This is a genomic window from Bacillus pacificus, from assembly GCF_020861345.1.
GTDB lineage: Bacteria > Bacillota > Bacilli > Bacillales > Bacillaceae_G > Bacillus_A > Bacillus_A pacificus.
On the sequence record NZ_CP086328.1, the window covers coordinates 1,150,572 to 1,265,279 of the forward strand.

Consider the following 114,708-nt stretch of genomic DNA (forward strand, 5'->3'; position numbering starts at 1 on the left):
ACAACTCTTGGTAAAGTAGAAATTGCACCAGAAGTAATTGAAGTAATCGCAGGTATTGCAGCTGCTGAGGTAGAAGGCGTAGCGGCAATGCGTGGTAATTTTGCTACAGATGTTGTTGAGAAGTTAGGTAAGAAAAATCATGGTAAAGGTGTAAAGGTTGAATTAGCAAACGAAGATATTATCGTTGACCTTTATGTTGTGATGTATTTTGGTGTAGCAATTCCAGTTGTTGCACAAAAGATTCAAGACAACATCCGCCAAGCACTCTTTACAATGACAGGGCTTGAGCCAAAAGAAGTGAATGTTCACATCGTTGGCGTAACATTCGAAACACAAAAAACAGAAATCGAACCAGTGTAAGAATGAAAAAGGTGCCTAGTAACATAGGCATCTTTTTTATCGTTTCGTTTCTTCACAAATTACAACCCTCTAATTATTATACTATTTCAAAAAATGAGAAATAAAAAAGAAAATGTTTCGTTTTACCAAAAAACGTACATTGTGATAAGATATGGAACTTGAAGTTAATCTTTTTATTATTTTTCAGCCTTGTAACCCGTGTGTGAAACGATAAATTGTGTTATTATCATTGTATTATAAGGTTGGAAAATCAATGAAAACTGTAAGAGTAAGTGAATTGACGGCTTATAAATTATAATAATATAACAAAGCATAAGGAAAGACTTGAAGCATAAAGGAGAGTTACAATGAAACGTAGGACGGCTAGAGAAAGAGCTATGCAAGCATTATATCAAATGGATATTACAGGTGAATTAGAACCGAAAGTAGCGGTGGAAAACACGCTAGATGAAGGTGAAGAAACAAATGAGTTTCTAGAATCACTTGTAGTAGGTTTTGTAGAAAATAAAGAAGTAATTGATGAAGCGATTCGTCAAAACTTAAAAAAATGGAAGCTTGAGCGTATTAGTATTGTTGATCGCAGTATTTTACGTGTAGCTGTGTATGAAATGAAATATATGGAAGAAATTCCGCACAACGTAACAATTAACGAGGCAATTGAAATTGCTAAAACATTTGGGGATGAGGAATCTCGTCGTTTTATTAACGGCGTTTTATCTAATATAAAAGATACACTGTAATTTCTTTAAGGGGGAATCTTAAAATGGTAGCAGTAATCATCAAAGGAAATGAAGTTGCGGAGAAAAAACGAGCACAATTAACAGAAGAAGTTGTGAAGTTGAAAGAGCAAGGGATTGTACCAGGATTAGCAGTTATTTTAGTTGGAGAAGATCCAGCATCTCGTTCTTATGTAAAAGGAAAAGAAAAGGGCTGTGAACAAGTAGGAATCTATTCAGAGCTAATTGAATTTCCTGAAACAATTACGGAGGAGCGTTTGCTTGCTGAAATCGATCGCTTAAATGGAGATGACCGCATTAATGGCATATTAGTGCAATTACCTTTACCAAAACATATTGAAGAAAAAGCTATCATTGAAAGAATTTCACCAGAAAAAGATGTAGATGGATTTCACCCAATCAGCGTGGGACGTATGATGACGGGACAAGATACATTCCTTCCATGTACACCGCATGGTATTGTAGAGTTAGTAAAAGAAACAAATCTTGATATCTCGGGAAAACATGTTGTAGTAATTGGAAGAAGTAATATTGTCGGCAAGCCAGTGGGACAATTGTTCTTAAATGAAAATGCAACTGTCACATACTGTCATTCAAAGACGCAAAATATGAAAGAGTTAACGAAGCTAGCTGATATTTTAATCGTAGCAGTAGGACGACCTAAAATGGTAACAGCTGATTATCTGAAAGAAGGAGCGGTTGTAATTGACGTTGGTGTAAACCGTTTAGAAACAGGAAAACTTTGTGGTGATGTTGACTTTGACAACGTGTTAGATGTTGCAGGTTACATTACACCTGTGCCAAAGGGTGTTGGTCCAATGACAATCACAATGCTTCTTCATAATACTGTTGAATCGGCTAAGCGTGCAGGTGTCGTTTGTAAATAATTTGAGTCGGCTATGAGGAGAGAGAAATGGAGAAACAATATTTAACCGTTACAGCGTTAACACGCTATATAAAAACAAAAATAGAATATGATCCGCATTTACAGTCTGTTTGGTTAAAAGGTGAAATTTCCAACTTTAAAAATCATAGCCGTGGCCACATGTATTTTACATTGAAAGATGAAAATGCAAGAATCGCAGCGGTTATGTTTGCGGGTCATAATCGTAATATTAAATTCAGACCTGAAAATGGGATGAAGGTACTCGTGAAAGGGAAAATTTCTGTTTACGAGGCGAGTGGTTCTTATCAAATTTATATTCAAGACATGCAGCCTGACGGAGTCGGAAACCTGCATTTAGCTTACGAACAATTAAAGGTTCGTTTAGAGGAAGAAGGATTGTTTTCTCAAGTTTATAAAAAAACAATCCCTCCTTATGCGAAAACAATAGGTGTGATTACGTCACCAACAGGAGCAGCGATTCGTGATATTATAACAACGATTAAACGTCGTTATCCAATTGGAAATGTTATTGTGTTTCCAGTACTTGTACAGGGGGAGTCAGCAGCTCCCTCAATTGTACAAGCGATCCGTACAGCGAATGAAATGGAAGGGATAGATGTCCTAATCGTTGGGCGCGGTGGAGGTTCTATTGAGGAATTGTGGGCGTTTAACGAAGAAATGGTTGCAAGAGCTATTTTCAAGAGTGAGATCCCTATTATTTCAGCAGTAGGCCATGAAACAGACTTTACAATTGCGGATTTTGTTGCCGATTTAAGAGCACCAACACCAACTGCAGCGGCTGAGCTGGCAGCGCCTAATATTATCGAGTTACAAGAAAAGGTATTACAAAGAACTCTAAGGTTGCAAAGAGCAATGAGAGAGTTAGTACATAAAAAAGAAGAAAAACTACAAGTATTGCAAAAATCTTATGCGTTCCGTTATCCAAGACAAGTATATGAGCAAAAAGAAGAGCAATTGGATAGAGCGTTAGAACAGCTTGTGTTAGCGAAAGAGCGCTATATTGATAAAAAGGTAAATCAGTTAAAACAGCTTTCATTTTATTTAGAGAAGCACCACCCATCTCAAAAAATTATGCAAACGAAGGTAGCAGTTGAAACATTGCAAAAGCAATTGCAACGTGAAATGCAAACGTTACTCCAAACGAAAGAATTTGCCTTTGTAAGAGCTGCTCAAAAGCTTGAAGCGCTAAGTCCGCTTAAAGTAATGATGAGAGGGTACGGGCTTGTATATGATGAAGAGAAGCAAGTGTTAAAAAGTGTGAAAGATGTTAGCCTTGGAGATGCTGTTTCAGTTCAATTACAAGATGGAATACTAGATTGTAGCGTATCAGGAATAGAGGAGCGTGAATTGAATAATGGAAAATAAATTAAGCTTTGAAGAGGCAATTTCGCAACTTGAGCACCTCGTTTCTAAGTTAGAGCAAGGTGACGTACCTTTAGAAGAAGCAATTTCTTATTTTAAAGAGGGTATGGAATTATCTAAGCTTTGTGATGAGAAGTTGAAGAACGTACAAGAACAAATGGCAGTTATTCTTGGGGAAGATGGAGAGCTTGAACCGTTTACTGCTTTAGGAGATGAAGCATAGTGACAATTGCTTTTGATACTTTTTTGAAAGAAAGTAAAACTTTCGTAGAAGAGAAGCTTGTAAGCTATGCAAATGAATTACAATGTCCAAATGTACTTCGTGAAGCGATGGCATATTCTTTGGAAGCGGGTGGAAAGCGTCTCCGCCCGTTACTTTTATTTGCAACATTACAAGCGTTTGGTAAAGAAAAAAATCTTGGTGTAGGTGCAGCTTGTGCTCTTGAAATGATACATACATACTCGTTAGTTCATGATGATTTACCTTGTATGGATGATGATGATTTAAGAAGAGGGAAGCCCACAAATCATAAAGTATTTGGTGAAGCGATGGCAGTTTTAGCAGGAGATGGTTTGTTGACATATGCTTTTCAAGTTATTATGGCATATGAACAAAAGGAAATCTCTGCTGAGAAAAAAGTAAGACTTGTTCTTGAGCTTGCAAAGGCGGCAGGGCCAGAGGGAATGGTTGGCGGACAAGTAGCAGATATGGAAGCGGAAGGGAAACAGCTTACGATCGATGAGCTAGAGTATATTCATAAGCATAAGACTGGGAAACTACTTGAATTCGCTGTACTTGCAGGGTCGATACTTTCTAATGCTACAGAAGAACAGGAAGAAAAATTACTTGAATTTGCAAAATATATCGGCCTAGCTTTCCAAATTCGAGATGATATTTTAGATGTGGAAGGAACCGAAGAAGAGATTGGAAAACCGATTGGTAGTGATGTTTCCAACGAAAAGAGCACATATACGACGTTATTTACTGTAGATAGAGCAAAGGATATTTTAGAAGAAACGATTGCAAAAGCAAAAGATGCTATTAGTTCCTTGCAATTACAAGATGAATATTTACTATCTATTTGCGATTTGATTGCAAAACGTAATAACTAATATAACAGCGTTTTCATTTGTTGAGTCATTCATCATTTTATGATATAAATGTAGGAAAAGGTTTTTCTTTTCTTGTTATTGGCAAAAATATATGTAGATTACATTGCCGTTATCACTTCGTGTTAGCGGCTATTTTTTTCATCGCCTAAAGAAATATGGTTTATAATAAGATTAGGGCGCAATAGACTGGTTAATAGCAGGACAAGGTGAAAAATAAAAAAAGAGAATTTCTTGTTTTGTGTAAATGTTTTTTTATAATATTTGACATGTTGACAGATTATGAAATGAAAGTGAGTGATCCATGTGGATCTAACGCAAATTCAAAACCCTAGTTTTTTGAAAGATATGTCTATCAGTGAACTAGAGGGATTGAGTGAGGATATTCGTAAGTTTTTAATTGAAGAGCTCTCTCAAACAGGTGGACATATTGCGCCTAATTTAGGTGTAGTAGAACTCACAATTGCTCTGCATAAATTATTTGATAGTCCGAAAGATAAATTTTTATGGGATGTAGGACATCAATCCTATGTACATAAAATTTTAACTGGACGTGCAAAAGAATTCGGCACATTAAGGCAATATCAAGGTCTATGTGGTTTCCCAAAACGTTGTGAGAGTGAGCACGATGTATGGGAAACTGGCCATAGCTCGACATCATTATCTGCTGCAATGGGAATGGCTCTAGCACGTGATTTAAAGAAAACGAAAGAATATGTTATACCAATCATTGGTGATGGTGCTTTAACGGGCGGAATGGCTTTAGAGGCATTGAACCATATTGGACATGAAAAAACAGACATGATTGTTATTTTGAATGATAATGAAATGTCAATTGCGCCAAACGTTGGTGCGCTTCATAATGTGCTTGGACGTCTACGTACCGCAGGAAAATACCATTGGGTAAAAGACGAGCTAGAGTATATTTTGAAGAAAATCCCAGCTGTCGGTGGGAAAGTTGCTGCGACAGCAGAGAAAATAAAAGATAGTCTTAAATATTTACTAGTATCCGGTGTCTTTTTCGAAGAGTTAGGCTTTACATATTTAGGTCCAGTCGATGGACATGATTATGAAAAGTTATTCGAAACGTTGCAATATGCAAAGAAAACAAAAGGCCCAGTGCTTGTTCATGTTATTACGAAAAAAGGAAAAGGTTACAAACCAGCAGAGAGTGATGTTATTGGCACTTGGCATGGAACAGGACCTTATAAAATTGAATCAGGTGACTTCGTTAAACCGAAAGAAGTTGCACCAGCATGGAGTGCTGTTGTTAGTGAAACAGTACTTAAGTTAGCGAGAACGGATGAGCGTATCGTTGCAATTACACCTGCAATGCCTGTTGGATCGAAACTTGAGAAATTCCAAAAAGAATTCCCAGATCGTATGATTGATGTAGGTATTGCAGAACAGCATGCTACAACAATGGCAGCGGGTATGGCAACGCAAGGTATGAAACCATTCTTAGCGATTTATTCAACATTTTTACAAAGAGCATATGACCAAGTTGTTCATGATATATGCCGCCAAAATTTAAATGTTTTCATCGGAATCGATCGCTCTGGTTTAGTAGGAGCAGATGGTGAAACGCATCAAGGTGTATTTGATATTTCATTCTTACGCCACTTGCCGAATATGGTACTTATGATGCCAAAAGATGAAAATGAAGGGCAACATTTAGTATACACGGCAATGCAATATGAAGATGGACCAATCGCATTACGTTATGCGCGAGGGAATGGACTTGGCGTTCATATGGATGAAGAATTAAAGGCGATTCCAATCGGTTCATGGGAAACGTTAAAAGAAGGTACACAAGCAGCTATTTTAACATTTGGTACGACAATACCAATGGCAATGGAAGCGGCTGAGCGTCTTGAAAAGGCTGGAGTTTCAGTGAAAGTAGTGAACGCTCGCTTCATTAAACCAATGGATGAAGCACATTTACATGATCTCTTAGGAAAAAATATACCAATTTTAACGATTGAAGAAGCTTGCTTAATTGGTGGTTTTGGAACAGGAGTAGTTGAATTTGCGTCTGAGAACGGGTACCATAGTGCGTTAGTTGAACGAATGGGTATTCCAGATCGTTTCATAGAGCACGGTAGTGTAACAAAATTATTAGAAGAAATCGGTTTAACGACAGATGCTGTTGTAGACCGTATTCATACAATGATTCCATCAAAACAAAAAAGGGCGTAACAAATGAGTGCGAAAAAAGAAAGAGTAGATGTACTATTAGTAGAGCGAGGGCTTATAGAAACACGTGAGAAAGCAAAACGCGCCATTATGGCCGGCCTTGTATATGCGAATGAGATGAGATTGGATAAGCCAGGAGAGAAAATCCCACAAGATACAGAGATTACGGTGAAGGGGCAAGTTATGCCGTATGTAAGCCGTGGTGGTTATAAACTTGAAAAGGCATTAGAGACATTTCATCTTGATTTACAAGATAAAGTTATGATAGATATTGGTTCATCAACTGGTGGCTTTACCGATTGCGCGCTTCAAAATGGAGCGAAATTATCTTATGCATTAGATGTAGGGTACAATCAACTTGCGTGGAAATTGCGTCAAGATGAGCGTGTTGTCGTAATGGAACGAACGAACTTCCGTTACGTAACACCAGCAGACTTAGAACGTGGTTTACCGCAATTTGCTAGTATCGATGTTTCGTTTATATCATTAAAACTTATATTACCAGTTTTAAAAACAATGCTTATGCCGAATGGGGATGTAGCAGCGTTAATTAAACCTCAGTTTGAAGCTGGAAGAGAGCAAGTTGGTAAAAAGGGTATCGTTCGCGATCGAAAAGTACATGAGGCTGTCGTAGAAATGATTGTAGACTTTGCTATAAAAGAAGGATACGACGTAGAAGGTTTAACATTCTCACCGATTACGGGCGGGGATGGTAACATTGAATTTTTAATTCATCTGAAATGGCATGGTGAACGTGAGAATGGCGAAAATCATTCTCCAGTTTCTGTTGAGCAAGTAGTTACAGAGGCACATGATGTCCTAAAACAAAAAGGGAAAGGGGAATAACATATGTTGTTCCTCTTTTTGTTGTAATTGTATAATGATTGTAAAAACAATTGTGTACAAGTAACGAATTATAAGTTAACATAAATAAGTGAAGTATACCAATGTTTAAACTATGGTAAGAGATAGTGTGAGGTGCAAATGTATGAATAAAGGTCAGCGCCATATTAAAATCAGGGAAATTATTGCGAACAAAGAAATTGAAACACAAGATGAATTAGTTGATATTCTACGTAATGAGGGATTTAATGTAACGCAAGCGACAGTATCGCGCGATATTAAAGAATTGCACTTAGTGAAAGTGCCATTACATGATGGTCGCTATAAATATAGCTTGCCAGCAGATCAACGATTTAACCCGTTACAAAAATTAAAACGCAATCTAGTGGATTCATTTGTAAAATTAGACACGGCAGGACATATGCTTGTGCTAAAAACATTGCCTGGTAACGCTCATTCACTTGGAGCACTTATTGATCATTTAGAGTGGGATGAGATCATCGGAACCATTTGTGGTGATGATACTTGCTTAATTATTTGCCGTACACCTGAAGATACAGGTGTTGTCTCTGATCGTTTCTTAAATATGCTGTAACAAAAAAATCTTGTTTGCTTTCCTCTGTAAAGTGGAAAGTGAACAGGATATTTTTATTGGTTAAAAACGTGAATTCTTAATTGTAATATAATATTTTCTTTGAATAAAATTAGGAAATAGGTGGATTGACCCGTAAAACAAATGTTTGGTACAATGGAGCGGTTAGAAAAGTAATTTATACATACAAACATATAGTATGACTATTTGAATAAAGAACTGAGAAAAGCCCTTCATAGGGGATTAGTTTATAACGAGGTGAATGGGGCATTGTTATCGGAATTATCGATTAGAAACTTTGCTATTATTGAGGCATTAAATATTTCTTTTCAAAAAGGATTAACGGTTTTAAGTGGTGAAACAGGGGCCGGAAAATCGATTATTATTGATGCGATTAGTTTACTTGTAGGTGGCCGTGGTTCAGCAGAATTTGTTCGATACGGAACAGAAAAAGCTGAGATAGAGGGGCTATTTTATGTGGAAGATGATAAGCATCCATGTATTGAAAAAGCAGAAGAGTTGGATATAGAAATAGAAGACGGCATGATTATTTTGAAGCGTGATATCGCTGCAAATGGAAAAAGTGTATGTCGTGTAAATGGAAAACTAGTTACCCTTAGTGTATTAAAAGAAATTGGAAAAACACTTGTTGATATTCATGGGCAACACGAAACGCAAGACTTAATGAATGAAGAACGTCATTTATTTATGCTCGATCATTTTGATGGAGAGCGTATCGTTAAACAATTAGATATATACCAAAACGTATATGCTGACTATGAGAAATTAAAAAAACAGTTGAAATCGTTAAGTGAAAATGAACAACAAATGGCGCATCGCTTAGATTTAATTCAATTCCAGCATGAAGAAATCCGTAAAGCTGATTTAAAGATGGATGAAGAAAATGACTTAACTGAAGAACGATTGCAAATTTCTAATTTCGAAAAGATTTATAAAGCATTAGGTGACGCGTATCGCTCGTTAAGTGCTGACGGACAAGGGTTAGATAATGTACGAAGCGCAATGGGACAGATGGAGAGTATTACACATTTAGATGAAGTGTATCAAGAAAATCATGATTCCATTGCCAATAGTTATTATTTATTAGAAGAAGTTGCGTATCAACTAAGAGAAAAGCTCGATATGATGGAATATGATCCGAATCGCTTAGACGAAATTGAAACGCGTTTAAATGAAATTCGTATGCTAAAGAGAAAATATGGAAATACTGTAGAAGAGATTTTAGCGTATGCTGATAAAATTGAACAAGAAATTTTTACGATTGAAAATAAAGACGTTCATATTGAAACGACGAAGAAACAGTTGAAGGAATTAGAAAGTGTTATTCTAAAAGAAGCAACGTTGTTAAGTAATATGCGTCATGAACTTGCAGAGCATCTTACAAATGCCATTCATCAGGAATTAAAAGAATTATATATGGAAAAAACAAAATTTGAAGTGAGAATCATGAAGCGAGAAGGAAATGCAGAAGAGCCTCTCGTGGAGGGAGCACCGGTAAGACTTACAGCGGATGGTTACGATCATGTGGAATTTTATATTTCAACAAATCCGGGTGAGCCGCTAAAACCACTTTCAAAGGTTGCTTCTGGCGGAGAGTTATCCCGTATTATTTTAGCTTTAAAAAGCATTTTTTCTAAGCATCAAGGTGTTGCATCTGTTATTTTTGATGAAGTGGATACTGGTGTAAGTGGCCGGGTCGCACAGGCTATTGCGGAAAAGATTTATCGAGTATCAGTAAACTCACAAGTACTTTGTATTACGCACTTACCTCAAGTAGCTTCAATGGCGGATTCGCATTTATTTATTCGAAAACAAGTAGCAAATGATCGAACAATTACATCAGTTACCGTTTTAACTATGGAGGATAAAGTAACAGAAATAGCTCGAATGATTTCTGGTGTGGAAATTACAGATTTAACGACAGAACATGCGAAAGAATTACTTACGCAAGCGCATCGTTTTAAACAGACAGCAGAGGCTATCCAGTAATGGATAGCTTTTTTTCTCAAATGATGATTTCTTAATTCTTCCGGTTATAAATAAAGCATTGCAAGGAGAGATTAAAAAGTGAAGCCAAAAGGCTGAATGTGGGGTAGGAGCGAGGAGAGTGAATAAATTGAAATTAGAAAGATTTCGCAAAATAATAGGTATTTTTCTCCTTGTTTCTTTAGTTTTTATTGGGTGTTTTAAACCGCTTCGGACGTTTATTTCATCTCCGAAGCAACTTGTTGTTTTTGAAGGACAACAATCAGAAATGGCTTCATTACCAGTGTTTAAAGCTTCATCTACAGATCGTCATGTGTTTACAGTAAGTTCAAATGAACAAAAACAAGGACTTATGGTAAATTCTCATCAAAATGGTGAAGCAGATATGGTGTTTCAGCTTGCTGGTTTTCCAGTGAAAAAAGTAAATGTGAGAGTATTAAAAGATTTCAAAGTTATTCCAGGTGGACAATCAATTGGTGTAAAGTTAAACACAAAAGGGGTACTTGTTGTAGGCCATCATTTAATTCAAACTGAAAAAGGGAAAGTATCTCCTGGTGAAACAGCTGGTGTGCAAATTGGAGATATGATTACTGAAATTAATGGTAAAACAATTGAAAGAATGAGTGATGTAGCACCATTTATTCATAATAGTGGGGAAACAGGCGAACCGCTTAATCTCGTTTTGTTAAGGGATGGAAAGCATATCCGCACTAAATTAACACCACAAAAAGACAGTGGAGAATCGTCTTATCGCATTGGTTTATATATTCGTGATTCGGCAGCTGGAATCGGAACAATGACATTTGTTCATCCTGATTCTATGAAATATGGGGCACTTGGTCATGTCATTTCTGATAATGATACGAAAAAGCCGATTCAAGTCGAAGATGGACAAATTATGCGTTCGACAGTTACATCAATTGAAAGAGGTAGTCATGGGAATCCAGGGGAGAAATTAGCGAGGTTCTCACCTGATCGTGAAGTGATTGGCAATATTACAATCAATAGTCCATTTGGTATTTTTGGCAAATTGAATACAAATATGACAAATGGCGTAATGGATAAAGCAATGCCTATTGCACTATCTCATCAAGTAAAAGAAGGACCAGCAAAAATATTAACGGTTATTGATCAAGATAAAGTGGAAGCGTTTGATATTGAAGTTGTGAGTACAGTACCGCAAAAGTTTCCGGCAACAAAAGGCATGGTAATAAAAGTAACAGATAAACGTTTATTAGCGAAAACAGGTGGTATCGTACAGGGGATGAGCGGAAGTCCAATTGTACAAAATGGAAAGGTAATTGGCGCTGTTACACATGTATTTGTAAATGATCCAACATCAGGATATGGTGTTCATATTGAATGGATGTTACATGAGGCTGGAATTAACATTTATGATCAAGAAAGAAAAGCGAGCTAATTAATAATTAGCTCGTTTTTCTATTGAAAAATTCGTTGAAATTTTGTAAAAGCTCCGCAAGAGGTGTTTTTTGTTGTAAAATAAAAGGAAAGGGTTGAACGTTTCGTTGTTTTTCTATGATGGAATGTGTTGCGAAAAGGAATAAATAAACGATAAACATATTTTTTTGTGATTTTATCGGAAAGTAACAAACTTTAAAAGGGAATTTTCACACAATTGTCGAACAATTCATGTAGCCTAGAAGGATACACATGTCGGAGAATCGATTCGGTAAGGGAGGAAAAGCTGTGGAGAAAATTAAAGTATGTCTTGTGGATGATAATAAAGAATTAGTATCAATGCTAGAGAGTTATGTAGCTGCTCAAGAGGATATGGAAGTAATCGGTACTGCTTATAATGGTCAAGAGTGTTTAAATTTATTAAAAGATAAGCAGCCGGATGTACTTGTATTAGATATTATTATGCCACATTTAGATGGGTTAGCTGTACTAGAGAAAATGCGCCATATTGAAAGGTTAAGACAGCCTAGCGTAATTATGTTGACAGCGTTTGGACAAGAAGATGTGACGAAAAAAGCAGTTGACTTAGGTGCGTCATATTTCATATTAAAACCATTTGATATGGAGAATTTAACGAGTCATATTCGTCAAGTGAGCGGTAAAGCGAACGCTACTATTAAACGTCCACTGCCATCTTTCCGATCAGCAACAACAGTAGATGGAAAACCGAAAAACTTAGATGCAAGCATTACGAGTATCATTCATGAAATTGGTGTGCCTGCTCATATTAAAGGGTACATGTACTTAAGGGAAGCAATTTCTATGGTGTACAATGACATCGAATTACTTGGATCTATTACGAAAGTATTGTATCCAGATATCGCGAAGAAATATAATACAACAGCAAGCCGTGTCGAGCGTGCAATCCGTCACGCAATTGAGGTAGCATGGAGTCGCGGGAATATCGATTCTATTTCGTCCTTATTCGGTTATACAGTATCTATGTCAAAAGCAAAACCTACGAACTCCGAGTTCATCGCACTGGTTGCGGATAAGCTTAGACTTGAACATAAGGCTTCGTAAATGTTGTAGTATCAAGGTGTTAAGCGTATTTCATAACAAAATTTAATAACCAACGAATTACGTATGTAGGCAATAAAGTACATAGGTAATTGGCGGTTAATTTAAAAACCTTCTATTTATTGGATTGAAATTTTGATTCCAATAGTTAGGAGGTTTTTTTGTTGTATGAATAACTTTCAGATGAATGTTGAGAACTTTTTACTTCATTGCGATTCAAAGCATCTAAGTAGGAAAACAATTCGGTCATATGACCAGACGTTGAAGTTATTTGCTTCATATTTAGAAAGAGAATTAAAGATTACAGATGTTGATAAGGTAAAACCCCTTCATATTCGGACTTATATTAAATATTTAAGGGAACGTGGTAAATATACATTTACATCTAATACAGCTAGTGAACAAATTAATTATCCAACACGTAGAACAGATTATGGAAAGACCATAAGTGAAACAACAATTGCTAATTACCTTCGCAATATTAAAGTGTTTTTTAATTTTTTAGAAGCTGAAGATGATATTGCTAAGAATCCAATATCTAATATTGAATCAATTAAGCCGCAACGGAAACAAAAGATATTATTATCAGTAGATGACATAAAGAAAGTGTTGTATTCGATTGATATAAGTACATTTCATGGGTTTAGAAGTTACGTCATGATTAAACTGATTTTAGATACAGGTATACGTGCAGGAGAATGTTGCAGTATGCAAGTTGAAGACCTGGATATAAAAAATAAAAGTATCCTAATTACGAATCCCAAAAATAAGAAGCAACGATATGTGTATTTTTCTAATATCATGGCTAACGATTTAAAGCGTTGGTTGAAATATAGGGATAGATTTAGTGATGCAGAGTATTTGTTTCCTACGATAAGAGGGACAATGTTGAACGTCAATAATTTTGAGGCGAGTATTAGAAGTATTGGTAAAAAGGTAAGTGTACATTTTACACCTCACCAATTAAGAAATAACTTTGCAAAGTATTACATTCTTAATGGTGGTGATTGGTTTAGCTTGTCTAGGGTACTAGGGCATTCATCGGTAGAAGTAACGCAAAGGGCATACCTAGACTTTACTGATGATGAGATTAAAAATAAATATCAACGTCATTCACCGCTAGCAAGTATGAAATTTTAAGTAAAAGAAAAAAAGGCCCCAGCGGGAACTGGAGGCCAAAAGTTAAGTTTAAATTCAAAACTAAATAACGGATATTCCGTACATTCAGCACTTGTATTATACCATTTTTGAAAAATGGATAGCAAGGGGTTTAGTTTCCTATTGTCTTTTTTAGGTGATTAAAAGCGTTGGTGTGCGGTAATTCCGAACATGGATACCGTGACCATGAAGGAACGCTGTGAAGTGTCCCCTACAATAAACGGGGTTCAGGGTAGCCAACGCAGAGAATACCCTCGGATAACGGTTGTCGTTGCATTCAACCGTCTGACGTAAGTGAAGTAAGGGACACAAGCTTTACATAAAACAAGCCTAAGGGACGTATGTCCTAATAACGATGATAGATAAGGCGTTAGCGGCAAAAGGTGTCGGGGGTTCAAAATAAGACATGGTTGTACGACTGGAGTTAATTAAGTTACTCGTAAGCGGCGACCATGACACTGATTCACGGCTATCCTTGTACAAGCTTTATCGCAAGGATATGCGGGTTATGTAGCGAATCACCCGAAAGGGAACGGTGTTGGGCGTGAGAAACGCACCGTACGGCGTAATATGAAGCCGATAAGCTATATACGGGCGGTATAGTAGTTTTATTAACTATGACCGTTTGTCGTCGATGCAACCATCTCAATTGGCTACAATGGGAAATATGCCAGTATTGTTTGGACGTTTTAACCTCGTTAATTTTCAAAGGGGTTACTATGTCCAAACGTCATTGCACGTGTCCAGGAGAAATGTCCAGTATGAAAACCTTAAAACCAAAAATCAAGAGATTTTTAAAAGATTTTTGTAACTACCACTAACGATGGCTAGAGGGTAATATAGACATCTGCCACTAACTAAGCATAGAGAAGAAAGAGTCATATGCGAAACCTAGAGTAAGAATTATAATAAGGGGGAATGAAGAAATGAAAAATAGAGAAGAAACATAAGGGGAATAAAGAAATGAAAGAGAATGAAAAACAAGCGTTATTAAAAAGAATGGAAGAACGTAAGAATGAATTGAAAACAGTAGGGAACGGTAAGCAAAAGAAGAAAAAGAAACAACCAATACAAAATAAGAATAAGCAACAAAAGAAAAAACAGCAAAAAAAGAAAACACCTGTTATGCGTAAGTTGGAGGCATTAGAAAGAAAGGTTGAATTAGAATTAAAAGAAGTTAACTTATATTTTAGAGTAAGTCAATTATGGGGAAAAGAAGAGGGCCGGCGTGTTAACGGTAAGGGTTACATTGTTTGGGAATATGGAGGACGAACAAAAGAAGAGTATATAAAAGACACTGGTGAACAAACACCGAATCGTTCAACGTTGAGTATGGTTGCACATGCTATTAACCAGTTAAAAGAACCATGTAAGATTAACATTTTTACACTTAATGCCGTAGGGGGAACGGTAATGATTTATAAAAAGAATTGGATACATAGGGATTTAGGTGACAAGATTCTTAAAGCGGTGGAGGAAGGAAAGCACGAAATATCTTTTTATTCTGTTGATATGGGGTGTGACTGTGAAGAAAATCTTAATTATGTGGGAAAGAAGTTTAAAAAGGCAATGTTGGAAGAATAGAAAAAGGACGTCTAGTCTCAAATGACCAAACGCCAAAATGAATAGATAAGTAAAATAAGTACATGGAAGGGAAGTGATTCCCTGATTTATTATCATAACATAAGATTAAAATATAAAGAAAATTAGATTGAAAATGAGGGGAATAAATTTGATAAAGATTGAGATTCCTAAGCGTTCTTTGAGTACCCCTGTATCAGAAATTCATAAAGTAAATTTGGATACAGGATTTTATTTTATGAGAGATTCAAGTGGGGAAATTGTTTATATTGGAGAGTCTTTGAATTTAAGGAAGAGGCTTGCTAAACATATAGCTGGTAAAAGTAGTACTACAAAGAGGTTTTATCATGTATTTCATTCCGTTGATGTTTTTTATTGTGATAGGAAAGACCGAAAAATTTATGAACTATATGCTATTAATTTGTATAATCCAATCGGAAATGTTGATGGTAATGAATCAGCTACTAAAGAGGAATTGAAAAAGAAAAAGGAGGATTGGATAAGAAGATTATGAAATGAAAATTAGGATTATAGTAAAAATTTACATAGAAACACTTGTTTGTATTGAGGGAATGAGAGATAATAATATAGCGTCATTATGAGGCCGTTTAGAATTTGTTTTATTACGTATACAACAGGAATTACAAATGGAGTTCATTCAATCAGCAACTATCAGGAGTTGGTTTCGGTAACCATTAAACTATCTGAATAGGCGGTGCTGTGTATGTTTAAGTTCTTTTACAAGAAAGATTCTGAGACAACAGAAATATCTTTTCATGTTAATTTTGAAATTATTATTTCTGCTGTATTTGGGTCTACTGGATTGTTTGAATTTATCAAACAATTGTTAATGAACATATAACAATGAGAAAGGGAATGTGGAGATAATCCATGTTCCCTTTTTCTTTTTAAAGCGATATAAATACGATTAGCACAGTACAAATTCTTCCCTAAATTTTTCAGTGTGTGACTAATAGCACGAGGCAGGGGGAACTGCTATACGAAGTACACTTATAGGTTAAAAAATAACCTGGCAGCTTAGGAGGTAATGAATGGTAGAATGAGGTGGAAATGTTTAAAGGGGGAGAAAGTTAGTGACAGTTAAAGATGTTAAGTTTACTGGTGAGTTAAGTGAGGGGATTTTTTTAGATGAAAGAATGAGTAGTAATGCAAAGAAAACGTTGTTACTATTCTTTGCAGAATATCTTTCACATGGTACTAACAGTATGATTGATGAATTGGGCGATAAGATAGAATTTAATTTTACTAAAGGTAAAACATTCCTGGTGCCAGTTATACCGTTTATTGATTTTGAAAGAGGACGTATAGATATAGATGAACTATTAGTGTATATGTATCTTTGCTATGTTGTGCATACTTCTAAAAATTCTCATGTCAAAATAAGAGTCGATATGATAAGTAAGCGTACAGGGTTTTCAAAAAAGAAAGTGAAAGATGTCCTAAATAGCCTGTATGAAAAAGACACTTATATCACAGATTTAGGAAAAGGTATGATTGAAGTTTACTTACTTTCAAAGGAGTTACTATCTCAATTAGAACGAGGGAAAGAGTTACATGAAAAAAGTGAGTTAGAAGGCGAAGAATCTACACCAGTACCTAGAGAGTTAATAGAAAATTATCATAAATATGATTTGTCTAATACTGAATTAGCCATAGTGTTAATGTTTATGTCTTATGCGTATAAAGGCACATACACGTATGAGGAAATCATTAAAGAGATTATTGAAAAACATCCTGAAGCACCTGAATTTCAGGTACAGTCCGCAGTTAGAAAAGCTGAAAGTCATGGGTTCTTTAAATTAGTGAAGTTAAGTAACGGAAACACGCAACTTATTTATGAAGATTAATAATGTAAGGGCGTTATCGTTACAGTGCTATGGAATACATTCAGTTTGTTGCGAAGGGGCGGTATTACGTGGATATGGTGATAATGTTTAAAGGGGGAAAGTATGATGATTGTTGTTAAGGTATACCGTTCATTAAAAGAGGACACACTAGGTTATTTTCAATATAAAGGAGAATGCGTTCAAGCTATGGTTAATGAGGGATTTCCTGTAGTATCAAGTGTAATTGTAGTTGATGCATGGGAACTTCAATTTAAGCAATTGGAGGATATTGAAGTTTATCAATCAATTGCTAGAAGATACAAAGAAAAGGGATTAACTAGCCCTGTAGCAGTTGCAGCAGCGTTAGATGAAGAAATGAAAATGATTCATAAAACTAGAGTACAAAATATATTAAAACGTAATTAATTAACACATTTATACTTCTATTAGTTTAATGCTGTTATGTGGGTTATGGCGTTATAGTCGTTAGTACTGTATGTATATATAGTAGTGTATATTATTCCCGTTAGTTAATTACAATATAGAATGCGTAAAATATGCTACATTTTTGGCACTTTCTAAGAAATTTTTTTATTCTTTTCCGTCTGTTCCCGGTTTTCCCTACGTTGCTAATGTGTAAGGACAAAAAGTAACGTAGTCGGGAGAGTTAAAGAGAATGAAATTGACAAGTAAAGTTGATAGAGAGAAACTACTAGAGGAAATCCAGGAAGATACTAGACAAAGGGAAGAAGCAGCAAAGAAAAAGCGTCTTGAAAGGTCTGTGAACAGGCTGTACATAGAGAAGCTAGAAAGACAGTGGATAGAATTTAACGGCCGCACAGATAAGGATAGATACAATGCATTTTATGAAATCAATGAACATGGCCGGATAGAGTCGATTTTAGGTAGTATTGTTAAAATAGTAGCAGCCCACTTTATGAAAAGCCGCAGAGGTAGCACACGGCTTTCTAAAGATGATTTTGAATCATATCTACATAAAACGGTTTGGAAGGTTGTAGAAGAGTATAGAGGTAGCCAAAAGTACTTTCTATTTGAGTTATTAGGAAGGGCATGTAGAAACAAGTGCATTGACTTGCTACGTGCTGAAGGATTGACAAAGAAAAGTCCAAAAGAGAAAAAGCTATTTCATGTAGCTACTTCTTATGAAAGTTATGTCGAGAATGGCGGCGACTCTTCTACAGAATTTGAAACAGAAATGCAAATTCGACTATTTATAGAATCCACATTGACAGGATTAGAGTTGCAGGTGGCGAAATTTTACATTCTAGACGGTATAACGAATATTTCACAAATAGGAAGATTGCTAGGTATTACGGATGCAAAGAAAGCACATCGAATTCTAGACCGTGCTATCAAGAAGTTAAGAGAAAATTATACACATGCGTAATACATATAGAGGTGTTATTAGTGGTTTCGTGGCCGCTGGTAGCATCTCTTTTTTATTTAGCATAGGCGAATATTTTTGTATTACTTCGATTATTAAAGTCAGAATATTATGCGTTTTAATACACGATGTCTGAAATGATGTAATTAAACGTTGCTAAACTGTAAGACGTTTTAACTGAATAAACAACAAAGAAAAAGAAAAAGGAATGATTAACTATGATGTTATACACAGAAGGATTAGAAAAGAAGATTAATAAACAAGGGAAGACGGTGTACTTTGTAGATGATACATGGGCCATTGTTGGGAAACGCTGCACCGAGTGCGAAATGGATTTACCGTTAGAAGCGTACCAGGTGCATAAGCCGTATTTGGGTGGGAGAAAGTCAAAGTGTAAAAGATGTACTAAGGTATACGAACAGAATAGAAAGAAAAAATTAAAAGAAAAGGCGGAGAATTGATTATGACAAAGGTAAATACTGAAGAGATTATTGTAACTAAGGAAGAAAGAGAAGCGTTAATTGGACGCGTGGAAGTTTTACAGAAGGTTAAAGATTTATTATTGCTACCTGGTTTAGAAGCGGCAACTACAAAGCAAGTCGCACGATTTTATGAAGTATCACATGAAGCAATTCGTAAAGTTGTTAGTAGACACGGTGACGAACTGCAAGCTGATGGAATGCACCTAGAGAAGTACAGCGAGATTAAAGAAAAAGTAACGGTAAAACATGTCCCTTTACTAGAAGCGGGTGTATCTTACCGAGGTACAAATCTATTCCCGAAGCGTGCGATTCTAAGAATAGGTATGTTACTACGTGATAGCAAAATCGCTAAAGCGGTGCGTGAACAACTACTAAATATTGAGGAAATGGCCCAGGGAGTTGCCCCGGAGATTGTGACGGCCCACGTTAACCACGAAACGGTATTAGCAGCTAATGTATTCCGTGCAATTGAATCAAAAGATAGTATGGCAACTTTTGAAGCGACACGGGAATTATACGCTTACAGAAATAGAAAAACTGAACAACAAGCAAAACACTATGAGAGTTTAGAAGACGTGGTTGATACTATGTCAATAACAGATTTGTGTAGACACAATTTAAAGGGGCGTATCACGCCACAGAAGGCGAATAAAATTTTACTTGATTTGGGTATCTATGAAAGTGTTAAAGTGCGTGGTTCGTGGATTCCAGCACCAAAATATAAAGGTACATGGTTTAGATTAGTCCAGCAGCCTTTAAGATTCAGTGCGGGAGAAGTTACGGCTTACCGTATCACTTTAGAAGGTGCAGAGGAAATTACAAAACTTTTAAAACAACACTTAATGAGAGAAGTTACACAGGCGGCATAAAAGGGAGGGATACAAATGAAAAAAGAAGACAGGCTTTTAAAAGACGTACCAGGCCTTATTGATAGACTAGAGAAGAGAACTAATAAACGTGGTTACCGGGTATACGAAACACCAATAGAAAAGAAGTGTAAAGGTAAGGAATGTACAGAATGCCGGGAGGATAAAACTATTGGGTCATTCCCAGACGCACCAAAAGGCCGCGAGGGAAGTTTTACAGGAGGAAAGCTGGCACAATGCTACGTATGTAGAAACAGGGCCATAGCGGAGAGGAGAAGGGCTAAACAGCCCACACAGGGCTATCCAGTACGCGAAGCGACGTCGATAACAGTAGACCAGCTACAAACGCTTATAACGGCTGCTGTTAAAGAGTGTGAAGATACAGGCGTAAAGCCAGTTATTAATCTGGAATTTAAAAATATAGCAATATCAATCAACTAACAGGAGGAAAATAAAACATGACACAAATTGAATTAGTACCAAAATACCCAGATGTGGAGTTGGCAGACACAATAGGACTGATAGAAGTAAAGAAGGGCGACATAATAGAGTATCAATTAAGACGTGGCGAGGCATACGCCAGGAAGTGTGGGAACTGCAAAGAGGTTAAAACAGTAGAATCGTTCCGAGGTAGCGGTGTTACTTGCCATTACTGCAATGATTCCAGCTTTACGCATAGAATACACACGCCACAAGCGAAGAAAGAAACGTATAGATTATTGTTAAAAGGTATGGTGAATTCATTTTTCCCACACTATCGAAGAAAGCTTTCAGTAAGTGAAGTGGAAAGTGAAGCTGCATGATAAAGCCAGATTAGGGAACTAGTATTTTTTATATTTACAAATTTAATATTCTAGTAAACGGAGGGGCTGCTGTTATGGTGGCCCTTTTTGCATTGTGGAGGTAGTAGGTAAAGATATTTAAATGTGGTAAAGTAAAAATATTTTACTCATACTTTAATCACAACACCTATGAAATACTAAAAATATGAGGATTTCGTCCTACAAAAACAGGCCTGATTCCCTTCTGTAACACAAATGTAATAATCGGTATGAAGCCAGTGGTATCAAGGGTTGCGGGGGTTGACTGACTATTGCTAACATAAAGACTTGCTTTTCGTGTAGGATTTTTGCTGCTTTCAACGCCATATACACTATAAGAGTAAGTAACGCTAATAACTGTATGTATTAAAGATTTAGGTTTTGAGGTTAAGGCGTTAATCTTTATGTTATTTATGCTTAATGGTGAAGTCTGCCCTAAAGGGTATAGTAGCTAATTAAACATAGAAACATAAAGACAAATATTTTAACTATCATAACTATAGCTATCATTTATTAAATGCTGAGAAAGATAAGTAAGAACGGTGAGATGATAGCGTTAATATATTTTTTATACAATGACTATCTTAGTTAGTAGTACTTTGAGTAGGTTTCGCGTCTTATATAGTAGGACGGGGTAACAGTATTGCTTTTTCAAGTGCTTATTATAGTTGTAATCAAAAGTGATTCCCTGGTATTCGTCGCCAGGGTTTCTCTCATTCTCTAGGGGTTTAGTGTAATGGCAGCACCGCAGTCTCCAAAACTGTTAGTAAGGGTTCGAATCCTTTAACTCCTGCCATAGTATAAACCTGGGTCATTATGGCCCGCCTTTCCTTAGTATTATTAGTAAGTTGTTTTCTTTAGTCATGTTTGGTACTTCTCCAGGTTTGTTTTAAACGATAAAGAGAGAGAAGAAAAGGGTTGCTTTTCCGTTCGGTAGATTAGCGGCCCTTCCTTCTTTTGTCTTCATGACTGTTAGAACCACTAGCATATACCAGTTACTATTAACAAAACCTTTTACTATATAAAAATCACACAATAAGCGAGGTGCCATTTATGAGTCAAACAGATTTCATTGCAAGGAAATTAACAGGCGAAGCAATTACAAAGATTAATCAATTATTAGGATTAACTTACTATGATGTAGCTTACCGATTAGCATGTTCACCTAGTAACGTAAATTATCATTTAGGAGTACGCGGTAACGGCTTTTCAGCTTCGCAACGATATAGCATAGTCGAAATGTGGAAAGAAAACGGCGTTGAAAATACCGAAATTATTTTATTATTAAATCTTATTAACCGTGTGCATGTCTAGTTACTAGCGGTGGCCGCATGCCGTACACGTAAAAAACGAAGGTCTTACAGCCGATAGAAATTGATATGTAAACAGACTAGAACAAAAGGAGGACAAAGTATGACACGATTAGATGCAATCAAAGCGTATTTTGCTAAACAAGAGAAAAGGGTGGCCTTAGTTATCCCGGCTTTCCATTTAGGTGGAGGACGAATTAGGGTGCAAGATTTCGAATATGGAGACATCGTATTCAAACGAAATGTGGTTCGTGACCTCACAATACAGCAGGCCCAGGACTTACAATCACGATTTAATTACATGATTTTAATTGACGAAGAAGATGAAAACAAACGGGAGGAATTAATATGCCAAGCATTAAGGAAGAACGTACCACAACCGAAACAAGTACAGGAAGAAAAAGCCGCACAGCAATCGGGAACGTCGCCAAAAGAGTAGTTGCTTTTCATGAGGGTTTTATTGATGGATTAGAAAAAATCACACAGAACATTGATGAAAAGACGCAGCTACTTAATGACAAACAACTTGAATTACGATTCATTCAAGAAAAAGAGTTACCAGAAGCACTAGTAAAGAAATATGTTGATGGTGACGACAAAGATGCAAAACGACTTCAAACATTAGAAACGAAGTTACAAAAGGAAATCACGGAATTACAGGAAGAAATTTTAGTAATTACGCATCTAAAGGAAAAATATGAATGGACAAAAGCTAATGAAGCGAAAGCCTTGGAAGCCGCATTTAACGAAGAAAGAAATGCAGCTACACAGAGAACGTATAGACGCATGGAAGCTGCAAAGCGTGCCTACTTAGAGGCTATTAAAGCTGAATCAAAATCATTACGTGAGTATTATGGCGTTGATTGGAAGCTTGCTGAAATCCTTGAAGTAGGTGGGCTTATAAAATCCATGCCACAGTTCTCTGTAGCGGTAGCACATACTCGCGGGAATCATGGATTCTACGGAAGTTATTTAGAAGTGCCAACGCAGGTTGTAAAAGATATTATTACAGGCCACGTTGATGAAAAACATCATATTGAGTATTTACCGACACGCGGTTAACTCGAAAGCCCTGGCGATTGTAGTGTACTAACTTTCACTATAATTCCAGGGCCTATTTTTTTTGCCTTTTTAACCAGTTTTAGTGTCTGAAATTATGTAACTATACGTTACTAATATGTAAGGACAAAGCAGGAAAGGAGAAGGCCGGAACAATGACAAAAGTAAAAGGTGACTTGTTAGAAAAGATTCAAACGTTTATAACAAAATCGCCGTATGAAGTACAGGAAGTTACTAAAGCAGAAAATCAACTAAACCAATTAATAGAAATCGCTACAAAGTAGTGAGTATAAAAGGAGATAAAGGACAATGACACAAACAACCATGACAGTAGAAGAAAAGAAAGAGAGAATGGAAAGGTTACATGAGGTAATTTTTGTAGAGTCACCAAAAAGTGTTAAACTGTGGGAAGAGAGACAAGTGAAGGAATTGGCAGCCGAAAACAAGGCGACACGTGAGAAACTTCGCAGAATAGAAAATACAGATAGAGAGGATTTAGATAGTACGGATTTAATAATGAAAGACATGTTAGACTCGCGAAAAAAGATAAGTGAGTAAACAGAAGCCGTTATCCTTAATTGTGGGGTAGCGTCTCTTTTTTGTTTCACAGATTAACTTATCTCGGCTTTCTTTTAGTTTTTGTTTAGTCACTACAATAAAATTATGATGTAACGCTATACCATGAAGCCTCGTTGACACGCCATGTTTTGAAAACTCTACACAGCCCACAGGCCGTACGGTTTCAATGTTCCCGTTTCTTAAAGTGGGCATGTTGTGACCTCTACGCCTTTTTATACCTGGCTATTTATGTTAGTGGTGTTTACTCAAACCGGGTCTTTTTTTATAGTATCAAACTTGTACTTTTGATACCTAGATTTCAGTGAAATAAAGAAGTATCAAAATACGGGTTTACATAAGTCTCAAAGTCGTCTAAAATTAAAGTATCGAAGTTATTGAGTTTGATACTTTGTAACTTTATTTGTTCGGACGAGATTTATTATATTAACGAAAAGGACTGATTAAGTATGGCAGGAATTAAAATTGGCTATGCCCGTGTTTCAAGTGAATCACAATCATTAGAATTACAGATTGCAGAATTAGAGGGAATGGGCTGCACCGAAATCTTTGCAGAAAAGAAAAGTGGTAAAGCTGCTGATAGCCGTGAAGAGTTACAAAATTTATTAAAGTATGCACGAAAAGGTGACACGGTTTATGTTTGTAAAATTGATAGATTGGCCCGAAGTCTTGTTGATTTAATGAAGACGCTAGAAATATTAAATGATAAAGGTGTTGAAGTTGTATTCATTAAGGAGAACATAGACCAGACAACAGCACATGGCAAAATGATGCTGCAAATGTTAGGTGTTATAGGTGAGTTTGAACGTTCACTAATCAATGAGAGAACAGCAGCAGGGCGAACAGCAGCAAAAGCCCGCGGTGTACATATGGGCCGTAAAACTAAAGGTGATAAGAAAGCCGCAATGGATTTATACAATGATAGAGAAAATAATGGCATGAGTGTAAATGAAATAGCCGAAGAAACAGGAGTATCAAGGGCCACTATATTCAGAATGGCTAAGCTACAAGCAGAAGAAGAAACAAATTAAAACAATATAAAAGAGGATGGGGTGGGGACATGTTTTGCCTTCACTTTTTATTTTACATATATATATATATATATGTAGAAGAAACTCGTCAAAATAAGGAGGAAAAGCCAGTTAACCACGTTACAAGAAAACTTTGTAGAATTGATGCTAGACGGCGTTGTAAGGACGAATCAAGCCTACGCAGATATATTAGGCTGCGACGTACGCACTATTTACAAGATGAAACAAAACGAAAAAATATCCCAGGAGATTGAGAAGCGTGCAGACATCGGTTTAAAAACTTCCCTTAGTAATGCCTACGGCGTTTTAGAAGACATTTTATTTAGTGGTCATTCTAGCAACGGCGAGAAGCTGAAGGCCCTGGACTTGTACTTGAAAACACAGGGTAAGCTAAAGGAGAAGCAGGAGACTACAGCAGAGGTTACAGTAAAGGATAGTAACACAGCAGCAGCAGAGTTAGATAGACTGTTAGGACTATAGGTATATAGATAGGTAGTGTATATGTATGGTATGTATGTACTACCTATTCCATATGGAAACACGCCGTTCGGTATAGCATGGTGCATAGTGCATAGTGTGTGATGGTGCATGGTTGGTGCATTGTGTATGTGTGTATGATGTGTGTATACGACGTTACGACACGATTCGAACAGCGTGTTCCGTTCGTTGCGTTATGGAGTGATAGGTGGAGAGTGAGGGATAGGGCTATATATGGTACTGTCTATAGCATATCATTTAGGCCTGTTTTCATTGATTGAATGAGTAAGGGCCGTATGGACGGGGGCCGGGCTATGTATATATACCCGAACAGGTTCTAAACAATTTTTTTATTATTTTTTATATGTTAGCGTTATCTGACAATTCAATACGTCTGATTCACTTTTCCCTTCCGTTACTAATACGTAAACAAACGTAAACGGGAGGGAATTTTTTTATGCTTAAAATTAAAAATGTTAATAGGGGGTGTACAATTTACTGCACAGACGAATCCTTGATTCAGCAAATAGGAAGACGAGTGAGAATTTTCGGAAATAAGGTGTGGGAAATCTAATTAATTTTATTGAAAAACGAGGAAGTATATGTACAAGATTAAAACCGTAATTAAGATATAGAAGTAGAAGCTAATTAGTAAATATAGATTTAAAAAGCTTGGTACGGACATTAAGTAATAAAAAAATACTACCTAAATAGTTATTACTACTTAGGTAGTGAAATTAATCGCTAGTATGAGAAATTAAGACACATTAAAAGTTAATAATTAAGTTAAATCATATGCTTTATCTATTCCGGCGGAAGCTATTTCATAAATGTTTTTATTAATTCCTTTTTCGACGGTAGTGCGTTTTTCATCCGTTTTATAGCGATGTACAATTTGTTTTAGCACTCTTTCTAATTCATCATCTAGTTCTAAAGTGTTATCATCGTTTAATGTCAAACCGTATAGATTAAGAATATGAAAGGTATTAAAAAGTGCAAGGTATGTAGATGAATGGTGCATTAATTCATGCGAATCATTTTTTTCACTTGCTATCTTGCTTATCGCATCTGAGAGTTCGCCTACTTCTATTTTTGTAAAAGGTAAATTTTGTTCATGTACTAGTAATATACATACTATAGATATTTTGTTCCAAAATACATCGCTGATATATGCTGATAAAAGCTTGGTTAATTCAGTAGTTTGTTCATTCTGAAAAGCTATTTTGGCCTTGTCATCGCTTCTCGTGTTCAAAGTTACTCCTATTTCTTCTAGTTTCATTGTGAAGTCAGAGAATTTTTGTGTATTCATTCCTCGTATAGTAGTTAATTCTGTGCTAATATCTTTCATTTTGTTATCCATATTCTTCATGATAATTTCAAGTTGAACACTTATTTCTTCAATTTTATTACTTGAATTAACTAGGTGGCTAGAGTCTAACTTTTCAGTAATGTCTCTAATCTTTCCAGCAGAGTTTTCTAATTGTTGGGCTGAAGATTTGCTAGTGAAATTATCATAGAATGTATAAACAATTGCAATGATAGCTAAAATGATTGATACGATAGTTCCTCCGAAACTCCAATGGCTTATTAATTCTCCGGAATCTTTATATTTATATGTATAGTGAGAAATAGCACAAACCATAACTATAACAAGCCAGTAGATTAAATCTTTTTTCTGTACCCAATCGTGCAAACCTGTTTCGGTTTTTAGTTGTTCGGTAGGTTTTTCTTTAAGTATGTTACGTGTTATTAGCAATAAAAAAAGAAAGATTATGCCATAAACAAAACTAGGTATATCTAGATATTCAAGCCAAGTCCTCAAAATTTATCCCTCCTGTATGATTCTTCTACTTTATATATCCTAGCAAAAATATGAATAAATGAATATATAATTTTTTTGTTTGAAAACTAATTGTTATTATAGGAAGAAAGTGATAAACTTTTATTAAGTTGACCTATCAATTTGAGGATGGGCACCAATAAATAGAAGCATTTAATGATAGTTATGAAATATACAATGCCTTGATATAGCTATGGTTATACAGTATCTATGTCAAAAGCAAAACCTACGAACTCCGAGTTCATCGCAATGGTTGCGGATAAGCTGAGACTTGAACATAAGGCTAGCTGAGAATAGAAGAAGTAAGGGATTTAAGTTTTTAATAATTCTTGAAATGTATACTTGATAGTAAATTTAAAACCAATGAACTTTTTAATTAAAGACCAATGAATGTTAGAATTCGTTGGTCTTTTTATTGTACATGTTCGAAGTGAAGGTTAAATTGAATCACGGTATATCCGATGAGGGATTTTAGCAAGCAAGTCATCCGTGATATAATAGAAAATAATAAAAAGTCCTGTGAAACAGGACTGTATTATTCTTCGTCTTTATTTTGTTTTTCTAATTCAACTAACTTTTGAATTAAAATGTGCTGCGGCATATGCATAAGTTGTTCAAGTGGAACACCTAATGCTTTTGATAGGCGGACTGCAGTGTCTGGAGAAATTTGTAATGGTCTCATAGAAGTACCTCCTTTTTCGTATAGTATAGCATAAGATTGGGGGAGTGAGGATGACTCTTATATTTGCACATCGTGGTGCAGCGGGAACGTACCCAGAAAATACGATGATTTCATTTGAAGCAGCTGAATCTTTTAAGGCAGATGGAATTGAGCTTGATGTTCAATTAACGAAAGACGGAAAGGTTGTCGTCATTCATGATGAAACAGTGGACCGGACAACAAATGGAAAAGGTGCGGTTCGAAATTATGTATATGAGGATTTATGTAAATTAGATGCGAGCTATAAATTTGGTGATAAAGTAGGTTTTTGTAAAATACCTCTTTTAGAAGAAGTGTTACAATGGATTGAACAAACAGGGTTGTTACTCAATATTGAACTTAAAAATAATAAAATTCCATACAGAGGCTTAGAGGAAGAAGTTATAACGCTTGTACGCAAATTTAATTTAGAAAATCGTGTTATATTTTCTTCATTTAATCACTACAGTATGAAAAGGTGTCATATGATGGCTCCTGATATTCAAACAGCGATTTTATATCGCGAAGGCCTGCATAGCCCATGGGCATATGCAAAAAAGATGGGAGCTACTGCGGTGCATCCGAATTATCGTTACCTTCAAGATGCCATTGCTGAATTAACGATGGAAAGTGATGTAGAAGTTCGGCCCTATACAATTAATGAAGAAACACTTATGCGTAAATATTTTGATATGAACATATCGGCGATTATTACTGATTATCCTGAAACGGCAAGAACGTTATTGCCAATAAAAAAATGAGACCGCTTGTAACGGTCTCATTTTTTATTGATAAGTAGTAGGACTTTCCTATCTTTTAAAGCGCGCTTGTACTTTATTTCGTTTACGGTCTCGGTGTAAGACGAAGCCACCAAAAATATAAAACCCTAGTCCGAAGCAAAGAGCGCCAATTAAAAATTGTAACCAAAGTATAGAGAGTGGAGGAAATAGAATCCCGAATACTGTATCTCTCATTAACTTAATGCCAAGCACAGCTAATGAAATAGGGATGAGTGCTAATAATAGAGCAAGGTAACGCTGCATATAAACGCTCCTTTTCAGATTATTTCGTTTATCCGACTTTAATGGGCAGTAAGATCCCCACCTCAAAATGCAGCGAAAGCAAAGAAGTTAGGTGGGGGATCAACTGCCCATAAAAGTCCGATTGGTTCAACTAATAATCAGTGGGGGATGAAGAAAACCCCCACTGATTAAAGTTTCACTTTATTTCAATAATGTTATATGAAAAGGGGGTTTGTCAAGAGGGGGCTGAACGAGTAAGATAAGGGTGTGAAAAATTTTGCAGAGATACTTCGAGAGGAAGTGTAATATATGAAACAAAAAGTTTTAATTGTTGGTGCAGGTGAAGGTGGTAGTACACTGCTACGTCTGTTACAGAGTTCGAATATATTTCAAATTATAGGGATTATTGATATAAATCCGATAGCAAAAGGGTTACAGATGGCAAAGGAATACGGGATTGCGATTGGAGAGAGTGTGACTCCGTTTCTTTCTATGCACATTGATGTAATGTTTGATATGACAGGTGACGATGATTTACATAAAGATTTATTAAAGAAAAAGCATAAAGATACTCTTCTTATACCAGGTGATATTGCAAAGATTGTTACGAGATTAGCACATGAGAAGGAAGATTTAATTGGAAAGTTAGAAGAGCAAACGCAGCAAGGTGATTTAATTTTAAACTCCACGCATGACGGTATGATAGTGATTGATAAAGAAGGACAAGTTCGCCTATTTAATAAAAGTGCAGAACGTATTATCGGATATAAAAAAGAAGATGCGGTAGGCAAATATATTTTAGAAGTTATTCCGACTAGTAAGCTGCTTCGTATTATACGTACGAAACAAATAGAAGTAAATTATGAACTGACGCTTGAGAATGGAAAGAAAATTATTACAACCCGTATTCCAATATTAAAAGAGGGAGGAGAAGTGCAAGGGGCATTTGCGATTTTTAAAGATATAACAGAGGTTGTAGATCTTGCGGAAGAAGTTACAGATTTAAAGGAGATTCAAACGTTACTTGAGGCGATTATTAACTCGTCTGAGGAAGCCATTTCGGTCGTGGATGAAAAAGGACGAGGGTTAGTAATTAACCCTGCATATACGAAATTAACAGGTTTAACAGAAGAGGACATTATTGGAAAGCCAGCTACAACTGATATTGTAGAAGGTGAAAGTATGCATATGAAAGTACTTCGAACGCGTAGGGCAGTACGAGGAATACATATGAAGATTGGACAAAAAAAGCGAGACGTAATTGTAAACGTAGCACCAGTCATTGTAGATGGAATATTGAAAGGGAGCGTTGGTGTAATTCGTGACGTATCAGAAATTCAAAAGTTAACAAATGAATTGAATCGAGCAAGGCAAATTATTCGAACGTTAGAAGCGAAATATTCATTTGATGACATTGTCGGAAATTCAGATGAAACAACGGCTGCTATTGAGCAGGCAAAACTGGGGGCGAATACACCAGCAACAGTATTGCTACGCGGGGAGTCAGGGACAGGTAAAGAATTGTTTGCACATGCTATCCATAATGGAAGTAATCGAAAATATAATAAGTTCGTTCGTGTAAACTGTGCAGCTATTTCGGAGACCTTGTTAGAAAGTGAATTATTTGGTTATGAGGAAGGGGCGTTTTCTGGCGCGAAAAGAGGCGGAAAACGTGGATTCTTTGAGGAAGCGAATAACGGCAGTATCTTTTTAGATGAAATAGGCGAACTATCTGCCAATACGCAAGCGAAACTCCTTCGCGTTTTGCAAGAGAAAGAAATTGTAAAAGTTGGTGGAACGAAAGCAATCCCTATTAATGTCAGAGTAATTGCAGCGACGCACGTGAATTTAGAAAAAGCCATTTTAGAAGGAGAATTCAGGGAGGATTTATATTATCGATTAAATAAAATTCCAATTCACATTCCATCCCTTCGTCAGCGTAAAGGGGATATACCGGCAATCGCAGACAGATTAATTCAAAAAATTAACCAAGATTATGGCCGAAATATAGAGGGGCTCACTAATTCTGCTATTTCCTATTTACAATCATATGAATGGCCAGGGAATGTGAGGGAACTTGAAAACATTTTGGGGAGAGCTATTATCTTTATGAATTATAACGAGACTTATATTGATGTACAACATTTACCGCCATTACATAACGAAGAGCAGGTGGAGTCAAAGCAAGCTCATTTATTACCTGAGTTAGAAGAAAAGCCACTTGAGCATTTAGTGACGGAGTTTGAAGGGAATATCATTCATGAATATTTAGAGAGGTTTGGTGGAAATAAAACACAAACAGCAAGAGCGTTAGGAATTTCGGTTCGAAATTTATATTACAAGCTAGAAAAGTATGAGTGTGCAAAAAATAGCATGCAATAAATTGCGTACCGTGCAATTTATTGCATGGTATACAAAAAGTGACAAAATAAGACAGAATCTTTTGTTATTTTCCAAAGTATTGATTTTACTGTGTTTTGAATGCGTTTTCATTATTGGTAAGACCACTTTAAAAAGTTGGCACGGTATTTGCTTAATAAAAAGACGAGGGACGACGGAAAGGGTTGATTACAAAATATGAAGTTAGAACACTTAATTGATCAAGCAGCAGGCCAGCCTAAAAAAACTGTGGCTGTAGCAGTAGCTGAAGATCATGAAGTAATTGAAGCTGTAGCGAAAGCAATTACATTACAGCTAGCTCAATTTCGTCTATATGGAAACCAAGAAAAAATAATGGGGATGTTACAAGAACATAATTTACAAACTTCAGAACATATTGAAGTGATTGCAGCACAGTCAAGTGCTGAGGCTGCAGAACTTTCTGTGAAAGCTGTAAGAAACGGCGAAGCAGATGTGCTCATGAAGGGAAACATCCCAACAGCAAATATTTTGAAAGCTGTATTAAATAAAGAGTGGGGACTTCGTAAAGGTAGCGTACTTTCACACGTTGCAGCATTTGAAGTTCCAAATTACGATCGTCTCATTTTTGTTACAGATGCAGCGATGAACATTGCACCTGATGTAACACAGAAAGCTGCTATTATACAGAATACTGTAGAAGTTGCCCGGGCAATAGGAATTGATTTGCCAAAGGTAGCACCAATTGCAGCGGTAGAGGTTGTGAATCCTGCGATGCAAGCGACAATTGATGCAGCGATGTTAACTCAAATGAATCGCCGCGGACAAATTAAAAATTGTGTCGTTGATGGACCACTTGCTTTAGATAATGCAGTATCACAAATTGCAGCAGAACATAAAGGCATAGTAAGTGATGTAGCAGGTAAGGCAGACATTTTACTCGTCCCAACGATTGAAGCTGGAAATGTGCTATATAAATCACTCGTATACTTTGCGGATGCAAAAGTAGGAGCAATGATTGCTGGCGCAAAAGCACCGATTGTTTTAACATCTCGTGCTGATTCAGCAGAAACAAAAGTATATTCATTAGCATTGGCAGTTGCGACTGCTTCAAAATAAACCAAATAGGGTAAAACAATTAGGGGGAAACGACAATGACATTAGAAATCTTCGAATACTTAGAAAAATATGATTATGAGCAAGTAGTATTTTGTCAAGATAAAGAATCTGGTTTAAAAGCAATCATTGCAATTCATGATACAACACTTGGACCAGCTCTTGGTGGAACAAGAATGTGGACATATGATTCTGAAGAAGCGGCGATTGAAGATGCATTGCGTCTTGCAAAAGGGATGACATACAAAAACGCAGCAGCTGGTTTAAACTTAGGTGGTGCGAAAACAGTAATTATCGGTGATCCACGTAAAGATAAGAGCGAAGCAATGTTCCGTGCATTAGGACGTTACATTCAAGGACTAAACGGACGTTACATTACAGCTGAAGATGTTGGTACAACAGTAGATGATATGGATATTATCCACGAAGAAACTGACTTTGTAACAGGTATTTCACCATCATTCGGTTCTTCTGGTAACCCATCTCCAGTAACTGCATACGGTGTGTATCGTGGTATGAAAGCTGCTGCGAAAGAAGCTTTCGGTACTGATAATTTAGAAGGAAAAGTAATTGCTGTTCAAGGTGTTGGTAACGTAGCATATCACCTATGCAAACATTTACACGCTGAAGGAGCAAAACTAATCGTTACAGATATTAATAAAGAAGCTGTACAACGTGCAGTAGAAGAATTCGGTGCAACAGCAGTTGAGCCAAATGAAATTTACGGTGTTGAATGTGATATTTACGCACCATGTGCATTAGGCGCAACAGTTAATGACGAAACTATCCCACAACTTAAAGCAAAAGTAATCGCTGGTTCTGCGAATAACCAATTAAAAGAAGATCGTCACGGCGACATCATTCATGAAATGGGTATCGTATACGCACCAGACTATGTAATTAATGCAGGTGGCGTAATTAACGTAGCAGACGAGTTATATGGATACAATAGAGAACGTGCATTAAAACGCGTTGAGTCAATTTATGACACAATTGCAAAAGTAATCGAAATTTCAAAACGCGATGGCATTGCAACTTATGTAGCAGCTGATCGTCTAGCTGAAGAGCGCATTGCAAGCTTGAAAAACTCTCGTAGCACATACTTACGCAACGGTCACGACATTATTAGCCGTCGCTAATCATTCATATATTACTTTTACAAAAGGTGTGGTTACCTCTTATGAGGTTTCCACCTCCTTTTGAATTTATTAGTGGAGGTAGCAACAGTGTCTTTAAATCGAATTCTTGTTATTAATCCGGGTAGTACATCCACAAAAATCGGTGTTTTTGATAATGAAAGACCCGTTTTAGAAGAAACTATTCGTCATGACGAAGAACAGATTGGAAAATATAAGCGAATTATTGACCAATATGAGTTTCGTAAAGAAACGATCTTAGAAGTTCTACATTCTCACGGTATTAACATTTCAAAGTTAAACGCAGTTTGTGGACGCGGGGGATTACTTCGTCCAATCGAGGGCGGAACATACACAGTAAACGATGCGATGTTAGAAGATTTGAAAAATGGATTTAGCGGTCATCACGCTTCAAACCTTGGGGGCATTTTAGCATATGAAATTGCTTCTGGATTAAATATTCCGGCATTCATTGTAGACCCTGTCGTTGTAGATGAAATGGAGCCGGTTGCTCGTATAAGTGGTATCGCTGGTATGGAACGTAAAAGTATTTTCCATGCATTAAATCAAAAAGCAGTCGCTCGCAAAGTGGCTGAAGAATTAAACCACAAATATGAGGATTTAAATTTATTAGTTACACATATGGGCGGCGGTATTACAGTTGGTGCTCATAAAAAAGGAAAAGTTATCGATGTGAATAATGGTTTAAATGGAGAAGGACCATTTAGCCCAGAGCGTGCGGGTACAGTACCAGTAGGACAACTAGTTGAAATGTGTTTCTCTGGTGAGTATTACCGAGACGAAATGGTTAAAAAACTTGTCGGACAAGGTGGACTTGTAAGTCTTATTGGTACAAATGATGCGATTAAAGTAGAACAAATGGTTGAAAAAGGTGATCCTGAAGCAACTCTTATTTATAAAGCAATGGCGTATCAAGTTGCAAAAGAAATTGGTGGAGCTAGCGCTGTACTTCACGGGAAAATCGATGCAATTGTATTAACTGGTGGACTTGCTTACAGTAAAATTCTTGTTGATGAAATAAAAGAACGAGTAGACTGGATTGCAGATGTTATCGTACATCCAGGAGAAGATGAATTACAAGCATTAGCAGAAGGGGCACTTCGTGTACTACGTGAAGAAGAAGCTCCAAAAGAATATATTGTACGTGAAAAAGAAACGGTAGCTAGGGGTTGAGATAATGGCAAAAGAATATGATTTAGTCATCGTTGGCGGCGGTACTGGTGGATATGTTGCTGCTATTCGTGCATCACAACTAGGTTTAAAAACGGCACTTGTTGAAAAAGAAAATCTTGGTGGTACTTGTTTACACAAAGGATGTATTCCTAGTAAAGCCCTTTTACGTAGTGCGGAAGTATACGCAACTGCTAAGAAAAGTGAAGAGTTCGGGGTTATTGCAAGTAATGTAGAACTAAACTTTGCAAAAGTACAAGAGCGTAAAGAGAAGATTGTAACGCAACTTCATAAAGGTGTTCAGCACTTAATGAAACAAGGTAAAATTGATGTGTTTGAAGGTATTGGCCGTATTCTTGGTCCATCTATTTTCTCTCCGATGCCAGGGACAATTTCAGTTGAACTTGCAAGTGGAGAAGAGAATGAAATGTTAATTCCAAAAAATGTACTTATTGCAACAGGTTCTCGTCCAAATTCATTACCAGGTTTAGAATTAGACGGAGAGTACGTAATGTCTTCCGATCATGCCCTAAAAATGGAAACGCTTCCTAGTTCAATTATTATCGTTGGTGGCGGTGTAATTGGTATTGAGTGGGCATCTATGCTTGCTGACTTCGGTGTAGAAGTTACAGTATTAGAGTATGCGAAAACGATACTACCACTAGAAGATCAAGACGTTTCAAAAGAAATGCAACGTCTATTCAAGAAAAAAGGTATTAAAGTGGTAACTGGTGCAAAAGTATTACCAGAAACATTGGTAAAAGATAATGGAGTAACAATTCAAGCTGAACATAACGGTGAGAATAAAGAATTTAAAGCAGAAAAAATGCTTGTATCTGTAGGAAGACAAGCCAATACGCAAAATATTGGTTTAGAGAATACGGATATCGTTGTGGAAAAAGGATACATTCAAACAAATGAGTTTTATCAAACGAAAGAATCTCATATTTACGCAATCGGTGATGTAATCGGTGGCTTACAGCTTGCTCACGTTGCTTCTCATGAAGGAATAGCTGCAGTAGAACATATTGCTGGTAAAGAAGTTACACCAATTGATTATTCTATGGTATCAAAATGCGTATATAGCAGTCCGGAAGTTGCTTCTGTCGGTTTAACAGAACAAGAAGCGAAAGAAAAAGGCTATAAGTTAAAAGTAGGTAAGTTCTCATTCCGTGCAATCGGGAAAGCGCTTGTATACGGCGAATCAGATGGTTTCGTAAAACTTGTAGTTGATGAAGAAACAAATGACATTCTTGGTGTTCATATGATTGGACCACATGTAACAGATATGATTTCTGAAGCAGGTCTTGCAAGAGTACTTGATGCAACACCTTGGGAAGTAGCACATACAATTCATCCGCATCCATCATTATCTGAGGCGATTGGTGAAGCAGCGTTAGCTGTAGATGGAAAAGCGTTACACGCATAAAAATGTGGATTTAGGAGGTTATGAAAAATGGCAGAAGTAAAAGAAAAGCGCCATGAAGAGCTTGGCTTAAGTGATGAGCAAGTATTAGAAATGTTCCGTACGATGTTACTTGCACGTAAAATCGACGAACGTATGTGGTTATTAAACCGTGCTGGTAAAATTCCATTCGTAATTTCTTGTCAAGGACAAGAGGCAGCACAAGTTGGAGCAGCATTCGCTCTTGATAGAGAGAAAGATTATGCATTACCATACTACCGTGATATGGGTGTTGTATTAGCGTTTGGTATGACAGCGAAAGAACTGATGCTATCTGGTTTCGCGAAAGCTGGAGATCCAAACTCTGGTGGTCGTCAAATGCCTGGTCACTTCGGCCAAAAGAAAAATCGTATTGTGACAGGTTCATCTCCAGTAACAACGCAAGTACCACATGCAGTTGGTATTGCATTAGCTGGAAAAATGGAAAAGAAAGATTTAGTAACGTTTGTTACATTCGGTGAAGGTTCTTCTAACCAAGGTGATTTCCATGAAGGTGCAAACTTTGCTGGCGTACACAAGTTACCTGTTATTTTCATGTGTGAAAATAATAAATACGCAATCTCTATTCCAGTTGAAAAACAATTAGCTTGTAAAAATGTATCAGATCGTGCAATTGGATACGGTATGCCTGGATATACAGTAGACGGAAACGATCCGCTTGCAGTATATAAAGCTGTAAAAGAAGCAGCAGACCGTGGCCGACGCGGTGAAGGCCCAACTTTAATTGAAACAGTATCATATCGTTTAACAGCACATTCAAGTGACGATGATGATCGTGTTTATCGTGATAAAGAAGAAGTAGAAGAAGCAAAGAAAAACGATTCAATTATAACATTTGCTGCTTATTTAAAAGAGGTTGGCGTGTTAACTGAGGAATCTGAAAAACAAATGCTAGACGAAATTATGCATATCGTAAACGAAGCAACAGAATATGCAGAAAATGCTCCGTATGCAGCACCTGAAGATGCATTGAAGCACGTATACGCAGAATAGGGGGGAACGTTTCATGGCTGTAATGTCTTATATTGATGCTATTACATTAGCAATGCGCGAGGAAATGGAACGCGATGAGAAAGTATTCGTTTTAGGTGAAGATGTTGGTAAAAAAGGTGGCGTGTTTAAAGCGACACACGGATTATATGATCAATTTGGTGAAGATCGTGCGCTAGATACACCACTTGCAGAATCTGCAATCGCTGGGGTCGCAATTGGTGCAGCAATGTATGGAATGCGTCCAATCGCTGAAATGCAGTTTGCGGATTTCATCATGCCAGCAGTAAACCAAATTGTTTCTGAGGCAGCAAAAATTCGTTACCGTTCTAATAATGATTGGACTTGTCCAATTACAGTTCGTGCGCCATTTGGTGGCGGTGTTCACGGTGCATTGTATCATTCACAATCTGTAGAAGCGATGTTTGCAAACCAACCTGGTTTAAAAATCGTTATCCCTTCTACACCATATGATGCAAAAGGCTTACTAAAAGCTGCAATTCGTGATGAAGATCCAGTATTATTCTTTGAGCATAAGCGTGCATATCGCTTAATTAAAGGTGAAGTGCCAGAAGATGATTACGTATTACCAATCGGAAAAGCAGATGTAAAACGTGAAGGTGATGATATTACTGTTATCACATACGGATTATGTGTTCATTTTGCTCTTCAAGCGGCTGAAAAGTTAGCACAAGATGGCATCTCTGCACACATTCTTGATTTACGTACTGTATATCCATTAGATAAAGAAGCAATCATTGAAGCAGCTTCTAAAACAGGTAAAGTTCTTCTTGTAACAGAAGACAATAAAGAAGGAAGTATTATGAGTGAAGTGGCAGCAATTATTGCTGAAAACTGTCTGTTTGATTTAGATGCACCAATCGCACGTCTTGCAGGGCCAGACGTTCCAGCGATGCCATATGCACCAACAATGGAAAAATTCTTTATGGTAAATCCAGATAAAGTTGAAAAAGCAATGCGTGAACTTGCGGAATTTTAATCGGGGGGACTATACATGGCTGTAGAAAATATTACAATGCCTCAGCTCGGGGAGAGCGTTACAGAGGGTACAATTAGTAAATGGCTCGTGAATGTTGGCGATCACGTAAACAAATATGATCCGCTTGCAGAAGTAATGACTGATAAAGTAAACGCTGAAGTACCATCTTCTTTCACTGGTATTGTGAAAGAGTTAATCGCTAGTGAAGGTGATACGTTAGCTGTAGGTGAAGTAGTTTGTGTAATTCAAGTAGAAGGCGCAGATGAAGTAGCGGCAACAGCTGTTGAGGAAAAAACAAAAGAAGAACCAAAGGCAGAAGTAGCTACGCCTGAAAAAGCACCGAGAGCAAAACAACCAACTGATGGAAAACCTCGTTTTTCACCAGCTGTGTTAAAACTTGCGGGTGAGCATAACGTTGATTTAGATCAAGTAGAAGGTACGGGGGCAAACGGCCGTATCACTCGTAAAGATATTTTAAAGCTAGTGGAATCTGGAAATATTCCGCAAGCAGGTGCGGCGAAGAAAGAGGAAGCGGTAGCAGCAGTAGTAGAAGCGCGTCCAGAAGCACCAAAAGCAGCGCCAGTAGCGCAAAAAGTAGAATCTGCGAAACCAGTTTCTGTACCAACAATGCCTGGCGATATCGAAATTCCAGTAACAGGTGTGCGTAAAGCAATCGCAGCGAACATGTTACGTAGTAAACACGAAGCGCCACACGCTTGGATGATGATTGAAGTAGATGTGACAAACCTTGTGTCATACCGTAATTCAATTAAAGGTGATTTCAAAAAGCGTGAAGGCTTTAACTTAACGTTCTTTGCTTTCTTCGTAAAAGCAGTAGCACAAGCGTTAAAAGAATACCCTCAAATTAATTCAATGTGGGCTGGCGATAAAATCGTTCAGAAGAAAGATATTAACCTTTCTATCGCTGTTGCAACAGAGGACGAACTATTTGTACCAGTAATTAAACATGCGGACGAGAAGACAATTAAAGGCATTGCTCGTGAAATTACAGAACTTGCAGGAAAAGTACGTACGAAATCGTTAAAAGCGGACGAAATGCAAGGCGGAACATTTACAATTAATAACACAGGATCATTCGGTTCTGTTCAATCTATGGGTATTATTAATTACCCACAAGCGGCTATTTTACAAGTTGAATCAATTGTAAAACGCCCAGTAATTATGGATAATGGCATGTTTGGTGCTCGTGACATGGTTAACTTATGTTTATCACTTGATCACCGTGTACTAGATGGCTTAATTTGTGGTAAGTTCTTAGGACGTGTAAAAGAAATTTTAGAAAATACGTCAGAAAATAATACATCTGTATATTAAATAAAAAGCTCGCTTATGCGAGCTTTTTATCATCCTATTTCTTCATCTACATCCTACTATATGTATAATACCTTTCCCAGTAATCTTACAATGAACGATTATGTATTAGGAATTTATGAAAATACATTGCTGATATATGGTATATGGATATAAAATAAGAAAAGAATAATTTTTTTGGCAAATCTTACTGATGAAACTGTAGTATAATATATTGTATTGTATGAAAAAGAGAGTTATTCTATATAAGTGTTTTATAGATAATGTGTAATCAGTCGTCAAAACATGAAGAATGTTGACTCCTGGTTTTTTATTTTGCTGTAACAATGTTTCAGGAGGATGTCATGAAAAGAAGTACCGAGTTTCTAAAAAGTTTAGATGTAAAATTAATATTAATTTTGTTAGCATTATGTGTTACGAGTATAGCTGCTATATATAGCAGTCAGCAAACTGGCCAATATGGAGAGTCAAACTTTGCAATGAAACAGGGTTTGAACTACATAATTGGGGTTGTATTGTTATTGCTTGTTGCAAGCATTGACTTAGATCAATTACAAAAATTGTCTTGGCCACTTTATATCGTTGGATTTGCTTCACTTATTCTTTTGAAAATACTACCGGTTTCCACTTTCACACCTGAAAAATTAGGTGCAAAAAGATGGTTTGTATTTCCGTTAGTTGGACAAATTCAACCATCTGAGTTTTTCAAAATTTCATTGCTTCTCGTGGTAGCAAGTATAGCAGTGAAACATAATGCGCAGTATATGGCAAGGACATTCCAAACGGACTTAAAATTAGTAGGTAAAATTGTACTAGTATCCCTCCCGCCTATTGCTGTTGTATATAGCCAACCGGATACAGGGATGGTGTTCTTATATGCTGCTGCCATTGCATGTATTTTATTCATGTCAGGTATTCAGAAGAAATTGATAGCGTTATGTACAGTTATTCCAGTCACTATACTATCTACGTTAATATTTATTTACGTAAGGTATGAGGATTTCTTCTTTAATAAGTTAGTTACGCTACTAAAACCGCACCAACAATCACGTATTTTAGGTTGGTTAGATCCATTTGAACATACAGATCAAGGTTATCAAACACAGCAATCAATTTTAGCTGTAGGTAGTGGCGGTATGGAAGGGAAAGGGTTTGGCGAAGGGAACGTTTATATCCCTGAGAAGCATACAGACTTTATTTTCGCTACAATTGCCGAAGAAGGTGGATTTATCGTAGCAGCGTTAGTTGTATTCTTGTTCCTATTACTACTATATAGAACAATTATTATCGGTTATTCTGCTGATAATTTATTCGGTACATTATTATGTGCTGGATCGATTGGGATATTAACGGTTCAAATATTCCAAAACATCGGTATGATCGTTGGATTAATGCCTGTAAAAGGGATTGCATTACCTTTCTTATCTTATGGGGGAAGTTCCTTATTCTCAAATATGATTATGATGGGGCTCATATTATCGGTACGGAAAACGTATAAAAAATATATGTTTTCAGTTAAGTAAAAAAAGCTGGTTCGTTTTTAAACGAACCAGCTTTTTTTACATATATACGCATAAACGTTGCAAACTAAAACGGACTAGCAGTTTGGGATGTAAGGAGTGCAAAGTGATGCATATGCATATTTTTGAGGGAGCACGGCATCTTTCTAATAGTGAATGGGTTATTCGGGCTATCATAGCATACATATTTTTAATATTAGTTGCGAAAGCAATGGGACAAAGATCCATCGCGCAACTTCGTTTTTTAGATGTTGTATTAGTGTTATTGCTTGGTGGGAATATTTCTAACGCATTGTCTGATGAAAAAGTAGGATTAATGGGCTCGATGATTACAACGTTTATACTCGTTGTACTTCATATTATAAGTTCAGTTTTAATGTTGAAATGGGATAGATGGAGACGCTTTTTAGAGCCAGCACCTATCATTCTTATACACAACGGCTCCATTGATTTTAGCAATTTGAAAAAAGCGAGAATTACGGTGGAATATTTATTTTCAGAACTTCGTATGCGAAATGTGAGCGATATTCAAACGATCAAATTAGCATTATGGGAAGCGAACGGTGTCGTTTCTATATTTCGGTATCCAGAATATGAGGCAGCTTCCCGGCTTGATCTAAAAGTGGCGGGAAAAAAATCTCCAGTTTCTTTTGTATTAGTAAAGGATGGGAGCATTCAACAAGATGTTCTTGCTTTATTAGGGAAAACAGAAGAATGGGCGAGAGAATTTCTAGAGAAAAACGCAGAAGTTGAATCCATTTTGTTAGCTACAGTAGATGAAACACATAAAATAAATATTTTGTTAAAAAAATGAAAAATATACGCATTTTGTCGTTTCATACATATGATACAATAGTGTGGACAACGAAAAAGGAGGGATACGATGGGATATGTAGAAGAATTACGGAAAATAGTTGGTCATCGCCCTTTAATTTTAGTTGGTGCTGTTGTACTCGTTATAAATGAAAATAGATATGTATTATTACAACAAAGAACAGAGCCTTACGGAAAATGGGGGCTGCCTGGCGGATTAATGGAGCTTAGTGAATCCCCAGAAGAAACTGCTTTTCGTGAAGTATACGAAGAAACAGGAATAAGGGTGAAGAACCTACGATTAATCAATGTGTTTTCTGGAGCGAACTATTTTACAAAATTAGCAAACGGTGATGAATTTCAATCTGTAACGACTGCTTATTATACGGACGAATACGATGGAGATTTTGTTATGAACAAAGAAGAAGCGGTTCAGCTTAAATTCTTCCCACTAACAGAACTACCTGACTATATTGTTGGGTCGCATAAAAAAATGATTAGTGAATATATGAAGATTATGGAAAAAAAGATATAATAATAGTGAAAGAAATACAAAAACACAGTTCTGGTTGGTAGTCCAGACGCATGATTTCATGTCAGTAACCTTCCCCTCCGGGATGTCCCGTATTTCTAATTTTTTTAGGGGGGGCTGTCAATGGATTTGACAGTATATCACGATGGCCAATTTTTTGTTGGAATCATTACATGTAAAGAAAAAGGGAAGTTGTATGGAGCGAGGTATATTTTTGGAACGGAACCTTCAGACGAAGAAGTGCTTATATTTGTGAACGGTTCAATGTTAGCGTATTTTCAGCACTTTGCAAAATGTGGCGTGGAAGTGAAAGAAAAACAGCGTCCCAAAAATATAAAACGGATCATACGACAAGCAGCAAAAGAAGTAAATGTAAACCGCTTTACTAAGGCACAAGAGGCAATTAGCTTATCTTATGAACTGCATAAACAAGAAAAGAAAGTGCAATCTAAGGAGAAGCGAGAGGCTGAAAAACAAAGAAGACGTTTAATCAAAGTACAAAAAGCAAAGCAAAAACATCGTGGTCATTAAGAAAAGGTGTTAGAGCAAGAGCTCTAACACCTTTTCTATGCTGAAATACAAGTAAACTTACTTGTATTTCATAAACATTAACTGGTAAGATACAAATAGGTAGTTTTAGAGGAGGGAAAAGATTGATTAATTTTAACTTTTTTATGAATGATGTTGTCCGCCAAGCGCGTGAAGAGATTGTCTCTGCTGGATATACAGAATTGACGACGCCAGAAGCAGTAGACGAAGCGTTTAAAAGAAATGGAACAACACTTGTAATGGTAAACTCTGTATGTGGTTGTGCAGGCGGTATTGCTCGTCCTGCTGCTGCGCATTCTGTACATTATGATAAACGTCCTAACCACCTTGTAACGGTGTTTGCAGGTCAAGATAAAGAAGCGACAGCAAGAGCTCGTGAATATTTCGAAGGGTACCCACCATCTTCTCCATCATTTGCTTTATTAAAAGATGGAAAAATTGTAACGATGGTAGAGCGTCATGAAATTGAAGGTCATGAACCGATGCAAGTTATTGCAAAACTACAATCGTATTTCGAAGAGAATTGCGAAGAACTATAATCAGTGGAGGTGGTTCATCCCAACGGATTATAAGTCCTTATAAAAATAAATGAAAAGGCGGTACGTCCACATTCAAGTGGATGTACCGCCTTTTTTTATTTCGTATTAAAATTTGTGGGATATGCATAGTTTTGTTATTTTATGCATCTTTTTATACATAAATAACGGTGTTTTAACTTGTTTTATATTTATTTTTATTTTATATATTGCATAAAAATAAAAGTACTGATACAATACAAACATCGAATAAATATTCTATTAAACTTTTAAATATACATTATTAGGGGGAAGAAAGATGAAGAAGTTATTATCAATATCGTTTGCACTTATTTTAATTGTAAGTATGTTCAGTGCTTGTAGTAATGGGGAAGAAAAGGCTACTGGAAAAAATAAAAAAGTACTGGTTATGGGGACTTCAGCAGATTATAAACCATATGAATACGTAGAAGCTTCAAAGAGTGATGAAATTATCGGCTTTGATGTTGATGTTGCTAAATATATCGGAAAAGAACTTGGTTATGAAGTGAAAGTGAAAGATATGGATTTTGGTGGTTTACTAGCATCTCTTAGCTCAGGAAAAGTTGATTTCGTAATGGCAGGTATGACGCCAACTGCAGAGCGTAAAAATAATGTTGATTTCACAGATATTTACTTTGTTGCGAAAAACATGGTCGTTTCTAAAAAGGACTCTAACATTCAATCTGTAGAGGATTTAAAAGGGAAAAAAGTAGGGGTACAAACAGGGTCTATTCAAGAAGAGAAAGCAGCAGAATTTAAAAAACAAGTAGATTTCAAAGTTGAGGGACGTGACCGTATACCAGAAATCGTACAAGAAATTAAAGCTGGTCGTTTTGACGCTGCAATTATAGAAGACACAGTTGCTAAAAATTATTTAGAGAAAATGAAAGATTTACAAGGAATTGAAATTAAAGAAGCGCCAGAAGAAGTTGGAGCAGCAATTGCCCTTCCGAAAAACAGTGACAAAACAGCTGAATTTAATAAAGTAATTAAAAAAATGCAAGAAAATGGAGAAATGGATAAATTAGTGAAGAAATGGTTTGGCAGCGAAAAATAAGCTGCCTTTCACTTTTCTGTGAGGGGAATGAAAAGAATGAACTTAGATTTTTCGGCGATTACGCCTTCGATACCGTATATATTAAAAGGTCTAGAAGTTACTTTGAAAATTGTAGCAGTATCAGCTTTAGCAGGGTTTCTTTTAGGGACGTTATTAGCGCTTTGCAAAATTGCTAGAATACGAGCATTAAATATAGCGGCAGATCTTTATACATCAATTTTCCGTGGTACACCACTTGTATTGCAATTAATGATTATTTATTTCGGTGTCCCGCAAATAATTGGTTATGAAATACCGGCATTCTTAGCAGCTGTACTTGCATTTAGCTTAAATTCAGGTGCATATATGTCAGAAGTAATCCGTGCGGGCATTCAAGCGGTTGATAAAGGACAAACAGAAGCGGCGATGGCTTTAGGAATTCCATACGGAAAAATGATGCGAAATATCATTTTTCCTCAAGCTTTAAAAAATATATTACCGGCACTTGTAAACGAGTTTGCGACACTTACGAAAGAATCGGCTGTAGTAACAGTAATAGGCGCAACGGATTTAATGCGCCGTGCTTACATCGTAGGCGGGGAGACATTTAAATATCTTGAACCATTACTTTTTGTTGGACTCATTTATTATATGTTAGTCATTATTCTTACATTAGTCGGGAAGGCAATTGAAGGGAGAATGAAGAAAAGTGATTAAAATTGAAAACCTTCATAAATCATTTGGAAAAAACGAAGTATTAAAAGGAATTACAACAACGATTGAAAAAGGGGAAGTAGTAGCAATTATTGGACCGTCTGGATCAGGGAAATCAACATTTTTACGTTGTATGAATGTGTTAGAAGCACCGACAAATGGTCACATTTGGATTGGAACGGAAGAAGTAACGAATCCGAAAACGAATATTATGCACGTCCGTGAAAATGTCGGAATGGTATTTCAGCATTTCCACCTATTTCCTCATATGACTGTATTAGAAAATATTACGTATGCTCCTATCAATGTAAAAGGAGTAACGAAACAAGAAGCTGAAAAGAAAGCCGAAAAACTTTTAGAAAAGGTCGGCTTATTAGATAAAAAAGATACGTATCCGAATCGTCTTTCTGGCGGACAAAAGCAACGTGTAGCAATTGCAAGAGCGTTAGCAATGGAACCAGAAGTAATCTTATTTGATGAACCGACATCAGCACTAGATCCAGAGATGGTAAAAGAAGTGCTAGAAGTTATGAAATCATTAGTTACGACAGGAATGACAATGGCAATTGTTACACATGAAATGGGATTTGCAAAAGAAGTAGCAGATCGCGTTCTCTTTTTAGATGGTGGAAAACTTGTAGAAGATAGTGCGCCAGCAGAATTTTTTGCAGCACCGAAAAGTGAGCGTGCGCAACAATTTTTACAAAAGATATTGTAATATGTAACGGTTACGTGAATAATAAGTAGAAAAGGATGACATTGTGTCATCCTTTTTTTATACTGATTGTAAATACGTTTATACATATAGGAGCAATGCTATGTTCAAAATTGGATACCGTACAGTAAAAACAGCAATAGGGACAGGCGCAGCCGTTTTTATTGCTCAGTTATTAGGATTAGAATTTTATAGTTCAGCGGGTATTTTAGTTATATTATGTGTACAAAATACGAAACGTAAATCACTTCAAGTATCGTTACATCGTTTTTTAGCTTGTGTATTATCAATGGTGTTCGCATTTTGTATTTTTGAGACAATTGGATATACACCACTAGCAATTAGCGTATTATTACTTACATTTATTCCGACTGCAGTTATGCTTAAAATTCAAGAAGGTATTGTCACGAGTTCAGTTATTGTGATGCATCTATATTCATTGAAACAAATTACATGGCTTATTGTTGGAAATGAAATTGCGATATTAACGATAGGGATTAGCGTGGCTCTCTTAGTGAATATGTATATGCCAAGTAGTGAAAATAAACTAAAAGAGTATCAAGATAAAATAGAAAGTAATTTTAAAACGATTTTGTTTGAAATGGTTGTGTATTTACGAAATCGAGAAAGTAGTTGGAGCGGGGCAGAACTTATTGAAACTGAACAGATGCTAAATGAAGCTAGAGATTTATCGTTTAAGAAACTTGAGAATGCATTTATGCGAGAAGATGACTATTACTATCGTTATTTTAATATGCGCATGCAACAATTCGAAATTTTAGAGCGAATGATTCCGTTAGCAGCTTCTTTATCGTGGACATATGAACAAGCTGACATGATTGCCGATGTGGTTGAAAACATTAGTAATGCTATTAGCCCTCAGAGTACCGGGGTTATTTCTTTAAGACAGCTTCAAGAAATGAGAGAATTATTTAGAGAGATGCCATTGCCGGCTACACGTGAAGAATTTGAGATACGTGCGAAACTTGTTCAACTTGTATACGAAATGGAACAATATTTACTCATTAAAAGTCGTTTTAAGGGAAAGGATAATATAAAAGAACTTATATAGAAGGTAGGAATTATTTATGCCGTATCTTCTCTCTTTCCTATTATGTCTTTCTTTATCGCCTATTTGGCCCCTTGGTGATAATCCACGTGCCGGTGATCCTTTTATTATTGTAAATAAAGCGACGAATAAACTAGCTTATATTGACGATGGGAAGATTCAAAAGGTTTTTCCAGTCGCGACAGGAAAAACAAATGAATTAACCCCAGAGGGAACTTTTGATATTGTAATGAAAGCAAAGGATCCGTATTATATTGCAAAGGATATTCCAGGGGGATCACCGAAAAATCCACTTGGATCTAGGTGGATGGGATTTAATGCACGAGGAACTGATGGGAGTAAATATGGAATACATGGAACAAACCAACCGAGTTCAATTGGAAAGTATATTTCACAAGGGTGTATAAGAATGAAGAAAAATGATGTGGAGTATTTATTTGATCGTATTCCAATTGGAACGAAGGTGTGGATTGTAAAATCGAAAAAATCATTTCAGCAATTGGCAAAAGAAAAAGGAGCCATTGCATATGAAAAAGCCAACGAAAAAGTTGGTTTTTTCTATTGTAATAAGTTGTCTTGACATGTGTACATAACCATGCGTTAATGAGAGTATAGAAAGATTAAATTAGATAAAGGAGTTGCTCATATGTACTTGAATCCAAAACTTTCGTATATGCAGTTTTTTATGGGATTTCTATTTATTATTACATTCATATTGGCAACTTTTAATATATGTTCTTATCTTGTAGCGATTGTATGTATGGCATTACTTAATCTTACTTTTGTTATTGGGGCATTTCAGCAGAAACAATATACAAGTTTTGTGATAGCACTTGTAATGTCATTTTCCTTTAGCATTGTAGCGATTGTGCTTTACATAAAATAAACCATCTCGATTTCGAGATGGTTTATTTTATTATGTGTAAAAAGTAAAAAAAGGACGAACAGATCGTCCTTTTTACCAAAACATACTTGCGCCAGCAAGTAATGTTGTTACAAGCATAGAAATTAGCATTACATAAATCATAACTTTTTGAGCTTTTTTATGCATCGTTAAACCTCCTTGCAAATCAGTACAATATCATTGTAACGAGAAATGATATTGTGGACAAGGGGGAGAGAAATGACAAAATTCGAGAAGTGTGTGTAAAGTATAACAGGAAATTTGTATGTACGTAGAGAATATATAAGAATGATAGGGTATAAGTTTTTTGTTATGCAAGCTGAAGAATGGAGATACGATGATGAAAATATATGAAACAAATCGTTTACATTTAAGGGAAATTGATGAGTCGTATGCTGAAAAAGTTCTTCAATATTACGACAGAAATCGTGAATTTTTAAAAGCCTGGGAAGAGTATAGACCGGATGATTTTTTTACGTTAGATTATCAAAAGAAAAAGTTACAAAAGGATAGAAAAGAGATCGCAGAAGGTAAAATCATCAGGCTTTGGATTTTTAAAAAAGGTGATGATACGAAAATAATTGGATGTATTTCATTTAATTTAATTGTTCGTGGAATTTACCAATCTTGTGTACTCGGCTATAAATTAGATAAGGAAGAGTTAAACAAAGGTTATACGACAGAAGCGCTTAGAAAAGCGATTCAAGTTGCTTTTGAGGAATTTCAATTACATCGTATAGAAGCACCGATTATGCCACGAAATTTAGCATCTATACAAGTCGTGACGAAGATAGGTTTTCAGTATGAGGGCGTGTCTAGGAAGATGTTAATGGTTAATGGAGTGTGGGAAGATCATATGCGCTGGGTATTGTTAAATGAGTAATAGAAAGCAGATGGTTATCTAGACATATAAACCGTCTGTTTTTTGTCTTGTATTTCGAAACTTTTGCGAAATTCTGTTATAATTAATAGTGTTACATACATAATGGTAGTGCAGGAGGCGCAGTCTTATGATTAATCAAGAACGTTTAGTAAATGAATTTATGGAGTTAGTACAAGTAGATTCTGAAACGAAATTTGAAGCAGAAATTTGCAAAGTATTAACAAAGAAATTTACAGATTTAGGTGTAGAAGTATTTGAAGATGACACAATGGCTGTTACTGGGCATGGTGCAGGTAACTTAATTTGTACATTACCAGCAACAAAAGATGGTGTTGATACAATTTACTTTACTTCTCATATGGATACAGTAGTTCCTGGTAATGGAATTAAGCCTTCTATTAAAGATGGATATATCGTATCAGATGGTACTACGATTTTAGGTGCAGATGATAAAGCAGGATTAGCATCCATGTTCGAAGCAATCCGTGTTTTAAAAGAGAAAAATATCCCTCATGGTACAATTGAATTTATTATTACAGTTGGAGAAGAATCTGGTCTTGTTGGTGCAAAAGCATTAGATCGTGAGCGCATTACTGCGAAATACGGTTATGCATTAGATAGCGATGGAAAAGTTGGTGAAATCGTTGTTGCAGCTCCAACACAAGCGAAAGTGAATGCGATTATTCGCGGGAAAACAGCTCATGCTGGTGTAGCACCAGAAAAAGGTGTATCTGCAATTACTATCGCAGCGAAAGCAATTGCGAAAATGCCACTTGGCCGTATTGATTCTGAAACAACTGCAAATATTGGACGTTTTGAAGGTGGTACACAAACGAATATCGTTTGCGATCACGTACAAATCTTTGCAGAAGCGCGTTCTTTAATCAATGAAAAAATGGAAGCGCAAGTTGCGAAAATGAAAGAAGCATTTGAAACAACTGCAAAAGAAATGGGCGGTCATGCAGACGTTGAAGTAAACGTTATGTATCCAGGATTTAAATTTGCTGATGGCGATCACGTTGTAGAAGTTGCAAAACGTGCAGCTGAAAAAATTGGTCGTACACCTTCTCTTCACCAAAGTGGTGGCGGAAGTGATGCAAACGTAATTGCAGGACACGGCATTCCAACAGTTAACTTAGCAGTTGGTTATGAAGAAATTCATACAACAAATGAAAAGATTCCTGTTGAAGAATTAGCGAAAACAGCAGAATTAGTTGTTGCAATTATTGAAGAAGTAGCGAAGTAATGTAATAGAAAAAGCGTGTAAATCACAACTGATTTACACGCTTTTTATTTTGATTCGATTGCTTTTACAAGGCGGATAAGCCAATACAAGAAAATCCATGGCAGTATGTAAGTTGTTACTACATGGACTAGGCGAGGGAGAAAACCAGCTATGTTAATATCAAAAATAGGAAGAAGTAAATAATTGATTGCGACGATTAGTATAATTACGAGAAACGTATAATTGAGTTTATCAGTCGATTTCATAATAATCACCCCTGATTACAAATATATCCACTTTGTTTAAATTATAGCAATAAATATGATAGAAAAGAACAAGTAATTATTATAATTATTGTGCAAAATTTGATATAATAAAAGAACGAATGTTCTAGTTGGGGGGAGTACTATGCGAGAAATGTATCCGAAAAAGGGCCGTGTTATTTTACATGTAGATATGAATTGTTTTTTTGCATCTGTTGAAATTGCTCATGACCCATCATTACAGGGGAAGCCGTTAGCGGTTGCTGGAAATGAAAAAGAAAGAAAAGGAATTATCATCACATGTAGTTATGAGGCGAGAGAATATGGAATACGTACAACGATGCCACTTTGGGAAGCAAAAAGGTTATGTCCACAATTAGTTGTAAGGCGCCCTAATTTTACATTATATCGTGAAGCTTCATTTCAAATGTTTCAAATCCTTTCCCGTTTTACGGAAAAAATACAACCAGTATCAATAGATGAGGGATATTTAGATATTACAGATTGTTACGCACTCGGTTCGCCTCTTGAAATAGCAAAGATGATTCAGCAAGTGTTATTAACAGAGTTACAGTTGCCGTGTAGCATCGGAATTGCTCCAAACCTTTTCCTAGCAAAAACAGCTTCTGATATGAAAAAGCCTCTCGGTATTACCGTGCTCCGAAAACGAGATATTCCAGAAATGATTTGGCCGCTTCCGGTTGGAGCGATGCATGGAATTGGAGAAAAAACAGCTGAGAAATTAAAAGATATTCATATACAAACAATTGAACAGTTAGCAAAAGGAAATGAACATATCATTCGCGCTAAAATTGGAAAGCATGGTGTTGATTTACAAAGAAGGGCAAAAGGTGTGGATGATAGAGAAGTTGATCCGAGTCAAATGGGACAACATAAAAGCGTTGGTAATTCGATGACTTTTTCAAAGGATATGGATGAAGAAAAAGAATTACTTGATATGTTAGAAAGGCTATCAAAATCAGTGAGTAAAAGATTACAAAAGCGAACTCTTGTCAGCTATAATATTCAGATTATGATTAAGTATCATGATAGGCGGACAGTAACGAGGAGTAAGCAATTGAAAAATGCCATTTGGGAAGAACGAGATATTTTTCAAGCGGCCTCTCGTTTATGGAAGCAACATTGGGACGGCGATTCCGTTCGTTTATTAGGTGTTACAGCTACTGAAATAGAGTGGAAGACTGAATCGGTGAAGCAATTAGATTTGTTTTCATTTGAAGAAGATGCGAAAGAAGAGCCGCTACTTGCTGTCATTGATCAAATTAATGATAAGTATGGAATGCCGCTTTTACAACGAGGTAGTCAATTATTACGTAAGCAAGAAAAGTCTTTTCAGCAAAAATTAGAAAATAAGTTTATGTAGAAGGTGTCATGAAGCTGTAAATATCATGACACCTTTTATGTTCAACTTGCTTCTAAATCTAATGAAGTTTTCCAACCAGCTGCAGTAACGCCAGATTCTAATAGCATTCTGCTCACTATTTTTTCAATTAAGACTGCTGTATTTGTGTTGCAGTGTAATGTCGCTTGTATACATACTTTTTGATTAGAATCTACGTCTTCACTATACAATTCTTTTAAACCAATGCCTTCAGAACTTACCATATGCATAAGTAAAAAACGAATATGGGCTTCATGTTCTTCTGAACAAGTGAGAGAAAGTAAGTAGTTCGTTTGTTCAGGTGATTCTTCTTTTGATTTTTGATTCATAAAGAGAGCGATTGGGCGAAGTAGTATGTTTGCTAGTAAAACACCAGCTGCACCTAATATAGCTGCAATGAGGAAACCAGCGCCTGTAAGAGTACCAACAGCAGCTGCGCACCATAGGGTAGCCGCAGTATTAAGCCCCCTAATACTAAAACCATCGCGGATAATAACGCCGCCTCCTAAAAAACCAATCCCACTGACGACTTGAGCGGCAATACGTGAAGGGCTAGCATCGTGATCAATCATGACGGATAATAAAACAAATATACAGGCACCAAGTGATACGAGAGCATTTGTCCGTAGCCCAGCCATCCTATGTCTCCATTGTCGTTCCATTCCGATGCAAGCACCTACAAGAATTGCAATAAATAATCTTAGTACAATGTCATACCATACCATCATGGTCACCTCCATACATATAAGTCCAAGTTATGTTTTTGAGAATGAGCGGGAAGCACCCGCTCATTCTCATTTTTATAACCAGCTATGAAACTTTTTAATATAAATTTTTTTTAGGAACTGTGTTAAGAAAGCATAGCCTAATAGTATTCCTATTAACCAAGGGAAATAGCTAAGTGGTAATGCTTGTAATCCAACGGCTGCTCCAAGTGGCGAGAATGGAATATAAATTCCGATTACCATAATACAAGCGGTTAATAAAAGAACCGGTACTGATGCAGTACTTTGAATAAACGGAATCTTCTGTGTTCTTATCATGTGAACAATTAAAGTTTGTGTTAGCAATCCAACGACAAACCAACCAGATTGGAATAATGATTGTTCGCTAGCTGTATTTGCACCGAAGACGTTCCACATGACCACATAGGTGATGATATCAAATACGGAACTAATGGGACCGATGCAAATAATGAAGTTCCGTAAATTTGCAGTATCCCATTTTCTTGGTTTTTCTAAAAACTCTTTATCCATTTTGTCCCAGGGGATAGACAGTTGTGAAATATCATAAAGTAAGTTTTGAATTAAAAGGTGAATGGCAAGCATCGGCAAGAAAGGAATGAAGGCACTTGCTACTAACACACTAAATACATTTCCGAAGTTAGAGCTCGCTGTCATTTTAATGTATTTCAAAATATTACCGAATGTAGTGCGTCCTTCTAAAATACCTGCTTCTAATATCATTAAACTTTTTTCAAGTAGAATAATATCGGAAGACTCTTTTGCAATATCAGTTGCAGTATCAACAGATATGCCAACGTCAGCTTCCCGTAACGCTACGGCGTCGTTAATGCCATCTCCCATATAACCTACAGTGTGTCCGTTTCCTTGTAATACTCGTATAATGCGAGATTTTTGCATTGGATTTAGTTTAGCAAAAACAGTTGTTTCTTCGGCTAGCTTTGCTAATGCTTTATCAGGTAAAGCATCGATTTCGTAACCAAGGATAGGCTCGCCAATATTTAATCCAACTTCTTTACATACCTTTTTTGTCACGATTTCGTTATCACCAGTTAAAATTTTTACTTGTACACCATGTTTTTGTAATGCTTGAATGGCAGTAGCGGCAGATGGTTTCGGTGGATCTAAAAAGCCAATATATCCAGCGAGAATCATATCATTTTCATCTTGTACGGCGTACTCTTTATTATTTGTTGGTCTATTTTTTTTATAAGCTACAGCAATAACGCGCATACCTTCACTATTCAAAGTCTCACTTAGTTGTTTTACATGTAAGCGCATGTCATCGGTAAGAGAAGCAATTTTGCCATCTATTTCAGTGTAGTTGCAAATAGATAAAATTTCTTCTACAGCCCCTTTACAGACCATTGTATGTTCACCTGAATTGTTTTTTACAATGACGGACATACGCCGACGAGCAAAGTCAAATGGAATTTCATCTAGTTTTTGAAAAACGGATGGATCAAATTTTTGAATTTCTTCTGTATGTTTTATAACAGCTTTATCTATTAAATTTTTCAATCCTGTTTGATAGAAGCTATTTAAATAGGCAAAGTGTAATACACGATTACATGTATTACCATTAGGATCTAAGTGCCGAACAAGTACAACTTTATCTTCTGTTAAAGTTCCTGTTTTATCGGTACAAAGAATGTTCATAGCACCTAAATTTTGAATAGAATTCAGCTGTTTTACAATTACTTTCTGTTTAGACATGTTAACGGCACCTTTAGCTAAATTAGCAGTCACAATCATTGGTAACATTTCAGGTGTTAGACCAACTGCGATTGCAATAGCGAAGAAGAAAGCTTCTTGCCAATCCCCTTTTGTGAATCCGTTAATGAGAAGAACGATAGGTGCCATAATAAGCATGAATGTAATTAAAAGCCAGCTTACTTTGTTTACACCTTTATCAAAGCTTGTTTCTACGCGCTTACCGATTACTTTATTTGCTAAAGAGCCAAAATACGTATCGGTACTTGTGGAGATGACAACCGCTCTTGCGCTACCACTTACAATATTTGTCCCCATGAAGCAAAGATTTTCCATATCGAGTGGATTGTAATTTTTTTTCGTGCTTTTCGGTAATAGATGTTTATTTTCTGTATGATAGCAGTTTTCGTATTTTTCTACAGGAAGTGCTTCTCCTGTTAAAGAAGATTGGTTCACAAATAAATCTTTAGCCGATAAAATACGCACATCAGCTGGAACAATGTCTCCGGCTGAAAGTGAAATAATATCGCCAGGTACAAGTTCCTCAATTGGAATTTCCGTTGGATCAGTTCGCTTCAAAATTTTTACATTTTTTGTTTCGTGTACAAATCCATCTATTCTAAAGACACTCGCCGTTGTTCGGACCATAGCCTTTAACTGATCCGCAGCTTTTTGAGAACGAAATTCTTGTAAAAAGCGAATCGTTGCACTTAGCATTACCATTACAGATACGACAATAGTTCCTTGTATGTCATCTGTGAAAAAAGAAAGTGCGCCGAGAGCTAATAAAACAAAAATAAATGGATTTTTAAATGCCAGCAGAAATTGAATGTACCACGGTGATGTTTTATTATGAGCTATTTCATTAAGGCCATATAAAGAAAGTCTACGAGACGCTTCTTCTTTAGAGAGTCCATTTTCTGTTGTTTCTAAAAGTCGTAACGCTTTGTTTGCATCCTGCGTTGCGACTTCCACTAATAATTTGTGATTTGTTTTCATACAATCTTGATCGTATGAATGTTTCGTTTCTTGTCTTAGTAAATTTAACATCGGTAGTTCCTCCTTTTTCATGAAGGAGGAAACAAGCTGTTACTCGACTATTTAAAATTAGGAGGAACAGTTTCTTTCCTACCTACATGATGAAATATTAACGTAAAACATATGGGTATCTGGGCCGAATCATCAATTGCCAACTGTTCCTCACCTCCGTACAATTTAGTAGTTTCTGAATATGCTATGTTTGTTTCATAGTAAGGTGCATATATACGTAAAAAGACCTTTACTCAAAACGAGTAAAGGTCTGAATTCGCAGTTAAAAGAGTCCACAACAAAGACTGTTAGTAAGCATAAATCAAAACAGTTTTTGTGTATGACAAAATACATGCACCTCTCCCTCGTTGAGTTTTAGCACTGTATAGCATAGGTACTGAAACCAGCTACGTTAAAAAAGGCCTTCATTCCGACCTTTCTTGTTGACCCATTGGCGTCTCTCGACATTTTTGGGCAGCAGCGTTTCTCTATACAGGAGCCTCACCTAACAGAGACCATATTCAATTACATGTTGAATGTTAGCACTGAAATTTTGTAGTGTCAACATATTTTTTGAAAACTCAAATAGATTTATCTTGGCTATATAGTAGGAAATAAGCGGAGTTTTTTTGAAATAAGGTTGGAAAATAAATATTGTAATGAACATAATAAAAAGCACTGATCACAGTGCTTTTTGTTATAGATTATGAGATTGTAACATTTTCAAAAATAACAATCTCTGAACTGTTTGCAGTTGAAACGCGTTGTGCATAATATGTTAAAGCTGAAGAAATATATGTTGGTAACGAATCATTTGTATGTGTTGTTGTATATTCATGGATTAACTCTTTCAAAGTCGTCCATTCTAATTGTGCTGGGTGATCAGACACGAAAGAACTTACCCAGCGATCAAATGAAGATGAAAAATCAGTTTGTAAACGAAATGCTTCTTTCATAATAAAACGCTCCCTTAAAATGTAGTATAATCATTTTAACATAAAACACGAACGATATCCAAATTTTTTGAGTATAATGTTCGTGATATATAGTTGTCTAGATGATTGGTTATGTAAATTCGATTTGCCATTTGAAATAACATTCCGTAAGATGAAAGGTAGATTATATAAAGAGCTGGAGGAAAGAAAGTGGAATTTGTATTTTTAGGAACTGGTGCAGGTGTTCCTTCGAAAGGAAGGAACGTTTCAGCAATTGCTTTGCAATTGTTAGAAGAACGAGGACAAACTTGGTTATTTGATTGTGGCGAGGCGACGCAACATCAAATATTACATACATCAGTACGTCCACGCCGCATTGAAAAAATATTTATTACGCATTTACATGGTGATCATATTTTTGGATTGCCTGGTTTATTAGGAAGCCGTTCGTTTCAAGGAGGGACTACACCTTTAACAGTGTATGGACCAAAAGGAATTAAACAATTTATTGAAGTAGCATTATCAGTAAGTACGACACATGTAAAATACCCACTTGAAATTGTTGAGATAACAGAAGAAGGTACCGTGTTTGAAGATAATGAATTTCATGTGGAAACGAAAAGATTGTCACACGGTATTGAATGTTTTGGGTATCGTATTATAGAGAAAGATATACAAGGCGCCCTTTTAGTCGATAAATTGCTGGAGATGGGTGTGAAACCAGGTCCACTCTTTAAGCGTTTAAAAGATGGAGAAGTGGTTGAATTGGAAAATGGTACGATACTAAACGGACAAGATTTTATCGGCCCACCTCAAAAAGGAAGAATTATTACCATTTTAGGTGATACAAGATTTTGTGAAGCGAGTAGAGAGCTGGCACAAGACGCTGACGTACTAGTTCATGAAGCAACTTTTGCGGCAGAAGATGAACAACAAGCGTATGATTATTTTCATTCCACATCTAAGCAAGCTGCGAGTATTGCACTTCAGGCAAATGCAAAACGATTAATATTGACTCATATTAGTTCTCGTTATCAAGGGGATACATATAAGGAATTATTGAAAGAGGCAAGAGAGCTATTTTCTAATACAGAAATAGCTACGGATTTAAAATCATTTCCAGTAGAAAGATAATAATGATATGAAAAAATGGCGACGAGAGGTTGCCATTTTTTTTTCTAAAAAAAATAAAATAAAACTGTTATCATTTTATGCTTATATTAGATGAAACAGAAAGTTTTAATGATGTGAAAATATAGGATAAAAATACATAGTATCGATTATTTAGAAAAACTGTTATATAAGTCAGACGACATACGAATGATACAAATAGCAAAAATGGATTTTTATTCAGAACTTTTAAAATTCATTAAAAGTAAGCGTTTTATTAAAAACAAGTTATAATGAGGGCAGATTATAATTTATCCCACTTTAATGGGCAGTAAGACTCTACCTCAAAATTCGCGAATGCGAGGAATTTGAGCGAGAGATAACTGCTCGTAAAAGCACGATTGTTGTGGGCTAATAATTATTGGGAATGGACAAAACTCCCACTGATTATAGTTTCACTTGTTTATGCTATCCTTGTAAGTGGTTCTGTGTTAAACTTTGGATTGCTACCAGACTTTATTGTGGATTAGCTTATATTATTTTTAAATGAAGGTAATGCTAAGTTTCTTATTTATTATGACAACTAGTATTATTTCAGGATAGATTGTTTCATTGTTATTCAAAAACGATCCAATTCGTATAGCGGAACAAATTCGTAGTACAACTGGAAAAGCAACCGATTTGGTAGCTTAATAGAATAGTAAAAAATTTTTTCATAGAGGTTTAGGGGGAGTTATGATGAAGTATCGCTCAGTATTTGATATTATCGGTCCAGTTATGATTGGTCCATCAAGTTCACATACAGCAGGCGCAGCACGAATGGGGCAAGTTGCTCGCCAGCTGTTTCGTCATGAACCAGAAAGAGTAAGCATTTCATTATATGGATCATTTGCAAAGACGTATCGTGGGCATGGTACAGATGTAGCGCTAATAGGTGGGATATTAGGGTTTGAAACAGATGACTTACGTATTCCAGAGGCGCTAGAGATAGCAAAAGAGCGCGAAATTGAAGTGGAATTCATTGAAGAGGATGCCAATGCACCTCACCCAAATACAGCAAGAATTCGTTTGTATAAAGGTGAAGAAGAAATTGAAGTTGTTGCTTGCTCAATTGGTGGCGGTAAAATTGAAGTTGTAGAATTAAACGGATTCGATCTTCAATTATCAGGCACGAGTCCAGCACTACTTATTGTAAATAACGATCGCTTCGGTGCTATTGCAGCAGTAGCTTCAATCCTTGCGAAACACGAGATTAACATTAGTACAATGAGTGTTTCTCGTAAAGAAAAAGGAAGAAGAGCGCTTATGGTCATCGAAACAGATGAAATATTAGCAGATGAAGTGATTGAAGAAATAAAAGCGCAACAAAATATTTGTCAAGTAACTATTATGGAATAATTGCAGGGGGGACACACCATGTTTCGGAACGCAGCGGAACTAGTGGCGCAAGCTAAAGAACAAAATGTAAAAATCGCAGAAATTATGATTCAATGTGAAATGGAAACAAGAAGTATTTCACGTGAAGAAGTAATTGCTGGTATGGAAAAGAACTTAGTCGTGATGGAGCAAGCAGTAGAACGTGGTATTCGCGGAGTGAAATCACCAACTGGTTTAACTGGTGGAGATGCTGTAAAAGTTCAGGCGTATATGAAGAGTGGAAAAGGCTTATCTGGAGATACGATTTTGGACGCAGTGAGTAAAGCTGTTGCAACAAATGAAGTAAACGCAGCGATGGGAATTATTTGTGCAACACCAACAGCAGGGTCTGCTGGAACAGTGCCAGGTGTACTATTTGCACTAAGAGAAAAATTGCAGCCTACACGTGAAGAAATGATTGAATTCTTATTTACAGCAGGAGCTTTCGGTATGGTTGTTGCGAATAACGCTTGTATTTCTGGTGCAGCGGGAGGATGCCAAGCTGAAGTTGGTTCAGCAAGTGGAATGGCAGCTGCAGCTGCAGTTGAAATGGCTGGTGGAACACAAGAGCAAGCAGCTACAGCGATGGCAATTTCATTAAAGAACATGCTTGGTTTAGTATGCGATCCTGTTGCAGGACTTGTAGAAGTACCTTGCGTAAAACGTAATGCAGCAGGAGCTGCAAATGCGATGATTTCAGCTGATTTAGCATTAGCTGGTGTAACGAGTACTATTCCATGTGATGAAGTAATTGAGGCGATGTTTAGAATCGGACAAACGATGCCAGTAGCACTTCGTGAAACAGCTGAAGGTGGACTTGCAGCAACACCGACTGGTCGCCGTCTGCAAGAAGAGATTTTTGGGAAGACGAATAACTAAAAATATATGTTTATAAAAAATGGAGCTCAAGTAAGATTGAGCTCCATTTTTTATTTTTCTTTTGTTAACTGTTCTAACGTTTTCCCAAGATTATGTGATCGTTGCGTTGCCTGTGTAATACAAGAAATAAGCGCTTGTTGAAATTGGTGTTCTTGTAATACTTCAATGCCCGCTTCGGTCGTTCCACCAGGAGAGGTAATTTCCTTTCGCAAAATAGACGGGTGTTTTTCACTTGCTTTTAGCATTTCAGCAGCACCAATCATCGTTTGGAGAATAAGTGACTTTGCAACATCTTCTTTTAAACCGATTTTTTTTGCAGCTTCTTCCATCGCTTCTACTACGTAATAAATATAAGCAGGCCCGCTTCCGGATAATGCAGTGACAGCATGCATATCTTCTTCCTCTACAACAGAGACGAGACCGATTGTTTCAAATAAAGCTATGGCAGTTTGAATATGTTCCTTTGTTGCATGTTTTGAAGGTGAGATAGCAGTAGCTGATTTTAAAATAGCTGCAGATGTATTTGGCATGGCACGAATAATCGGAACGTCTTTTTGAAGTAGATTTCTAATTGAATGAGTAGAAACACCTGCTAATAACGAAATAATAAGCAGGTTATTATGTATGTCTTCTTGAAAAGGGGTAAGCGCTTCTGCAACATCTTTTGGCTTCATTGCTAGAAAAAGAATATTTGTATTAGTAAGTAGTTCTTTTTTATTATGTGTACCTTTGACACCGTATTTGTTATGTAGCTCCTGTAACCTTGTCTCATTAGAACGATTACTTACAGTAATTTGTTCGCCTTTCACAACATTTGCATGTAACAAGCCACCAATAATCGCTTCAGCAATAGAGCCCGCACCGAGAAAGGAAATGTTTTGAATAGACATGATGTTCCTCCTTTAATTTTGGTTAGAAATTCTTATAAATGTACATACATTCGTTTTTTTCTAGGAAACACCTCTTTTTATCTGAAAATAATGACAAATATATAAGGAAGTTGTAAACTGAAGAAGTATTCATTTTTGAACCGGAAAGAGACAGGGGGGCTAAGCATGACGGCGATTCACCGAATGGAGATTCCTGTGCCATTTGCAGTTGAAACTGTGAATGTGTTTTTAGTTGAGGGGGAGACATTAACATTAATTGATACAGGGACGAATACAGAAGAGGCAAGAAATGCGTTAGAAAGTCAGTTATGTACATTAGGATATACGATAGAAGATATTAAAACAGTAGTTATTACGCATCATCATGCGGATCATTGTGGGCTTTTAAATATATTTTCTGAGAAGACGAACATTATTGGACACCCTTGGAATGAGCCGTGGATCACGCAAAATCCAGAATTTTTAAAGCGATATCATGAGTTTTTTAGAGAGACGGCTTTACAATTTGGTGTTCCAGCAGCATTTTTGAAAGACGAGGCGTTATTGACGACAAGGACACTGAAATATTCTTGTAATAGATCGCTAACGCATACTGTGAGAGAGGGAGATCGTATTGATTCAATGCCTGGTTTTACAGTAATTGAAACACCGGGTCATGCTTCCACTCATATTTCATTATATAGAGAATCTGATGGAATACTAATTGGAGGGGATGCTCTCATTAGTCATATTTCTTCGAATCCAATATTAGAACCACCATATGAAGGACAAACAGAAAGGGCGCGCCCGTTATTACAATATAATCAAACGTTAAAGCGTTTAAGTGAAATGAATATTTCACGCATTTTATCAGGACATGGAGAAGATGTTCTAAATGTGAAACAACTTATTGAAACGAGATTACAAAAGCAAGAAACACGTGCATTTAAAGTGCTTGAGTTATTAAAGGAAAAACCAATGACAGCATTTGAAGTATGTGTAAAACTATTTCCGGTATTGTATAAGGAACAATTGCCACTTACTATTTCAGAAACGGTTGGACAATTAGACTTTTTAGCATATAATCAACAAGTGATGATTGATGAATCTTCGCAACAATTGATTTATTATGCAAAGTAGGTGACAGCAATGACGGGACGTTTACAAAATAAAGTAATCGTCATTACAGGTGCTTCTAGTGGAATTGGAGAGCAAGTTGCAATGCAAGTTGCAGAGCAGGGGGCGACTCCAGTATTAATAGCTAGAACAGAAGAGAAATTAAAAGCGCTAGCAGACAAAATTAAAGAAACTTATAATACGCCTTGCTATTATTATGTATTAGATGTAAGTGAAGAGACGGAAGTACAATCTGTTTTTTCAAAAGTATTACAAGAGGTAGGACGTATTGATATATTAGTAAACAATGCAGGATTTGGTATTTTTAAAACGTTTGAAGATGCATCAATGGATGAAGTGAAAGATATGTTCCAAGTAAATGTATTTGGATTAGTAGCTTGTACGAAAGCGGTACTACCTTATATGGTGAAAAGAAACGAAGGGCATATTATTAATATTGCTTCACTTGCTGGGAAAATTGCAACTCCGAAATCGAGTGCGTATGCAGCGACGAAACATGCAGTACTAGGCTTTACGAATAGTTTACGCATGGAGTTATCTAGTACAAATATTTTCGTAACAGCGATTAATCCAGGTCCGATAGATACAAACTTTTTTGAAATAGCTGATCAATCCGGTACATATGTGAAAAATATGGGACGATACATGTTAAAACCAACATATGTAGCAGAGAAAATTGTAAAAGCGATGCAAACGAAAAAGCGTGAAGTAAACTTACCGAAATGGATGGGCATTGGTCCAAAACTTTATGCTTTATTCCCAGGTTTATTTGAGCGCGTAGCAGGCAAATCATTAAGTAAAAAATAGGAGATTTCCATATGGGAATCTCCTATTTTTTTTATCCCGCTTTAATGGGCAGTAAGACCCCCACCTCAAAATGCAGCGAAAGCAAAGAAGTTAGGTGGGGGGCGGGCTGCCCATAAAAGTCCGATTGGTGAGGGCTGATTAAAGTTTCACTTTATTTTCCAGTCACATAATCGTAAACGATATCCTCAACCGCCTCGTATACATCAATTTCAGTATTTGAATGAATGATCGTTTGAATATGTTTAATAAGCATTTCCTGATCCTCATTTGACATAGGATTACATTGATATTGCTGAAAACTTTTTATAATCATTTTCTCAATTAATTTTTCATTCATGTTTTCCCCGCCTGTATGTACGTATGTATTGTTTTATTGTACTTGAAGTGAAATAAAAAAACTACTATGCAATATTTTTGTATAAAAATTATGTTGTGTATATTGTTTTTCTAGTAAAATTAAGTTTTTTAAGTTTATGAAATTTATAAATATTTAATTGACTCTATAAATATACAATATTATAATCATACTTAATTTAAAGAATCGATATGAGGAGGAGCATATGAAAGTCGCGATTATTGGAGCAACTGGGTATGGAGGTATTGAGTTAATTCGGTTATTAGAACAACATCCATATTTTTCGATAGCATCTCTCCATTCTTTTTCACAAGTTGGCGAGTGTATAACAAATGTATATCCGCATTTTCAAAATGTTCTTGTTCATACGTTACAAGAAATTGATGCGGAGGAAATAGTGAAAGAAGCAGAAATTGTATTTTTGGCAACCCCGGCAGGAGTATCAGCAGAGTTAACTCCAAAATTATTAGCAGTAGGTTTAAAAGTAATTGACCTATCTGGAGACTTTCGTATGAAAGATCCTTTCATATATGAACAGTGGTATAAAAGGACAGCTGCAAAAGAAGAAATTCTTAGTAAAGCTGTATATGGCCTAAGTGAATGGAAAAGGTCCGAGGTTCAAAATGCAAATTTAATTGCAAATCCGGGATGTTTTGCTACAGCTGCATTATTAGCGACATTGCCATTAGTTCGTAGCGGCATAATTGAAGAAGATTCCATTATTATTGATGCGAAATCAGGAGTATCTGGAGCAGGAAAAACGCCAACAACGATGACTCACTTTCCTGAGTTATACGATAACTTGCGTATTTATAAAGTAAATGAGCATCAACACGTTCCTGAGATTGAGCAAATGCTTGCGGAGTGGAATAGGGAAACGAAGCCAATCACGTTTAGTACACATTTAATACCGATATCACGTGGAATTATGGTTACACTTTATGCGAAAGTAAAGCGAGAAATGGAAATAGAACAACTTCAAAAATTATATGAAGAAACGTATGAACAATCGGCTTTTGTTCGAATTCGTACGCAAGGAGAGTTTCCAAGTCCGAAAGAAGTGAGGGGCTCAAATTATTGTGATATGGGGATAGCTTACGATGAAAGAACAGGAAGAGTGACAGTCGTTTCTGTTATAGACAATATGATGAAAGGTGCGGCTGGGCAAGCAATTCAAAATGCAAACATAATAGCGGGACTAGAAGAAACAACAGGTTTACAACATATGCCGCTTTATCTATAAGGGGGGACATGATGATTAAAGTAGCGTCTATTACAAAAGTAGAAAATGGTTCGATTGTAACTCCAAAAGGTTTCTCGGCCATTGGCACTGCAATTGGTTTGAAAAAAGAGAAAAAGGATTTAGGGGCAATCGTTTGTGATACACCAGCATCATGTGCTGCTGTTTATACAACAAATCAAATACAAGCAGCTCCCTTGCAAGTAACGAAGGATAGTATAGCGACTGAGGGGAAATTACAAGCTATTATCGTTAATAGTGGAAATGCAAATGCTTGTACAGGAATGAAAGGATTACAAGATGCTTACGAGATGCGTACATTAGGAGCAGAACATTTTGGATTGAAAGAAAATTATGTTGCAGTAGCTTCAACAGGTGTAATTGGTGTTCCGCTGCCGATGGATATAATCCGAAATGGGATTGCTACTCTTATCCCAGCGAAGGAAGAAAGGGAAGCTCATTCTTTTTCTGAAGCGATCTTAACGACGGATCTTATAACGAAAGAAACTTGCTATGAAATGGTGATTGATGGGAAGAAGGTGGTGATTGCTGGTGTTGCGAAAGGTTCAGGGATGATTCATCCAAATATGGCAACGATGCTAAGTTTTATTACGACAGACGCTCATATAGAGCATGACGTATTACAAACAGCATTATCACAAATCACGAATCATACATTCAATCAAATTACGGTAGATGGAGATACTTCTACGAATGATATGGTCATCGTTATGGCAAGTGGATTATCAGAAACGAAACCAATCAATATGGAACATGCAGATTGGGAAACTTTCATATTTGCTTTACAGAAGGTATGTGAAGATTTAGCGAAAAAAATCGCACAAGATGGTGAAGGCGCTACGAAGTTAATAGAAGTAAATGTGTTAGGAGCTCGAACGAATGAAGAGGCAAAGAAAATTGCAAAGCAAATAGTCGGTTCGAGTCTTGTGAAAACAGCAATACATGGTGAAGATCCAAACTGGGGGCGAATTATTAGTACCATTGGACAAAGTGAAGTCGCGATTAACCCAAATACAATTGATATTACTCTTCAATCTATTGCGGTGCTGAAAAATAGTGAACCTCAAATGTTTTCTGAAGAGGAAATGAAAATGAGGTTACAAGAACATGAAATTATGATTGATGTGTATTTACATTTAGGAGAAGGGACCGGATCAGCTTGGGGCTGTGACTTAAGCTATGAATATGTGAAAATAAACGCTTGTTATCGTACATAAGGAGAGGGAAGATGAGCGATTATATTGTAGTGAAATGCGGCGGTAGTATGTTGGATCAATTACATGATGTGTTTTTTGATTGTATAAAGAAATTACAACAGAAGTATAAAGTAGTGATTGTCCATGGCGGTGGCCCAGAAATTGATGCCAAATTAAAAGATTGTAACATCAACGTAGAAAAAAAAGATGGATTACGGGTAACACCAAAAGAAGTTATGGATATTGTTCAAATGGTGCTATGCGGAAGTACGAATAAAAAACTTGTAATGAATTTACAAAAGCATAATTTACGTGCGGTAGGTTGCTCAGGGTGTGATGGCAAGTTACTTCAAGTTCAACCTTTCAGTGAGGAGATAGGATATGTGGGAGAAGTAAGGTATGTCGAAACGGCCTTACTAAAAGGATTAATAAATATGAATTATATTCCTGTTATTGCTCCGGTCGGCATAAATGATAATGAGATTTATAACATAAATGCAGATACCGCCGCAGCTGGAATTGCGGCTGCATTATCTGCAAAAGAGCTCATTTTTATTACAGATGTAGATGGGGTATTACATGAAGGAAAGTTACTAAAGAAAACGGATGAATTTGAAATTGTGAATTTAATAGAAAATGGTGTTATTACCGGTGGGATGATTCCGAAAGTACAGGCAGCACTAGCATCATTAAAAATGGGAGTGCAAAAGGTTAGTATCGTAAATGGGACGAAGGATTTTACCGAGGTTACAGGTGAGTGTATCGGAACGACGGTAACGAGGGGTGTGAGTATTGTATGACAAGTCATCTTTTTCAAACGTATGGAAGAAGAAGGATTGAGTTTGTAAAGGGAAAGGGAACGAAAGTTATTGATCATAACGGTAAGCAATATTTAGATTTCACATCAGGAATCGGTGTATGTAATTTAGGACATTGTCATCCTACTGTTATGAAAGCTGTACAAGAGCAACTGCATGAAATATGGCATATATCTAACCTGTTTACAAACAGCTTACAAGAAGAAGTCGCGTCATTATTAACAGAAAACATAGCATTAGATTATGTGTTCTTCTGTAATAGCGGGGCAGAGGCGAATGAAGCAGCTTTGAAGTTAGCCCGTAAGCATACTGGAAAATCTCTCGTCGTAACGTGTGAGCAGTCTTTTCACGGTAGAACATTTGGAACGATGAGTGCGACGGGGCAAAATAAAGTGAAAGAAGGATTTGGTCCGCTCCTTCCCTCTTTTTTACATACGCCTTTTAACGATATAAAGGCATTAGAGGAAGTAATGAATGAAGAAGTTGCGGCAGTAATGATAGAAGTTGTTCAAGGAGAGGGAGGAGTCATACTTGCTGATCTATCTTTTTTGAAAGCGATTGAAGCATTATGTAAGAAGTTCGGGTCCTTATTTATTATAGACGAAGTCCAAACAGGGATCGGAAGAACAGGGACATTATTTGCTTACGAACAAATGGGAATAAAACCTGATATCGTTACCGTCGCAAAGGCACTTGGAAACGGGATTCCTGTCGGAGCAATGATTGGTAGGAAAGAACTTGGAACATCGTTTCCTGCAGGATCACATGGTTCAACATTTGGCGGGAATTATGTTGCAATGGCTGCAGCGAAAGAAGTATTGCAAGTAAGTAAAAGACCATCGTTTTTAAAAGAAGTAAAGGAAAAGGGCGAGTACGTATTACAGAAGTTGCAAGAGGAATTACGACATGTCGAATGTATTCAAAATATACGTGGTAAGGGGCTTATGGTTGGAATTGAATGTACGCATGAAGTTGCAAGTTTTATAGAACAACTAGAAAAAGAAGGGCTTCTCGTATTACAAGCAGGGCCTACTGTTATAAGACTATTACCACCACTTATTGTGACGAATGAAGAATTAGAACAGGCAGTATATATGATAAAAAAAGTAGTTTGTACAAAAAACGTATCAATTATATAAGGAGGAAGTTTCATGTCAACTGTACAAGTACCGAAATTAAATACGAAAGACCTTTTAACACTAGAAGAATTAACGAAAGAAGAAATTATTTCTTTAATTGAGTTCGCAATATATTTAAAAAAGAATAAGCAAGAGCCTTTACTGCAAGGCAAAATATTAGGGCTTATCTTTGATAAACATTCAACTCGTACTCGCGTATCTTTTGAAGCAGGAATGGTACAGCTCGGGGGACACGGTATGTTTTTAAGTGGAAAAGAGATGCAAATTGGAAGAGGGGAGAGCGTTTCAGATACTGCGAAAGTATTATCGCAGTATATTGACGGGATCATGATACGTACATTCTCACATGCTGATGTAGAAGAGCTTGCGAAAGAATCGAGCATACCAGTAATTAACGGTTTAACGGACGATCATCATCCTTGTCAAGCATTGGCAGACTTAATGACAATATACGAAGAAAAAAATACATTTAAAGGAATAAAATTGGCTTACGTCGGTGACGGAAATAATGTATGTCATTCATTGTTGTTAGCGAGTGCAAAAGTCGGAATGCATATGACTGTTGCAACACCTGTAGGGTATGAACCGAATGAGGAAATCGTAAAAAAAGCATTAGCGATTGCTGAAGAAACAGGAGCGGAAATTGAAATTTTGCATAATCCTGAATTAGCGGTGAGTGAAGCAGATTTCATTTATACTGACGTTTGGATGAGCATGGGGCAAGAGGGAGAAGAAGAGAAATATACTTTATTTCAACCATACCAAATTAATAAAGAACTTGTTAAGCATGCGAAGCAAACGTATCGTTTCTTACACTGTTTACCTGCCCATCGTGAAGAAGAAGTAACAGGCGAAATTATAGATGGACCAAAATCTATCGTATTTGAGCAAGCCGGTAATCGATTGCATGCGCAAAAAGCATTATTAGTAAGTTTATTTAAAAATGTAGAAGAGCTTTCCTAAAGGATGTACACCTTCAGTTGTTAGATATAAATAACTGGAGGTGTGCTTTTTTATATTGAAATGTCGTATGTATATTTGGTTAACCATCTTTATATCATTTATAATAAAAAGAGTAAACTAAATTTGTTTTTCATATCATGTAAGGACATACTAGATAAAAAAATATAGTTAAAGAGATGATGAATTTGAAAACAACTAAGAAAACATATTCGTTTTTTCAGCGGATGTGGAGAATATTAAAGTTTCAATATTATAAGTTGCTTCGATCACCAGAAGGAGCGAAGAAAGTATCGTTAGGTTTTGCGATTGGTTTTGGTTTAGAGATGTTGGTTATATATACAGCATCGCTCGTCTATTTAATATTTTATCCAATCGTCAGGTTAGCAAAGGGATCTTTTCCTGCTGCGGTGATTGGCAATATTATCGGGAAAATATCATTTTTACCGGTATTTTTATTTCCATTTGCTTATGCGTTAGGAAAAATGATTTATCCATTTCATGTGAAAAAAATACATCATGAACCCTTTACAATATCTGACTTGTTTTCGAGTCATATTTTTACGATATTAAAGGGGTTATTACAAAGTGAAGTGTATGTATTAATTGGAATGACGATTTTAGGAGTTGTGTTTGGGGTAATTTCATATTTTGTTGTGCATTATTTGTATGAAAAGAACCGTAAGTTACGTTTGAAGAATAGAAAGAAAAAAGTGAGAGAACCACTTGTACAAATATAAAGAATGGCACATTCATTTTCTCCTTTGAATATGTTTAAGAAAAAGGGGGAGAGAATGAATGTATTATTACTATGTACCTCAAGTATACCCATATACAAATTATTATCCAGTAAATGATATGAGGCAGCAAGTTGGAGTGTATCAACAGCAACAATTTCAGCAAATAGCACAACAACAGCCTACGCAAGAACATAAACCGTATTTAACGACATGGCCATATTCAAATGTATATTATGGTAATTATTACGAATCATAAAGCTGCTTCTATTTAGAAGCAGCTTTATGCGTTTGTTTTCAAAATTAAATTTTGAATGGTTTGAAGAGAGTGAATGAGTTTTTCACGTTCTTCCTCAGATAACGTTTGGAAATTTTCTTTTAATTTGTCTAAAATGAATTGTTGATACTGATTTACTAACAATTTCCCTTCAGCTGTCAGGGAAATTAAAATGACCCGTCGATCTTTTTCGCTATAATGACGCTCTATTAGTTCTTCTTGGATCAGTTTGTTTAATAGAGGTGTCATGTTAGGCCGTGAAATCGCTAGCCGCTTGCCGATTTCGGAAACTGCTAATGTGCCATTTTCATGCAGAAGCAGTAATACTTGTGTATGTGATGGCGGCATATGTCTTTGAGAAGAAAATTCTCCAGGAAGCATAAATTTGCGATAAAAAAGAGGCACTAGCGAAAGAAGATGATCAACAATACGTTCCCACTCGCGTGATTCCATATAAAGGCCCCCTTCCACTCTCATTGTAACAAAAAAGACATGTTATAAAAATAGAATTGTTTCATATGAATTTTAATATTTGTAGGCCAACACTTTTTTTGTAAAGGAATCGGCAATAATCGAATAGCCTTTATCGTTAGGGTGTACTTGGTCAAAGAGTAATTCTTTCTTATCATTTGATATTAATTTGCGAATTGGTAAAACGATAGATGGTTGATTTGCTTTTGCAATGGAATAAACAGATTCATTCCAGCCATCTAAAAACATATCTGCATAACTTGCGATGGAGTCATCGAGTTGTAACGGGTTATAGAGTTCAGAAAGAATGAGTAAAGCATCCGGATTTTGATCTCGGACTGTCTTTACAATATTTTTTACATCCGCTTCAAAATGAGCTTTTTCTTTATTTAACATTTTAATACCGTCTATAACACCGACATCACGATTTAAGCGAAACAAATTATTTCCCCCAATATTAATTGTAATAATATTGGCTGCTCTAATTTTTTGCTTTACATCTTCTGATTCAACCTTTTTAGCGAGACGATCTGTTGTAAGACCGTTTATCCCAAGGTTTTCTACAGTAATTGGTTTATGAATTTGTGCTTCTATTTGTTTAGAGGCTAATTCAGCAAATCCACCTTGTGTCGATCCATATCCTTTGGCGAGCGAATCACCTAGTACGAGATGATAGAAGGAATCGTTTGTTTGCTTATCAATCCAACTTGGAGTAGATGTTTTTTCTGTTTTTTCTTCGGGTTCATTTTGTTTTGTCTCATCGTTCTTTTCAAAATAAGAATAAGAAATGATTAGAAGGAGGAGACAAACAATTGTTAAGATGACTTTTTTCATAAATTCATCCTCCTTGTAATTGGTAATTGTATCATATTCAGCAGTATTAACAATGTAAGGGCATATTATATGTTTATGAAAAGTTTACAATAACTTTACAGAAAATTTGTAGAAGTATGTCAAAAAATATTGACGATATGAAAGTACATTATATATGATAATGTCAGATAAGGTGAAATTTTAATTAGTAGGGCTTTATTTCCCGATGAGTAAAATCTCACCAATCGAGCGTTTAAGAGGACTACTCATTAACGCAGGATGAAATGAAAATCTTATCTCCAATAGAAGAAAAAAGGTATGTAATTAGAGATGGATTCATTTCATTATTTTTGGTAATTGTATAAGGGGGATTTTTTGTGAAAAAGTCAAAAAAAATGCTAGCTGGAGCAACTCTTGCTATTGGTGTTATAGCGCCGCAAGTATTGCCAGCAGCAGCTCATGCGGATGAGCAAACTGGGGAGAGTACGGTTAACTTACGAATTCTAGAAACATCAGATATTCACGTTAACTTAATGAATTACGATTATTATCAAACGAAAACCGATAATAAAGTAGGTCTCGTGCAAACTGCAACACTTGTGAATAAAGCACGTGAAGAAGCGAAAAACTCTGTCCTGTTTGATGATGGGGATGCATTACAAGGGACACCGCTTGGAGATTATGTAGCGAATAAAATAAATGATCCGAAGAAGCCTGTGGATCCTAGTTATACGCACCCATTATATCGTTTAATGAATTTAATGAAGTATGACGTCATCTCTCTTGGGAATCATGAATTTAACTACGGTTTAGATTATTTAAACAAAGTAATTAGTAAAACAGAATTCCCGGTTATTAACTCGAACGTCTATAAAGATGATAAAGATAATAATGAAGAGAATGATCAAAATTACTTTAAACCATATCATGTTTTTGAAAAAGAAGTAGAAGATGAATCAGGTCAAAAACAAAAAGTGAAAATTGGCGTAATGGGATTTGTTCCACCTCAAGTTATGAACTGGGATAAAGCAAATCTAGAAGGAAAAGTGAAAGCAAAAGATATAGTTGAAACAGCGAAAAAAATGGTGCCAAAAATGAAAGCAGAAGGTGCCGATGTTATCGTTGCACTAGCGCATTCAGGTGTTGATAAGAGTGGATACAACGTTGGCATGGAAAACGCATCGTATTATTTAACAGAAGTTCCTGGTGTAGATGCAGTATTAATGGGACATTCACATACGGAAGTGAAGGACGTATTTAATGGTGTTCCAGTTGTAATGCCTGGTGTCTTTGGAAGTAACTTAGGTATTATTGATATGCAATTGAAAAAAGTAAATGGAAAATGGGAAGTACAAAAAGAGCAATCGAAGCCGCAACTTCGTCCGATTGCTGATAGTAAAGGAAACCCACTCGTACAATCTGATCAAAATTTAGTTAATGAAATTAAAGATGATCATCAAGCGACAATTGATTATGTGAATACTGCTGTAGGAAAAACGACAGCGCCAATTAATAGTTATTTCTCATTAGTACAGGATGATCCTTCTGTACAACTTGTGACAAATGCACAAAAATGGTATGTAGAAGAGGAATTTAAAAAACCAGAGTACGAAAAATATAAAGGAATTCCAGTTTTATCTGCGGGTGCACCATTTAAAGCAGGTGGCCGAAACGGTGCTACATATTATACGGACATTCCAGCTGGAACGTTAGCGATTAAAAACGTGGCAGATTTATATGTATATCCAAATACGTTATATGCTGTAAAAGTAAATGGGGCACAAGTGAAAGAATGGCTTGAAATGTCTGCAGGTCAGTTTAATCAAATTGATCCAAAGAAAACAGAAGAACAGCCGTTAGTAAATATAGGTTATCCTACATATAACTTCGATATTTTAGATGGCTTAAAATACGAAATTGATGTAACACAACCGGGGAAATACGATAAAGATGGAAAAGTTGTAAATGCAAATACGAACCGTATTGTAAATATGACATATGAAGGGAAGCCAGTAGCTGACAATCAAGAATTCATCGTCGCTACAAATAACTATCGCGGAAGCAGCCAAACGTTCCCGGGTGTAAGCAAAGGGGAGGTTGTATACCAATCACAAGATGAAACGCGTCAAATCATTGTGAAGTATATGCAAGAAACGCCAGTTATTGATCCAGCAGCAGATAAAAATTGGACGTTTAAACCGATTGTTGCCGATAAATTACATACAACATTCGATTCTTCACCAAATGCACAAAAGTATATAAAGAAAGATGGAAAAATATCATATGTTGGACCATCTGAAAATGAATTTGCTAAATATGCAATTGATATAACGAAGAAGAACGATGATGATAAAGAAACTGGTGGAGAGAATCCAACAACACCGCCAACAGGTGAAGGAAATAATGGAGAAAATCCAACGACACCACCAACAAGTGAAGGAAATAATGGAGAAAATCCAACAACACCACCAACAGGTAAAGGAAATAATGGAGAAAATCCAACGACACCACCAACAGATGAAGGTAATAATACAGGATCTGGACAAACTACAACGGATAATCAAAACGCAAAAGAAACAACAACTGTAAGTGAAAAGAAAGAAGAACGTGATTTACCGAAAACAGGTACAAGTGTTGTTTCTACAATTGGAGCAGGTTTGGCGTTTGTTGGAGCAGGATTCCTTCTGTTATTTAGAAGAAAGAAAGCAAATAGATAGTGGAGAAATATAAAAAGGATTACCGATTCAGGTAATCCTTTTTAATATATTATGAAAGTGTTACAGCTTTTTCCTTCTTCCATGAAAGGCCAAATCCAGTAAAGCCGACGATGATTGTTACAACTGGACAAGCTAAGCAGAAGATTGCGAATGGAACGTAATCAAAAGTTGGAACGCCAAGGACGTTCGATAAGAACACGCCACTTACTCCCCATGGTACGAGCGGGTTAATAACTGTACCTGCATCTTCTAATACACGTGATAAATTACGACGTTCTAAACCGACTTCATCATATTTATTAGCGAATGCTTGTCCTGTTAAAACGATAGATAAGTACTGCTCCCCAAGTAAGAAGTTCACACCGATTGCAGTTGAAGCAGTAGAAATAATTAAGCGTGTGCTAGTTTTTACGAAGCTAGAGATGATATTCATTAGCTGCGTAATAATACCCATTCCTTGTAATAATCCTCCCATACAAAGAGCTAGGAAAATAAGAGCGATTGACATCATCATACTTTGCAGGCCACCGCGAGATAATAAGCTATCAATATCTTTCATACCAGTTTTAGAAACGTAACCGTCTTGCATAATTTTCATTAAATCAGTTAAAGAAGTACTAGGTTTAAATATAAAGAGGATAATGATCCCTACTATAATTCCAGCAAGTAATGTTGGAACTGCTGGAACTTTTTTAAATGCGAATAGGAACAGTAATAAAATTGGAATAAGTGTAAAGATAGAAATCGTTGCATTTTTCTCTAATGCGCTAATGAAGTTTGTGAAGTCAACGTCTCCACTAGTACCGCTTCCTAAAATGAAAAATGCGATAAAAGCAATAATGAAAGCTGGAACTGTTGTCCAAAGCATGTTACGAATATGCTCAAATAAATCTACACCCGTTACAGCTGGCGCTAGGTTTGTTGTATCAGATAAAGGAGACATTTTATCCCCAAAGAATGCACCAGAAATAATTGCACCAGCGATTAGAGCAGGATCGTATCCGAGAGCACTACCCATGCCCATAAAGGCAAGTCCTACAGTTGCGGCAGTTGTAAAGGCACTACCGATACTTGTTCCAACAATTGCACAAACAACAAAAACAGTTGGAATGAAAATTTTTGGAGATACAAGCTGGAAGCCGTATACCATTAAAGTTGGAATTGTTCCAGCAGCGATCCAAACACTAATTAATACGCCTACAAGTAAGAATATAAAAATAGATGGAATACCAGCTGAAATACTACTTATCATTCCTTTTTCCATCGTAGACCAATCAATTTTTTTCATAAATCCAAATGCTAATAAAAGAACGATACCAAATAAAATTGGGATGTGTGGTGAAACTTCTAATTTGATAACACTAAAGCCAATGCAGAAAAAGATAAATACTGTTAAAAGAACAGATTCAATTTTTGAAACCATTGTTTTCCCCTCCTAAGTAATCTAAAATAGCTCTTTTTTATATAAAATTCGCCAATATTGTTTATTTCCTTCTAAATTTTAGAATTTTGTGACAAATTACCGGTAATTGTTGTTTCTTTAATATGATACGGAAATGATTGGATAAAAAAACGTCCCTGCATATAATTATGCAGGGACGAAGAAATCGCGGTACCACCCTAGCTTGTGAAATGAATGTATCACAAAATAAAGGGTCGTATGATATGCGCTAATAAAATAAAAACGCCCCTGCAACATATGCAGGGACGAAAAATTCGCGGTACCACCCTAAATTGTGAAACAGTGTCGTTTCACCACTCTTTAGATATAACGGTCTATAACCGTCTTTCACTACTCCTTACGTTTCGCAAAAGAAGCTCCAGGGGGTAATTCATAATTCGCTCTGTACTGGTTCGCACCGACCACCAGCTCTCTGAAAGCAGAAATCGAAATACTACTAAATCCTATCAATGCCGATTCATATGATGTTAGTTAAATTTTTATCATATATTCGTCTCACATGTCAATAAAAATATTCAATGATTTTTTAGGGGAATAAAGGAGAACGATTTTAATCCTGGGAAAATGTGCGTTATAATGAATTTGAAAGGGGAGGAAAGAGTGAAGAAAAAAATAATTCTTTTTACCACTTTACTAGTCATTGGCGGAAGTGCTGGCATTTACACAGCTTTTGCAGCTGAATCAGAGCAGGCGAAGCAAAAGCAAATACAGCAGTTAGAAGTGAAGAAAGCGAAAGAAGCTGAAGAGAAGAAGTCGATGGAGAAAGCAGCTACGAAACTAGGGGTTTCTACTGATGGAAAAACAAAAGAAGAAATTACGAAAGAAGTAAATAAGGCTAGATTTGAGAAGCGCCATGATCTATTGATTGAACATGCAAAACAACTTGGAATTGAAACAGAAGGAAAAAAAGATGAAGAGATTATTTTAGAAATCGGAAAGATACAACATGGAAAGTAGAACAACTTATCGTATGATAAGTTGTTCTTTTTTAAGAACTACTTGATTTAAAAATAATTGACAGTCATTTAGTTTTAATGTTAACTATATTTATAAACTAGTTAACATTAGGGGTGACAATTGTGACTTTTAGTAAGAGTACGACTGACAAACCATCATATACATATGAAGAGTTATCGGAGAAAAATAAGGCCTATGTATGGCATCCGTTTACACAAATGAAGGATTATTTAGAAGAAGATCCTGTCATTATTGAACGGGGAGAGGGAAGAAAGCTATACGATGTAAATGGAAATGAATATTGGGACGGTGTTTCGTCTATTTGGTTAAATGTTCATGGACATCAAGTGCCAGAACTAGATGAGGCAATTCGTGAGCAATTAAATAAAATTTCCCATTCTACTATGTTAGGGCTTGCTAACGTTCCATCTATTTTATTAGCCGAAAAAATAATTGAAGTTGTACCAGAAGGTTTGAAGAAAGTGTTTTATTCAGACTCCGGTTCTAGCGCTGTTGAAATTGCAATTAAGATGGCCTTTCAATATTGGCAGCATAAAGGAAAACCGAAGAAACAAAGATTTGTTACATTAAAAGAAGCGTATCATGGTGACACAATTGGAGCTGTTTCAGTGGGAGCAATAGACTTGTTTCACCAAGTGTATAGTTCGCTTTTATTCGAAGCGATTAAAATGCCTTATCCATATACATATCGTTCTCCTTATGGAAATAATAAGGAGGAAATTGTAAAAAAGCATTTAGAAGAAATGGAAGAGCTGCTGAAAGATAAACATGAAGAGATTGCGGCGATTATTGTAGAACCTTTAATGCAAGGTGCTGGCGGTATGATTACAATGCCAAAAGGATACTTAAAAGGGCTACGTAATTTATGTACAAAATATAATGTTCTATTTATTACAGACGAGGTAGCGACTGGATTTGGGCGTACTGGAAAAATGTTTGCATGTGAACATGAAAATGTAACGCCGGATATTTTGACAGCCGGAAAAGGTTTAACGGGCGGATATTTACCAGTTGCAATTACTGTAACGACAGATGAAATTTATAATGCCTTTTTAGGAGGCTATGAAGAACAAAAAACATTTTTCCACGGACATAGTTATACAGGGAATCCATTAGGGTGTGCGGTAGCAATTGCGAATCTAGAACTATATGAAAAAACAAATTTAATAGAAGAGGTGGCACGTAAAACAGAATATGTGGCGACGCAATTAGAAGACCTCTTTGCATATAAACATGTAGGGGATATTCGTCAATGCGGGTTAATGGTTGGAATTGAACTTGTGAAGAATAAGGAAACGAAAGAAGCGTTTGAATGGACAGAGAGAGTCGGTGTTCAAGTATGTAAACGCTCAAGGGAGCTGGGTATGATTTTGCGCCCGCTCGGTAATACGATTGTATTTATGCCCCCTCTTGCTTCTACAATTGATGAGATTGATGATATGTTACGTATTTTGTATAAAGCAATCTCGGATGTTACGGAGGGAGAATAATGAGCGGTTTTTTTATAACAGCAACGGATACTGAAGTGGGGAAAACTGTTGTCGCCGGTGCATTAGCAGGTGTATTTAGAGAACTGGGATATAACATCGGGGTATATAAACCGTTGCAAAGTGGACATGTTGCATCAAATCCAGAGGGAGATGCAGCAAGGCTAAAAGCATTATCAGGTGTACCGACAAAAGAAGAGGAAATTTGCCCTTACTCTATTGAAGAGCCGCTTGCCCCGAGACTTGCCATGAAAAGAGCTGGAAGGACAGTAACGTTAAAAGACATTATTCATCACTATAATGAACGATTGAAAGATTTTAATAGTCTACTTGTAGAAGGAGCAGGTGGATTAGCTGTTCCATATACAGAGGACGCTTTAGTAATTGATTTCGCAAAAGAATTACAACTTCCACTTATTGTAGTAGCACGCCCTACATTAGGAACAGTAAATCATACAGTTTTAACGATCGCTTATGCAAAGGCATATGGTTTAACAGTAGCAGGTGTCATTTTATCTGGCTGCAAAGAATGCGAAATGGAAAGAGTGCAAGAAAATAAAGAAATGATTGAAGAGCTAAGTGGGGTACCAGTTTTAGGTTTATTACCATTCTTTGCAGGTGAGTTTACAAAAGAAGAAGTCTTGGAATCTGTTAAAGAATATATAATGATTTCAAAATTAGAGGAGCTTATCCGAAATGAATCAAACGTGGCGCACACATCTTCAATCTAAATTGCAACAATTACATGAGCGAGGGCAGTATCGTAATTTGCATGTAACAGAACAAGCAGAAGAGACATGGCTTATTCGAGATGAGAAAAGGATGCTAAATTTAGCGTCAAATAATTATTTAGGGTTAGCTGGAGATGAAAGGTTAAAAGAAGCTGCTATCGCATGTACAAGAAAATATGGAACTGGGGCGACAGCATCAAGGCTCGTGGTAGGGAACTATTCACTGTATGAAGAGGTTGAGAGAAGTATATGCGATTGGAAAGGCACTGAAAAAGCCTTAGTTGTGAATAGTGGATATACCGCAAATATTGGTGTGATCTCTTCATTAGTGAGTCGTCACGATATTGTGTTTAGTGACAAATTAAATCACGCAAGCATTGTTGATGGAATTATATTAAGTGGGGCAGAGCATAAAAGGTATCGTCATAATGATTTGGATCATTTAGAGAAGTTATTGAAAACAGCGTCACCTGAACAGCGGAAATTAATCGTAACAGATACTGTTTTTAGTATGGATGGTGATACTGCGTATGTAAGGGAGTTAGTAGAGCTGAAAGAGAAATACGGGGCAATTCTTATAGTTGATGAAGCACATGCGAGTGGAATATATGGAAGTGGCGGAGCTGGATTATCCCATATAGAAGAAGATCTTGCTCAAAGAATAGATATACATATGGGGACGTTTAGTAAGGCTTTAGGGTGTTATGGTGCGTATTTGACAGGCGATGCAATTTATATAGAGTATTTACACAATATGATGAGAAGTTTTATTTTTACTACTGCATTACCGCCAGGAACGTTAGGAGCGGTACAAAAAGCAATTGAAATTGTAAAAGAAGATAATGAAAGAAGAGAGAGACTTATAGAGAATGGAGCATATTTCAGAAACCATTTACGAGAAGCTGGTTTTGATATTGGAAATAGCTCAACTCACATTGTACCGATCGTAGTCGGTTCAAATGAAACAGCTTTACGGTTTAGTAAAAGGTTGCAACAGGTAGGGATTGCTGCAATTGCAATTCGTCCACCAACGGTTCCAGTTAATAGTTCACGGGTCCGTTTTGCAGTTACGTCCCAACATACAATAGCTGATTTGCAATGGGCTATTCACCATATTATACGCATTGGTAAAGAAGAGGGGTTTTTCGTATGAAAGAGCTAAAGATTATTTTTATTCCTGGGTGGGGAATGGAAGAAGGTGTTTGGACTTTAGTTCTGCCGTATTTTAAAGAGTATTCTGTTCAATGTATCAATTGGCGTAATGTGAAAGAACAAAGTGAATTTGCAGGTCGAGTAATAGATGTAGCAAAGGATGAAAATGTCATTTTAGTTGGATGGTCATTAGGGGCGTTAGCGGCAGTTCAAGCACATAAAAAGATTCAGACAAAAGGTATTGTACTAATTGGTGGTACTGCCAAATTTACAAATTCGAGCGACTATATGAGTGGATGGAATGCTTTGCATGTAGAGCGGCTGAAAAAGAATGTGGCGAGAAAGAAAGAAGATACGCTCAAGCGGTTTTATGAAAATATGTTTACAAAAGATGAACTGAAAGAGAATACGAGTTTTGAAGAGATTGCGCTGAATTTTAAAGGAGACTCGATTCAGTCATTACAATTAGGCTTAGATTATTTAATAGAAACAGATATGAGAAACGAATTAATAGATGTCAAAGTCCCGCTGTTACTTCTTCATGGAGAACAGGATGTGATATGTCCATTATCTGCAGCTCATAGTATGGCAGAGAATGCGAATGCTAAGTTAAAAGTAGTAAGTGAGGCTGGACATGCATTATGCGTAACGAATTTTGAATATTGCGCAAATGAAATCATTCAATTTGTAGAGGGGATACGACATGATCAACAAAACGTTACTACAAAAACGATTTAACGTGGCAGCTGTATCCTACGATCAATATGCAAATGTACAAAAAAAGATGGCGCATTCATTACTTTCTACATTGAATCGGCGATATAGTGCAAATTCATCGATACGTATTTTAGAACTTGGATGCGGGACAGGATATGTTACAGAGCAATTATCAAACTTATTTCCGAAAGCACAAATTACAGCTATTGATTTTGCCGAAAGTATGATTGCAGTTGCGAAAACTAGACAAAATGTAAACAATGTAACATTTTATTGTGAGGATATCGAAAGATTACGACTAGAAGAAACGTATGATGTCATTATTTCAAATGCCACATTTCAATGGCTAAATGATTTAAAACAAGTGATAACAAATTTATTTCGTCATTTATCTATAGAGGGGATATTACTCTTTTCAACATTTGGGCAGGAAACATTTCAAGAATTGCATGCTTCGTTCCAGCGGGCGAAAGAAGAAAAAAATATACAAAATGAAACATCGATTGGGCAACGTTTTTATTCGAAAAATCAGTTGCGCCATATATGTGAGATAGAAACAGGGGATGTACATGTTTCTGAAACGTGTTACATAGAGAGATTTACAGAAGTTAGGGAGTTTCTACATTCTATTCGTAAAGTAGGAGCGACCAATAGTAATGAAGAATCATATTGTCAAAGTCCCTCACTCTTTCGTGCGATGCTTCGCATATACGAAAGAGACTTCACGGGAAATGAAGGGATAATGGCAACGTATCATGCTTTATTTGTGCATATAAAAAAAGAGGGGAAGAGATGAAATGAAACAAGTACAAACAAAAAGGGATTGGAAAAAACTTGCATACGACGTAGTAGAAGAGAAAGTGATTACGAAAGAAGATGCAATAGCGATATTAGAGGCTGACGATACAGAGATTTTAGAAATTATGAATGCTGCGTATATCATTCGCCATCATCACTTTGGTAAGAAAGTAAAATTAAATATGATTATTAATACGAAGTCTGGATTATGCCCTGAAGATTGCGGATATTGTTCACAGTCTATTATTTCAGAAGCACCGATTGATAAATATGCATGGCTAACGCAGGAAAAGATTGTAGAAGGGGCACATGAAGCAATTCGTCGTAAAGCGGGTACATATTGTATTGTAGCATCTGGTCGTCGCCCGACAGATAAAGAGGTGAATCACGTAATTGGAGCAGTTAAGGAGATTCGTGAAACGACAGACTTGAAGATTTGTTGTTGTTTAGGGTTCTTAAACGAAGATCAAGCAGGACGTTTAGCCGAAGCGGGTGTACATCGTTATAATCACAACTTAAATACACATGCGAATAATTACGAAAGCATTTGCTCTACTCATACGTATGACGATCGTGTTGATACAGTTCAAAAAGCGAAACAAGCCGGTATTTCACCATGTTCTGGGGCGATCTTTGGAATGGGAGAGACAATAGAAGAGCGAGCTGAAATTGCATTCGAATTACAACGTATAGATGCAGATTCCATTCCATGTAATTTCCTTGTTGCTGTAAAGGGTACGCCGCTTGAAGGACAAAAAGAGTTAACACCAGTAGAATGTTTAAAAGTGCTGGCGATGATGCGCTTTGTAAACCCAACGAAAGAAATTCGTATTTCAGGAGGGCGTGAAATTAATTTACGTTCTGTACAGCCAATCGGTTTATTTGCAGCAAACTCTATTTTTGTTGGGGACTACTTAACGACAGCTGGACAAGAACCGACTGCAGACTGGGGTATGATTGAAGATTTAGGATTTGAGATTGAGGAATGTGCATTATAAGATAGAAAAAAGCAAACTTGTAAAAGAGTTTGCTTTTTTTGTAAATAAAATGTAATAAATAATTGTGAACGCTTGATACTATTGGCTTTTGAGCGAAAAAAAGAATTTTGGTGGACGAATTTTCCAAGCCCCAATTGTACATAGTAAATATGTAATTTACATTGGGTTGGAGGATTTTACATGCACAAATATATATTAGCGATTATGACTTGTCTCATTTTACTAAAAGCGATAAGTGCTGATCCAGTTAAGGCCGCCGAAAATCCTGAACAAAAAGAGATGCAACAACGAATTGAACAACATTTTCGAACGAAAGCTGAACATTTTGGATTGAAAACAGAAGGGAAAGATTTAAAGGAAGTACGAAAAGAAATTACTATTATAGAAGAAGCGAAGAAAAGAGAGAATGTATGGAGAACAGCACAAACGCTTCGTATACAAACAGAAGGAAAAACAATGGATGAATTAATAAAAGATGTACGGAAAAAAGTGAAGAAATAAAAAAGAGGCCGCAGCCTCTTTTTTATTTTTTTATGCCCATTGTTTTGATAAGTGAGCCATTTCAATTGCAGCAACGGCGGATTCATAGCCTTTATTACCAGCTTTCGTGCCTGCGCGTTCAATCGCTTGCTCAATTGTTTCAGTCGTTAATACACCGAAAATAACTGGGATGTCTGTTTGTAGTGATAAAGATGCAACACCTTTTGCTACTTCATTACAAACGTAATCGTAATGTGTTGTAGCACCACGAATGACAGTGCCTAACGTAATAACAGCATCATATTTCCCGCTATTCGCCATCTTTTTAGCGATTAAAGGAATTTCAAATGCACCAGGAACCCAAGCAACATCGATATCAGCTTCTTCTACACCGTGACGCTTTAATCCGTCTAAAGCACCACCAAGTAATTTACTTGTAATAAATTCATTAAAACGTCCAACAACAACTCCAACTTTTAATCCTGTACCAACTAAATGACCTTCGAATACCATAATAAATCTCTCCCTTAATTATAAGTTTAGTAAATGTCCTAATTTGTTTACTTTCGTTTGTAAATACGTTTTATTCTCTTCTTTTGCTGGCATTTGTAACGGTACACGCTCGATTACTTCTAAATCGTAACCTTGTAAGCCAGCAATTTTTCGAGGATTATTCGTTAATAACCGTAAATGTTGTAAACCTAAATCTTTTAATATTTGAGCGCCAATACCGTAATCACGCAGATCAGCAGGGAAGCCAAGCTTTTCGTTTGCTTCTACAGTATCGAAGCCTTCTTCTTGTAACTTATAAGCGCGAAGCTTATTAAGAAGCCCAATGCCTCGTCCTTCTTGTCTCATATAAAGAAGAACGCCCTTTCCTTCACGCTCAATTTGAGCAAGTGCAGCATGGAGTTGTGGTCCGCAATCGCAGCGGCACGAGCCAAATACATCTCCTGTTAAGCACTCTGAATGAACGCGTACAAGTACAGGCTCTCCTGTTGAAATATCACCTTTTACGAGTGCAATATGTTCTTTCGTATCTAATGAATTAGAATAGCCAATTGCATGGAAAGTACCGAAATCTGTAGGTAATGTAATTTCCACTTCTCGCGTCACTAATGTTTCATGGTGGCGACGATAAGCAATTAAATCTTCTATTGTAATCATTTTTATATCAAATTGTTTTGCGCACTGTAGTAAATCAGGTACGCGTGCCATCGTACCGTCCTCATTAATAATTTCGCAAATGACGCCAGCTGGTTTTGCTCCGCAAAGCTGTGCTAAATCGACAGCAGCTTCTGTGTGACCAGCACGGCGCAGGACACCACCTTCTTTCGCAATTAATGGAAAGATATGTCCAGGACGATTGAAATCAGCACCTTTTGATGCAGGATTTAACATTTCTCGTATCGTAGTTGCACGTTCGTGGGCACTAATCCCAGTTGTTGTAGAAACATGATCAATGCTCACTGTAAATGCAGTATGATGCGAATCTGTATTATGAGCTACCATTGGTTCCAATTGTAGACGTTCTGCGTATCCTTCTGTAATTGGTACACAAACGAGGCCGCGTCCATGTGTAATCATAAAGTTAATTGTTTCTGGCGTAATATACTCTGCTAAAGCGATAAAGTCGCCTTCATTTTCGCGGTTTTCATCATCACATACGATCACGACTTTTCCTTGTTTTAAATCTTCTAGAGCTTCTTCAATACGATGAAACATCATGCTTCCCCCTTATAGAAATCCGTTTTCTTGTAAAAAGCTTTCGGTCATTGAACCTGTTCGTTTTACTGGTTTAGAAATAAAGCGTTCGATATATTTACCAATCATGTCACACTCAATATTTACGATGTCACCGGCATTCTTTTCTCCGATAACAGATTCACTTACTGTGTGCGGGATGAGTGAAATGGTAATGGAAGATTCGTCTATATCAAATATTGTTAAACTCGTTCCATCAACAGCAACGGACCCTTTATGCAAACAATAGCGTAGCAATTCATCAGAAATAGCTATTTTGTAATAGACGGCATTATAGTGTTGTTTTTTGTTTAATATCGTTCCGATGCCATCGATATGTCCTGAAACGAAATGTCCACCGAATCGTCCGTTTGCAGCCATTGCACGCTCTAAATTTACTTTGCATTGCGGTTTAAGCATGCGAAGTGATGTTGATTGCATCGTTTCAGGCATTGCGTCTACTGTGAATGAAGTTGTTGTGAAACTCGTTACAGTCAAGCAAATACCGTTCACCGCGATGCTATCACCTAAGTGAACATCTGATAAAATTTTATTGGCATGAATCGTTAACTTCATCGCTTCGCCGCTTTGTTGCATGTTTGCAATCGTTCCTAATTCTTCTACAATTCCTGTAAACATTCCGTCACCTCACTTCGGGCATGCGCAACAATTTTTATATCATCGCCAATTTGTTTCATCTCTTGAATTTCCAAGGAAAGTGCATCTTGTAATGTTGAAAAACCATTGCCGCCAAATAAAGTAGGGGCATTTTTTCCACCAATTAATTTTGGACTTATATAAGTTACAATTTCATTGAAATACTTTGTTTGTAAGAAACTTGCATGAACTGTTTGACCACCTTCGACGAAAAGAGAAAGAATTTGTTTTTCGCCGAGTAGGTGTAAAACATCCTGTATTTCAATCTGTTTCGTTTTCATTTGGAATATAGCTATATTTTCAGATTCATAAGAAGCTATTTTCTTTTTATCTACACCATTACCGACAAAAATCCATGTCGGTGCTAAACCATCTGTTATGACATGAGAAGATGGTGGCGTTCGTAAATGGGTATCTAAAATAACGCGTATAGGATTTTGTCCCCCGTTAGGAATTCTTGTTGTTAAATGCGGATTATCAGCTATAACTGTATTCACTCCAACGAGAATCGCATCATGTGTATGGCGGTATTGGTGAACATCAGCTCGTGATTCTTCACCTGTAATCCACTTACTTTCACCGGTTACGGTTGCTGTTTTTCCATCCAAGCTCATTGCTGTTTTTATTGTTACAAATGGACGTTTCGTTTTCATGTAGTGAAAAAAGTAGCGATTTAATAAAATTGCTTCTGCTTCAAGAACACCAGTCGTTACTTCGATGCCAGCTTCTTCTAATTTCCTTTTTCCATTGCCAGAAACGAGCGGATTACAATCAAGAGTAGCAATTACAACCCGTTTGACTCCTTTTTTGATGAGCAATTCACAGCAAGGTGGTGTTTTTCCAAAATGGCTACAAGGTTCAAGTGTTACATAAACGGTAGCTCCTTTTGCTTTTTCGCCAGCCATATGAAGAGCATAGACTTCTGCGTGTTCTTCACCAGCACGCAAATGAGCTCCCATACCGACGATGTTTCCATCTTTTACAACAACAGCACCAACCATAGGATTTGGACTTGTTTGTCCGGATGTTCCTTCTGCTAACTGCAGGGCAATCCTCATATATTCTTGATCTGTCATTCTTTTCACCTCTCCTGAAAAAATCAAAAAACCCCAAGGATTTTATATCCTTGGGGTTTGGGAGACGTGATTTCTAGAAATATAGTTCGAATACGAAAGTATAGGAAAGAAACCTAACGATGATTGATATTTTGGCATAAGGAAAAAACCTAGCAAAATATCGAATTTTTCAAACGCTAGTCGTATCTTTTTATTCCAGTATAGAAACATAAGTATACAAAATAAAACATATATAAAGATTCAAAATGAAACTTAAAAATATGCATACTGAAATAAAAGTGTATTCGCTATATAAAATTACTAGAAAACATATCCTTCTCCCATCCAGACTATACTGTCGGCCCTAGAGTTTCACTAGATCCACCGTTTTCGAGTTGAAAACGGGTCACGGACTTAGAAGTTTGCACTTCATCACCGCCGGTTGGGAATTTCACCCGACCCCGAAGGATGCTGTTTGCTCAAATTATAGCACAAAAAAGAAAAAAGGCTAGTAAAAAATGTTCGAATGTGAAGAATTGTGTGAAAATATATGTATGCTGGCATGAGGACAGAAGTATTAGAAATGTTGTAAGGAGAAGGGATGTAATGGAGTTGATCAAAAGAAAAAACATGCACAAAAAAATGTGCATGTCACATGTGAAATTATTCTGCCTCTGGTGCTCTAACAACAGATTCAAATTTTCCTTTATGCGAAGCATCGCAATAAGGCATATTTTTTGATAAACCACAACGGCATAAAGAAAATGCCGGTTTTGCTGGGAATACATTCCCTTGTGAATCAACTAATTCCACGTCCCCTGTAACGCGAAAAGAGCCATTATCATTTACTTTAATTTGTACTTTAGCCAACGCTATCCCTCCTTCCCAAACGCTTAATTTCATCATATAATCAAGAGAAGTACTTGACAATATGAAAAGAGCACTTTCTTTGGAAGAGAAGAGAGTGTTATAATGTTTTTTATAACTGACTAGAGTAAGGTGACGAAAGATGGATAAACAATTACGTACATTACGAAATATTGCAAATGAGCGCACGTGGGCATCATTTTTGAATGATAATCATCCATATAGTTTGTTGCACTGGTCCATTGCTGGTGTAGGACAAGAGTCAAAGGATGTTTGGTTACTGCAAGATGAGGTAACATTTCAAACGACAGAATTTCCAACGTTAGATGATGCAATAAAGTGGATTTCTGAAAATATGGAACAAGTTACAGACGTTTTAGCGCAATAAAAAAACAGGCTTATGCAAGCCTGTTTTTTGTTTCTTTTACATATGAGTTTAAAAATTGATCAATGGCTGCTTCATACTCTTCTTTATTTTCGTTATAAGAGCAAGCGTGTGCGCCGTGTTCTGCAATATAAAGTTGTTTATTGTTTTCTTTTGCTTCATAGAGTGCTTTCGTCATATCAGCTAAAATATAATCATCATCTTTACTATGAATAAAGAGGACGGGATTGTTGATGTTTTTTATACAATCGATTGGTGAAACTTCACGAATCGTATAACCGTCACGCACTTTTAAGAAAGCATTTGCTAAAGGTAATAAAGGCCATTTCGGTAAATGGAATTCAACCTTTAAACGGTGCTGTAATTGTCCGTAGAAATCAGAGAAAGGACAATCTGCAATATAGAAGTCAGCACCATCTTCTACAAGTCCTGCGTACTGAAGAAGTGTTGCAGCGCCCATCGATTCACCATGAATACCGAGTGTTATATTTGTTCCAAAACGACCTTTTAGCCAGTCAACTACAGATTTTAAATCATGTTTTTCATAGTATCCATAGCTTGTTGTTTTTCCGCCAGTTTTACCATGACGACGATGATCATAAATAACGACATTATATCCTCTGTTTAAAAATAACCTTGCATATTTTACAGAGTTCATTTTATTTACAGTTACGCCGTGACAGAAAATCATAAACTTATTGGAATGACCAGCAGGAATGTAATATCCGTGAAGATCATATCCGAATTGCGAAGGAATATGAATTTCTTCTTTATGAAGAGCATCAAAATCCTCTATACGAAAATGTTTTTTCGTTTCTCTTTCGAGTATTTCTTCCTCTGTTTTTTTCTTTAAGTACATCACCTTATTTGTAAAGAAAATCCCAAGGGCAGTTATCGCACCTAGTATAGTAAACAATGCTGCAAAAAAACGTTTCATACTTTACCTCATCCTCCAAATACCGTTACATGTGATACACTTATATTGTATCACAAGGATAGAAAAGGGGAGAAATAGGAAATGGTGCATATACAAAAAATTACGCCAGCGATGAAAGAAACAATCCGAATGTTCATGTGTGAGAACTGGGGGAGTTCATTGATGGTTTCACGTGGTAAGGAGCATCAATTAGAAGAGTTGCCAGGATTTGTTGCGCTCTCAGAAGACAGAATAATCGGAATTATAACGTATGAATTGATTGGAAATATGTGCGAAATTGTATCGTTAGATAGCTTTGAAGAAAGAAAAGGAATAGGGACAAAACTTGTGGATTGTGTATTACGAGTTGCAGAAGAAGAACAGTGCAGGCAGGTTTGGCTTATAACAACAAATGATAATATGAATGCGTTACGTTTTTACCAAAAACGTAATTTTTTAATGACGAATTTATATGTAAATGCAGTTGAAGAGGCACGAAAAATAAAGAAAGAAATTCCTCGCATTGGGTATGATAATATCCCGATTTTACATGAAATTCAATTAGAATATAGTTTAGTGTAATGATGTAACAATTTTCAGAAATATAAGTTATTAACCTTGACGAATATTGTAATTTAGGTTACCGTAAAATTGTAATCTATTACCATATTAAGGGGTGACGATGTGGCAACTATACGTGATGTTGCAAAATTGGCAGGTGTTTCAGTCGCAACCGTTTCACGAGTTATAAATGAAAAAGGATACGTTCATGAGGACACAGTAAAACAAGTAAAGGAAGCAATTGAGGAATTACGTTATAGGCCAAATAGTGCAGCAAAGCCACTATTTAAAGAAAATTCAACGATAATTGCATTACTTGTAGATAATCTATATGACCCATCAAACATCACTTTGCTACATTGTATTGAGGAAATAGCGTATAAAGAAGGATATCAAATTATTGTTTGTAATATAGAGAATAAAGATAAATACATACATATGTTGAAGGGAAATAACGTTGCAGGTGTTATTTTGACAAGATCCGTTTTTAAAAGTATAGGAGAAATCCCACTTCCGTTTGTTGTGATTGATGAAAAAAAATCCCATGCAAATTATTATGAAAGTGGCCAAAGAGCGGTCTCTTTATTAAAAGAAAAAGGTTGTCACTTTCTTGCTTATTTCGGTGAGGGCGAAGATAGTGAAGAAATGGAAGAGTACATATCAGGATTTTTAGATACTGTTTGGGAGGAAGGAATCTCTTATCGAGAAGAATGTGTACAAGGGTATACGAATAAACAGTTTGTTACGTTATTGCAAAACAATCCGTATGTAGATGGAATTGTAACTTCAAGTGATAAGATTACTTTTGAGTTAATTCGAGCAGCAAAAAAATTAAATATCCGTATACCGGATAAAGTGAAAATTATTGGAATAAACGGGAGTATAGACAGTGAATGGGCAGGTCCGTCATTTATGCAAATGGAAAGTTGTAGCGAAGAAAATGGGAAAATAGCGTTGCAACAATTAAAGAGAAAAATAAAAAAGTAAAAGGTGCGTATAAAACGCACCTTTTATAATGTAATTGCGGCAATAAATCCGAATATAAGTAACGGTATATTATAATGCAGAAAAGTTGGTACACATGTATCCCATATATGATGGTGTTGACCATCAGCGTTTAAACCAGATGTTGGTCCAAGTGTACTATCTGATGCTGGAGATCCTGCATCTCCTAGCGCTCCGGCTGTACCGATAATGGCAATGGTGGCCATTGGACTAAATCCAAGCTGCATGCAAAGGGGTACAAAAATTGTTGTTAAAATAGGGATGGTTGAAAAGGATGAACCAATTCCCATCGTAACGAGAAGTCCAATTACAAGCATAAGAAATGCAGCGAGTGGTTTGTTGTTTCCAATTATATGTGCACTCGTTTGCACAAGAGATTCAACATGTCCTGTTTTTCGAAGCACAGCTCCGAATCCAGCGGCCGCAATCATAACAAAACCAATAAAGGACATCATGCGCATTCCGCTTGTTAATATCGCATCTGCTTCTTTAAGAGGTAGACTACCACTTACTGATAAGACGATAATCCCAGCTAAAGCACCGAAAATCATTGATTCTGTTGCTAATTGAACAGTTAATGTAGCTATGATAGATAATAATCCGAAAGTAATGCTACGTTTTGTATAGGGAACGATTTCATTTGCGGTAGTATGAATTTGTTCTGTTTCATACGTACGAGGTTTTCGGTACGTAATGAACACCGCTACACATAATCCGATAATCATACCGATTGCTGGAATCGTCATTGCTTTTGGAATAAGCGCGACATCAAATGTAAGACCGCTTTGCGCAGCATTTGTTTGCAATACGTCATGATAAATTTTTCCGAACCCTGCTGGAATCCACATATAAGGAGTAATCAATCCGAATGTAATAATACATGTAACAAGTCTGCGATCCACTTTCAGCTCATTTAATACTTTTAAAAGTGCTGGAATTAAGATGGGGATGAAAGCGATATGAACAGGAATCACATTTTGTGAGAAACAAGCCATCGTTAAAATGATGAATAGAATAAGTATTTTAGAATAAACTTGTTTTTTCGTGTCTTGTTCATTGCCAATCCATTTTAATGCCGTTTGAATCATGGCATCTGGAAGTCCTGTTTTGGAAAGAGAAATAGCGAAACCGCCAAGCATTGCATAACTTAAAGCGATTGGAGCACTGTTTCCAAGACCAGTTGTAAAAGTGTTAATCGTTTCTGAAATACCGAGTCCGCCGATAATTCCGCCTGTTAAAGCTCCAACAATGATGGCGACAATGACCTGGACACGTAATAAACTAAGCAATAGCATAACTGCTACTGCAACGAGTACAGCATTCATAATAAATGTAATCTCCCCAAAATTTTATTGTGTTAAGGTAAGTAAATATGAAGCACCTTGCTATATTTATACATAGTTGCGACATATTATTATAAATTGTTTTTTATGAAATGTAAAAGAGCCTTTTGTTACTAATGGTGAAAAGCTAGCTCTTGTTTAATGGATTGTAAAGAACGAGCGAATAATTCTGGCTCTTCTAAATCGGGAGAATGTGCTGAATTTGGGAACCAAATCATCTTTTTTATCGGTGCTTCTATTACATCACAATATTCCTGAACGAGTGCATAAGGAGTTTGATAATCATAGCGACCAGAACAAAAATAAACTGGAATAGATAAACTCGTAATAGAAGAAAAGAAATCGATTGTCAACATTTCTTCCCATAAAACGCCAGATTTTAAATTCCCTGCGAGAAACTTGAACCAATCTAATAGCGTATATTCAGGGGAAAAGAAGCCTTTTCGTATGAACGAAAAGGAAGATCCGTTTTGGATTGCTCCTCCGAATGTGCCAAGCCATTTTCTTTGAATAATAAGGCGTCTCGTATCTAAAAATGGCGGTTTTCCTAATTTTAAAAGGGACGCTAATGCTTTTTTATGATTATGTTTTTTTGCAGAACGAATTAAATGCTGATATAGTAATTCTTCGTTTTGTTTCATATGTACAATTTGCCCAATACCGATATAAGCCTCGATATATTGTGGATAATGGTGTGCTATGTTAAGCCCGATAATACTTCCCCAAGAATGACCAGCGAGAAATAGTTTCTGTTTATTGAACTTTTTAAGTACATATTGAATCACTTCTTTTGCATCGGAAATGAATTGTTCGATTGTAAAATTTGCTCCGAAATCTTTCATTGAAAAGGATTTACCTGCCCCGCGCTGATCCCAATTAATTACGATGAAGTGTTTCTCCAATTCTTTTTGAAAATGACGAATAAATCCGATTTGTGCCATGCCTGGTCCACCGTGACAGCATAATAAAATAGGCTGCTCTACGTTTTGCCCGCGCATAAGGAGAGTTTGTTTTCGGTTGTTAATCATAACGCTTTCCATCGTAGCGATACTATTAGGCATGAGTTTTTTATTTTTATTATAGAACTGCGGGGTATTGCTACGAAAAAGCATATTGAAAACCTCCTTTTCTAAAATCGTATGAATCGCACAGGCTATTCGTTTTGCATATACTGTTAGAAAATCATTGTAACATACCATACTAGTGTCATTTCAACACGGGAGGAGGGAAATTGTGACGATTGGAGAAATTATCGATTGTTTAAATAGGCGTGAATCCATCGCTATTATAGCAAAACGTCTTGAAATAAGCCCGTATACATTATCGAAGAAATTAAGATTGATTGGATACGAATATGATGGAGAACAGAAAAAGCGTATTTTTGTAGGAGATGGAGAAGAACCGCGTCACTTACAACTCCAAGAAGCGACAGCCCTTCAATATGCGAAAACGGATTATCAACTATTAATTTATGAACAATTACAAAGTATTTATGAGTTATTAAGAAAGAAAGAAGAAGTAATTGCGCCCATGATGAATATAAGTACAGAAAAAAAGAAACGTACCTTTTCTATTAATAAAGAAATATTAGCAAAACTAGACGTTATATCAGAATCGAAAGGAATTCAAAAATCTAAACTTGTAGAAGAGGCGTTACAACAATTTTTACAACAATATGATTTTAATAACACATCACATATTGATAACTAAAGAAAAGGATACTATGTTCATTGTCAGAACGAGTATCCTTTTTAGGTTTCACATATATGACGGATAAAATAAAAGGTCCATGTGTATCTTTTACGATGAAAAATTAAGGTTGTTTATTATGAGTGTACTTAATTTATTTTTTGAATTCTACCATCGATAATTGGCTGAATAGGTTCTTTTAATTGTTTTACGTAATCGACTAGCGCTTCAAAGTCGTTTGGACCAGTTTCTGCATTTTTACCATTTTTAAATGATACAAATCCATCACCGCCAGAAGCTAAAAAGGCATTTGCCACTACGCTATACGTTTTAGATGGAGATAATTCTTCACCGTTTGTTAAACGTATATTTGTAACTTTTTCACCGTTTGGTTTATTTGCATCCCACGTATATTGAATACCTGAAATTTGAAGCATTCTCGTCGTACCTTTTTGCCATTGTTGATTTAAAATGTCACGAATATCTTGGCCTGTTAAATCTACTTTAATTAATTGGTTTCCAAAAGGCTGAATGCCATATAATTCGCCCCATGTAATATCGCCAGCATCTAAGTCATTACGAATGCCACCTGGATTCATAAGTGCGATTTGAGTTTGCATCGTTTGCCGCTGGGCATCGGCAACTAAATTTCCAAGAGTGGACTCACCAGCATCATTTTGTTTACGGTCGATAGGTGCTGTAGATTTTCCGACAACTTCATTTACAAGTGGTGCAATTTTTTCTTTATATTGATCTAATTTTTTCTTTACTTGTTTATCAGGTTCTACACCTTCATGGTATGTTGTAACAACTTCAGCTTTTTTCTTTACAATATCTTTTGTTTTACGATCAATTGTTACATCTACATCTGAGAAAGCCATTCCGTAAGAGTTTGCTTGGACGATTAGTTTATTATTTACAGTACCATTTACATACGTGTGACTATGCCCACCAAAAATAACATCAACTTCCGGATCTGTTTCATTTGCAATTCGAGTAAGGTCTCCATTTGTCACACCAGACTCATCTGTTGTTCCGCCGACATGAGCAAGGACGACAATGGATTTAACGCCAAGACGCTTTAATTGCTGCGTTGATTTATTAATTGCTTCTACTTCGTCAGTGATTTCTACATTTTTAAGCATAGTAGGCATCACCACATTTGGTGTATCAGTTGTAACTACGCCAATGAATCCTACAGGCACACCATTTACCATTTTTACAGTAAATGGCGGTAAAAATAAGCGGCCAGTGGATTTATTATAGAAGTTTGCAGCGACATAAGGGAAATTAGCACCTTTGAAATTTCCTGTTTTTTCGTGATAGCCACCGTAAATGAGACGTTTCATTTCATCGATACCTTCATCAAATTCGTGGTTTCCGATTGTACCAACATCAAATTTTAAATCATTTAAAAATTCAATCGTTGGTTCATCTTGTAATAATGCTGAAACTGGTGGACTAGCTCCGACAATATCACCAGCGTGTACGAGAAGTGTATTCGGGTTTTGTTTTTTACGTTCTTTTAAATAAGTAGCTAAGTAATCAGCGCCACCAGCTTCTTTGTTATTAATTTTTTTAACAGTATCTAGTTGTCCATGGAAATCATTAATACCAAGTATTTGTACGTCTATGTAGCGGTTTTGTTCAGCTGGAGCCTGGGATGGGGGAGCGGCAAATACGGTTGAAAAAGTAATGGTGCTTAAAACGGCAACAGCAGGAATAATTTTTTTCCACATAATATAATTCTCCTTTTTTATAATCTGACATCATACGACATAATTTTAATAGATTCATAGGATTATATCTATACAAAAATTTGGTTTTTTCGAAAAATTAACATATTTACAAAAGATGAATAATAGAGTAAAGACCCTTTTTTATTGTCGAGTTCATTGTGTATCTACTATAATGGAGAAAAAAGTAAAAGGTGAGTAGTATGAAGAAAAAGAAACAAAGACAAATGCAAAGACAATCGCAAGTGAATCAACAAAAGAAAGAGTCGCTTACATTAGGTGATCAATTAAATGATTCACTCATGCAGCAATTAAAGAATAAGAAGAAAGAGTTGCAAGTAAGAGAAGAGAAAAAAGAGGCAGCTGAACAGGAAAGAAAGCGCCAAGAACAAAAAGAACGTGAAAAGAATAAATCATTTGAAGAACTGTTAAGTGAAAGTAACCTTACTTGGAAAGACTTTAAATAATAACGAAAATGATCAGTGAATAACGCTGATCATTTTTTTGACGAGCTTGTAAGAAAAGGGGAGTTAGAATGAGAAAAATTGTAGTTGTTCCGCATGAAAATCATTGGGGTGAAAAATTTCAAATGGAGGCTGAAAGATTAAAAGCGGCGATGCCAGAAAAGGTGAAGGTCCATCATATTGGAAGTACGTCGGTGCCAGGACTGGCAGCGAAACCAATTATAGATATGATTATGGAAGTAGAGAGTATCGACAGAGTAGATAGGTGGAATGAACGTTTTGAAGAGCTTGGCTATATCGTAAAAGGGGAGAATGGTATTTCAAGACGCCGTTATTTTATTCATGGAACGGAGGAAAAACGCTCGTATCACTTACACGTGTTTGAAAAAGGAAACCCTGAGATAGTAAGGCATTTAGCATTTCGTGATTATATGATGGCTCATTGTGAAGAAGCTGAGGCATATGCAACTTTAAAGAAAGAATTAGCTGAAAAGTATACATATGATGGTGCGTTATATTCGGAAGGGAAAACTGAGTTTGTACGTAATGTTGATGAAAAAGCGAAGAAATGGATAGAAAATAATGTGAATGAATGAGTTCGCATTATTTTAGAAAGTATATAAGTTTATTATGTAAACTGTACATATGTTTTGACTTTTTTGTTGAATCTTGTTCAAATAAAGTGGTGGCTTATAAAAAAATGTAATAATGAAAGGGAGACGACTGTGCACATTCCAACAACTACACTTCATAATGGCGTAAAAATGCCGATGATTGGTTTAGGCGTTTATAAAGCGAAAGAAGGCGACGAAGTAAAACAAGCAGTAAAAACAGCGTTAGAAGTTGGATACCGTTCGATTGATACAGCAACTGTATATGAAAATGAAAGCGGTGTCGGAGAAGCGGTTCGTGAATCAGGGATTCCGAGAGAAGAGATCTTTATTACAACAAAAGTTTGGAACGATGATCAAGGGTACGAGGAAACACTTGAGGCTTTTGAGAAAAGCTTAAAAAAATTACAAATGGACTATGTAGATTTATATTTAATACATTGGCCAATAAGAGGGAAGTATGTTGATACGTACCGAGCGTTAGAAAAGCTGTATGAAGAAGGTAAAGTGCGCGCGATTGGTGTTTCTAATTTCCATAAACATCATTTAGAACTGCTATTACCAAATTGCAAAGTAAAGCCGATGGTAAACCAAGTGGAACTTCATCCAATGTTAACACAATTTGAATTGCGTAATTTCTGTCAAGGTGAGCAAATTCAAATGGAAGCATGGAGTCCGTTAATGAGAGGCGGAGAAGTATTTCAGCACCCAATTATTCAGGCTATTGCTACTAAATATGAAAAAACACCTGCGCAAGTTATATTAAGATGGGATATTCAAAGCGGGGTTGTGACGATTCCTAAATCTGTTACACCATCTCGCATTCAGGAGAATTTTTCTATCTTTGATTTTTCACTAACGGAAGAAGAGATGACTCAAATTAATACGTTAAATCGTAATTTACATGTAGGAACGAATCCTGATAAATATGATACGTTATAAAAAGACGCTACCAGTATGGTAGCGTCTTTTTAACGGTGTAATGCGTACGTATCACATTTCACAATTTGCTGAAGCTGTGTATATTCTGCTGTTGTTAACTGTGTTTGTTTACTAGACTGTACATTTTCTTGTAATTGTTGAATAGAGCTTGCACCAGGTATAACAGCTGCAACAGTTTCGTTATGTAAGCAATATTGAATAGCTGTTCCAGTTAAGGCGTTTTCTCCAATTATTTCTTTTACATTCGTAAGCGTCGCATATAATTCATCGTAAGAATAAGAAAGGTAATCTTTTTCTTTTACTCTTTCTATCTTTCTTGCATTATTGTCAGTTAAAATTCCTTTTGCAAGTGGTCCGCGAGCAATGACGCTAATTTGATGTTCATTAAGAAGCTGGAACCATTCTTCAGGGCGACGATTCAAAAGGCTATATTCCATTAGAACACTAACGATATTTGAACGCTTTGCATACTCACGGATGACATTTGGACGTATAGAAGAAATACCGTAATGGCGAATGATACCTTCTTTTTTTAATTCTTCAAAGGCTTCAATTACTTCATCTATAGGATCTTCAATCGTTCCGCCGTGAAGTTGATAAAGATCAATATAATCAGTTTGAAGTCTACGTAAACTTTCTTTCACTTCAGCCTTTATGTAATTTTTAGAAGGATCCCAAGACCAGCCATTTTTTTCTTCTGTCCATCGATTTCCAACCTTCGTTGTAAGGACAATTTGGTCTCGTTTTCCTTTTAAGGCTTTTCCAACAAATTCTTCGTTTAATCCATAATCATATAAATCCGCTGTATCAAAAAAATTGATTCCTAAATTGATTGCTTCATCGATAATACGCAGGGCTTCTGTTTCAGATGTACCGAGAGACATACAGCCAAGTCCCATTTCTGTCACATATAAATCTGAGTTTCCTAATTGACGTTTTTTCATAAGTCAACCTCCTTCTCCTTATTCTTATTGTACGCAAGGGAAAAGAGGTTGACAAACGTTTACTTTTTAGTTGCTGTAATCCACTCTTGTACAGTTGTATACTCTTTGCCATATTGTTTTAGCTTATGGCGAATTTGCCATGCTTTTCCGACTAAAGTGACGCGATTTGGTAAAATATAAACTTTCATTTCTATCACGCTCCTTTCAATGTGGTAAAATGTATGAGGAAAGAATAGGAAATAGAACAGGGAGATGAAGTAGTATGAGTAATCTTGCAGAGAGAACAGTAAAAACTGAGCCGATTTTTGATGGTAGAGTTATAAAAGTTCGTGTTGATGATGTAGTATTACCAAATGGAGCAATGAGTAAACGTGAAATTGTAAATCACCCTGGTGCAGTTGCTATTATTGCTATTACTGATGAGGGGAAAATTGTGCTTGTTGAGCAGTATCGTAAAGCGCTTGAAAAGGCGATTATAGAAATTCCGGCTGGCAAGTTAGAACCAGGTGAAAAACCTGAGGTGACAGCAGTTCGTGAATTAGAAGAGGAAACAGGTTATGTATGTGAAAATATGGAGCTTATTACTTCTTTCTATACATCTCCAGGATTTGCAGATGAAATTTTATATGTATATAAAGCGACAGGTTTGACGAAAAAAGAAAATAAAGCTGCGTTAGATGAAGATGAATTTGTGGAATTGATGGAAGTATCATTAGAAGAAGCAACTACTCTTATGAAAGATCTTCGTATTCATGATGCGAAGACGATGTTTGCAGTACAATATTTACAACTACAAAAATAAACACTCGCCAAAGGCGAGTGTTTTTTAATTAATTTTTGCATATACGCGTGCATCACGTAAGCTACCATCTGGTGCTATGAAATCATTTTCCATTGTACCTTCTAGAATAAATTCTAAACGTTCTGCTAAGTTACATGCATTTGTATTTGTTGCATCAATACGAATTTCAATTCTTCGAGCGCTTAGCTTATCAAAGGCAAATTGAATGGCACCTTTCACAGCTTCGGTCATATAGCCTTGTTTTGTATAAGCGCTATGTAGCCAGAAGTGAAGTGAAAACTTTGGAATATCCCAGTTTTCAGGCTTGAGCGTTATAGCTCCGATGAATGTACCAGATACTTTATCGTATAAGTGAAAATCAAGTGTTTCACGAAGTAAAAACTGCCCGTGAGCGTTACGAACGATTTCTTCAGCACTTTCTTCTGTTTCAGCGTTAATTGGCATCCACGGTACTAAGTCTTCTAGAGAAGCTTGTATTGCTTCATACACTTCTGCACCATCACCTGGAAATGGCTTACGAACTTGTAAGCGTTCAGTTTGAAATAATGTTGGAAAATCTAATAATAATGGTTTCAAGAGAAATCCCTCCTATTCTCTACTTTTTAGTTTAGCAAAGTAGAGCGGAATTTCAATGTTAATTCGTCATACTTTTTTCTTTCTTTCATACATTTTTAGTAAGAGTGTGAACGGAGGGAAGAAAAATGTGGAGAAAAACTTGGCAAGACCGTGTAATGTCTCACATACAGGAAAACTCTTCATTATATATATTTAACGCTGTTTTGTTATTGATGGGAGTAATATTTGGAGCGATTCTTGTAAATAGTTTACAATTAAATCAAAAACAAGATTTATCTTTTTATTTGCAACGTTTTTTTGGACAAGTTTCTAAAGGAGAATTTGCTATTGCAGGCGAAATGTTTCGAGAAAGTTACTTTTCACAATTAAAATACATTGGATTTATTTGGATTTTAGGGATTTCAATTATTGGATTGCCACTCATTTTTATTTTATTATTTGCAAAAGGAGTAGTTGTCGGATTTACAGTAGGTTTCTTAGTAAGTCAGCATGGATGGAATGGATTATTATTAGCATTCGTTTCTGTATTGCCACAAAATCTCATTATCATCCCAGTATTTCTCGTTATGACAACAATTGCCGCAAGTTTTTCCTTACGCATGATTAGGCATCAATTTATACGAAAAATAACTGAGCCGCTATTACCATTATTGATCCGTTATACATGCTTCTTTCTTGTAATTGGAGCGGTGCTAGCTCTTGCTTCTAGTGTGGAAGCTTATGCATCACCAGTTTTAATGAAAGAAGTCGTTGAGGCTATTAATAAACAATAAATACTTTATGAGAATAATTATCAATTTGTTTTTATTGTTTTTCTTTTGACAGAAGCCCTTCTTCTGATATAATGGTGTAAGAGTGGCGAGGAGGGAGTAGTACCGAATGGAAGAAAGAATTGAACGAATTAAGAAGCAATTACATGCAGCGAGCTACAAATTAACACCGCAACGTGAAGCAACAGTTCGTGTGCTGCTAGAAAATGAAGAAGATCATTTAAGCGCAGAAGATGTTTACCTCCTTGTAAAAGAAAAGTCGCCAGAGATCGGATTAGCAACCGTCTATCGAACTTTAGAACTATTATCTGAGTTAAAAGTTGTCGATAAGATTAACTTCGGAGACGGTGTTTCACGCTATGACTTACGCCAAGAAGGTGCGCAGCGTTTCCACCATCATTTGATTTGTACACAATGTGGTGCTGTACAAGAAATACAAGAAGATTTACTTGGTGAAGTGGAAAGGAAAGTAGAACATGACTGGAGCTTTAAGGTGAAGGATCATCGTTTAACATTCCATGGGATTTGTAAAAATTGTCAAGAAAATGAAACGGATGAAAAATAACCTTTTCCTATTTAACTAGGAAGAGGTTTTTTATTTGAATAAGGTATAAATTGGTGAAAGCTTGGCATATGTTGTAATAACTTATATTTTGGAGGAATTTACAATGCGTCGAGCTTTAAAATTAACTTTTGATGGGATAAAAGTATTTTTATTATTTACAAGTTGTACGATTTTGTTTTATTTCGCTATACTATGGATAAATGAAGAATATGAAAGCTATCATCGTTATGAAAAGCCAAAAGAAGAGACTGTAGAAAAAGTATCAGGGAATGAAGAGCCGGCAAAGGATGCTTTCGTAAATAGAATGATGTTTTTCTATGAAAATGGGGAGTAGTGTAGATTGGAAGATCAATTAAAAGATTTTATTCATTATATGGTTGTTGAAAAAGGGCTAGCGAAAAATACAGTAGTATCTTATGAACGTGATTTAAAAAGTTATGTAAAGTATTTGCAAAATGTAGAACAAGCGAAAAGCTTTCACGAAGTGACACGCTTGCACATTGTTAACTTTCTGCAGCACTTAAAAGAAAACGGAAAATCTTCGAAAACATTAGCACGTCATATTGCATCGATTCGTTCGTTTCACCAATTTTTACTTCGTGAACGAGCGGTAGAGCACGATCCATCCGTACATATTGAAACGCCGCAAGGAGAACGGAAATTACCGAAAGTATTGTCAGTTGATGAAGTAGAGGCGTTACTGCAGACACCAAAAATGACGAGCGCTTTTGGGGTTCGTGATAAAGCGATGCTAGAGTTATTATATGCAACAGGACTTCGTGTTTCAGAATTAATTGCATTAAATTTAGAAGATGTACATTTAACGATGGGGTTTGTTCGATGCATAGGGAAAGGGAATAAAGAAAGAATTATTCCACTAGGAAGTTTAGCGACGGAAGCGATTCAAAAGTATATTGAAAAGGGAAGAAGAGAATTGATGGGGAAAAAAGTAGTAGATGCACTCTTTTTAAACCATCATGGAAATCGATTATCAAGACAAGGATTTTGGAAAATTTTAAAACGATTAGCGAAAGAAGCAAATATTGAAAAAGAGCTTACACCTCATACGTTGCGTCATTCTTTTGCTACGCATTTATTAGAAAATGGAGCAGACTTACGTGCTGTGCAAGAAATGCTTGGACATGCAGATATTTCAACGACACAAATTTATACGCATGTTTCAAAAACTAGATTAAAAGATGTATATAAACAGTTTCATCCGAGAGCATAGATACTATGCTCTTTTTTCATAGATTCAAAAGGCTATAGCACTTCACAGAAACTTCACAAACATTTCGTACATTGTTTTCAGCAGAAGACTAGAATATTACAATGTTTTTCCTCTATACTAAATAAAGTATGAAGGAGGAAATGATGATGAAAAAACTTATTATGACTTTATTTATCGCGATGCTAGCATTGGCTGGCTGTAATACAAACAAAGAAGAACCGAAAAAAGAACAGAAACTAGAAGCTGTAAAAGTAGCAGTTCAAACAAATCCGAAAGAAATTAAACCTGGTGAAAAAACAGAAGTACAAGCACTTGTTACACAAGGAAAAGAAAAGGTAACAGATGCTGATGATGTAAAGTTTGAAATTTGGAAAGCTGGCGACGAAAAGCACGAGATGCTAGAAGGTAAGCATAAAGGAAAAGGTGTTTATGCTGTAGAAAAAACGTTCGAAACGGATGGAGTATACCACATTATTGCTCACACAAATGCACGTGAAATGCATGTTATGCCAGAAGTAAAAGTGGCTGTAGGAAATGCGAAGGTAGAAGATGCGAAAAAAGAAAATAGTGATCATGGTGCAGGACATGGCGATCATAAAAGCGATACAATGATCCACCTTATGGCTGGTGATATAAAAGCAAATGCTGAATCAACAATGAAAGTTCACTTAAAACAAAAAGAAGAAGCGTTAACTGGTGCTGAAGTCCAACTTGAAATTTGGAAAGATGGTGTTGAAAAACACGAATTTATTCCAGCGAAAGAAGGAAATAAAGGGGAGTATGAAACGAAACATACTTTCAAAGAAAACGGTTCTTACAAAGTGAAAGTTCATGTTAAAAAAGGCGAATTGCATGAACATAAAGAAGAAACAGTAGAAGTAAAATAAAAAAGTAGCTCTTTAGAGCTATTTTTTTATTTTTATCCCGAAAAATGATCAGTGGGAAAGAACAAAACCGCCACTGATTAAAATTTTACTTTATATGAAGAAATAAATCATAAAATAATTAGCACTTCTTTGCATAATGGATTACAATAGAAGTGTGAAGAAAATGAGAAATTCTACGAAAATGTATTAAAAAGAAAGCGTAAACATGTTATGATATCAGTATCAGATGTCTGACATCTGACTTAGAAAAAACTAGAAATGTTTTTGCGTCGTTTCAAGGTAAACGAAATAGGTTAGAGAATGATTTAAAGAAGTACTGTTCGATAATGAGAACGAAAGATAATTCTTATGGAGAACAGTTTCACTTTATAGCGTTTTGAACATACTACAAGAAGTAGAACTGAACTTATAGGAGGTCGCAGTTATGAATAAATATAAACGTATATTCCTAGTCGTAATGGACTCTGTTGGAATCGGTGAAGCACCAGATGCTGAACAATTTGGTGATTTAGGATCTGACACAATTGGTCACATTGCTGAACATATGAATGGGTTACAAATGCCTAACATGGTGAAATTAGGTCTTGGTAACATTCGTGAAATGAAAGGCATCTCTAAAGTAGAAAAACCACTTGGATATTATACAAAAATGCAAGAAAAATCTACTGGTAAAGATACAATGACAGGTCATTGGGAAATTATGGGTCTTTACATTGATACACCATTCCAAGTGTTCCCAGAAGGATTCCCAAAAGAATTACTTGATGAATTAGAAGAAAAAACAGGCCGTAAAATCATCGGTAATAAACCAGCTTCTGGAACTGAAATACTTGATGAACTTGGTCAAGAACAAATGGAAACAGGCTCTTTAATTGTTTACACTTCTGCTGATAGCGTACTACAAATCGCAGCACACGAAGAAGTAGTGCCGCTTGATGAGTTATATAAAATTTGTAAAATTGCACGTGAATTAACGTTAGATGAGAAGTACATGGTAGGCCGTGTTATCGCTCGTCCATTCGTTGGTGAGCCTGGAAACTTTACACGTACACCGAACCGTCATGACTATGCATTAAAACCATTCGGCCGTACAGTAATGAATGAATTAAAAGATAGTGATTATGATGTGATTGCTATCGGTAAAATCTCTGACATCTATGATGGTGAAGGGGTAACTGAATCACTTCGTACGAAGTCTAACATGGATGGAATGGATAAGCTTGTAGATACATTAAATATGGACTTTACAGGTCTTAGCTTCTTAAACTTAGTTGACTTTGATGCATTATTCGGTCACCGTCGTGATCCACAAGGATACGGAGAAGCTCTGCAAGAATATGATGCACGTCTTCCAGAAGTATTCGAAAAACTAAAAGAAGATGATCTATTATTAATTACAGCAGACCACGGTAATGACCCAGTGCATCATGGTACTGATCATACACGTGAATATGTACCGTTATTAGCATATAGCCCAAGCATGAAAGAAGGCGGAAAAGAGTTACCACTTCGTCAAACATTTGCTGATATTGGTGCAACTGTAGCAGAAAACTTCGGTGTGAAAATGCCAGAATACGGAACAAGCTTCTTAAACGAGCTAAAGAAATAGGGGGATAAACAAATGAATCGTGAACTTATTACAAAATCAGCTTCATACTTAAAAGAGAAATTTCAAGAGACACCACAAGTAGGACTAATCCTTGGATCTGGACTAGGTGTATTAGCAGATGAAATCGAGAACGCAGTAACAGTACCTTACAGTGAAATCCCTGAATTCCCAGTTTCAACTGTAGAAGGCCATGCAGGTCAACTAGTATTCGGTACACTTCAAGGTGTAACGGTAGTAGCAATGCAAGGACGTTTCCACTTCTATGAAGGATACGATATGCAAAAAGTAACATTCCCAGTTCGTGTTATGAAAGAACTAGGGGTAGAAACAGTTGTTGTAACAAATGCAGCTGGTGGTGTAAATACATCATTCGAACCAGGCGATCTTATGTTAATTTCAGATCACATTAACTTCATGGGTACAAATCCATTAATCGGACCAAATGATTCTGAAATGGGTGTACGTTTCCCTGATATGTCTACATCATATACAGTAGAGCTTCGCGAAATGGCGAAACAAGTTGCAGCAGACTTAAATATTAAAGTACAAGAAGGTGTATACGTTGGAATGACAGGTCCTGTATATGAAACACCTGCTGAAATTCGTATGCTTCGTACACTTGGCGGAGATGCAGTTGGTATGTCAACAGTACCTGAAGTAATTGTAGCGCGTCATGCTGGTATGAAAGTACTTGGTATTTCTTGTATTTCAAATATGGCAGCTGGTATTTTAGATCAGCCACTTCACCACGATGAAGTAATCGAAACGACAGAACGTGTTAAAGCTAACTTCTTAGCATTAGTAAAAGCAATCGTAAAACAAATGAAGGGGTGACCTCGCAATGAGAATGGTGGACCTAATTGCAAAAAAACGTGACGGACATGCATTAACGACAGAAGAAATTAACTTTATTGTTGAAGGATATACAAATGGTGATATTCCTGATTATCAAGTAAGTTCACTTGCAATGGCAATTTTCTTCCAAGATATGAACGATCAAGAGCGTGCAGATTTAACGATGGCAATGGTAAATAGCGGTGATACAATCGACTTATCAGCTATTGAAGGAGTAAAAGTAGATAAGCACTCGACAGGTGGCGTTGGTGATACAACAACACTTGTATTAGGTCCATTAGTAGCCGCTTTAGGTGTACCGGTTGCAAAAATGTCTGGACGTGGTCTAGGTCATACTGGTGGTACAATTGATAAATTAGAAGCAGTTCCAGGATTCCATGTTGAAATCGAAAATGATGAATTCATGCGTCTTGTAAATGAAAATAAAATCGCAGTTATTGGTCAAAGTGGAAACTTAACACCTGCGGATAAAAAATTGTATGCACTTCGTGATGTAACGGCAACAGTAAACTCAATTCCGCTTATTGCAAGCTCAATTATGAGTAAAAAAATTGCTGCTGGTGCAGATGCAATTGTTCTTGATGTAAAAACTGGAGCAGGTGCATTTATGAAAACAGATGAAGATGCAAAACGTTTAGCAGAAGCAATGGTACGCATTGGTAATAACGTTGGTCGTAATACGATGGCTGTTATTTCTGATATGAGTCAACCACTTGGTGAGGCTATTGGTAACGCACTTGAAGTACAAGAAGCAATTGATACGTTACAAGGTAAAGGACCGAAAGATTTAGAAGAGTTATGTTTAACGCTTGGAAGTCAAATGGTATACCTTGCTGGACAAGCTTCATCTCTAGAAGATGCACGTGAGAAATTAATTGAAGTAATGAACAACGGTAAGGCGCTAGAATCATTTAAAACGTTCTTATCAGCGCAAGGCGGCGATGCATCTGTTGTTGATGATCCTTCTAAATTACCACAAGCACAATTTAAAATTGAAGTGGAAGCGAAGGAAGACGGTTATGTATCAGAAATCGTTGCAGATGAAATCGGAACAGCAGCAATGCTTTTAGGAGCAGGACGTGCGACGAAGGAATCTGAAATTGATTTAGCTGTTGGCTTAATGCTTCGTAAAAAAGTAGGGGACAGCGTGAAAAAAGGTGAATCCCTTGTTACCATTTACGCAAACCGTGAAAATGTAGAAGACGTAAAAGCAAAAATTTATGAGAACATGAAGATCTCTAAAGAGCATGTAGATGCACCAACATTAGTGCACGGCATCGTTACTGAATAATAAAGAAGGGCCAGGGAGTATTTCTCCTTGGCTTTTTTTACTATTTTTTGTTTATAATAATAATGGGTGAAAATATGATTAGAATTTGTGCAATAACAAAAACAGATGAAGTATTATATGATGTTTCGCTAGAGGAAACAAAGAAAGACCATATTGTATGGTATTGGCTAGATTTATATAAGCCAACGAAAGAAGAGTATACATACATTTTGCAAGATCATTTTAAGTTCCATCCCCTTGCAATTGAAGACTGCATAGAATATGTACAGAGGCCAAAAGTTGATTTTTATGATGGATATAACTTTTTAGTTCTTCATGCATTTGGTGAGGATGGATTAGAACCGCACGAGATTGATTTATTTATTAGTGATCGTTATATTGTTTCTTTCCACTTTTCTCATAACAATGCAATTGAAAGAGTATGGAAAACGCTTGGAGAAAAGAAGCGTATTAAAAATAGTCCCCTGCACGTAGCACATACAATTATCGATCAAATTGTAGATGACTATTTTGCGCCTGTATATTACATTGAGGATCATTTAAATGCAATTGATGATAATTTAACGGGTGAAACGGCAGGAAGTGTACTAGAAGAAGTATTTGATATACGTGCAGATTTATCGAAGTTAAGACGTACAATTATTCCGATGCGTGATTTATTGTATCGCATTTTAAATTCGACTCGTTTTTACGGTATAAGTGATCATGAAATTTATTTTAAAGATATACATGATCATTTGCTTAAACTGACCGAAATGATTGAAGCAAGCCGGGAGTTAACAGCAGATATTCGAGATAGCTATTTTTCATTAAACTCGCATCATATGAATAACATTATGAAAACATTAACTGTATTCTCGACTATTTTCATGCCATTAACATTTATTGCGGGAGTATATGGAATGAACTTTACGCATATGCCAGAGCTCGGTGGACAATATAGTTATTTTATTTGTTTACTTATTATGGCACTAATTGGCGGCGGCATGATGGCTTGGTTTTATAAAAAAGGATGGTTTAAATAAAAAACACCGAGGGAAAATTCCTCGGTGTTTTTACTTAACCAATAGCATGTAATACGAACATGGCTAAGAATAAGCATGTAATGATATACATAGACGGTGCGACTTCTTTACGCTTTCCAAGAGCAACTTTTAAGATAGGATAAGCAATAAATCCGAACGCAATGCCATCAGCGATACTATATGTGAGCGGGATCATGACGATAATTAAGAACGCTGGAAATCCTTCTGAAAAATCGTTCAGAGGAATTTGTTGAATGCTTGTAATCATCAGGCCGCCAATAATAATTAAGATTGGTGCAATGGCACTATCAGGAATTAGTTTGACAAACGGAAGTGCAAACAGTGAGGCAAAGAATAACAACCCTGTAACGATAGACGTCAGACCTGTCTTTCCGCCTGCAGTAATACCTGCGGCACTCTCTACTGTTGATACGGTAGGGCTTGTGCCAAATAGACCACATGTCATTGCTGAAATTGCATTGGCTTGGTAAGCACGTGGGAATTTACGGTCATCTTCTAATAAACCGTGCAGAAGTCCCATGTTCTCAAAAATAAGCACCATGCTTAAGGAGAATGTTGCAATCCAAAATGGTAAGGAAGAAAGTTTGCCAAATGACATAGCCCCAAACACATCGCCGTAACTCGCGAATGAGAATGAACTCTTTCCGATTTGACTTGTATCAACAAGGCCAAACAGCCATGCAATACCAGTTCCTATTGCAATCGTCCATAAAAAGTTTCCACGTACGTTACGAATAAATAATATGAGTGCAACGATAAGAGTAAGCACGGTCGCAAGAACGACAGGGCTACTTAATTTACCCATTGCAACAGCAGTATTTGGATTCGAAACGACTAAACCACCTTTTTGCAATCCGATAAATGCTAAAAATAATCCGATGCCGACAGTGATAGCTTCCTTTAGTGACTTTGGAATCGATACTGAAAGCACGCGAGCGATTGGTGTAAACGCAGCAATTGCAAAAATAATACCAGAGATGAAGACAGCTGCTAATGCTTCCTGCCAAGTTAATCCGAGCGTATGCACAGCAGTGTACGTGAAGAATGCATTTACACCCATACCAGGGACAAGAATAGCAGGTGCATTTGCCCAAAATGCCATGAGCAGACATCCGACAAATGAACTGAAAACAGTTGCTAAAATTCCAGCTTCAAGAGGAATGCCAGCATCGGATAAAATGGATGCATTTACAATCATAATATATACGATCGTAAAAAATGACGTAACTCCAGCTAAAACTTCTTGTTTTGGTGATGTTTCGTGTAAACCTAATTTAAATGTTCTTTCAAGTATTCCTTTCATGTTAAACCTTCTTTTTCATATCCCTCTCCCACCCGTGATATCTCTTTTGTAAGAGCTCACCGTCCTTTATTATATCAGAACATCATGTTTTTACAACAAGGAAAATGATAACGTTTACTTATAAATGAGATTATTTATAAATACGTAAAAATCGCTCGTATTGTAGAAATGATCTCTAATTCTCCCGATTGAATGGGAGGAGCTGCTTGTGCATGTAAAGCAGCATAGGATGCAACTTCCCGTGGTAATTGAGCAGATTCTTCAACGAATGAGAGTGGAACAGGATTAATGTTTAAATTGTATGTACTCGCAATAGCACGAGCTTTTTCTACCGCTTGTTGCAGAGCTTGAATGAGAGCTTGCTCATAATATTTATTTGGGTGAGATATTCTAAAACGTAATCCTTTTGCTACATTTGCTCCATTTGAAACGGCTATATCATATACTTCCCCTGCTTTTTGTACATTTAAAACGGTAATTTCATACAAATGTTCCACACGATATCCTTGTAGTAATGCTTTATCATTTATATATTCGTATTGAGGCGTAATCGTATATGAAATGGTTTCTATATTTTTTTCAGCGATACCTAGTTGTTTCAGTGCATCTAATAATTGTTTTGATTGCACTGCATTTTCTTCTTGTGCCTGTTTTACATTTTTATGATCTGTACGAATACCGATTGTTAATATAACGACATTTGGTTTTGCTTTCACAACGCCTTCACCTTGCACCGTAATGGTAGCTTCTTTACCAGTATTTGCTGTACGTACGTTGTGTAAATAAGGGTTCATTCCACCTTGCATCTTCCATCACCATCCTTTTTATATGTATATGTGTGAACAAAAAAGAAATTTGTATGAAAAAGTTACATAAATGGGAATGTTAAAGAAAGAAAGCATATACAACGAGGGTATTTATAGATTATAATATGTGTAAATATGATAAAAAAGGGACGAGGCTAGTGAACGAAAAAAGAGAAACATTGATTTTAGAGTTATCCGGATCATTTAGAAAGATGATACGTTTATTACAAAATGATATTAATACACGTTTTGCAGAACATATGCCATATAATGAATTTTCTGTATTACGCGCATTATTTTTAAAAAGTCCACAGATGGCTTCGCAAATTGCGAGTGAAGTAAACGTAACCTCCAGTCATATTACAGCTGTTACTGATCGTCTCGTACGAAAAGGGTTTGTAGAAAGAAAACGTTCAAATTCAGACCGTCGTATCGTGTACTTAGAAATTACAGAACACGGAAGAGAAGTAACTGAAAAACTTGAAGCTGTGCGTAAAGAGTATTATAAAGAGAGATTTAAAGGTTGGAGCGACCAAGAAATAGAAATGGTGTTAGAGCTATTTGGCCGCGTATTATAATAAATGAGGATAGGGAGCGACAGCTTTCCTATCCTTTTTCTTTTGAATAAAAACATTTTGAAACTCCAATACTTTAATTAAAAAGAATCGGAGTGAAAAATAATGAAACGTATTTGTACGCTTTTCATTATGATTGGAAGTTTTTTCTGCTTTCATCAATTCGTAGATGCCGCTACGCCTCTTCAAGTCGTTCAAAAAGAATTACAACATATTTCAAATAAGCAACCTGTTTTATATTCAAAACTATGGATTCGCTCTATGCAGAATGCGATTTTATTTCATCACAGTGATAACATTCGGCATGAAGATACGATAAGCAATGTAACGAAGTCTTCTCTTGTAAAAGTAAAACAACTTCCACTTCAGAAAGCATCACAGTACATCCCGAGATTATCACAATATATTTCTAAGTTTGAGGCTGAGAATGTGCAAGTGTATTATGTTGCAGCACGTTATGAAGTAAAAAAAGAAAATCCGTATCAATTAAATGGAATGAATTATTTTATGCAAGTGTTTATTCAACAAGGTGGAGACTGGAGAATTGCTGAAAGCATAGTTGCTCCAACAGATCAAATTGTGGCAAATGGTGACGGGTTTGGAACGAAGCAAGAAAAAGAGTATGGGAAAAGAAGAGAGAATGTGAAATAACCTCTTTTTTTATTTGGTTCATATAACAGTTAAATAATTCATGGCATATTTATTTCCCTGCAAAAGCAAACTTCAATTTTAATAGACGTGTAAAAATGAAGTAACTTATGGTAGCGAATAGGAAAAATCCAACATAATAAGACAGAAGTGCATCTCGTCCGCCTAATATTCTACCACCAAGTAGTCCGAAGCATAGAACAGTGCAAATTATGAAACATTTTTGCAAGTTAGGAAACAATAGTATTTTTCCACTTTGTTCGTTCGGTGTACGTGTGTATAGAAAGGTTGCTATTGATAAAAAGGTAATGATGTAAGAAAATGGTGTTAATAGTGTCCAAGGAGAAGGTACAGAAATACGCTCCGTAGGATTGTCCTGTGATACACTGGGAAGTTTATTGCCATAGTCATCAAATGTTTCTATCGGGTGGTAATCATAAGTAATAGAAAAATATTCTAATGGTGAAATGATACCTATATGTTGTAAGTACTCATGAGTATGGTACTCTATTTCTCCCATTGCATCTACAGACCATTGTGTGTGTGAATAAATGAATCCGGAAATTAACAATCCAAAACCGTATGGTAAAAATAATAGAATGATAGTTAAAATACTTTGAGAAAATATATGTCCAGTAATAGTCCCGATAAATAAGGCGAATGTATAAATAGCGATAAGTACAACGGTAGCATATAGAAAGTAACTATAGAACGGAGCAAAGGTTTGATACTCATTGTGAAACGACATGTTCTTTATTCCGTACATGCTAATCAAGCAAATAATTTGTACTGTAATAATATTCAAAACACCAAGCCACCATTTTGTTAAAAAAATATCCTTTCGTTTAAAAGGCATCGAGAATAGAAAATCATTTGATTGATTATTACGTTCCCATCCAATTAAAAGACAAGCGAGTGCAATTAGAGTAGCTCCTTGAAAGAAGACGGCACCATCAGATGTCTGAAAATAGTAGGAGTAGTAATATGTATAGTCACCAAGCTTCATTTTTGATAGTTTTAGTTGCATTTGCGCTTCTTGATAATATTTATAAGGTAGTTGATATAAACTAGTTAACCAAAATAATAGAATTATATATTTTCCTTGCTTCCATTGCCTCATCCATAAAGCTTTATGAAACATGTGAACCCTCCTCAAATGTAGTGATAAAAATATCTTCAAGCGACATTGTTAATTCTTCAATGAGCAGTGGTTGTTCTTTATAAAACTTTTCCAGTGTTGTAGCCACATTTCCCTCAATTAAGATTGTATATACTTTTCCTGTTTGATTTAATATTTTAATATTGCTTAAGTTTTCTAGTTTTTGAGGTAGTGAACGTTCATAAGCTACTTGGATTTTAGCAAATTGTGATTTTGCATCGTCTAGTGATGTAATAGAAGCTATAGTATGGCCTTTTAATATAATAATTGTATCTGCAATTTGTTCCACTTCATCTAAATGGTGAGTTGAGATGAAAATGGTAATTTCTTTTTCTGCAACTTCTCCAACGAGAAATTGGAGGATCTGCCGTTTAACGATAGGATCAAGCCCATTTGTCGGTTCATCTAAAATGATATATTCTGCCTTTGTAGAAACAGCTAAAATGATAGCAAGCAGTGCTTTCATTCCTTTTGAATAACTACGAATTCGTTTGTTTGGTAAGTTAAAACGTTCTAACAGTTCATAGAAATATGTTTCATCAAATGCGGCATAAACTGATTTATAAAACTTTATAATTTCTTTTACCGTATAGCCGTTCAGTATGTTAGTAGAATCCGGAACATATACGATTTTTTGTTTCGTTTCAGGATTCTTATGAATGTCGGTATCCTCATATGTAACACATCCTTCATCAGGGTCTAAAATGCCGACCATCGTTCGTAATAAAGTTGTTTTCCCCGCACCGTTTCTTCCGAGTAATCCGATGATATTTCCTCTATGTAATGTGAAAGAAACATCGTCTAAAATTGTTTGATTATCAATTGTCTTCTTCAAGTTTGTCACTTTCAGCATTCGCATTTCCTCCAATCTCTTTATAGTATGAATCTATCCAATCATGAATTTTATCTTTCGTAACACCAAGATAAGAGGCTTCTAATAGTAATTGATGAAATTGCTTTTCAACCATAGCGATTTTCCTTTCGTCTAATGTTGGGGTAATCGATTGGGATACAAATGTTCCTTTTCCTCGTAATGTTTCAATAATCCCTTGTCGCTCTAACTCTTGATACGCTTTACTCACTGTATTTGGATTTATAACGAGTAAAGAAGCGAGTTCCCGTACAGAAGGTAGTTTGTCACTTGGAGCTAACATGTTCTTTAATACGAGTTCTTTTATATTTTGAACAATTTGTTCCCATATCGGAGTGTTGCTTCTTGGATCAAGTTGAATATGCAAGAGCAATGTCTCCTTTCTGACTTGTATTAAGTGTACTACTATGTGTAATACACTTAATACAATAAAGGTGATGAATGTGTTTGTCAACTGAAAATGTTAGAAAAATATGGTATTAAAAAACAGTGAATTGGAAAAAATAGGTTTGATATAGAATGGAGGGTTAGTCATGAAGCGAGTTTTTGGAATACTTGTTTGTTTCATGTTATTGCTTTCTGGTACTTCAGTTAGTTTCGCACAATCTGAGAAGACGAAGCAGGAGAAAACAGAAGAAACAACACCGAAGTTAGCGGAACAAGCGTCATCAGCAATTGTAATTGAACAAGATACAGGTAAAGTTTTGTTTGATAAAAATCCAAATGAGAAGTTACCACCTGCTAGTATGACGAAGATTATGACAATGCTATTAATTATGGAACAAGTTGAAAAAGGAAAACTAAAACTGACCGATAAAGTGAGAGCAAGTGAGCATGCAGCTTCAATGGGTGGATCACAAATCTTTTTAGAGCCTGGAGAAGAGATGACCGTAAATGAAATGCTAAAAGGTATTGCAATTGCATCTGGAAATGATGCGTCTGTTGCAGTAGCGGAGCATATCGCTGGTTCAGAAGAAGGTTTTGTAAATATGATGAACAAAAAAGCGAAAGATTTAGGACTGAAAAATACTCATTTTCAAAATCCGACAGGTCTTCCGGCTAAAGATCATTATTCCACAGCAAATGATATGGCTATAATGGCGAAAGAATTGATGAAGTACCCACTTATTCGCAAATACACAGGAAAATACGAAGACTATTTACGTGAAGATACGGATAAGAAGTTTTGGCTCGTTAATACGAATAAGTTAGTGCGTTTTTATCCTGGAGTAGATGGTGTAAAAACGGGCTTTACGACAGAAGCAAAATATTGTTTAACAGCATCGGCTGAAAAGAATGGGATGCGTGTTATTTCAGTTGTTATGGGAGCACCTACATCAAAAGAACGGAACAATCAAGTAACGAAGCTTCTTGACTACGCATTTGGTCAATATATGACAAAGAAATTGTATACACGAGGCGAAAAAATTAAGACTGTCCAAGTAGGAAAAGGGAAGAAAGAAAAAGTAGATTTAGTTGCGTCAGACAATGTATCTCTTCTTATGAAGAAGGGCGAAAATATGGACAAGGTAAAGCAAGAAGTAATTGCTGAAAAGAAAGTGAAAGCGCCGATTAAAAAGGGCGATGCACTTGGTACACTTGTTATTAAAAAAGATAAAGATGTTTTATTAAAACAAACAATTGTAGCAAAAGAAGATGTTGCTGCAGCGAGCTGGTGGGAGTTATTTAAAAGAAGTTTTGGGATGTTTTCAACATCAAAATAGCGGCAAACATTTTGCCGCTTTTCTATTCGTATGTAAGTAAATAATTGCTGAATGGTTTCACTTTATGGCGAAATAGTTCTTCTTTTGTCAGTAGGAAGGATTCTTATGTTGTATCACGAAAATCTTTATGTATGTAAATGAGTAAAGTTTGAGCATAAGGAGGAAATCGTGTGAGTCTTTCCATGCAATTAGAAGTAAAACGTGACGTCCTATGTGTGAGGCTAGCGGGTGAATTAGATCATCATACTGCTGAAGAGTTGCGAACGAAAGTAACAGATATGATTGAGACACATGGTGTTCATCATATTGTTTTGAGCCTAGAGAACTTATCGTTTATGGATAGTTCTGGTTTAGGTGTTATATTAGGCCGATATAAGCATGTAAAGGGATTAGGTGGAGAAATGGTTGTTTGTGCAATTTCACCGCCTGTTAAACGTTTATTTGAAATGTCGGGCTTATTTAAAATTGTTCGCTTAGAAGAAAGTGAAGCGCATGCGCTCGCGACGTTGGGGGTGGCATAAATGAGAAATGAAATGAACCTTCAATTTTCAGCATTAAGTCAAAATGAATCGTTCGCTCGCGTTACAGTAGCTGCTTTCATTGCACAACTAGATCCTACGATGGAAGAACTTACAGAGATTAAAACAGTTGTGTCAGAAGCGGTTACGAATGCAATTATTCATGGGTACGAAGGAAATGCAGAAGGTGTTGTTTATATTTCTGTAATTTTGGAAGAAGCAATGGTGAAACTCACGATTCGAGATGAAGGGATTGGCATCTTTAATTTAGATGAAGCGAGACAACCCCTTTTTACAACTAAACCTGAATTAGAGCGTTCCGGAATGGGATTTACTATCATGGAAAATTTTATGGATGAAGTAGAAGTTATTTCAAACGAATCTTTCGGGACAACAATCCATTTGACAAAATACTTATCAAATAGTAACGCTCTATGCAATTAAGGAGAATAGCCTATGGACATAGAGGTCAAAAATGAGAAGAAGAAACCTCAGTTAAAGGACCACGAGCTAAAAGCGTTAATTCAAAAAAGTCAAGATGGAGATCAACAAGCAAGAGATACAATTGTTCAAAGTAATATGCGTCTCGTATGGTCGGTTGTGCAGCGTTTTCTTAATCGCGGATACGAACCAGACGATTTGTTTCAAATTGGATGTATTGGGCTCTTAAAATCGGTAGATAAATTTGATTTATCTTTCGACGTGAAATTTTCAACATATGCAGTTCCCATGATTATTGGCGAAATACAACGATTTTTACGTGATGATGGATCAGTGAAAGTAAGTAGGTCTTTAAAAGAAACAGGAAACA

Annotated in this window: 126 protein-coding genes, 1 tRNA gene, 2 pseudogenes, 2 riboswitches and 1 other annotated feature (2 of these 132 running past the window's edge); of the genes and pseudogenes, 99 read left to right on the forward strand and 30 right to left on the reverse strand. The window is 36.3% G+C overall.

Going from position 1 to position 114,708, the window contains the following annotated elements; translation table 11 throughout:
- The 30 genes from LMD38_RS06070 to LMD38_RS06210 form a co-directional block, all read left to right on the forward strand.
- Window positions 1–360 carry the 3' portion of an Asp23/Gls24 family envelope stress response protein gene (locus LMD38_RS06070; protein WP_000807630.1) on the forward strand. 33 nt of this gene lie to the left of the window's left edge, so only the last 360 of its 393 coding nucleotides appear in the window; its start codon lies beyond the left edge, outside the window; it ends in the stop codon at window positions 358–360.
- A 347-nt stretch (window positions 361–707) separates the two neighbouring features.
- Complete coding sequence (gene nusB / locus LMD38_RS06075) at window positions 708–1,100, forward strand: N utilization substance protein NusB (protein ID WP_000830249.1); 393 nt, start codon at window positions 708–710, stop codon at window positions 1,098–1,100.
- Window positions 1,101–1,123: 23 nt separating this feature from the next.
- The gene (gene folD, locus LMD38_RS06080; protein ID WP_000226727.1) at window positions 1,124–1,984 is read left to right on the forward strand and encodes a bifunctional methylenetetrahydrofolate dehydrogenase/methenyltetrahydrofolate cyclohydrolase FolD; all 861 of its coding nucleotides are present in this window, start codon (window positions 1,124–1,126) and stop codon (window positions 1,982–1,984) included.
- 26 nt (window positions 1,985–2,010) lie between these two features.
- Window positions 2,011–3,369: an exodeoxyribonuclease VII large subunit gene (gene xseA, locus LMD38_RS06085; RefSeq protein WP_000415266.1), complete on the forward strand. Its 1,359-nt coding sequence runs from the start codon at window positions 2,011–2,013 to the stop codon at window positions 3,367–3,369.
- Window positions 3,359–3,589 carry an exodeoxyribonuclease VII small subunit gene (xseB, locus tag LMD38_RS06090; RefSeq protein WP_000428423.1) on the forward strand — a complete coding sequence of 77 codons (231 nt, stop codon included), beginning with the start codon at window positions 3,359–3,361 and terminating at the stop codon, window positions 3,587–3,589. Before xseA ends, xseB begins: the two co-directional genes overlap by 11 nt.
- Complete coding sequence (ispA, locus tag LMD38_RS06095; RefSeq protein WP_000150362.1) at window positions 3,589–4,479, forward strand: (2E,6E)-farnesyl diphosphate synthase; 891 nt, start codon at window positions 3,589–3,591, stop codon at window positions 4,477–4,479. The genes xseB and ispA overlap by 1 nt, the downstream gene beginning before the upstream one ends.
- Before the next feature lie 303 nt (window positions 4,480–4,782).
- Entirely contained in the window at window positions 4,783–6,675 is a 1,893-nt protein-coding gene (dxs, locus tag LMD38_RS06100; protein WP_062821986.1) for a 1-deoxy-D-xylulose-5-phosphate synthase, read from the forward strand.
- Between the two features lie 3 nt (window positions 6,676–6,678).
- The gene (locus LMD38_RS06105; RefSeq protein ID WP_001274742.1) at window positions 6,679–7,518 is read left to right on the forward strand and encodes a TlyA family rRNA (cytidine-2'-O)-methyltransferase; all 840 of its coding nucleotides are present in this window, start codon (window positions 6,679–6,681) and stop codon (window positions 7,516–7,518) included.
- Between the two features lie 142 nt (window positions 7,519–7,660).
- Window positions 7,661–8,110: an arginine repressor ArgR gene (gene argR / locus LMD38_RS06110; protein ID WP_001032581.1), complete on the forward strand. Its 450-nt coding sequence runs from the start codon at window positions 7,661–7,663 to the stop codon at window positions 8,108–8,110.
- Between the two features lie 267 nt (window positions 8,111–8,377).
- Complete coding sequence (recN, locus tag LMD38_RS06115; RefSeq protein WP_000947753.1) at window positions 8,378–10,117, forward strand: DNA repair protein RecN; 1,740 nt, start codon at window positions 8,378–8,380, stop codon at window positions 10,115–10,117.
- A gap of 118 nt (window positions 10,118–10,235) precedes the next feature.
- Window positions 10,236–11,534, forward strand: coding sequence for a SpoIVB peptidase (gene spoIVB / locus LMD38_RS06120; protein ID WP_062821985.1), 1,299 nt, complete (start codon window positions 10,236–10,238; stop codon window positions 11,532–11,534).
- A 287-nt stretch (window positions 11,535–11,821) separates the two neighbouring features.
- Entirely contained in the window at window positions 11,822–12,616 is a 795-nt protein-coding gene (spo0A, locus tag LMD38_RS06125; RefSeq protein ID WP_061129473.1) for a sporulation transcription factor Spo0A, read from the forward strand.
- A 165-nt stretch (window positions 12,617–12,781) separates the two neighbouring features.
- Window positions 12,782–13,753 carry a tyrosine-type recombinase/integrase gene (locus tag LMD38_RS06130; protein WP_061129449.1) on the forward strand — a complete coding sequence of 324 codons (972 nt, stop codon included), beginning with the start codon at window positions 12,782–12,784 and terminating at the stop codon, window positions 13,751–13,753.
- 981 nt (window positions 13,754–14,734) lie between these two features.
- Window positions 14,735–15,355, forward strand: a complete 621-nt coding sequence (locus tag LMD38_RS06135) for a ribonuclease H family protein (protein WP_061129450.1) — start codon at window positions 14,735–14,737, stop codon at window positions 15,353–15,355.
- 148 nt (window positions 15,356–15,503) lie between these two features.
- Window positions 15,504–15,866 carry a GIY-YIG nuclease family protein gene (locus tag LMD38_RS06140; protein WP_228920231.1) on the forward strand — a complete coding sequence of 121 codons (363 nt, stop codon included), beginning with the start codon at window positions 15,504–15,506 and terminating at the stop codon, window positions 15,864–15,866.
- 580 nt (window positions 15,867–16,446) lie between these two features.
- Window positions 16,447–17,220, forward strand: coding sequence for a hypothetical protein (locus LMD38_RS06145; protein WP_061129452.1), 774 nt, complete (start codon window positions 16,447–16,449; stop codon window positions 17,218–17,220).
- A 102-nt stretch (window positions 17,221–17,322) separates the two neighbouring features.
- Entirely contained in the window at window positions 17,323–17,625 is a 303-nt protein-coding gene (locus tag LMD38_RS06150; RefSeq protein ID WP_228920232.1) for a hypothetical protein, read from the forward strand.
- Between the two features lie 250 nt (window positions 17,626–17,875).
- Window positions 17,876–18,607, forward strand: a complete 732-nt coding sequence (locus LMD38_RS06155) for a sigma-70 RNA polymerase sigma factor region 4 domain-containing protein (protein WP_061129454.1) — start codon at window positions 17,876–17,878, stop codon at window positions 18,605–18,607.
- A gap of 215 nt (window positions 18,608–18,822) precedes the next feature.
- Window positions 18,823–19,065 carry a hypothetical protein gene (locus LMD38_RS06160; RefSeq protein ID WP_061129455.1) on the forward strand — a complete coding sequence of 81 codons (243 nt, stop codon included), beginning with the start codon at window positions 18,823–18,825 and terminating at the stop codon, window positions 19,063–19,065.
- Between the two features lie 2 nt (window positions 19,066–19,067).
- Window positions 19,068–19,955, forward strand: coding sequence for a phage antirepressor KilAC domain-containing protein (locus LMD38_RS06165; protein ID WP_061129456.1), 888 nt, complete (start codon window positions 19,068–19,070; stop codon window positions 19,953–19,955).
- Window positions 19,956–19,970: 15 nt separating this feature from the next.
- Complete coding sequence (locus LMD38_RS06170) at window positions 19,971–20,393, forward strand: hypothetical protein (RefSeq protein WP_061129457.1); 423 nt, start codon at window positions 19,971–19,973, stop codon at window positions 20,391–20,393.
- 17 nt (window positions 20,394–20,410) lie between these two features.
- Window positions 20,411–20,755 (forward strand): hypothetical protein, encoded by a 345-nt coding sequence (locus LMD38_RS06175; RefSeq protein WP_061129458.1) that lies wholly within the window; start codon window positions 20,411–20,413, stop codon window positions 20,753–20,755.
- Window positions 20,756–21,495: 740 nt separating this feature from the next.
- Window positions 21,496–21,569 (forward strand) — tRNA-Trp (locus LMD38_RS06180).
- A gap of 257 nt (window positions 21,570–21,826) precedes the next feature.
- Window positions 21,827–22,087 carry a hypothetical protein gene (locus LMD38_RS06185; RefSeq protein ID WP_061129459.1) on the forward strand — a complete coding sequence of 87 codons (261 nt, stop codon included), beginning with the start codon at window positions 21,827–21,829 and terminating at the stop codon, window positions 22,085–22,087.
- Window positions 22,088–22,186: 99 nt separating this feature from the next.
- A complete protein-coding gene (locus LMD38_RS06190; protein ID WP_153012502.1) occupies window positions 22,187–22,522 on the forward strand; it encodes a hypothetical protein in 336 nt (111 codons plus the stop codon).
- Complete coding sequence (locus LMD38_RS06195; protein ID WP_061129460.1) at window positions 22,432–23,145, forward strand: hypothetical protein; 714 nt, start codon at window positions 22,432–22,434, stop codon at window positions 23,143–23,145. The genes LMD38_RS06190 and LMD38_RS06195 overlap by 91 nt, the downstream gene beginning before the upstream one ends.
- Window positions 23,146–23,297: 152 nt before the next feature.
- Window positions 23,298–23,426 (forward strand): hypothetical protein, encoded by a 129-nt coding sequence (locus tag LMD38_RS28605; RefSeq protein WP_255817056.1) that lies wholly within the window; start codon window positions 23,298–23,300, stop codon window positions 23,424–23,426.
- A 25-nt stretch (window positions 23,427–23,451) separates the two neighbouring features.
- A complete protein-coding gene (locus LMD38_RS06200; RefSeq protein ID WP_061129461.1) occupies window positions 23,452–23,700 on the forward strand; it encodes a hypothetical protein in 249 nt (82 codons plus the stop codon).
- Between the two features lie 467 nt (window positions 23,701–24,167).
- The gene (locus LMD38_RS06205) at window positions 24,168–24,749 is read left to right on the forward strand and encodes a recombinase family protein (RefSeq protein WP_061129462.1); all 582 of its coding nucleotides are present in this window, start codon (window positions 24,168–24,170) and stop codon (window positions 24,747–24,749) included.
- A 144-nt stretch (window positions 24,750–24,893) separates the two neighbouring features.
- On the forward strand, window positions 24,894–25,229 hold the full coding sequence (locus LMD38_RS06210; protein ID WP_061129463.1) for a phBC6A51 family helix-turn-helix protein: 336 nt from the start codon (window positions 24,894–24,896) through the stop codon (window positions 25,227–25,229).
- A 778-nt stretch (window positions 25,230–26,007) separates the two neighbouring features.
- Here the strand turns inward: LMD38_RS06210 and LMD38_RS06215 are convergent.
- Complete coding sequence (locus LMD38_RS06215) at window positions 26,008–27,048, reverse strand: hypothetical protein (protein ID WP_061129464.1); 1,041 nt, start codon at window positions 27,046–27,048, stop codon at window positions 26,008–26,010.
- 210 nt (window positions 27,049–27,258) lie between these two features.
- On the opposite strand from LMD38_RS06215, the pseudogene LMD38_RS06220 reads away from it, so the two are divergent.
- Window positions 27,259–27,357: pseudogene (locus tag LMD38_RS06220) on the forward strand (sporulation initiation factor Spo0A C-terminal domain-containing protein); the annotation flags it as partial.
- Between the two features lie 244 nt (window positions 27,358–27,601).
- Here LMD38_RS06220 and LMD38_RS06225 read toward each other — a convergent pair.
- Window positions 27,602–27,748, reverse strand: a complete 147-nt coding sequence (locus tag LMD38_RS06225; RefSeq protein ID WP_001247671.1) for a YycC family protein — start codon at window positions 27,746–27,748, stop codon at window positions 27,602–27,604.
- Between the two features lie 50 nt (window positions 27,749–27,798).
- On the opposite strand from LMD38_RS06225, the gene LMD38_RS06230 reads away from it, so the two are divergent.
- The gene (locus tag LMD38_RS06230; protein WP_000172557.1) at window positions 27,799–28,527 is read left to right on the forward strand and encodes a glycerophosphodiester phosphodiesterase; all 729 of its coding nucleotides are present in this window, start codon (window positions 27,799–27,801) and stop codon (window positions 28,525–28,527) included.
- Between the two features lie 48 nt (window positions 28,528–28,575).
- Here LMD38_RS06230 and LMD38_RS06235 read toward each other — a convergent pair whose 3' ends face one another.
- Window positions 28,576–28,809 carry a DUF2627 domain-containing protein gene (locus LMD38_RS06235; protein ID WP_001190192.1) on the reverse strand — a complete coding sequence of 78 codons (234 nt, stop codon included), beginning with the start codon at window positions 28,807–28,809 and terminating at the stop codon, window positions 28,576–28,578.
- Between the two features lie 288 nt (window positions 28,810–29,097).
- Here LMD38_RS06235 and LMD38_RS06240 point away from each other — a divergent pair, with 288 nt between their 5' ends.
- The 19 genes from LMD38_RS06240 to LMD38_RS06330 all read left to right on the forward strand — a co-directional run bounded on the left by LMD38_RS06240 (window position 29,098) and on the right by LMD38_RS06330 (window position 47,767).
- Window positions 29,098–31,170: a sigma-54 interaction domain-containing protein gene (locus LMD38_RS06240; RefSeq protein ID WP_016718456.1), complete on the forward strand. Its 2,073-nt coding sequence runs from the start codon at window positions 29,098–29,100 to the stop codon at window positions 31,168–31,170.
- A gap of 195 nt (window positions 31,171–31,365) precedes the next feature.
- Window positions 31,366–32,265, forward strand: a complete 900-nt coding sequence (gene yqiS, locus LMD38_RS06245) for a phosphate butyryltransferase (protein ID WP_000763072.1) — start codon at window positions 31,366–31,368, stop codon at window positions 32,263–32,265.
- A gap of 35 nt (window positions 32,266–32,300) precedes the next feature.
- A complete protein-coding gene (locus tag LMD38_RS06250) occupies window positions 32,301–33,401 on the forward strand; it encodes a leucine dehydrogenase (RefSeq protein ID WP_000171362.1) in 1,101 nt (366 codons plus the stop codon).
- Between the two features lie 87 nt (window positions 33,402–33,488).
- Entirely contained in the window at window positions 33,489–34,592 is a 1,104-nt protein-coding gene (buk, locus tag LMD38_RS06255; RefSeq protein WP_000056191.1) for a butyrate kinase, read from the forward strand.
- A gap of 4 nt (window positions 34,593–34,596) precedes the next feature.
- The gene (gene lpdA / locus LMD38_RS06260; protein WP_001051288.1) at window positions 34,597–36,018 is read left to right on the forward strand and encodes a dihydrolipoyl dehydrogenase; all 1,422 of its coding nucleotides are present in this window, start codon (window positions 34,597–34,599) and stop codon (window positions 36,016–36,018) included.
- Between the two features lie 27 nt (window positions 36,019–36,045).
- Window positions 36,046–37,047 carry a 3-methyl-2-oxobutanoate dehydrogenase subunit alpha gene (gene bfmBAA, locus LMD38_RS06265; protein WP_000852554.1) on the forward strand — a complete coding sequence of 334 codons (1,002 nt, stop codon included), beginning with the start codon at window positions 36,046–36,048 and terminating at the stop codon, window positions 37,045–37,047.
- A gap of 13 nt (window positions 37,048–37,060) precedes the next feature.
- Window positions 37,061–38,044 carry a 3-methyl-2-oxobutanoate dehydrogenase subunit beta gene (gene bfmBAB / locus LMD38_RS06270; RefSeq protein ID WP_000290076.1) on the forward strand — a complete coding sequence of 328 codons (984 nt, stop codon included), beginning with the start codon at window positions 37,061–37,063 and terminating at the stop codon, window positions 38,042–38,044.
- 15 nt (window positions 38,045–38,059) lie between these two features.
- Complete coding sequence (locus tag LMD38_RS06275) at window positions 38,060–39,379, forward strand: dihydrolipoamide acetyltransferase family protein (RefSeq protein ID WP_061184054.1); 1,320 nt, start codon at window positions 38,060–38,062, stop codon at window positions 39,377–39,379.
- Between the two features lie 341 nt (window positions 39,380–39,720).
- Window positions 39,721–40,899 (forward strand): FtsW/RodA/SpoVE family cell cycle protein, encoded by a 1,179-nt coding sequence (locus LMD38_RS06280; protein WP_000831204.1) that lies wholly within the window; start codon window positions 39,721–39,723, stop codon window positions 40,897–40,899.
- 106 nt (window positions 40,900–41,005) lie between these two features.
- Complete coding sequence (locus LMD38_RS06285; RefSeq protein WP_061183940.1) at window positions 41,006–41,710, forward strand: DUF421 domain-containing protein; 705 nt, start codon at window positions 41,006–41,008, stop codon at window positions 41,708–41,710.
- A 69-nt stretch (window positions 41,711–41,779) separates the two neighbouring features.
- On the forward strand, window positions 41,780–42,244 hold the full coding sequence (locus tag LMD38_RS06290; protein ID WP_011040653.1) for an NUDIX hydrolase: 465 nt from the start codon (window positions 41,780–41,782) through the stop codon (window positions 42,242–42,244).
- Window positions 42,245–42,364: 120 nt separating this feature from the next.
- Window positions 42,365–42,772, forward strand: a complete 408-nt coding sequence (locus tag LMD38_RS06295) for a YjdF family protein (RefSeq protein ID WP_000366594.1) — start codon at window positions 42,365–42,367, stop codon at window positions 42,770–42,772.
- 143 nt (window positions 42,773–42,915) lie between these two features.
- Window positions 42,916–43,329 (forward strand): BrxA/BrxB family bacilliredoxin, encoded by a 414-nt coding sequence (locus tag LMD38_RS06300; protein WP_001998211.1) that lies wholly within the window; start codon window positions 42,916–42,918, stop codon window positions 43,327–43,329.
- Window positions 43,330–43,624: 295 nt separating this feature from the next.
- The gene (locus tag LMD38_RS06305; RefSeq protein ID WP_048550733.1) at window positions 43,625–44,404 is read left to right on the forward strand and encodes a transporter substrate-binding domain-containing protein; all 780 of its coding nucleotides are present in this window, start codon (window positions 43,625–43,627) and stop codon (window positions 44,402–44,404) included.
- 36 nt (window positions 44,405–44,440) lie between these two features.
- On the forward strand, window positions 44,441–45,100 hold the full coding sequence (locus tag LMD38_RS06310) for an amino acid ABC transporter permease (RefSeq protein WP_001046921.1): 660 nt from the start codon (window positions 44,441–44,443) through the stop codon (window positions 45,098–45,100).
- On the forward strand, window positions 45,093–45,815 hold the full coding sequence (locus LMD38_RS06315) for an amino acid ABC transporter ATP-binding protein (protein WP_062821983.1): 723 nt from the start codon (window positions 45,093–45,095) through the stop codon (window positions 45,813–45,815). Before LMD38_RS06310 ends, LMD38_RS06315 begins: the two co-directional genes overlap by 8 nt.
- Window positions 45,816–45,915: 100 nt before the next feature.
- Window positions 45,916–46,884, forward strand: coding sequence for an aromatic acid exporter family protein (locus LMD38_RS06320; RefSeq protein WP_000472684.1), 969 nt, complete (start codon window positions 45,916–45,918; stop codon window positions 46,882–46,884).
- A 16-nt stretch (window positions 46,885–46,900) separates the two neighbouring features.
- Window positions 46,901–47,461 (forward strand): L,D-transpeptidase, encoded by a 561-nt coding sequence (locus LMD38_RS06325; protein ID WP_001146556.1) that lies wholly within the window; start codon window positions 46,901–46,903, stop codon window positions 47,459–47,461.
- Between the two features lie 66 nt (window positions 47,462–47,527).
- Window positions 47,528–47,767 (forward strand): DUF3894 domain-containing protein, encoded by a 240-nt coding sequence (locus tag LMD38_RS06330; protein WP_000281165.1) that lies wholly within the window; start codon window positions 47,528–47,530, stop codon window positions 47,765–47,767.
- A 72-nt stretch (window positions 47,768–47,839) separates the two neighbouring features.
- Here LMD38_RS06330 and prli42 read toward each other — a convergent pair whose 3' ends face one another.
- Window positions 47,840–47,932 carry a stressosome-associated protein Prli42 gene (gene prli42, locus LMD38_RS06335; protein WP_000549038.1) on the reverse strand — a complete coding sequence of 31 codons (93 nt, stop codon included), beginning with the start codon at window positions 47,930–47,932 and terminating at the stop codon, window positions 47,840–47,842.
- A gap of 190 nt (window positions 47,933–48,122) precedes the next feature.
- Between prli42 and LMD38_RS06340 the strand changes: the two genes are divergently transcribed.
- Together LMD38_RS06340 and LMD38_RS06345 are read left to right on the forward strand one after the other, a co-directional pair.
- Window positions 48,123–48,668, forward strand: a complete 546-nt coding sequence (locus LMD38_RS06340; RefSeq protein WP_001993297.1) for a GNAT family N-acetyltransferase — start codon at window positions 48,123–48,125, stop codon at window positions 48,666–48,668.
- Window positions 48,669–48,795: 127 nt separating this feature from the next.
- Window positions 48,796–49,914 carry a tripeptidase T gene (locus LMD38_RS06345; RefSeq protein ID WP_000609808.1) on the forward strand — a complete coding sequence of 373 codons (1,119 nt, stop codon included), beginning with the start codon at window positions 48,796–48,798 and terminating at the stop codon, window positions 49,912–49,914.
- A 44-nt stretch (window positions 49,915–49,958) separates the two neighbouring features.
- Here the strand turns inward: LMD38_RS06345 and LMD38_RS06350 are convergent, their stop codons facing one another.
- Entirely contained in the window at window positions 49,959–50,159 is a 201-nt protein-coding gene (locus tag LMD38_RS06350; protein WP_016718452.1) for a hypothetical protein, read from the reverse strand.
- A gap of 142 nt (window positions 50,160–50,301) precedes the next feature.
- Between LMD38_RS06350 and LMD38_RS06355 the strand changes: the two genes are divergently transcribed.
- Window positions 50,302–51,540 (forward strand): DNA polymerase IV, encoded by a 1,239-nt coding sequence (locus LMD38_RS06355; protein WP_016718451.1) that lies wholly within the window; start codon window positions 50,302–50,304, stop codon window positions 51,538–51,540.
- A 41-nt stretch (window positions 51,541–51,581) separates the two neighbouring features.
- On the opposite strand, the gene LMD38_RS06360 is transcribed toward LMD38_RS06355, so the two are convergent.
- The 3 genes from LMD38_RS06360 to LMD38_RS06370 all read right to left on the reverse strand — a co-directional run bounded on the left by LMD38_RS06360 (window position 51,582) and on the right by LMD38_RS06370 (window position 55,999).
- Window positions 51,582–52,283 carry an MgtC/SapB family protein gene (locus LMD38_RS06360; RefSeq protein WP_029141190.1) on the reverse strand — a complete coding sequence of 234 codons (702 nt, stop codon included), beginning with the start codon at window positions 52,281–52,283 and terminating at the stop codon, window positions 51,582–51,584.
- A 75-nt stretch (window positions 52,284–52,358) separates the two neighbouring features.
- On the reverse strand, window positions 52,359–55,064 hold the full coding sequence (mgtA, locus tag LMD38_RS06365) for a magnesium-translocating P-type ATPase (protein ID WP_016718449.1): 2,706 nt from the start codon (window positions 55,062–55,064) through the stop codon (window positions 52,359–52,361).
- 331 nt (window positions 55,065–55,395) lie between these two features.
- Window positions 55,396–55,563, reverse strand: a riboswitch (M-box (ykoK) riboswitch).
- 184 nt (window positions 55,564–55,747) lie between these two features.
- Window positions 55,748–55,999, reverse strand: a complete 252-nt coding sequence (locus tag LMD38_RS06370) for a DUF3932 family protein (RefSeq protein ID WP_014893524.1) — start codon at window positions 55,997–55,999, stop codon at window positions 55,748–55,750.
- A gap of 189 nt (window positions 56,000–56,188) precedes the next feature.
- Here LMD38_RS06370 and rnz point away from each other — a divergent pair, with 189 nt between their 5' ends.
- The 4 genes and pseudogenes from rnz to sdaAA all read left to right on the forward strand — a co-directional run bounded on the left by rnz (window position 56,189) and on the right by sdaAA (window position 59,383).
- Window positions 56,189–57,112, forward strand: a complete 924-nt coding sequence (gene rnz / locus LMD38_RS06375) for a ribonuclease Z (protein WP_000397447.1) — start codon at window positions 56,189–56,191, stop codon at window positions 57,110–57,112.
- A 377-nt stretch (window positions 57,113–57,489) separates the two neighbouring features.
- Window positions 57,490–57,747 (forward strand): annotated as a pseudogene (locus LMD38_RS06380) (hypothetical protein).
- Window positions 57,748–57,826: 79 nt separating this feature from the next.
- Window positions 57,827–58,486, forward strand: a complete 660-nt coding sequence (sdaAB, locus tag LMD38_RS06385) for an L-serine ammonia-lyase, iron-sulfur-dependent subunit beta (RefSeq protein WP_000877446.1) — start codon at window positions 57,827–57,829, stop codon at window positions 58,484–58,486.
- Window positions 58,487–58,504: 18 nt separating this feature from the next.
- A complete protein-coding gene (gene sdaAA / locus LMD38_RS06390) occupies window positions 58,505–59,383 on the forward strand; it encodes an L-serine ammonia-lyase, iron-sulfur-dependent, subunit alpha (protein ID WP_000489463.1) in 879 nt (292 codons plus the stop codon).
- A gap of 50 nt (window positions 59,384–59,433) precedes the next feature.
- Here the strand turns inward: sdaAA and proI are convergent, their stop codons facing one another.
- Window positions 59,434–60,273: a pyrroline-5-carboxylate reductase ProI gene (gene proI / locus LMD38_RS06395; protein WP_061183935.1), complete on the reverse strand. Its 840-nt coding sequence runs from the start codon at window positions 60,271–60,273 to the stop codon at window positions 59,434–59,436.
- A 165-nt stretch (window positions 60,274–60,438) separates the two neighbouring features.
- Between proI and LMD38_RS06400 the strand changes: the two genes are divergently transcribed.
- Window positions 60,439–61,392, forward strand: a complete 954-nt coding sequence (locus tag LMD38_RS06400) for an MBL fold metallo-hydrolase (RefSeq protein WP_049112518.1) — start codon at window positions 60,439–60,441, stop codon at window positions 61,390–61,392.
- A gap of 9 nt (window positions 61,393–61,401) precedes the next feature.
- Window positions 61,402–62,196: an SDR family oxidoreductase gene (locus LMD38_RS06405; protein ID WP_062821982.1), complete on the forward strand. Its 795-nt coding sequence runs from the start codon at window positions 61,402–61,404 to the stop codon at window positions 62,194–62,196.
- A 151-nt stretch (window positions 62,197–62,347) separates the two neighbouring features.
- Here LMD38_RS06405 and LMD38_RS06410 read toward each other — a convergent pair whose 3' ends face one another.
- On the reverse strand, window positions 62,348–62,533 hold the full coding sequence (locus LMD38_RS06410; protein WP_001003210.1) for a YqzH family protein: 186 nt from the start codon (window positions 62,531–62,533) through the stop codon (window positions 62,348–62,350).
- 223 nt (window positions 62,534–62,756) lie between these two features.
- Between LMD38_RS06410 and argC the strand changes: the two genes are divergently transcribed.
- The 7 genes from argC (at window position 62,757) to LMD38_RS06445 (ending at window position 68,921) form a co-directional block, all read left to right on the forward strand.
- On the forward strand, window positions 62,757–63,794 hold the full coding sequence (argC, locus tag LMD38_RS06415) for an N-acetyl-gamma-glutamyl-phosphate reductase (RefSeq protein WP_016718447.1): 1,038 nt from the start codon (window positions 62,757–62,759) through the stop codon (window positions 63,792–63,794).
- A gap of 11 nt (window positions 63,795–63,805) precedes the next feature.
- Window positions 63,806–65,029 (forward strand): bifunctional glutamate N-acetyltransferase/amino-acid acetyltransferase ArgJ, encoded by a 1,224-nt coding sequence (gene argJ, locus LMD38_RS06420; protein ID WP_016718446.1) that lies wholly within the window; start codon window positions 63,806–63,808, stop codon window positions 65,027–65,029.
- Window positions 65,030–65,040: 11 nt separating this feature from the next.
- Window positions 65,041–65,808 carry an acetylglutamate kinase gene (gene argB / locus LMD38_RS06425; protein WP_016718445.1) on the forward strand — a complete coding sequence of 256 codons (768 nt, stop codon included), beginning with the start codon at window positions 65,041–65,043 and terminating at the stop codon, window positions 65,806–65,808.
- Window positions 65,805–66,965, forward strand: coding sequence for an acetylornithine transaminase (gene argD / locus LMD38_RS06430; RefSeq protein ID WP_016718444.1), 1,161 nt, complete (start codon window positions 65,805–65,807; stop codon window positions 66,963–66,965). The genes argB and argD overlap by 4 nt, the downstream gene beginning before the upstream one ends.
- Window positions 66,966–66,977: 12 nt before the next feature.
- Window positions 66,978–67,928, forward strand: coding sequence for an ornithine carbamoyltransferase (argF, locus tag LMD38_RS06435; RefSeq protein ID WP_016718443.1), 951 nt, complete (start codon window positions 66,978–66,980; stop codon window positions 67,926–67,928).
- Window positions 67,929–68,104: 176 nt separating this feature from the next.
- Window positions 68,105–68,665 carry a DUF2062 domain-containing protein gene (locus LMD38_RS06440; RefSeq protein ID WP_011040649.1) on the forward strand — a complete coding sequence of 187 codons (561 nt, stop codon included), beginning with the start codon at window positions 68,105–68,107 and terminating at the stop codon, window positions 68,663–68,665.
- A gap of 58 nt (window positions 68,666–68,723) precedes the next feature.
- Window positions 68,724–68,921 (forward strand): hypothetical protein, encoded by a 198-nt coding sequence (locus LMD38_RS06445; protein WP_016718441.1) that lies wholly within the window; start codon window positions 68,724–68,726, stop codon window positions 68,919–68,921.
- A 24-nt stretch (window positions 68,922–68,945) separates the two neighbouring features.
- On the opposite strand, the gene LMD38_RS06450 is transcribed toward LMD38_RS06445, so the two are convergent.
- Both LMD38_RS06450 and LMD38_RS06455 read right to left on the reverse strand, forming a co-directional pair.
- Window positions 68,946–69,392, reverse strand: a complete 447-nt coding sequence (locus tag LMD38_RS06450; protein ID WP_000445817.1) for a MarR family winged helix-turn-helix transcriptional regulator — start codon at window positions 69,390–69,392, stop codon at window positions 68,946–68,948.
- A gap of 72 nt (window positions 69,393–69,464) precedes the next feature.
- Window positions 69,465–70,244, reverse strand: coding sequence for a GDSL-type esterase/lipase family protein (locus LMD38_RS06455; protein WP_000755837.1), 780 nt, complete (start codon window positions 70,242–70,244; stop codon window positions 69,465–69,467).
- A gap of 374 nt (window positions 70,245–70,618) precedes the next feature.
- Between LMD38_RS06455 and cpdB the strand changes: the two genes are divergently transcribed.
- Complete coding sequence (gene cpdB / locus LMD38_RS06460) at window positions 70,619–72,940, forward strand: bifunctional 2',3'-cyclic-nucleotide 2'-phosphodiesterase/3'-nucleotidase (protein ID WP_228920356.1); 2,322 nt, start codon at window positions 70,619–70,621, stop codon at window positions 72,938–72,940.
- Between the two features lie 49 nt (window positions 72,941–72,989).
- Here cpdB and nhaC read toward each other — a convergent pair whose 3' ends face one another.
- Window positions 72,990–74,363 (reverse strand): Na+/H+ antiporter NhaC, encoded by a 1,374-nt coding sequence (gene nhaC / locus LMD38_RS06465; protein ID WP_000253747.1) that lies wholly within the window; start codon window positions 74,361–74,363, stop codon window positions 72,990–72,992.
- A gap of 277 nt (window positions 74,364–74,640) precedes the next feature.
- Window positions 74,641–74,861: a binding site (T-box leader), on the reverse strand.
- 141 nt (window positions 74,862–75,002) lie between these two features.
- Here nhaC and LMD38_RS06470 point away from each other — a divergent pair.
- From LMD38_RS06470 to LMD38_RS06505, 8 genes are all read left to right on the forward strand, one after another.
- Window positions 75,003–75,359, forward strand: a complete 357-nt coding sequence (locus tag LMD38_RS06470) for a hypothetical protein (RefSeq protein WP_061183942.1) — start codon at window positions 75,003–75,005, stop codon at window positions 75,357–75,359.
- A 218-nt stretch (window positions 75,360–75,577) separates the two neighbouring features.
- Window positions 75,578–76,870: an adenosylmethionine--8-amino-7-oxononanoate transaminase gene (bioA, locus tag LMD38_RS06475; RefSeq protein ID WP_407654682.1), complete on the forward strand. Its 1,293-nt coding sequence runs from the start codon at window positions 75,578–75,580 to the stop codon at window positions 76,868–76,870.
- Complete coding sequence (bioD, locus tag LMD38_RS06480) at window positions 76,870–77,598, forward strand: ATP-dependent dethiobiotin synthetase BioD (protein WP_016718437.1); 729 nt, start codon at window positions 76,870–76,872, stop codon at window positions 77,596–77,598. Before bioA ends, bioD begins: the two co-directional genes overlap by 1 nt.
- Window positions 77,564–78,751 (forward strand): 8-amino-7-oxononanoate synthase, encoded by a 1,188-nt coding sequence (bioF, locus tag LMD38_RS06485; protein WP_061183932.1) that lies wholly within the window; start codon window positions 77,564–77,566, stop codon window positions 78,749–78,751. Before bioD ends, bioF begins: the two co-directional genes overlap by 35 nt.
- The gene (locus LMD38_RS06490) at window positions 78,748–79,488 is read left to right on the forward strand and encodes an alpha/beta fold hydrolase (RefSeq protein ID WP_016718436.1); all 741 of its coding nucleotides are present in this window, start codon (window positions 78,748–78,750) and stop codon (window positions 79,486–79,488) included. Before bioF ends, LMD38_RS06490 begins: the two co-directional genes overlap by 4 nt.
- Window positions 79,454–80,263, forward strand: a complete 810-nt coding sequence (bioC, locus tag LMD38_RS06495) for a malonyl-ACP O-methyltransferase BioC (RefSeq protein WP_016718435.1) — start codon at window positions 79,454–79,456, stop codon at window positions 80,261–80,263. Before LMD38_RS06490 ends, bioC begins: the two co-directional genes overlap by 35 nt.
- A 1-nt stretch (window position 80,264) precedes the next feature.
- Entirely contained in the window at window positions 80,265–81,263 is a 999-nt protein-coding gene (gene bioB / locus LMD38_RS06500; protein ID WP_000815866.1) for a biotin synthase, read from the forward strand.
- A 180-nt stretch (window positions 81,264–81,443) separates the two neighbouring features.
- Window positions 81,444–81,764, forward strand: a complete 321-nt coding sequence (locus LMD38_RS06505; RefSeq protein WP_000549778.1) for a hypothetical protein — start codon at window positions 81,444–81,446, stop codon at window positions 81,762–81,764.
- Window positions 81,765–81,794: 30 nt separating this feature from the next.
- Here the strand turns inward: LMD38_RS06505 and ribH are convergent, their stop codons facing one another.
- The 5 genes from ribH to LMD38_RS06530 form a co-directional block, all read right to left on the reverse strand.
- A complete protein-coding gene (ribH, locus tag LMD38_RS06510; protein ID WP_000230889.1) occupies window positions 81,795–82,256 on the reverse strand; it encodes a 6,7-dimethyl-8-ribityllumazine synthase in 462 nt (153 codons plus the stop codon).
- An 18-nt stretch (window positions 82,257–82,274) separates the two neighbouring features.
- Entirely contained in the window at window positions 82,275–83,468 is a 1,194-nt protein-coding gene (gene ribBA / locus LMD38_RS06515) for a bifunctional 3,4-dihydroxy-2-butanone 4-phosphate synthase/GTP cyclohydrolase II (protein ID WP_061183929.1), read from the reverse strand.
- A 12-nt stretch (window positions 83,469–83,480) separates the two neighbouring features.
- Entirely contained in the window at window positions 83,481–84,125 is a 645-nt protein-coding gene (ribE, locus tag LMD38_RS06520) for a riboflavin synthase subunit alpha (protein WP_000493918.1), read from the reverse strand.
- Window positions 84,107–85,219, reverse strand: coding sequence for a bifunctional diaminohydroxyphosphoribosylaminopyrimidine deaminase/5-amino-6-(5-phosphoribosylamino)uracil reductase RibD (ribD, locus tag LMD38_RS06525; RefSeq protein ID WP_000131996.1), 1,113 nt, complete (start codon window positions 85,217–85,219; stop codon window positions 84,107–84,109). Before ribD ends, ribE begins: the two co-directional genes overlap by 19 nt.
- A 308-nt stretch (window positions 85,220–85,527) precedes the next feature.
- Window positions 85,528–85,671: riboswitch (FMN riboswitch) on the reverse strand.
- Between the two features lie 190 nt (window positions 85,672–85,861).
- Window positions 85,862–86,068: a CDGSH iron-sulfur domain-containing protein gene (locus LMD38_RS06530; protein WP_001151582.1), complete on the reverse strand. Its 207-nt coding sequence runs from the start codon at window positions 86,066–86,068 to the stop codon at window positions 85,862–85,864.
- A gap of 139 nt (window positions 86,069–86,207) precedes the next feature.
- On the opposite strand from LMD38_RS06530, the gene LMD38_RS06535 reads away from it, so the two are divergent.
- Window positions 86,208–86,453, forward strand: coding sequence for a YqkC family protein (locus tag LMD38_RS06535; protein ID WP_000360809.1), 246 nt, complete (start codon window positions 86,208–86,210; stop codon window positions 86,451–86,453).
- Between the two features lie 10 nt (window positions 86,454–86,463).
- Here the strand turns inward: LMD38_RS06535 and LMD38_RS06540 are convergent, their stop codons facing one another.
- Complete coding sequence (locus tag LMD38_RS06540; protein WP_062821979.1) at window positions 86,464–87,387, reverse strand: alpha/beta hydrolase; 924 nt, start codon at window positions 87,385–87,387, stop codon at window positions 86,464–86,466.
- Window positions 87,388–87,468: 81 nt separating this feature from the next.
- On the opposite strand from LMD38_RS06540, the gene LMD38_RS06545 reads away from it, so the two are divergent.
- Together LMD38_RS06545 and LMD38_RS06550 are read left to right on the forward strand one after the other, a co-directional pair.
- Window positions 87,469–87,948, forward strand: a complete 480-nt coding sequence (locus LMD38_RS06545) for a GNAT family N-acetyltransferase (protein ID WP_016718431.1) — start codon at window positions 87,469–87,471, stop codon at window positions 87,946–87,948.
- A gap of 102 nt (window positions 87,949–88,050) precedes the next feature.
- Window positions 88,051–88,914 (forward strand): LacI family DNA-binding transcriptional regulator, encoded by an 864-nt coding sequence (locus LMD38_RS06550; RefSeq protein ID WP_062821978.1) that lies wholly within the window; start codon window positions 88,051–88,053, stop codon window positions 88,912–88,914.
- A 23-nt stretch (window positions 88,915–88,937) separates the two neighbouring features.
- On the opposite strand, the gene LMD38_RS06555 is transcribed toward LMD38_RS06550, so the two are convergent.
- Both LMD38_RS06555 and LMD38_RS06560 read right to left on the reverse strand, forming a co-directional pair.
- Window positions 88,938–90,257, reverse strand: coding sequence for a Na+/H+ antiporter family protein (locus LMD38_RS06555; protein ID WP_000994827.1), 1,320 nt, complete (start codon window positions 90,255–90,257; stop codon window positions 88,938–88,940).
- A 131-nt stretch (window positions 90,258–90,388) separates the two neighbouring features.
- Entirely contained in the window at window positions 90,389–91,387 is a 999-nt protein-coding gene (locus LMD38_RS06560) for an alpha/beta fold hydrolase (protein WP_000898955.1), read from the reverse strand.
- A 121-nt stretch (window positions 91,388–91,508) separates the two neighbouring features.
- On the opposite strand from LMD38_RS06560, the gene LMD38_RS06565 reads away from it, so the two are divergent.
- Entirely contained in the window at window positions 91,509–91,985 is a 477-nt protein-coding gene (locus LMD38_RS06565) for a ribbon-helix-helix domain-containing protein (protein WP_000151911.1), read from the forward strand.
- A 128-nt stretch (window positions 91,986–92,113) separates the two neighbouring features.
- Here LMD38_RS06565 and LMD38_RS06570 read toward each other — a convergent pair whose 3' ends face one another.
- On the reverse strand, window positions 92,114–93,703 hold the full coding sequence (locus tag LMD38_RS06570; RefSeq protein ID WP_000265579.1) for a bifunctional metallophosphatase/5'-nucleotidase: 1,590 nt from the start codon (window positions 93,701–93,703) through the stop codon (window positions 92,114–92,116).
- Window positions 93,704–93,903: 200 nt separating this feature from the next.
- Between LMD38_RS06570 and LMD38_RS06575 the strand changes: the two genes are divergently transcribed.
- The 3 genes from LMD38_RS06575 to LMD38_RS06585 all read left to right on the forward strand — a co-directional run bounded on the left by LMD38_RS06575 (window position 93,904) and on the right by LMD38_RS06585 (window position 95,717).
- Window positions 93,904–94,167 carry a YqkE family protein gene (locus tag LMD38_RS06575; RefSeq protein ID WP_000727563.1) on the forward strand — a complete coding sequence of 88 codons (264 nt, stop codon included), beginning with the start codon at window positions 93,904–93,906 and terminating at the stop codon, window positions 94,165–94,167.
- 68 nt (window positions 94,168–94,235) lie between these two features.
- Window positions 94,236–94,760, forward strand: coding sequence for a GrpB family protein (locus tag LMD38_RS06580; protein WP_001227169.1), 525 nt, complete (start codon window positions 94,236–94,238; stop codon window positions 94,758–94,760).
- 129 nt (window positions 94,761–94,889) lie between these two features.
- Window positions 94,890–95,717, forward strand: a complete 828-nt coding sequence (locus LMD38_RS06585; RefSeq protein WP_000548011.1) for an aldo/keto reductase — start codon at window positions 94,890–94,892, stop codon at window positions 95,715–95,717.
- A gap of 29 nt (window positions 95,718–95,746) precedes the next feature.
- Here LMD38_RS06585 and LMD38_RS06590 read toward each other — a convergent pair whose 3' ends face one another.
- On the reverse strand, window positions 95,747–96,661 hold the full coding sequence (locus LMD38_RS06590; RefSeq protein ID WP_016718426.1) for an aldo/keto reductase: 915 nt from the start codon (window positions 96,659–96,661) through the stop codon (window positions 95,747–95,749).
- Between the two features lie 59 nt (window positions 96,662–96,720).
- Entirely contained in the window at window positions 96,721–96,849 is a 129-nt protein-coding gene (mciZ, locus tag LMD38_RS06595) for a Z-ring formation inhibitor MciZ (RefSeq protein ID WP_000870299.1), read from the reverse strand.
- Window positions 96,850–96,923: 74 nt separating this feature from the next.
- Between mciZ and LMD38_RS06600 the strand changes: the two genes are divergently transcribed.
- Window positions 96,924–97,463: an NUDIX hydrolase gene (locus LMD38_RS06600; protein WP_000067038.1), complete on the forward strand. Its 540-nt coding sequence runs from the start codon at window positions 96,924–96,926 to the stop codon at window positions 97,461–97,463.
- A gap of 24 nt (window positions 97,464–97,487) precedes the next feature.
- Here LMD38_RS06600 and LMD38_RS06605 read toward each other — a convergent pair whose 3' ends face one another.
- Window positions 97,488–98,039: a GNAT family N-acetyltransferase gene (locus LMD38_RS06605; protein ID WP_000803491.1), complete on the reverse strand. Its 552-nt coding sequence runs from the start codon at window positions 98,037–98,039 to the stop codon at window positions 97,488–97,490.
- A gap of 155 nt (window positions 98,040–98,194) precedes the next feature.
- Here LMD38_RS06605 and spoIIM point away from each other — a divergent pair, with 155 nt between their 5' ends.
- From spoIIM to corA, 9 genes are all read left to right on the forward strand, one after another.
- Window positions 98,195–98,812 (forward strand): stage II sporulation protein M, encoded by a 618-nt coding sequence (gene spoIIM / locus LMD38_RS06610; protein ID WP_223290733.1) that lies wholly within the window; start codon window positions 98,195–98,197, stop codon window positions 98,810–98,812.
- A gap of 106 nt (window positions 98,813–98,918) precedes the next feature.
- The gene (fur, locus tag LMD38_RS06615) at window positions 98,919–99,374 is read left to right on the forward strand and encodes a ferric iron uptake transcriptional regulator (protein WP_000392655.1); all 456 of its coding nucleotides are present in this window, start codon (window positions 98,919–98,921) and stop codon (window positions 99,372–99,374) included.
- 103 nt (window positions 99,375–99,477) lie between these two features.
- Window positions 99,478–99,708: a YqzK family protein gene (locus tag LMD38_RS06620; protein ID WP_001250432.1), complete on the forward strand. Its 231-nt coding sequence runs from the start codon at window positions 99,478–99,480 to the stop codon at window positions 99,706–99,708.
- Between the two features lie 6 nt (window positions 99,709–99,714).
- Entirely contained in the window at window positions 99,715–100,605 is an 891-nt protein-coding gene (gene xerD / locus LMD38_RS06625) for a site-specific tyrosine recombinase XerD (RefSeq protein ID WP_000390084.1), read from the forward strand.
- Between the two features lie 143 nt (window positions 100,606–100,748).
- The gene (locus LMD38_RS06630; protein WP_061183923.1) at window positions 100,749–101,492 is read left to right on the forward strand and encodes a FixH family protein; all 744 of its coding nucleotides are present in this window, start codon (window positions 100,749–100,751) and stop codon (window positions 101,490–101,492) included.
- 424 nt (window positions 101,493–101,916) lie between these two features.
- Window positions 101,917–103,101, forward strand: a complete 1,185-nt coding sequence (gene deoB / locus LMD38_RS06635; protein WP_001046082.1) for a phosphopentomutase — start codon at window positions 101,917–101,919, stop codon at window positions 103,099–103,101.
- 12 nt (window positions 103,102–103,113) lie between these two features.
- Complete coding sequence (locus LMD38_RS06640; protein ID WP_001078446.1) at window positions 103,114–103,935, forward strand: purine-nucleoside phosphorylase; 822 nt, start codon at window positions 103,114–103,116, stop codon at window positions 103,933–103,935.
- A gap of 7 nt (window positions 103,936–103,942) precedes the next feature.
- Window positions 103,943–105,247, forward strand: a complete 1,305-nt coding sequence (locus tag LMD38_RS06645; RefSeq protein ID WP_001243079.1) for a pyrimidine-nucleoside phosphorylase — start codon at window positions 103,943–103,945, stop codon at window positions 105,245–105,247.
- A 62-nt stretch (window positions 105,248–105,309) separates the two neighbouring features.
- Window positions 105,310–106,272 (forward strand): magnesium/cobalt transporter CorA, encoded by a 963-nt coding sequence (gene corA / locus LMD38_RS06650; RefSeq protein ID WP_001998197.1) that lies wholly within the window; start codon window positions 105,310–105,312, stop codon window positions 106,270–106,272.
- Between the two features lie 34 nt (window positions 106,273–106,306).
- Here corA and LMD38_RS06655 read toward each other — a convergent pair whose 3' ends face one another.
- Entirely contained in the window at window positions 106,307–107,596 is a 1,290-nt protein-coding gene (locus LMD38_RS06655) for an NCS2 family permease (protein WP_000676252.1), read from the reverse strand.
- 134 nt (window positions 107,597–107,730) lie between these two features.
- The gene (locus LMD38_RS06660; RefSeq protein WP_001161446.1) at window positions 107,731–108,402 is read right to left on the reverse strand and encodes an SIMPL domain-containing protein; all 672 of its coding nucleotides are present in this window, start codon (window positions 108,400–108,402) and stop codon (window positions 107,731–107,733) included.
- 158 nt (window positions 108,403–108,560) lie between these two features.
- Here LMD38_RS06660 and LMD38_RS06665 point away from each other — a divergent pair, with 158 nt between their 5' ends.
- The gene (locus LMD38_RS06665) at window positions 108,561–108,980 is read left to right on the forward strand and encodes a MarR family winged helix-turn-helix transcriptional regulator (RefSeq protein ID WP_001003309.1); all 420 of its coding nucleotides are present in this window, start codon (window positions 108,561–108,563) and stop codon (window positions 108,978–108,980) included.
- A gap of 102 nt (window positions 108,981–109,082) precedes the next feature.
- On the forward strand, window positions 109,083–109,628 hold the full coding sequence (locus LMD38_RS06670) for a hypothetical protein (protein WP_062821977.1): 546 nt from the start codon (window positions 109,083–109,085) through the stop codon (window positions 109,626–109,628).
- Window positions 109,629–109,677: 49 nt separating this feature from the next.
- Here the strand turns inward: LMD38_RS06670 and LMD38_RS06675 are convergent, their stop codons facing one another.
- The 3 genes from LMD38_RS06675 to LMD38_RS06685 are packed head-to-tail and all read right to left on the reverse strand — an operon-like array spanning window position 109,678 to window position 112,022.
- Window positions 109,678–110,766 carry an ABC-2 transporter permease gene (locus LMD38_RS06675; RefSeq protein ID WP_061183921.1) on the reverse strand — a complete coding sequence of 363 codons (1,089 nt, stop codon included), beginning with the start codon at window positions 110,764–110,766 and terminating at the stop codon, window positions 109,678–109,680.
- Window positions 110,756–111,637, reverse strand: coding sequence for an ABC transporter ATP-binding protein (locus LMD38_RS06680; protein WP_062821976.1), 882 nt, complete (start codon window positions 111,635–111,637; stop codon window positions 110,756–110,758). The genes LMD38_RS06675 and LMD38_RS06680 overlap by 11 nt, the downstream gene beginning before the upstream one ends.
- The gene (locus LMD38_RS06685; protein WP_000548039.1) at window positions 111,603–112,022 is read right to left on the reverse strand and encodes a GntR family transcriptional regulator; all 420 of its coding nucleotides are present in this window, start codon (window positions 112,020–112,022) and stop codon (window positions 111,603–111,605) included. Before LMD38_RS06685 ends, LMD38_RS06680 begins: the two co-directional genes overlap by 35 nt.
- A 166-nt stretch (window positions 112,023–112,188) precedes the next feature.
- On the opposite strand from LMD38_RS06685, the gene dacF reads away from it, so the two are divergent.
- The 4 genes from dacF to sigF all read left to right on the forward strand — a co-directional run.
- Window positions 112,189–113,379, forward strand: coding sequence for a serine-type D-Ala-D-Ala carboxypeptidase DacF (dacF, locus tag LMD38_RS06690; RefSeq protein WP_000831992.1), 1,191 nt, complete (start codon window positions 112,189–112,191; stop codon window positions 113,377–113,379).
- Window positions 113,380–113,549: 170 nt separating this feature from the next.
- Window positions 113,550–113,900: an anti-sigma F factor antagonist gene (gene spoIIAA, locus LMD38_RS06695; RefSeq protein WP_000059133.1), complete on the forward strand. Its 351-nt coding sequence runs from the start codon at window positions 113,550–113,552 to the stop codon at window positions 113,898–113,900.
- The gene (spoIIAB, locus tag LMD38_RS06700; protein ID WP_001243400.1) at window positions 113,901–114,341 is read left to right on the forward strand and encodes an anti-sigma F factor; all 441 of its coding nucleotides are present in this window, start codon (window positions 113,901–113,903) and stop codon (window positions 114,339–114,341) included.
- Window positions 114,342–114,353: 12 nt separating this feature from the next.
- Window positions 114,354–114,708: the 5' portion of an RNA polymerase sporulation sigma factor SigF gene (gene sigF, locus LMD38_RS06705; RefSeq protein ID WP_000350729.1), read on the forward strand. 404 nt of this gene lie beyond the right edge of the window; the window shows 355 of its 759 coding nt (coding positions 1–355); the start codon lies at window positions 114,354–114,356; its stop codon lies off the right edge, out of view.

What these genes read in the sequence shown, in the direction of transcription:
- LMD38_RS06170 (WP_061129457.1), top strand. Translation starts at nt 19,971, where the DNA reads ATGAAAAAAGAAGACAGGCTTTTAAAAGACGTACCAGGCCTTATTGAT.
- argD (WP_016718444.1), top strand. Translation starts at nt 65,805, where the DNA reads ATGACAAGTCATCTTTTTCAAACGTATGGAAGAAGAAGGATTGAGTTT.
- mciZ (WP_000870299.1), bottom strand. Translation starts at nt 96,849, where the DNA reads ATGAAAGTTTATATTTTACCAAATCGCGTCACTTTAGTCGGAAAAGCA.
- LMD38_RS06370 (WP_014893524.1), bottom strand. Translation starts at nt 55,999, where the DNA reads ATGAAAGAAGCATTTCGTTTACAAACTGATTTTTCATCTTCATTTGAT.
- LMD38_RS06580 (WP_001227169.1), top strand. Translation starts at nt 94,236, where the DNA reads ATGAGAAAAATTGTAGTTGTTCCGCATGAAAATCATTGGGGTGAAAAA.
- ribBA (WP_061183929.1), bottom strand. Translation starts at nt 83,468, where the DNA reads ATGTTTCATCGTATTGAAGAAGCTCTAGAAGATTTAAAACAAGGAAAA.
- deoB (WP_001046082.1), top strand. Translation starts at nt 101,917, where the DNA reads ATGAATAAATATAAACGTATATTCCTAGTCGTAATGGACTCTGTTGGA.
- LMD38_RS06190 (WP_153012502.1), top strand. Translation starts at nt 22,187, where the DNA reads ATGACACGATTAGATGCAATCAAAGCGTATTTTGCTAAACAAGAGAAA.
- LMD38_RS06445 (WP_016718441.1), top strand. Translation starts at nt 68,724, where the DNA reads ATGTATTATTACTATGTACCTCAAGTATACCCATATACAAATTATTAT.
- ribH (WP_000230889.1), bottom strand. Translation starts at nt 82,256, where the DNA reads ATGGTATTCGAAGGTCATTTAGTTGGTACAGGATTAAAAGTTGGAGTT.
- LMD38_RS06205 (WP_061129462.1), top strand. Translation starts at nt 24,168, where the DNA reads ATGGCAGGAATTAAAATTGGCTATGCCCGTGTTTCAAGTGAATCACAA.
- LMD38_RS06455 (WP_000755837.1), bottom strand. Translation starts at nt 70,244, where the DNA reads ATGAAAAAAGTCATCTTAACAATTGTTTGTCTCCTCCTTCTAATCATT.
- LMD38_RS06410 (WP_001003210.1), bottom strand. Translation starts at nt 62,533, where the DNA reads ATGAATGAAAAATTAATTGAGAAAATGATTATAAAAAGTTTTCAGCAA.
- LMD38_RS06680 (WP_062821976.1), bottom strand. Translation starts at nt 111,637, where the DNA reads ATGCTGAAAGTGACAAACTTGAAGAAGACAATTGATAATCAAACAATT.
- LMD38_RS06310 (WP_001046921.1), top strand. Translation starts at nt 44,441, where the DNA reads ATGAACTTAGATTTTTCGGCGATTACGCCTTCGATACCGTATATATTA.
- LMD38_RS06670 (WP_062821977.1), top strand. Translation starts at nt 109,083, where the DNA reads ATGAAACGTATTTGTACGCTTTTCATTATGATTGGAAGTTTTTTCTGC.
- LMD38_RS06280 (WP_000831204.1), top strand. Translation starts at nt 39,721, where the DNA reads ATGAAAAGAAGTACCGAGTTTCTAAAAAGTTTAGATGTAAAATTAATA.
- LMD38_RS06360 (WP_029141190.1), bottom strand. Translation starts at nt 52,283, where the DNA reads ATGGTATGGTATGACATTGTACTAAGATTATTTATTGCAATTCTTGTA.
- LMD38_RS06225 (WP_001247671.1), bottom strand. Translation starts at nt 27,748, where the DNA reads ATGAGACCATTACAAATTTCTCCAGACACTGCAGTCCGCCTATCAAAA.
- LMD38_RS06645 (WP_001243079.1), top strand. Translation starts at nt 103,943, where the DNA reads ATGAGAATGGTGGACCTAATTGCAAAAAAACGTGACGGACATGCATTA.
- bioA (WP_407654682.1), top strand. Translation starts at nt 75,578, where the DNA reads ATGAAGGATTATTTAGAAGAAGATCCTGTCATTATTGAACGGGGAGAG.
- LMD38_RS06230 (WP_000172557.1), top strand. Translation starts at nt 27,799, where the DNA reads ATGACTCTTATATTTGCACATCGTGGTGCAGCGGGAACGTACCCAGAA.
- LMD38_RS06275 (WP_061184054.1), top strand. Translation starts at nt 38,060, where the DNA reads ATGGCTGTAGAAAATATTACAATGCCTCAGCTCGGGGAGAGCGTTACA.
- sdaAB (WP_000877446.1), top strand. Translation starts at nt 57,827, where the DNA reads ATGAAGTATCGCTCAGTATTTGATATTATCGGTCCAGTTATGATTGGT.
- LMD38_RS06210 (WP_061129463.1), top strand. Translation starts at nt 24,894, where the DNA reads ATGCTAGACGGCGTTGTAAGGACGAATCAAGCCTACGCAGATATATTA.
- LMD38_RS06660 (WP_001161446.1), bottom strand. Translation starts at nt 108,402, where the DNA reads ATGCAAGGTGGAATGAACCCTTATTTACACAACGTACGTACAGCAAAT.
- LMD38_RS06590 (WP_016718426.1), bottom strand. Translation starts at nt 96,661, where the DNA reads ATGAAAAAACGTCAATTAGGAAACTCAGATTTATATGTGACAGAAATG.
- LMD38_RS06300 (WP_001998211.1), top strand. Translation starts at nt 42,916, where the DNA reads ATGAATGATGTTGTCCGCCAAGCGCGTGAAGAGATTGTCTCTGCTGGA.
- LMD38_RS06675 (WP_061183921.1), bottom strand. Translation starts at nt 110,766, where the DNA reads ATGTTTCATAAAGCTTTATGGATGAGGCAATGGAAGCAAGGAAAATAT.
- LMD38_RS06535 (WP_000360809.1), top strand. Translation starts at nt 86,208, where the DNA reads ATGGATAAACAATTACGTACATTACGAAATATTGCAAATGAGCGCACG.
- LMD38_RS06620 (WP_001250432.1), top strand. Translation starts at nt 99,478, where the DNA reads ATGCGTCGAGCTTTAAAATTAACTTTTGATGGGATAAAAGTATTTTTA.
- ribE (WP_000493918.1), bottom strand. Translation starts at nt 84,125, where the DNA reads ATGTTTACAGGAATTGTAGAAGAATTAGGAACGATTGCAAACATGCAA.
- LMD38_RS06320 (WP_000472684.1), top strand. Translation starts at nt 45,916, where the DNA reads ATGTTCAAAATTGGATACCGTACAGTAAAAACAGCAATAGGGACAGGC.
- LMD38_RS06505 (WP_000549778.1), top strand. Translation starts at nt 81,444, where the DNA reads ATGCACAAATATATATTAGCGATTATGACTTGTCTCATTTTACTAAAA.
- LMD38_RS06555 (WP_000994827.1), bottom strand. Translation starts at nt 90,257, where the DNA reads ATGAATGCTGTACTCGTTGCAGTAGCAGTTATGCTATTGCTTAGTTTA.
- argF (WP_016718443.1), top strand. Translation starts at nt 66,978, where the DNA reads ATGTCAACTGTACAAGTACCGAAATTAAATACGAAAGACCTTTTAACA.
- LMD38_RS06340 (WP_001993297.1), top strand. Translation starts at nt 48,123, where the DNA reads ATGATGAAAATATATGAAACAAATCGTTTACATTTAAGGGAAATTGAT.
- bioB (WP_000815866.1), top strand. Translation starts at nt 80,265, where the DNA reads ATGAAACAAGTACAAACAAAAAGGGATTGGAAAAAACTTGCATACGAC.
- bioC (WP_016718435.1), top strand. Translation starts at nt 79,454, where the DNA reads ATGATCAACAAAACGTTACTACAAAAACGATTTAACGTGGCAGCTGTA.
- LMD38_RS06155 (WP_061129454.1), top strand. Translation starts at nt 17,876, where the DNA reads ATGAAATTGACAAGTAAAGTTGATAGAGAGAAACTACTAGAGGAAATC.
- LMD38_RS06450 (WP_000445817.1), bottom strand. Translation starts at nt 69,392, where the DNA reads ATGGAATCACGCGAGTGGGAACGTATTGTTGATCATCTTCTTTCGCTA.
- bioF (WP_061183932.1), top strand. Translation starts at nt 77,564, where the DNA reads ATGAATCAAACGTGGCGCACACATCTTCAATCTAAATTGCAACAATTA.
- xseB (WP_000428423.1), top strand. Translation starts at nt 3,359, where the DNA reads ATGGAAAATAAATTAAGCTTTGAAGAGGCAATTTCGCAACTTGAGCAC.
- LMD38_RS06350 (WP_016718452.1), bottom strand. Translation starts at nt 50,159, where the DNA reads ATGAAATCGACTGATAAACTCAATTATACGTTTCTCGTAATTATACTA.
- LMD38_RS06640 (WP_001078446.1), top strand. Translation starts at nt 103,114, where the DNA reads ATGAATCGTGAACTTATTACAAAATCAGCTTCATACTTAAAAGAGAAA.
- folD (WP_000226727.1), top strand. Translation starts at nt 1,124, where the DNA reads ATGGTAGCAGTAATCATCAAAGGAAATGAAGTTGCGGAGAAAAAACGA.
- LMD38_RS06235 (WP_001190192.1), bottom strand. Translation starts at nt 28,809, where the DNA reads ATGCAGCGTTACCTTGCTCTATTATTAGCACTCATCCCTATTTCATTA.
- corA (WP_001998197.1), top strand. Translation starts at nt 105,310, where the DNA reads ATGGGTGAAAATATGATTAGAATTTGTGCAATAACAAAAACAGATGAA.
- LMD38_RS06345 (WP_000609808.1), top strand. Translation starts at nt 48,796, where the DNA reads ATGATTAATCAAGAACGTTTAGTAAATGAATTTATGGAGTTAGTACAA.
- ribD (WP_000131996.1), bottom strand. Translation starts at nt 85,219, where the DNA reads ATGACAGATCAAGAATATATGAGGATTGCCCTGCAGTTAGCAGAAGGA.
- LMD38_RS06540 (WP_062821979.1), bottom strand. Translation starts at nt 87,387, where the DNA reads ATGAAACGTTTTTTTGCAGCATTGTTTACTATACTAGGTGCGATAACT.
- LMD38_RS06630 (WP_061183923.1), top strand. Translation starts at nt 100,749, where the DNA reads ATGATGAAAAAACTTATTATGACTTTATTTATCGCGATGCTAGCATTG.
- spoIIM (WP_223290733.1), top strand. Translation starts at nt 98,195, where the DNA reads ATGTCTCACATACAGGAAAACTCTTCATTATATATATTTAACGCTGTT.
- bioD (WP_016718437.1), top strand. Translation starts at nt 76,870, where the DNA reads ATGAGCGGTTTTTTTATAACAGCAACGGATACTGAAGTGGGGAAAACT.
- LMD38_RS06330 (WP_000281165.1), top strand. Translation starts at nt 47,528, where the DNA reads ATGTACTTGAATCCAAAACTTTCGTATATGCAGTTTTTTATGGGATTT.
- LMD38_RS06150 (WP_228920232.1), top strand. Translation starts at nt 17,323, where the DNA reads ATGATGATTGTTGTTAAGGTATACCGTTCATTAAAAGAGGACACACTA.
- spoIIAB (WP_001243400.1), top strand. Translation starts at nt 113,901, where the DNA reads ATGAGAAATGAAATGAACCTTCAATTTTCAGCATTAAGTCAAAATGAA.
- LMD38_RS06290 (WP_011040653.1), top strand. Translation starts at nt 41,780, where the DNA reads ATGGGATATGTAGAAGAATTACGGAAAATAGTTGGTCATCGCCCTTTA.
- xseA (WP_000415266.1), top strand. Translation starts at nt 2,011, where the DNA reads ATGGAGAAACAATATTTAACCGTTACAGCGTTAACACGCTATATAAAA.
- LMD38_RS06600 (WP_000067038.1), top strand. Translation starts at nt 96,924, where the DNA reads ATGAGTAATCTTGCAGAGAGAACAGTAAAAACTGAGCCGATTTTTGAT.
- argJ (WP_016718446.1), top strand. Translation starts at nt 63,806, where the DNA reads ATGATTAAAGTAGCGTCTATTACAAAAGTAGAAAATGGTTCGATTGTA.
- lpdA (WP_001051288.1), top strand. Translation starts at nt 34,597, where the DNA reads ATGGCAAAAGAATATGATTTAGTCATCGTTGGCGGCGGTACTGGTGGA.
- argC (WP_016718447.1), top strand. Translation starts at nt 62,757, where the DNA reads ATGAAAGTCGCGATTATTGGAGCAACTGGGTATGGAGGTATTGAGTTA.
- argB (WP_016718445.1), top strand. Translation starts at nt 65,041, where the DNA reads ATGAGCGATTATATTGTAGTGAAATGCGGCGGTAGTATGTTGGATCAA.
- LMD38_RS06250 (WP_000171362.1), top strand. Translation starts at nt 32,301, where the DNA reads ATGACATTAGAAATCTTCGAATACTTAGAAAAATATGATTATGAGCAA.
- bfmBAA (WP_000852554.1), top strand. Translation starts at nt 36,046, where the DNA reads ATGGCAGAAGTAAAAGAAAAGCGCCATGAAGAGCTTGGCTTAAGTGAT.
- LMD38_RS06400 (WP_049112518.1), top strand. Translation starts at nt 60,439, where the DNA reads ATGACGGCGATTCACCGAATGGAGATTCCTGTGCCATTTGCAGTTGAA.
- LMD38_RS06295 (WP_000366594.1), top strand. Translation starts at nt 42,365, where the DNA reads ATGGATTTGACAGTATATCACGATGGCCAATTTTTTGTTGGAATCATT.
- proI (WP_061183935.1), bottom strand. Translation starts at nt 60,273, where the DNA reads ATGTCTATTCAAAACATTTCCTTTCTCGGTGCGGGCTCTATTGCTGAA.
- LMD38_RS06135 (WP_061129450.1), top strand. Translation starts at nt 14,735, where the DNA reads ATGAAAGAGAATGAAAAACAAGCGTTATTAAAAAGAATGGAAGAACGT.
- LMD38_RS06195 (WP_061129460.1), top strand. Translation starts at nt 22,432, where the DNA reads ATGCCAAGCATTAAGGAAGAACGTACCACAACCGAAACAAGTACAGGA.
- sdaAA (WP_000489463.1), top strand. Translation starts at nt 58,505, where the DNA reads ATGTTTCGGAACGCAGCGGAACTAGTGGCGCAAGCTAAAGAACAAAAT.
- LMD38_RS06305 (WP_048550733.1), top strand. Translation starts at nt 43,625, where the DNA reads ATGAAGAAGTTATTATCAATATCGTTTGCACTTATTTTAATTGTAAGT.
- LMD38_RS06175 (WP_061129458.1), top strand. Translation starts at nt 20,411, where the DNA reads ATGACACAAATTGAATTAGTACCAAAATACCCAGATGTGGAGTTGGCA.
- LMD38_RS06160 (WP_061129455.1), top strand. Translation starts at nt 18,823, where the DNA reads ATGATGTTATACACAGAAGGATTAGAAAAGAAGATTAATAAACAAGGG.
- LMD38_RS06545 (WP_016718431.1), top strand. Translation starts at nt 87,469, where the DNA reads ATGGTGCATATACAAAAAATTACGCCAGCGATGAAAGAAACAATCCGA.
- argR (WP_001032581.1), top strand. Translation starts at nt 7,661, where the DNA reads ATGAATAAAGGTCAGCGCCATATTAAAATCAGGGAAATTATTGCGAAC.
- LMD38_RS06440 (WP_011040649.1), top strand. Translation starts at nt 68,105, where the DNA reads ATGATGAATTTGAAAACAACTAAGAAAACATATTCGTTTTTTCAGCGG.
- LMD38_RS06355 (WP_016718451.1), top strand. Translation starts at nt 50,302, where the DNA reads ATGCGAGAAATGTATCCGAAAAAGGGCCGTGTTATTTTACATGTAGAT.
- LMD38_RS06655 (WP_000676252.1), bottom strand. Translation starts at nt 107,596, where the DNA reads ATGAAAGGAATACTTGAAAGAACATTTAAATTAGGTTTACACGAAACA.
- LMD38_RS06490 (WP_016718436.1), top strand. Translation starts at nt 78,748, where the DNA reads ATGAAAGAGCTAAAGATTATTTTTATTCCTGGGTGGGGAATGGAAGAA.
- LMD38_RS06325 (WP_001146556.1), top strand. Translation starts at nt 46,901, where the DNA reads ATGCCGTATCTTCTCTCTTTCCTATTATGTCTTTCTTTATCGCCTATT.
- LMD38_RS06285 (WP_061183940.1), top strand. Translation starts at nt 41,006, where the DNA reads ATGCATATGCATATTTTTGAGGGAGCACGGCATCTTTCTAATAGTGAA.
- LMD38_RS06165 (WP_061129456.1), top strand. Translation starts at nt 19,068, where the DNA reads ATGACAAAGGTAAATACTGAAGAGATTATTGTAACTAAGGAAGAAAGA.
- dacF (WP_000831992.1), top strand. Translation starts at nt 112,189, where the DNA reads ATGAAGCGAGTTTTTGGAATACTTGTTTGTTTCATGTTATTGCTTTCT.
- LMD38_RS06200 (WP_061129461.1), top strand. Translation starts at nt 23,452, where the DNA reads ATGACACAAACAACCATGACAGTAGAAGAAAAGAAAGAGAGAATGGAA.
- fur (WP_000392655.1), top strand. Translation starts at nt 98,919, where the DNA reads ATGGAAGAAAGAATTGAACGAATTAAGAAGCAATTACATGCAGCGAGC.
- yqiS (WP_000763072.1), top strand. Translation starts at nt 31,366, where the DNA reads ATGAAGTTAGAACACTTAATTGATCAAGCAGCAGGCCAGCCTAAAAAA.
- LMD38_RS06570 (WP_000265579.1), bottom strand. Translation starts at nt 93,703, where the DNA reads ATGTGGAAAAAAATTATTCCTGCTGTTGCCGTTTTAAGCACCATTACT.
- LMD38_RS06240 (WP_016718456.1), top strand. Translation starts at nt 29,098, where the DNA reads ATGAAACAAAAAGTTTTAATTGTTGGTGCAGGTGAAGGTGGTAGTACA.
- LMD38_RS06575 (WP_000727563.1), top strand. Translation starts at nt 93,904, where the DNA reads ATGAAGAAAAAGAAACAAAGACAAATGCAAAGACAATCGCAAGTGAAT.
- mgtA (WP_016718449.1), bottom strand. Translation starts at nt 55,064, where the DNA reads ATGTTAAATTTACTAAGACAAGAAACGAAACATTCATACGATCAAGAT.
- prli42 (WP_000549038.1), bottom strand. Translation starts at nt 47,932, where the DNA reads ATGCATAAAAAAGCTCAAAAAGTTATGATTTATGTAATGCTAATTTCT.
- LMD38_RS06105 (WP_001274742.1), top strand. Translation starts at nt 6,679, where the DNA reads ATGAGTGCGAAAAAAGAAAGAGTAGATGTACTATTAGTAGAGCGAGGG.
- LMD38_RS06405 (WP_062821982.1), top strand. Translation starts at nt 61,402, where the DNA reads ATGACGGGACGTTTACAAAATAAAGTAATCGTCATTACAGGTGCTTCT.
- LMD38_RS06185 (WP_061129459.1), top strand. Translation starts at nt 21,827, where the DNA reads ATGAGTCAAACAGATTTCATTGCAAGGAAATTAACAGGCGAAGCAATT.
- bfmBAB (WP_000290076.1), top strand. Translation starts at nt 37,061, where the DNA reads ATGGCTGTAATGTCTTATATTGATGCTATTACATTAGCAATGCGCGAG.
- LMD38_RS28605 (WP_255817056.1), top strand. Translation starts at nt 23,298, where the DNA reads ATGACAAAAGTAAAAGGTGACTTGTTAGAAAAGATTCAAACGTTTATA.
- cpdB (WP_228920356.1), top strand. Translation starts at nt 70,619, where the DNA reads ATGCTAGCTGGAGCAACTCTTGCTATTGGTGTTATAGCGCCGCAAGTA.
- LMD38_RS06560 (WP_000898955.1), bottom strand. Translation starts at nt 91,387, where the DNA reads ATGCTTTTTCGTAGCAATACCCCGCAGTTCTATAATAAAAATAAAAAA.
- LMD38_RS06130 (WP_061129449.1), top strand. Translation starts at nt 12,782, where the DNA reads ATGAATAACTTTCAGATGAATGTTGAGAACTTTTTACTTCATTGCGAT.
- nusB (WP_000830249.1), top strand. Translation starts at nt 708, where the DNA reads ATGAAACGTAGGACGGCTAGAGAAAGAGCTATGCAAGCATTATATCAA.
- nhaC (WP_000253747.1), bottom strand. Translation starts at nt 74,363, where the DNA reads ATGGTTTCAAAAATTGAATCTGTTCTTTTAACAGTATTTATCTTTTTC.